Source organism: Shewanella sp. NKUCC01_JLK (assembly GCF_019345615.1).
In the GTDB taxonomy this organism is placed as follows: Bacteria; Pseudomonadota; Gammaproteobacteria; order Enterobacterales; family Shewanellaceae; genus Shewanella; species Shewanella oncorhynchi.
On the sequence record NZ_JAHKRD010000003.1, the window covers coordinates 57672 to 172581 of the forward strand.

Annotated in this window: 112 protein-coding genes and 5 tRNA genes (1 of these 117 running past the window's edge); 58 read left to right on the plus strand and 59 right to left on the minus strand. The window is 43.5% G+C overall.

All coding sequences use genetic code 11. From position 1 onward, the window contains the following. The first annotated feature begins 554 nt into the window (after positions 1-554). From KO537_RS04150 to KO537_RS04160, 3 genes are read left to right on the plus strand one after another with little or no spacing between them, the layout of a single operon-like run. Positions 555-1697, plus strand: coding sequence for a transglutaminase domain-containing protein (locus KO537_RS04150; RefSeq protein WP_219233917.1), 1143 nt, complete (start codon positions 555-557; stop codon positions 1695-1697). Positions 1698-1713: 16 nt separating this feature from the next. Beyond that, positions 1714-2031, plus strand: a complete 318-nt coding sequence (locus tag KO537_RS04155) for a hypothetical protein (RefSeq protein ID WP_309247085.1) — start codon at positions 1714-1716, stop codon at positions 2029-2031. Further along, positions 2028-2312: a heavy-metal-associated domain-containing protein gene (locus KO537_RS04160; RefSeq protein WP_219233918.1), complete on the plus strand. Its 285-nt coding sequence runs from the start codon at positions 2028-2030 to the stop codon at positions 2310-2312. Before KO537_RS04155 ends, KO537_RS04160 begins: the two co-directional genes overlap by 4 nt. A gap of 153 nt (positions 2313-2465) precedes the next feature. On the opposite strand, the gene KO537_RS04165 is transcribed toward KO537_RS04160, so the two are convergent. After that, positions 2466-2990, minus strand: coding sequence for a hypothetical protein (locus KO537_RS04165; protein WP_219233919.1), 525 nt, complete (start codon positions 2988-2990; stop codon positions 2466-2468). Between the two features lie 268 nt (positions 2991-3258). Between KO537_RS04165 and KO537_RS04170 the strand changes: the two genes are divergently transcribed. From KO537_RS04170 to KO537_RS04225, 12 genes are all read left to right on the plus strand, one after another. Beyond that, a complete protein-coding gene (locus tag KO537_RS04170; protein WP_219233920.1) occupies positions 3259-4212 on the plus strand; it encodes a DUF523 and DUF1722 domain-containing protein in 954 nt (317 codons plus the stop codon). Positions 4213-4272: 60 nt separating this feature from the next. Further along, positions 4273-5304, plus strand: coding sequence for a MerR family transcriptional regulator (locus KO537_RS04175; RefSeq protein WP_219233921.1), 1032 nt, complete (start codon positions 4273-4275; stop codon positions 5302-5304). Further along, entirely contained in the window at positions 5291-6793 is a 1503-nt protein-coding gene (gene phrB / locus KO537_RS04180; protein ID WP_219233922.1) for a deoxyribodipyrimidine photo-lyase, read from the plus strand. Before KO537_RS04175 ends, phrB begins: the two co-directional genes overlap by 14 nt. 23 nt (positions 6794-6816) lie before the next feature. Then, positions 6817-7263 carry a nuclear transport factor 2 family protein gene (locus KO537_RS04185; protein ID WP_219233923.1) on the plus strand — a complete coding sequence of 149 codons (447 nt, stop codon included), beginning with the start codon at positions 6817-6819 and terminating at the stop codon, positions 7261-7263. Continuing rightward, a complete protein-coding gene (locus KO537_RS04190) occupies positions 7263-8063 on the plus strand; it encodes an SDR family NAD(P)-dependent oxidoreductase (protein ID WP_219233924.1) in 801 nt (266 codons plus the stop codon). The genes KO537_RS04185 and KO537_RS04190 overlap by 1 nt, the downstream gene beginning before the upstream one ends. Continuing rightward, the gene (locus tag KO537_RS04195) at positions 8060-9310 is read left to right on the plus strand and encodes an FAD-dependent oxidoreductase (RefSeq protein WP_219233925.1); all 1251 of its coding nucleotides are present in this window, start codon (positions 8060-8062) and stop codon (positions 9308-9310) included. Before KO537_RS04190 ends, KO537_RS04195 begins: the two co-directional genes overlap by 4 nt. Continuing rightward, the gene (locus KO537_RS04200) at positions 9307-10101 is read left to right on the plus strand and encodes a DUF1365 domain-containing protein (RefSeq protein WP_219233926.1); all 795 of its coding nucleotides are present in this window, start codon (positions 9307-9309) and stop codon (positions 10099-10101) included. Before KO537_RS04195 ends, KO537_RS04200 begins: the two co-directional genes overlap by 4 nt. 1 nt (position 10102) lies before the next feature. After that, a complete protein-coding gene (locus KO537_RS04205; RefSeq protein ID WP_219233927.1) occupies positions 10103-11377 on the plus strand; it encodes a cyclopropane-fatty-acyl-phospholipid synthase family protein in 1275 nt (424 codons plus the stop codon). Positions 11378-11468: 91 nt separating this feature from the next. Beyond that, positions 11469-12050 carry a DUF2878 domain-containing protein gene (locus tag KO537_RS04210; protein ID WP_219233928.1) on the plus strand — a complete coding sequence of 194 codons (582 nt, stop codon included), beginning with the start codon at positions 11469-11471 and terminating at the stop codon, positions 12048-12050. A gap of 94 nt (positions 12051-12144) precedes the next feature. After that, positions 12145-12759 (plus strand): chalcone isomerase family protein, encoded by a 615-nt coding sequence (locus KO537_RS04215; protein WP_219233929.1) that lies wholly within the window; start codon positions 12145-12147, stop codon positions 12757-12759. Continuing rightward, a complete protein-coding gene (locus tag KO537_RS04220; RefSeq protein WP_219233930.1) occupies positions 12747-13292 on the plus strand; it encodes a DUF3833 domain-containing protein in 546 nt (181 codons plus the stop codon). Before KO537_RS04215 ends, KO537_RS04220 begins: the two co-directional genes overlap by 13 nt. Positions 13293-13550: 258 nt before the next feature. Continuing rightward, entirely contained in the window at positions 13551-13778 is a 228-nt protein-coding gene (locus tag KO537_RS04225) for a hypothetical protein (RefSeq protein ID WP_131523646.1), read from the plus strand. Between the two features lie 83 nt (positions 13779-13861). Here the strand turns inward: KO537_RS04225 and KO537_RS04230 are convergent, their stop codons facing one another. Then, positions 13862-14206, minus strand: coding sequence for a DUF3634 family protein (locus KO537_RS04230; RefSeq protein ID WP_105251862.1), 345 nt, complete (start codon positions 14204-14206; stop codon positions 13862-13864). Positions 14207-14359: 153 nt separating this feature from the next. Here KO537_RS04230 and KO537_RS04235 point away from each other — a divergent pair, with 153 nt between their 5' ends. Continuing rightward, the gene (locus KO537_RS04235; protein WP_105251863.1) at positions 14360-14545 is read left to right on the plus strand and encodes a hypothetical protein; all 186 of its coding nucleotides are present in this window, start codon (positions 14360-14362) and stop codon (positions 14543-14545) included. A gap of 564 nt (positions 14546-15109) precedes the next feature. On the opposite strand, the gene KO537_RS04240 is transcribed toward KO537_RS04235, so the two are convergent. The 4 genes from KO537_RS04240 to KO537_RS04255 form a co-directional block, all read right to left on the minus strand. Then, positions 15110-15185 (minus strand) — tRNA-Thr (locus tag KO537_RS04240). 44 nt (positions 15186-15229) lie between these two features. Next, positions 15230-15305: transfer RNA gene (locus tag KO537_RS04245), tRNA-Phe, on the minus strand. 534 nt (positions 15306-15839) lie between these two features. Next, positions 15840-15915 (minus strand) — tRNA-Thr (locus KO537_RS04250). A 34-nt stretch (positions 15916-15949) separates the two neighbouring features. Next, positions 15950-16025 (minus strand) — tRNA-Phe (locus KO537_RS04255). Between the two features lie 389 nt (positions 16026-16414). Here KO537_RS04255 and KO537_RS04260 point away from each other — a divergent pair. Together KO537_RS04260 and KO537_RS04265 are read left to right on the plus strand one after the other, a co-directional pair. Further along, complete coding sequence (locus KO537_RS04260) at positions 16415-16966, plus strand: cytochrome b (protein WP_219233931.1); 552 nt, start codon at positions 16415-16417, stop codon at positions 16964-16966. Positions 16967-16970: 4 nt separating this feature from the next. Then, the gene (locus tag KO537_RS04265) at positions 16971-17546 is read left to right on the plus strand and encodes a YceI family protein (RefSeq protein ID WP_219233932.1); all 576 of its coding nucleotides are present in this window, start codon (positions 16971-16973) and stop codon (positions 17544-17546) included. Positions 17547-17632: 86 nt separating this feature from the next. Here the strand turns inward: KO537_RS04265 and KO537_RS04270 are convergent, their stop codons facing one another. Together KO537_RS04270 and mutY are read right to left on the minus strand one after the other, a co-directional pair. Beyond that, a complete protein-coding gene (locus KO537_RS04270; protein WP_006082532.1) occupies positions 17633-17911 on the minus strand; it encodes an oxidative damage protection protein in 279 nt (92 codons plus the stop codon). A gap of 2 nt (positions 17912-17913) precedes the next feature. Continuing rightward, positions 17914-19020: an A/G-specific adenine glycosylase gene (mutY, locus tag KO537_RS04275; protein WP_219233933.1), complete on the minus strand. Its 1107-nt coding sequence runs from the start codon at positions 19018-19020 to the stop codon at positions 17914-17916. Between the two features lie 200 nt (positions 19021-19220). Here mutY and trmB point away from each other — a divergent pair, with 200 nt between their 5' ends. The 5 genes from trmB (at position 19221) to KO537_RS04300 (ending at position 23624) form a co-directional block, all read left to right on the plus strand. Continuing rightward, positions 19221-19937: a tRNA (guanosine(46)-N7)-methyltransferase TrmB gene (gene trmB / locus KO537_RS04280; protein ID WP_105251866.1), complete on the plus strand. Its 717-nt coding sequence runs from the start codon at positions 19221-19223 to the stop codon at positions 19935-19937. Positions 19938-19985: 48 nt separating this feature from the next. Further along, entirely contained in the window at positions 19986-20312 is a 327-nt protein-coding gene (locus KO537_RS04285; RefSeq protein ID WP_028761293.1) for a YggL family protein, read from the plus strand. After that, entirely contained in the window at positions 20312-21226 is a 915-nt protein-coding gene (gene glsB / locus KO537_RS04290; RefSeq protein ID WP_219233934.1) for a glutaminase B, read from the plus strand. The genes KO537_RS04285 and glsB overlap by 1 nt, the downstream gene beginning before the upstream one ends. Positions 21227-21408: 182 nt before the next feature. Continuing rightward, a complete protein-coding gene (locus tag KO537_RS04295; RefSeq protein ID WP_219233935.1) occupies positions 21409-22230 on the plus strand; it encodes a YggN family protein in 822 nt (273 codons plus the stop codon). Between the two features lie 452 nt (positions 22231-22682). Next, entirely contained in the window at positions 22683-23624 is a 942-nt protein-coding gene (locus tag KO537_RS04300; protein WP_006082526.1) for a LysR family transcriptional regulator, read from the plus strand. 664 nt (positions 23625-24288) lie between these two features. Here the strand turns inward: KO537_RS04300 and KO537_RS04305 are convergent. The 8 genes from KO537_RS04305 to KO537_RS04340 all read right to left on the minus strand — a co-directional run bounded on the left by KO537_RS04305 (position 24289) and on the right by KO537_RS04340 (position 31401). Next, entirely contained in the window at positions 24289-26139 is a 1851-nt protein-coding gene (locus tag KO537_RS04305; protein WP_219233936.1) for a DUF885 domain-containing protein, read from the minus strand. A 152-nt stretch (positions 26140-26291) separates the two neighbouring features. Continuing rightward, positions 26292-27458 carry a radical SAM family heme chaperone HemW gene (hemW, locus tag KO537_RS04310; protein WP_219233937.1) on the minus strand — a complete coding sequence of 389 codons (1167 nt, stop codon included), beginning with the start codon at positions 27456-27458 and terminating at the stop codon, positions 26292-26294. After that, complete coding sequence (gene rdgB / locus KO537_RS04315) at positions 27458-28075, minus strand: RdgB/HAM1 family non-canonical purine NTP pyrophosphatase (RefSeq protein ID WP_131523655.1); 618 nt, start codon at positions 28073-28075, stop codon at positions 27458-27460. The genes hemW and rdgB overlap by 1 nt, the downstream gene beginning before the upstream one ends. 122 nt (positions 28076-28197) lie before the next feature. Next, a complete protein-coding gene (locus tag KO537_RS04320; protein ID WP_219233938.1) occupies positions 28198-28632 on the minus strand; it encodes a DUF4426 domain-containing protein in 435 nt (144 codons plus the stop codon). A gap of 135 nt (positions 28633-28767) precedes the next feature. Then, positions 28768-29073, minus strand: a complete 306-nt coding sequence (yggU, locus tag KO537_RS04325) for a DUF167 family protein YggU (protein WP_219233939.1) — start codon at positions 29071-29073, stop codon at positions 28768-28770. Then, complete coding sequence (locus tag KO537_RS04330; protein WP_105251874.1) at positions 29073-29621, minus strand: YggT family protein; 549 nt, start codon at positions 29619-29621, stop codon at positions 29073-29075. The genes yggU and KO537_RS04330 overlap by 1 nt, the downstream gene beginning before the upstream one ends. Before the next feature lie 46 nt (positions 29622-29667). Next, positions 29668-30486, minus strand: coding sequence for a pyrroline-5-carboxylate reductase (proC, locus tag KO537_RS04335; protein WP_219233940.1), 819 nt, complete (start codon positions 30484-30486; stop codon positions 29668-29670). Between the two features lie 216 nt (positions 30487-30702). Beyond that, positions 30703-31401 carry a YggS family pyridoxal phosphate-dependent enzyme gene (locus KO537_RS04340; protein WP_219233941.1) on the minus strand — a complete coding sequence of 233 codons (699 nt, stop codon included), beginning with the start codon at positions 31399-31401 and terminating at the stop codon, positions 30703-30705. A 35-nt stretch (positions 31402-31436) separates the two neighbouring features. On the opposite strand from KO537_RS04340, the gene KO537_RS04345 reads away from it, so the two are divergent. The 4 genes from KO537_RS04345 (at position 31437) to hemH (ending at position 35368) form a co-directional block, all read left to right on the plus strand. Then, positions 31437-32474: a type IV pilus twitching motility protein PilT gene (locus KO537_RS04345; RefSeq protein ID WP_006082517.1), complete on the plus strand. Its 1038-nt coding sequence runs from the start codon at positions 31437-31439 to the stop codon at positions 32472-32474. A gap of 9 nt (positions 32475-32483) precedes the next feature. Then, positions 32484-33596 carry a PilT/PilU family type 4a pilus ATPase gene (locus KO537_RS04350; protein ID WP_028761282.1) on the plus strand — a complete coding sequence of 371 codons (1113 nt, stop codon included), beginning with the start codon at positions 32484-32486 and terminating at the stop codon, positions 33594-33596. A 186-nt stretch (positions 33597-33782) separates the two neighbouring features. Then, positions 33783-34322 (plus strand): glutathione peroxidase, encoded by a 540-nt coding sequence (locus KO537_RS04355; protein WP_173243652.1) that lies wholly within the window; start codon positions 33783-33785, stop codon positions 34320-34322. A gap of 32 nt (positions 34323-34354) precedes the next feature. Next, positions 34355-35368, plus strand: coding sequence for a ferrochelatase (gene hemH, locus KO537_RS04360; RefSeq protein ID WP_219233942.1), 1014 nt, complete (start codon positions 34355-34357; stop codon positions 35366-35368). An 87-nt stretch (positions 35369-35455) separates the two neighbouring features. Here the strand turns inward: hemH and ruvX are convergent, their stop codons facing one another. From ruvX to KO537_RS04380, 4 genes are all read right to left on the minus strand, one after another. After that, positions 35456-35881 carry a Holliday junction resolvase RuvX gene (ruvX, locus tag KO537_RS04365; RefSeq protein ID WP_028761279.1) on the minus strand — a complete coding sequence of 142 codons (426 nt, stop codon included), beginning with the start codon at positions 35879-35881 and terminating at the stop codon, positions 35456-35458. Positions 35882-35910: 29 nt separating this feature from the next. Beyond that, complete coding sequence (locus tag KO537_RS04370) at positions 35911-36474, minus strand: YqgE/AlgH family protein (protein WP_028761278.1); 564 nt, start codon at positions 36472-36474, stop codon at positions 35911-35913. Between the two features lie 66 nt (positions 36475-36540). Next, positions 36541-36870, minus strand: a complete 330-nt coding sequence (gene yciH, locus KO537_RS04375; RefSeq protein ID WP_028761277.1) for a stress response translation initiation inhibitor YciH — start codon at positions 36868-36870, stop codon at positions 36541-36543. 178 nt (positions 36871-37048) lie between these two features. Then, the gene (locus KO537_RS04380; RefSeq protein WP_012587171.1) at positions 37049-37366 is read right to left on the minus strand and encodes a hypothetical protein; all 318 of its coding nucleotides are present in this window, start codon (positions 37364-37366) and stop codon (positions 37049-37051) included. A gap of 180 nt (positions 37367-37546) precedes the next feature. Here KO537_RS04380 and KO537_RS04385 point away from each other — a divergent pair, with 180 nt between their 5' ends. Both KO537_RS04385 and KO537_RS04390 read left to right on the plus strand, forming a co-directional pair. Further along, positions 37547-38107, plus strand: a complete 561-nt coding sequence (locus KO537_RS04385) for a DUF4136 domain-containing protein (protein ID WP_028761276.1) — start codon at positions 37547-37549, stop codon at positions 38105-38107. Between the two features lie 362 nt (positions 38108-38469). Further along, positions 38470-39111 carry a trimeric intracellular cation channel family protein gene (locus tag KO537_RS04390; RefSeq protein WP_028761275.1) on the plus strand — a complete coding sequence of 214 codons (642 nt, stop codon included), beginning with the start codon at positions 38470-38472 and terminating at the stop codon, positions 39109-39111. A 75-nt stretch (positions 39112-39186) separates the two neighbouring features. On the opposite strand, the gene tpx is transcribed toward KO537_RS04390, so the two are convergent. From tpx to KO537_RS04405, 3 genes are all read right to left on the minus strand, one after another. Further along, the gene (gene tpx, locus KO537_RS04395) at positions 39187-39780 is read right to left on the minus strand and encodes a thiol peroxidase (protein ID WP_219233943.1); all 594 of its coding nucleotides are present in this window, start codon (positions 39778-39780) and stop codon (positions 39187-39189) included. A 123-nt stretch (positions 39781-39903) separates the two neighbouring features. Beyond that, positions 39904-40731, minus strand: coding sequence for a mechanosensitive ion channel domain-containing protein (locus tag KO537_RS04400; protein WP_028761273.1), 828 nt, complete (start codon positions 40729-40731; stop codon positions 39904-39906). A 32-nt stretch (positions 40732-40763) separates the two neighbouring features. Continuing rightward, positions 40764-41354, minus strand: a complete 591-nt coding sequence (locus KO537_RS04405) for an OmpA family protein (protein ID WP_219233944.1) — start codon at positions 41352-41354, stop codon at positions 40764-40766. 343 nt (positions 41355-41697) lie between these two features. Between KO537_RS04405 and ltaE the strand changes: the two genes are divergently transcribed. Continuing rightward, complete coding sequence (gene ltaE, locus KO537_RS04410; RefSeq protein ID WP_219233945.1) at positions 41698-42711, plus strand: low-specificity L-threonine aldolase; 1014 nt, start codon at positions 41698-41700, stop codon at positions 42709-42711. Positions 42712-42905: 194 nt separating this feature from the next. After that, complete coding sequence (locus KO537_RS04415) at positions 42906-44381, plus strand: HDOD domain-containing protein (protein WP_113939427.1); 1476 nt, start codon at positions 42906-42908, stop codon at positions 44379-44381. 95 nt (positions 44382-44476) lie between these two features. On the opposite strand, the gene KO537_RS04420 is transcribed toward KO537_RS04415, so the two are convergent. The 6 genes from KO537_RS04420 to KO537_RS04445 all read right to left on the minus strand — a co-directional run bounded on the left by KO537_RS04420 (position 44477) and on the right by KO537_RS04445 (position 50589). Next, positions 44477-45025 (minus strand): nuclear transport factor 2 family protein, encoded by a 549-nt coding sequence (locus tag KO537_RS04420; RefSeq protein ID WP_219233946.1) that lies wholly within the window; start codon positions 45023-45025, stop codon positions 44477-44479. Positions 45026-45048: 23 nt separating this feature from the next. Next, the gene (locus tag KO537_RS04425) at positions 45049-45873 is read right to left on the minus strand and encodes a M90 family metallopeptidase (RefSeq protein ID WP_219233947.1); all 825 of its coding nucleotides are present in this window, start codon (positions 45871-45873) and stop codon (positions 45049-45051) included. A gap of 109 nt (positions 45874-45982) precedes the next feature. Next, positions 45983-47722, minus strand: coding sequence for a GGDEF domain-containing protein (locus KO537_RS04430; RefSeq protein ID WP_219233948.1), 1740 nt, complete (start codon positions 47720-47722; stop codon positions 45983-45985). Further along, positions 47709-49112, minus strand: a complete 1404-nt coding sequence (locus KO537_RS04435) for an extracellular solute-binding protein (protein ID WP_219234025.1) — start codon at positions 49110-49112, stop codon at positions 47709-47711. Before KO537_RS04435 ends, KO537_RS04430 begins: the two co-directional genes overlap by 14 nt. Before the next feature lie 249 nt (positions 49113-49361). Further along, a complete protein-coding gene (locus KO537_RS04440; RefSeq protein ID WP_219233949.1) occupies positions 49362-49823 on the minus strand; it encodes a CopG family transcriptional regulator in 462 nt (153 codons plus the stop codon). After that, positions 49783-50589: an AAA family ATPase gene (locus KO537_RS04445; RefSeq protein WP_219233950.1), complete on the minus strand. Its 807-nt coding sequence runs from the start codon at positions 50587-50589 to the stop codon at positions 49783-49785. Before KO537_RS04445 ends, KO537_RS04440 begins: the two co-directional genes overlap by 41 nt. Positions 50590-51114: 525 nt before the next feature. Here KO537_RS04445 and KO537_RS04450 point away from each other — a divergent pair. The 5 genes from KO537_RS04450 to KO537_RS04470 all read left to right on the plus strand — a co-directional run bounded on the left by KO537_RS04450 (position 51115) and on the right by KO537_RS04470 (position 53773). Then, positions 51115-51585, plus strand: coding sequence for a GNAT family N-acetyltransferase (locus tag KO537_RS04450; RefSeq protein ID WP_105251887.1), 471 nt, complete (start codon positions 51115-51117; stop codon positions 51583-51585). A gap of 151 nt (positions 51586-51736) precedes the next feature. Further along, the gene (locus KO537_RS04455) at positions 51737-51946 is read left to right on the plus strand and encodes a DUF3820 family protein (RefSeq protein WP_006082494.1); all 210 of its coding nucleotides are present in this window, start codon (positions 51737-51739) and stop codon (positions 51944-51946) included. Between the two features lie 125 nt (positions 51947-52071). Beyond that, positions 52072-52374: a hypothetical protein gene (locus tag KO537_RS04460; RefSeq protein WP_006082493.1), complete on the plus strand. Its 303-nt coding sequence runs from the start codon at positions 52072-52074 to the stop codon at positions 52372-52374. A gap of 189 nt (positions 52375-52563) precedes the next feature. After that, positions 52564-53082, plus strand: a complete 519-nt coding sequence (locus KO537_RS04465; RefSeq protein WP_173497625.1) for a GNAT family N-acetyltransferase — start codon at positions 52564-52566, stop codon at positions 53080-53082. Between the two features lie 166 nt (positions 53083-53248). Continuing rightward, entirely contained in the window at positions 53249-53773 is a 525-nt protein-coding gene (locus KO537_RS04470; protein WP_173243682.1) for a GNAT family N-acetyltransferase, read from the plus strand. Between the two features lie 247 nt (positions 53774-54020). Here the strand turns inward: KO537_RS04470 and KO537_RS04475 are convergent, their stop codons facing one another. Both KO537_RS04475 and KO537_RS04480 read right to left on the minus strand, forming a co-directional pair. Then, positions 54021-54731: a pirin family protein gene (locus tag KO537_RS04475; RefSeq protein ID WP_028761261.1), complete on the minus strand. Its 711-nt coding sequence runs from the start codon at positions 54729-54731 to the stop codon at positions 54021-54023. Between the two features lie 13 nt (positions 54732-54744). Beyond that, entirely contained in the window at positions 54745-55188 is a 444-nt protein-coding gene (locus tag KO537_RS04480; protein ID WP_173243685.1) for a DoxX family protein, read from the minus strand. 231 nt (positions 55189-55419) lie between these two features. Here KO537_RS04480 and KO537_RS04485 point away from each other — a divergent pair, with 231 nt between their 5' ends. Continuing rightward, positions 55420-56313 carry a LysR substrate-binding domain-containing protein gene (locus tag KO537_RS04485; protein WP_113939435.1) on the plus strand — a complete coding sequence of 298 codons (894 nt, stop codon included), beginning with the start codon at positions 55420-55422 and terminating at the stop codon, positions 56311-56313. Positions 56314-56397: 84 nt separating this feature from the next. Here KO537_RS04485 and KO537_RS04490 read toward each other — a convergent pair whose 3' ends face one another. Both KO537_RS04490 and KO537_RS04495 read right to left on the minus strand, forming a co-directional pair. Continuing rightward, positions 56398-58143, minus strand: coding sequence for a bifunctional metallophosphatase/5'-nucleotidase (locus KO537_RS04490; RefSeq protein ID WP_219233951.1), 1746 nt, complete (start codon positions 58141-58143; stop codon positions 56398-56400). A 144-nt stretch (positions 58144-58287) separates the two neighbouring features. Beyond that, on the minus strand, positions 58288-59379 hold the full coding sequence (locus KO537_RS04495) for a hemolysin family protein (protein WP_028761257.1): 1092 nt from the start codon (positions 59377-59379) through the stop codon (positions 58288-58290). Positions 59380-59530: 151 nt separating this feature from the next. Between KO537_RS04495 and KO537_RS04500 the strand changes: the two genes are divergently transcribed. The 8 genes from KO537_RS04500 to der all read left to right on the plus strand — a co-directional run bounded on the left by KO537_RS04500 (position 59531) and on the right by der (position 68505). Continuing rightward, the gene (locus KO537_RS04500; RefSeq protein ID WP_028761256.1) at positions 59531-60652 is read left to right on the plus strand and encodes a bifunctional tRNA (adenosine(37)-C2)-methyltransferase TrmG/ribosomal RNA large subunit methyltransferase RlmN; all 1122 of its coding nucleotides are present in this window, start codon (positions 59531-59533) and stop codon (positions 60650-60652) included. Positions 60653-60684: 32 nt separating this feature from the next. Next, positions 60685-61473 carry a type IV pilus biogenesis/stability protein PilW gene (pilW, locus tag KO537_RS04505; protein WP_028761255.1) on the plus strand — a complete coding sequence of 263 codons (789 nt, stop codon included), beginning with the start codon at positions 60685-60687 and terminating at the stop codon, positions 61471-61473. Beyond that, complete coding sequence (locus KO537_RS04510; protein ID WP_173497628.1) at positions 61470-62540, plus strand: RodZ domain-containing protein; 1071 nt, start codon at positions 61470-61472, stop codon at positions 62538-62540. The genes pilW and KO537_RS04510 overlap by 4 nt, the downstream gene beginning before the upstream one ends. A gap of 48 nt (positions 62541-62588) precedes the next feature. After that, positions 62589-63704 (plus strand): flavodoxin-dependent (E)-4-hydroxy-3-methylbut-2-enyl-diphosphate synthase, encoded by a 1116-nt coding sequence (gene ispG, locus KO537_RS04515; protein ID WP_105251894.1) that lies wholly within the window; start codon positions 62589-62591, stop codon positions 63702-63704. Between the two features lie 144 nt (positions 63705-63848). Further along, positions 63849-65126, plus strand: coding sequence for a histidine--tRNA ligase (gene hisS / locus KO537_RS04520; protein WP_173243697.1), 1278 nt, complete (start codon positions 63849-63851; stop codon positions 65124-65126). Positions 65127-65139: 13 nt separating this feature from the next. Then, positions 65140-65760, plus strand: coding sequence for a tetratricopeptide repeat protein (locus KO537_RS04525; protein WP_168824527.1), 621 nt, complete (start codon positions 65140-65142; stop codon positions 65758-65760). Positions 65761-65771: 11 nt separating this feature from the next. Further along, a complete protein-coding gene (bamB, locus tag KO537_RS04530; RefSeq protein ID WP_028761250.1) occupies positions 65772-66959 on the plus strand; it encodes an outer membrane protein assembly factor BamB in 1188 nt (395 codons plus the stop codon). Positions 66960-67038: 79 nt separating this feature from the next. Then, positions 67039-68505: a ribosome biogenesis GTPase Der gene (gene der, locus KO537_RS04535; RefSeq protein WP_006082478.1), complete on the plus strand. Its 1467-nt coding sequence runs from the start codon at positions 67039-67041 to the stop codon at positions 68503-68505. Between the two features lie 82 nt (positions 68506-68587). On the opposite strand, the gene xseA is transcribed toward der, so the two are convergent. Further along, positions 68588-69934 (minus strand): exodeoxyribonuclease VII large subunit, encoded by a 1347-nt coding sequence (gene xseA / locus KO537_RS04540; protein ID WP_028761249.1) that lies wholly within the window; start codon positions 69932-69934, stop codon positions 68588-68590. A gap of 120 nt (positions 69935-70054) precedes the next feature. On the opposite strand from xseA, the gene guaB reads away from it, so the two are divergent. From guaB to tadA, 3 genes are all read left to right on the plus strand, one after another. Next, the gene (guaB, locus tag KO537_RS04545; protein ID WP_006085677.1) at positions 70055-71521 is read left to right on the plus strand and encodes an IMP dehydrogenase; all 1467 of its coding nucleotides are present in this window, start codon (positions 70055-70057) and stop codon (positions 71519-71521) included. Positions 71522-71639: 118 nt separating this feature from the next. Further along, positions 71640-73217, plus strand: coding sequence for a glutamine-hydrolyzing GMP synthase (gene guaA / locus KO537_RS04550; protein WP_028761248.1), 1578 nt, complete (start codon positions 71640-71642; stop codon positions 73215-73217). 151 nt (positions 73218-73368) lie between these two features. Next, the gene (gene tadA, locus KO537_RS04555; protein WP_081729095.1) at positions 73369-73896 is read left to right on the plus strand and encodes a tRNA adenosine(34) deaminase TadA; all 528 of its coding nucleotides are present in this window, start codon (positions 73369-73371) and stop codon (positions 73894-73896) included. A 469-nt stretch (positions 73897-74365) separates the two neighbouring features. Here tadA and mltF read toward each other — a convergent pair whose 3' ends face one another. Further along, a complete protein-coding gene (gene mltF / locus KO537_RS04560) occupies positions 74366-75796 on the minus strand; it encodes a membrane-bound lytic murein transglycosylase MltF (RefSeq protein ID WP_105251900.1) in 1431 nt (476 codons plus the stop codon). A gap of 279 nt (positions 75797-76075) precedes the next feature. Here mltF and purL point away from each other — a divergent pair, with 279 nt between their 5' ends. The 4 genes from purL (at position 76076) to cydX (ending at position 84076) form a co-directional block, all read left to right on the plus strand. After that, positions 76076-79957, plus strand: a complete 3882-nt coding sequence (purL, locus tag KO537_RS04565) for a phosphoribosylformylglycinamidine synthase (protein WP_219234026.1) — start codon at positions 76076-76078, stop codon at positions 79955-79957. Between the two features lie 1271 nt (positions 79958-81228). After that, complete coding sequence (locus tag KO537_RS04570; protein ID WP_028761244.1) at positions 81229-82785, plus strand: cytochrome ubiquinol oxidase subunit I; 1557 nt, start codon at positions 81229-81231, stop codon at positions 82783-82785. A 15-nt stretch (positions 82786-82800) separates the two neighbouring features. Then, on the plus strand, positions 82801-83940 hold the full coding sequence (gene cydB, locus KO537_RS04575; protein ID WP_028761243.1) for a cytochrome d ubiquinol oxidase subunit II: 1140 nt from the start codon (positions 82801-82803) through the stop codon (positions 83938-83940). A gap of 19 nt (positions 83941-83959) precedes the next feature. Next, entirely contained in the window at positions 83960-84076 is a 117-nt protein-coding gene (gene cydX / locus KO537_RS04580) for a cytochrome bd-I oxidase subunit CydX (protein WP_011788717.1), read from the plus strand. Between the two features lie 389 nt (positions 84077-84465). Here the strand turns inward: cydX and KO537_RS04585 are convergent, their stop codons facing one another. Continuing rightward, positions 84466-86469: a methyl-accepting chemotaxis protein gene (locus KO537_RS04585; protein WP_219233952.1), complete on the minus strand. Its 2004-nt coding sequence runs from the start codon at positions 86467-86469 to the stop codon at positions 84466-84468. 260 nt (positions 86470-86729) lie between these two features. On the opposite strand from KO537_RS04585, the gene KO537_RS04590 reads away from it, so the two are divergent. Continuing rightward, positions 86730-86975, plus strand: coding sequence for a DUF465 domain-containing protein (locus KO537_RS04590; RefSeq protein ID WP_105251903.1), 246 nt, complete (start codon positions 86730-86732; stop codon positions 86973-86975). On the opposite strand, the gene KO537_RS04595 is transcribed toward KO537_RS04590, so the two are convergent. Both KO537_RS04595 and KO537_RS04600 read right to left on the minus strand, forming a co-directional pair. Further along, on the minus strand, positions 86960-90040 hold the full coding sequence (locus tag KO537_RS04595; protein WP_219233953.1) for an efflux RND transporter permease subunit: 3081 nt from the start codon (positions 90038-90040) through the stop codon (positions 86960-86962). The genes KO537_RS04590 and KO537_RS04595 overlap by 16 nt on opposite strands. Positions 90041-90042: 2 nt before the next feature. Next, positions 90043-91149: an efflux RND transporter periplasmic adaptor subunit gene (locus KO537_RS04600; protein ID WP_219233954.1), complete on the minus strand. Its 1107-nt coding sequence runs from the start codon at positions 91147-91149 to the stop codon at positions 90043-90045. Positions 91150-91288: 139 nt separating this feature from the next. On the opposite strand from KO537_RS04600, the gene KO537_RS04605 reads away from it, so the two are divergent. Next, the gene (locus KO537_RS04605; protein ID WP_219233955.1) at positions 91289-91918 is read left to right on the plus strand and encodes a TetR/AcrR family transcriptional regulator; all 630 of its coding nucleotides are present in this window, start codon (positions 91289-91291) and stop codon (positions 91916-91918) included. A gap of 120 nt (positions 91919-92038) precedes the next feature. Beyond that, the gene (locus tag KO537_RS04610; protein ID WP_173497630.1) at positions 92039-92983 is read left to right on the plus strand and encodes a DUF6268 family outer membrane beta-barrel protein; all 945 of its coding nucleotides are present in this window, start codon (positions 92039-92041) and stop codon (positions 92981-92983) included. 12 nt (positions 92984-92995) lie between these two features. Here the strand turns inward: KO537_RS04610 and KO537_RS04615 are convergent, their stop codons facing one another. The 3 genes from KO537_RS04615 to KO537_RS04625 all read right to left on the minus strand — a co-directional run bounded on the left by KO537_RS04615 (position 92996) and on the right by KO537_RS04625 (position 96921). Further along, positions 92996-93556 (minus strand): chalcone isomerase family protein, encoded by a 561-nt coding sequence (locus tag KO537_RS04615; RefSeq protein ID WP_105251908.1) that lies wholly within the window; start codon positions 93554-93556, stop codon positions 92996-92998. Positions 93557-93857: 301 nt separating this feature from the next. After that, a complete protein-coding gene (locus KO537_RS04620; RefSeq protein WP_219233956.1) occupies positions 93858-94337 on the minus strand; it encodes a DUF2947 domain-containing protein in 480 nt (159 codons plus the stop codon). Between the two features lie 118 nt (positions 94338-94455). After that, on the minus strand, positions 94456-96921 hold the full coding sequence (locus KO537_RS04625) for a 6-hydroxymethylpterin diphosphokinase MptE-like protein (RefSeq protein WP_173243715.1): 2466 nt from the start codon (positions 96919-96921) through the stop codon (positions 94456-94458). Positions 96922-97296: 375 nt separating this feature from the next. Between KO537_RS04625 and pseB the strand changes: the two genes are divergently transcribed. Together pseB and pseC are read left to right on the plus strand one after the other, a co-directional pair. After that, entirely contained in the window at positions 97297-98292 is a 996-nt protein-coding gene (pseB, locus tag KO537_RS04630) for a UDP-N-acetylglucosamine 4,6-dehydratase (inverting) (protein ID WP_173243718.1), read from the plus strand. After that, on the plus strand, positions 98289-99440 hold the full coding sequence (pseC, locus tag KO537_RS04635; protein ID WP_173243721.1) for a UDP-4-amino-4,6-dideoxy-N-acetyl-beta-L-altrosamine transaminase: 1152 nt from the start codon (positions 98289-98291) through the stop codon (positions 99438-99440). The genes pseB and pseC overlap by 4 nt, the downstream gene beginning before the upstream one ends. A gap of 12 nt (positions 99441-99452) precedes the next feature. On the opposite strand, the gene KO537_RS04640 is transcribed toward pseC, so the two are convergent. The 14 genes from KO537_RS04640 to KO537_RS04705 form a co-directional block, all read right to left on the minus strand. Beyond that, positions 99453-100670: a class I SAM-dependent methyltransferase gene (locus KO537_RS04640; RefSeq protein ID WP_173243724.1), complete on the minus strand. Its 1218-nt coding sequence runs from the start codon at positions 100668-100670 to the stop codon at positions 99453-99455. 1 nt (position 100671) lies between these two features. Further along, positions 100672-101643: a class I SAM-dependent methyltransferase gene (locus KO537_RS04645; RefSeq protein ID WP_251071019.1), complete on the minus strand. Its 972-nt coding sequence runs from the start codon at positions 101641-101643 to the stop codon at positions 100672-100674. A 229-nt stretch (positions 101644-101872) separates the two neighbouring features. Continuing rightward, complete coding sequence (locus KO537_RS04650) at positions 101873-102601, minus strand: SDR family oxidoreductase (RefSeq protein WP_173243730.1); 729 nt, start codon at positions 102599-102601, stop codon at positions 101873-101875. Continuing rightward, positions 102598-103737: a class I adenylate-forming enzyme family protein gene (locus tag KO537_RS04655; RefSeq protein WP_173243733.1), complete on the minus strand. Its 1140-nt coding sequence runs from the start codon at positions 103735-103737 to the stop codon at positions 102598-102600. Before KO537_RS04655 ends, KO537_RS04650 begins: the two co-directional genes overlap by 4 nt. Next, positions 103737-103982, minus strand: a complete 246-nt coding sequence (locus KO537_RS04660; RefSeq protein WP_173243735.1) for a phosphopantetheine-binding protein — start codon at positions 103980-103982, stop codon at positions 103737-103739. The genes KO537_RS04655 and KO537_RS04660 overlap by 1 nt, the downstream gene beginning before the upstream one ends. Then, on the minus strand, positions 103979-104545 hold the full coding sequence (gene pseH, locus KO537_RS04665; RefSeq protein ID WP_173243738.1) for a UDP-4-amino-4,6-dideoxy-N-acetyl-beta-L-altrosamine N-acetyltransferase: 567 nt from the start codon (positions 104543-104545) through the stop codon (positions 103979-103981). The genes KO537_RS04660 and pseH overlap by 4 nt, the downstream gene beginning before the upstream one ends. Positions 104546-104555: 10 nt before the next feature. Then, on the minus strand, positions 104556-105320 hold the full coding sequence (locus KO537_RS04670) for an SDR family oxidoreductase (protein ID WP_173243741.1): 765 nt from the start codon (positions 105318-105320) through the stop codon (positions 104556-104558). A gap of 13 nt (positions 105321-105333) precedes the next feature. Then, positions 105334-105567 (minus strand): acyl carrier protein, encoded by a 234-nt coding sequence (locus KO537_RS04675; RefSeq protein ID WP_173243744.1) that lies wholly within the window; start codon positions 105565-105567, stop codon positions 105334-105336. Positions 105568-105638: 71 nt separating this feature from the next. Further along, positions 105639-106379, minus strand: coding sequence for a glycosyltransferase family protein (locus KO537_RS04680; RefSeq protein WP_173243746.1), 741 nt, complete (start codon positions 106377-106379; stop codon positions 105639-105641). Beyond that, positions 106367-107455 carry a pseudaminic acid synthase gene (gene pseI / locus KO537_RS04685; protein ID WP_173243749.1) on the minus strand — a complete coding sequence of 363 codons (1089 nt, stop codon included), beginning with the start codon at positions 107453-107455 and terminating at the stop codon, positions 106367-106369. Before pseI ends, KO537_RS04680 begins: the two co-directional genes overlap by 13 nt. Then, positions 107448-108563, minus strand: coding sequence for an aromatic ring-hydroxylating dioxygenase subunit alpha (locus KO537_RS04690; protein ID WP_173243752.1), 1116 nt, complete (start codon positions 108561-108563; stop codon positions 107448-107450). Before KO537_RS04690 ends, pseI begins: the two co-directional genes overlap by 8 nt. Further along, positions 108560-109618: a UDP-2,4-diacetamido-2,4,6-trideoxy-beta-L-altropyranose hydrolase gene (gene pseG, locus KO537_RS04695; protein ID WP_173243755.1), complete on the minus strand. Its 1059-nt coding sequence runs from the start codon at positions 109616-109618 to the stop codon at positions 108560-108562. The genes KO537_RS04690 and pseG overlap by 4 nt, the downstream gene beginning before the upstream one ends. Continuing rightward, complete coding sequence (locus KO537_RS04700) at positions 109608-110360, minus strand: SDR family oxidoreductase (RefSeq protein ID WP_251071020.1); 753 nt, start codon at positions 110358-110360, stop codon at positions 109608-109610. The genes pseG and KO537_RS04700 overlap by 11 nt, the downstream gene beginning before the upstream one ends. 2 nt (positions 110361-110362) lie before the next feature. Further along, positions 110363-111454 carry a ketoacyl-ACP synthase III gene (locus tag KO537_RS04705; protein WP_173243758.1) on the minus strand — a complete coding sequence of 364 codons (1092 nt, stop codon included), beginning with the start codon at positions 111452-111454 and terminating at the stop codon, positions 110363-110365. Positions 111455-111589: 135 nt separating this feature from the next. Between KO537_RS04705 and KO537_RS04710 the strand changes: the two genes are divergently transcribed. Beyond that, positions 111590-112612 carry a ketoacyl-ACP synthase III gene (locus tag KO537_RS04710; protein ID WP_173243762.1) on the plus strand — a complete coding sequence of 341 codons (1023 nt, stop codon included), beginning with the start codon at positions 111590-111592 and terminating at the stop codon, positions 112610-112612. Between the two features lie 30 nt (positions 112613-112642). Here the strand turns inward: KO537_RS04710 and KO537_RS04715 are convergent, their stop codons facing one another. From KO537_RS04715 to KO537_RS04730, 4 genes are all read right to left on the minus strand, one after another. Then, a complete protein-coding gene (locus KO537_RS04715) occupies positions 112643-112903 on the minus strand; it encodes a hypothetical protein (protein ID WP_173243765.1) in 261 nt (86 codons plus the stop codon). Beyond that, a complete protein-coding gene (locus KO537_RS04720; RefSeq protein WP_173243768.1) occupies positions 112900-114189 on the minus strand; it encodes a 6-hydroxymethylpterin diphosphokinase MptE-like protein in 1290 nt (429 codons plus the stop codon). Before KO537_RS04720 ends, KO537_RS04715 begins: the two co-directional genes overlap by 4 nt. Positions 114190-114240: 51 nt before the next feature. Further along, positions 114241-114316: transfer RNA gene (locus KO537_RS04725), tRNA-Arg, on the minus strand. A 55-nt stretch (positions 114317-114371) separates the two neighbouring features. Next, positions 114372-114910: the final stretch of a flagellar assembly protein FlgT gene (locus KO537_RS04730; RefSeq protein ID WP_219233957.1), read on the minus strand. The gene runs 628 nt beyond the window's last position; only the last 539 of its 1167 coding nucleotides appear in the window; its start codon lies off the right edge, out of view; its stop codon occupies positions 114372-114374.

Sequence of the window (114910 nt, forward strand, 5' to 3'; positions counted from 1 at the left end):
AAAGCGTTAGGTAATTCGAGCTAACTTAAGTCAAAACTGTAAGTTCAATATTCTAAATTTGGAATGATTACTCAGCCATACCCATTAAACTGTTCAAGTGAGACTGTGATCTCCCTGAAAACTGTTTCGAAAATTTGCCAAAGAATATTATTGATTTTGCTAAATGAGAGACTCAAAGCTTGAGTGAAAAGTGGTGAGATAATTATCTTTATTAATAATATTAGCTAAGGCTAAATATGGTTATTATTTAGCCTTTAGATTATAAAAATAACGCAATGGATACTTTTTTATTAAACTAAAATTGGGCTTTTTGCATAAAAATGCTCTAAATCTATCATTGATTATGCTTGTTAAGTCAACGTCGATATTTATTCTATTTCGTGAGTATGCCAGCGCTGTAGTATATTTTCCTGAGTCTTTTTCTCCGATGTCGTGGTTTTATACTGTATGGTTAGCGGCTTGATTGCTGCACAGTGCTATAGCACTTATAATCTTGCTCTCTTATGTTGAGTTTCTCTTCTTTCTAAACATGATCCAATAAAAGGAATGTCCTAATGCAAAGACGCAATTTTTTAAAAAGTGCGGCTATTTTGTCGACTGCGGGTTTTATCACGCCAGTACTGGCATCTTCCTCTAAATCGAGTGTCGTTGAACATAGCTCAAGCGATGGACGCCGCCGTTTTACCTTAATCAATACTTACCATCTTATTGCCCCAGAAGGGTCTGAGGGTGTGGTTAAGTTGTGGATCCCTTTGCCCGAAGACACGCAATTCCAATTGGTGAGTCAGCTGAATTTTACGGGTAGTTTTAAAGACGCCTATATCAGCTCAAACAACAGTTATGGCGCCAAAACCCTGTTTGCGACTTGGCCCGATGCCAAAGCGAACATGACAATAACGGTTGAGCTTGATATTGAAACGATAGATTGGGAACCCGTTAAAAGCGGCGCCTTAACCCATTACCGCACCCCAGAGCAGATACATTATCCTGCAGATGTTGAACGTTATTTGCTGCCGACTAAACACATGCCGATTAATGGTATTGTGAAGCAAACAGCAGATAAGATCGTTGGCAGCGAGACTGAACCACTGAAGCAAGCACGACTGATTTATCTTTGGGTTAGCGCTAATATGTTTCGCGATAATAGCGTGATTGGCTGTGGTACGGGTGATGTAGCAAGTATCCTCGAAAGTGGCAAGTTAGGCGGTAAGTGTACCGATATTAACTCAGTATTTGTGGCGCTAATGCGCGCAGTGGGGATCCCTGCCCGTGAGATGTTTGGGATTCGCTTAGGTCAGGCGATCAAGATGGGCGAATACTCTAAAAAGGCCTTTGGTAGTGCCGATGACAAAGGGGTTGCCGATGTCAGTGGTGGTCAACATTGTCGCGCTATGTTCTATTTAGCGGGTTATGGTTGGTTGCCAGCCGATCCTGCTGATGTGACAAAAATGCGTTTGACGGAGAAAAAGGAACACAGCGATCCCGCAGTTCAGGCCGTGAATGATTACCTCTTTGGCAATTGGGAAATGAACTGGGTTGGCTTTAACTATGGCCGTGACTTTGATTTATTCCCTACAGCAGAACAGACACCACTGAATAATTTTGGCTACCCGTATGCCGAAGTTGATGGCGATCCCGTGAACTATTATGAGCCTAAAGTGTTTGCCTATGACTACCAGTCAACCGAACAACGCTAAGGGCCTCTTAGCGACTATGGCCGCCGCAGTGGTTGCTGCGGTTGCTTCAAGCCTTTGCTGTATTGCTCCGCTTATTTATTTGGTGTTCGGGGTGTCGGCCGCAAGTCTATCGGGGATTGAGCAACTTAGCTGGCTGCAAGTACCCATGTTGATACTGTCGTCTGGGCTGATTCTGATGGGATTTTGGCGGCTCTATTTTGCTAAAAAGCCACTGTGTACCGCGACGTTGAGTCGTACTCAGATGCTGTGGCTGTACTGGTTAACTGTACCTGTTGTGCTGGCATTTCAGTCATATCCTTTTGTATTACCTTGGTTATTAGAGGTGCTTGAATGAAGTTAGTGTTATTTCTCGCCTTAAGTATGTGTTCAGTGTCGAGCTGGGCGGCAAACGTGCTGGTCACCTTAGATGTTAAGGGCATGACTTGTCCGCTGTGTGTCACTGTCGTGAATGAAGCGCTGCGTAAAACCGATGGGGTGATTAAGGCCAAGGCTTCGTTAAAAACGGAGCAAGCTTTAGTGACAGTGCCAGAGGATTTTCATCTAGATAGTTTGCTTAAGGCCGTCGACGAAACTGGGTATAAGGGCAGTATTAATAAGGTAGAAAAACAATTTTAAGCGTCGGTGTCTTTAGTAACTAACTGAGCGACATTATAAAATATCAGTCTAGTTTTAAATGATTAGACTGATATTTCACCGAAAAAATACACTCTGTATCCCACCTGTTACTTCCTTCACTGCCTATTTTTTCCTTTGCGGGTCATTTCTTCGTTAACTGTAATACACCTCGGGCTCGATACGACGTTGCCGCTCTTCATTTTTCTCCGATGATTCTTTAATCAGATCCAATTTTTGCGCTTGAAGTAATTCTAGTTGCTTGGCTTTTTGTTCTTCAGATAAATTTTTATCGGCGGCAACCTTCGCCATTTCTTCATCTATCTTATCAATTTTATCCCTATCGACTCCTGTACGGTTATCTAAAATAGCCTGCATGGCTTTGTCCAACCTGTTGATGCTTTTGTCTGGTTCAGGCGTGCCTGCAATGGCTTGCACATTACCCGTGTAGCCTTGTTTGGCGTTAGGGGCCAGATGGCTATAGGTATCTGCAGTCGTTACCGATGCTGCAGAGGAGAGCGTTACAGTATCTTGGCTTATTGATGAAGTTAGATTCGCTGACGTCATTGAATTTGCACGAGTTCCTAGACCATTTGTGCTCGGCTCGACTTGCTTGAGTGGCACATTGGCATAACTTTTCGCAAAGGTATTGGTATAACTATTAGGGTTAATTGTGCTCATATCCGACTCCTTTATATATGAAACTGTCCCTTGGCCACCTGCGGTTTAAAATACTGAGTGGTTAACTAATGTTTCGGGCTTGACGTTTAAATATTATCTGATGACAACTTTGCAATTTCCCTAGCAAGCTATAGGCCAAGTTAGGTTTATTTGTGATTGGCGAGGAATCACAATAAAACGATACTTTCAAAAAATATTTATACAAAAACTTGATCTTTGTACAACTATGGTCCGTAATTAAAGACATAGTGATACAAGGAGTCGACTTATGTACAAGTTTAACCCGCAGCAAATTCAAATTGGGATCAGTGCTTGCTTATTAGGGGAGAAAGTTCGTTTTGATGGCGGACATAAAAATTCTACCTATTGTAATCAAGAGATTAAGCAGTTTTTCGATTATGTGCCTATCTGTCCTGAAATGGCGATTGGCTTAGGTGCACCCCGGAAAAGTATCCGACTAGTCCGTGATGGGGAAACCATCTTAGTTCAGAGTGGTGACGGTAGCTTAGATGTGACCGATAAGCTCAATGAATACAGCGAAAACAAGGTTGAAGAGCTCGATTTCCTCGGAGGATACTTACTTTGCGCTAAGTCGCCAACCTGCGGCATGGAGCGGGTAACAGAGTATAAAATTGGCACTAACAATGGTTCTAAGTCTGGCATTGGTGTATTTGCTCGCAAGTTGATGGAACGATATCCACTATTGCCCGTGGAAGAAGAAGGCCGCTTGCATGACATGGTGCTGCGGGAGAACTTTTTCACCCGCGTTTATGCCTATCACGATTGGCACCTGATGAAACATGAAGGGCTGACTAAGCATAAGTTAGTGAAGTTTCATTCCCGCTATAAATACCTATTAATGGCACACAGCCCGACATGGTATCGCGAGCTTGGTCCGATAGTGGCCAATATTGAGGATCTTGAGCAAAGCGCGACCCGCTACTTTGAAGGTTTTATGACGGCGCTGAAAATTAATGCGACCCGTAAAAATCATACTAGTACGCTGCAGCATATTCAGGGTTACTTTAAAAAGCATTTGAGCAAAGAGCAAAAGACAGAACTGTCTGAAGCGATTATGAAATATCGCCAAGGTCTATTGCCGTTATTAGTACCTATCACGCTCATTAACCATTATTTACGCGAATTTCCAACACCTTATATTGAAGAGCAAGTGTACTTAAACCCTCATCCTGAGGCGTTAAAGCTGCGCTATGCCTATTAACCTTTACCTAATCGCATTCAGTTGATTTTAGCTTTTGATTTAGTGAGTTATTACTGAAATATGAAACAAACTATAGAGAACACGGCCCACACAGAACCCAATGGTGAGATATTACTCCCCATCGGTGAAGTGTCGGCCTTAACGGGCGTGAATGCCGTGACCTTAAGGGCATGGCAGCGCCGTTTTGGCTTAGTGATCCCTGCACGTACACCCAAGGGACACAGATTATATACGAGTGAAAATATCCAAGAAATCCATGAGATTAATGCATGGCTAGCTAAAGGTGTTGCGATCAGTAAGGTTAAACCTTTGCTGATGAGTGCTGCTAAATCTTCGTTTACAGAAATAGTTCAAACTCAAGCCATTGATTTATGGTGCGAGCAAGTCACTGCGCTTAATACGGCATTATTCGACTTCAATCAGCACAAATTACAGCAGATTTTAGATGATGCATTTGGCTTATATCCTTTCCAATTGGTGAAAGAAAAGTTGCTACAACCTTGGCTTAATCAACTCGAGGACTTAGTGAATGAGCGGCTCGATGCTGAGTTGATTATTGCTTGGTTAAAGAGCGAGTTACTTAACCGAGTGGGTGGACGTCATGCCTTTAATGGACAGGCCGTGACGGCGAGAATCGCTCTGGTGAGTCTATCCCGTGGGGTACATACCTCGCTTAATTCCACCCGCACTAACATTTTGTTTTCTCTACTTCTATCGCTCGAGTTAGCGTCGTTGCGGGTATCAGTTATTGATCTTGGCGAGCAAGCCATGGGCAGTTTACCTTTGCTACGAGGCAGGCTTAACGTCGATGCACTTTTGCTTATTCCCGACTCAAATCATTCGGGTTCTGAACAGACTGAAATGCTGACTGTATTGGAACAAATGACTTTCCCATGCTGGTTTATGGGGCCTTTTGCGCCAACGTTAAGCTTTTTATCTGCTTTTTTGGCGTCTTCGACGACGGACTTGATTGGGAAAATACCATCTCGTTTAGCGGGGAAGGTGAATAGAAGTCGTAAGCACAGTGGAAAGATGAATACCGTGAATCAAAGCGAGCAGATAAATAGCGAGAAAAACAATGACATTAGCTAACGATTCAATGCCAATAGATTCAATTCCAATAAAAGTGCAGGGCAATAATGCACTGATGTGGTTTCGCCAAGATTTACGCCTTGCCGATAATCAGGCATTAACCGCCGCTTGCGATTGGGCGCGGGAGAATGGCGTGGCACTTAAGGCCATTTACATTGCTACGCCAGCTCAGTGGCAGCGCCATGACGTTGCGCCCATTCAGTTGGATTTTATCGAACGTCATATCAATTTACTTGCCCAAGGACTGGCGAGTCTTGGTATTGGATTCGAGTTAATTCAGTTAGATACCTTTGCTGATGTACCTGAGTTTATCGGTCACTATTGCCAGCAACAGGGGATTGGTCGAGTGTTTGCTGGTCGCGAGCCTGAGATTAACGAGCAACAGCGCGACCAAGCCTGTATTCAATCGGGGATTCCTCTGGTGTTAACCGATGAGCATTGTTTGCTTAAGCCGGGCACTGTGCTGAATTTGTCCGGCGACATGTACAAGGTTTTCACTCCTTTTAGCCGTAAGTGGCGAGAAATTGCCGCCCGCCATGCCATTTTGCCGCTTCCTGTTCCGGCGCCACTTGGACCTGTGTTGGCCGAGCCAAAGCCGCTTTTGTTTAACAATGTCACTAAAGTTTCGAGTGAACTTTGGGCTGCGGGAGAAGGGCAGGCAAAGCGTTTGCTCTGCGCATTTATTCAGCTGAAAGTGCAGGATTATAAGCAAGATAGGGATTTCCCCGCCATTGATGGCACTAGTTCAATTTCACCCTATCTGGCCATTGGTGTGGTGAGCCCAAGACAATGCGTTGCCGCGCTGCTGCATCAATTCCCTGAGGTGATTGTCGACGACACTAGCCCTGCTCGTACTTGGTTAAATGAGCTTACTTGGCGTGAGTTTTACCGTCATTTGCTGGTGGCATTTCCTGATTTATCTAAGAATCACAATTTCAATCGTCAAGCCGACCATGTGCAGTGGCGTAATAACCCGCAGGAGTTTGCTGCTTGGTGTGAAGGTCGTACTGGCTATCCGATTGTGGATGCGGCTATGCGCCAACTCAATCAAACGGGTTGGATGCACAATCGGCTGCGTATGGTGGTGGCGAGTTTCCTGACTAAACATCTGCTGATTGACTGGCGCTGGGGCGAGCGCTATTTCCGCCAAAAACTGATTGATGGTGACTTAGCCGCGAATAATGGCGGCTGGCAGTGGTCTGCGGGTTGTGGCTGCGATGCTCAGCCTTATTTCCGTATTTTTAATCCAATAAGCCAGAGTGAAAAATTTGATCCAGATGGCAGCTTTATCCGTAAGTATTTACCAGAGCTCGCATCTTGGGGAATTAAGCAATTACATCAACCGAGTACAGCGCAGACACCGTCCTTGTTTGAACAGCCGTTATTCAACACTAAAACGGCTTATCCAAGTGCGATTGTCGAGCACAGTGCAGCAAGAGCAAGGGCATTAACCGTATTAGGCGTATTGAAAAAGGCCGCGGCCCAATAAATAGGATCAGGAGCAATAACAAGATGATAAACCAAGCGACGACTGAGACTAATACGCTTGTTGATGATTTTATTCAGCTTTATCAAGCTTTAAATAAAGATAACTTGCATCTGTTAGGTCGGGTTTACGACGACAGTATTAGTTTTACCGATCCTATGCATCAAATCACAGGGCTAGCGGCGTTAACTCAGTACTTCGCGAAGTTATATAAGAATGTTAAGCATATTCATTTTGAGATCAAAGAAGTGCAGCAGGATGCGAATCAAGCCGCGCTGTTTTGGCAGATGCAATATTGCCACCCTAAGTTGAATAAAGGCGGACTTATCCGTGTTGATGGCATGAGCCAACTTAAATTTAACGACAAGATTTATTTTCACAGGGATTACTTCGACTTAGGGCAAATGTTGTATGAGCATTTACCTTGCATGGGCGGGCTTATCCGCTTGCTTAAAGACAGGGCGGCTAAGTAATGGACGCTGTTAAGCCGATGAAAATAAATACAGTGCTGATTACAGGTGCAAGCTCAGGCATTGGGCTGCAACTGGCGCAGGATTATTTGTCCCTAGGTTGGCATGTCATTGCCTGTGGCCGCTCGCAGCAAAGGTTAGAGGCTTTAGCCTTGAATGAACTAGTCGGTGCTACGTTGTTTATCTTCGATATATCCCAGCGCGACCAAGTTCAACAAGCTGGCCAAAATGTAGCTGAGCTATTGGCGAAAACAGATTCTCAGCTCGATTTGGTCATTTTGAATGCGGGCAGTTGTGAATATATTGATGATGCTAAGGCTTTCGATGATGTGTTGTTTGAGCGCGTTATCCATACCAATCTAATTGCAATGGGATATTGCCTCGGGGCATTTTTACCTTTAATGCCTAGGGGTTCACGTATTGGCTTAATGAGCTCCAGCGCTATTTACTTACCTTTCCCTCGCGCTGAAGCCTACGGCGCCTCTAAAGCTGGCGTGCAGTATCTAGCTTCGAGTCTCTCGCTTGATCTTGCCAAGAATGACATAGGTGTGAGCTTGATTTGCCCTGGTTTTGTGGCGACGCCACTGACCGCAAAAAATGATTTTTCTATGCCAATGCAAGTGAGTGTGCAAACCGCTTCTAAGGCAATCCGCAATGGGCTTAAAGGTGGCAAGCGCGAGATCCATTTTCCGCGACGCTTTACTTATCTATTGAAATTGATGTCGTTTTTACCTGCCTTTGTGTGGCAAAAAATGATTGCAAACGATACTCAAGCCAAGCCGCTAAAGGACAAGAGTTTATGAAAAATATCGCCATTGTCGGCACCGGCATTTCTGGATTAACCTGCGGCCATCTATTAAGCGAGTCGCACAAGGTCACAGTGTTTGAGGCCAATGACTATATCGGCGGCCACACGGCGACAGTCGATGTGGAGCATCAAGGGCAAACCTACGCTATAGACACAGGTTTCATCGTGTTTAATGACAGAACCTATCCACGATTTGAACGTTTATTAGCTCGCCTTAATGTCACCATATTACCGACTGAGATGAGTTTTAGCGTGCACAATGCTCTGACTGGGCTTGAATACAACGGCCACAATTTAGGCAGTTTGTTTGCCCAAAAGCGTAACCTCCTGAATCCACGCTTTTGGGCCTTTTTAAAAGAAATTTTGCGCTTCAATAAAGGCTGTAAGGCACTCTATCAACAGGATATTTATCCCGAAGGTAACTTAGGTGATTATTTAGACAATGAACACTTCTCACCATTTTTCGCTGAGCATTACATTTTGCCCATGGGCGCGGCGATTTGGTCTTCGAGCATAGAAGATATGCGCGCGTTTTCGTTGAAGTTTTTTATTCGTTTCTTCCAGCACCATGGTTTATTGAATGTCAGTGATAGACCTCAGTGGTATGTGCTAAAGGGGGGCTCGCGTAGCTATATTCCTGATCTTATTGCGCCCTTTAAAGACAATATCCGCCTTAACTCACCCGTGACAGGTATTGAACGCCATGGCAATGGGGTGAAGTTACAAGTTCACGGTGAATGGTTGGAATTTGATGAGGTGATTTTAGCCTGTCATAGCGACCAAGCTCTGCGGATGTTAAACGATCCTACGCCAACAGAACGCGCCATTTTAGGCGACCTCAGCTACCAGAATAACGATGTGGTGCTGCATATGGATACGCGTATTTTACCGAAGCGAAAAGCCGCTTGGGCGAGTTGGAACTATCGATTAGATGGTAACCTAAAACGTCCAGCGTCAGTGACTTACAACATGAACATACTGCAACAGTTGCCAGCCAATGCGCCGACCTTTTGTGTCACCTTGAATCAGTCAGAGTTGATTGATGAGGCGAAAGTGATACGCCGCTTCAATTATGCCCACCCAGTGTTTAACGAAGCCAGTCTTAAGGCTCAGGGTCGCCGTGAGGAAATATCCGGGCAAAATCATACCCATTTTGCTGGCGCCTATTGGCACAATGGTTTCCATGAAGATGGCGTTCGCAGTGCACTTGATGTGTGTGCCCATTTTGGTGTCAGCCTATGACAGAGCTCAATAGCGGTATTTATTACGGCACTGTATCCCATAGCCGTTTTACACCGATTAAACATAGCTTTAGTTATGCCATGGCGCTGTTGGCGATTGATTTAGATGAAGTCGATAAGATCAGTGCCATGGGGCGAGTTTTTGCCAGCCAGCATCGCGCTTTATTAAGATTCAATCCTAAAGACTATTTAACTTCTTTTACGACTAAATCCAATGACAGCGGTGAAGTGGCTGTTGTCGATCCGAGCGCAGCTGCACTCAAGAGTCGCGTATTGACTCAAGTGGCTGCGTTAGGCGCAGATAAACTGTGCGATCGAGTTTTGTTTGTGGGTCAGATCCGCCATTTTGGCGTGTATTTTAGCCCAGTAAATTTCTACTTTTGTTATCAGGATCAAACGCCTTTATACATGTTGGCCGAGGTGAGTAACACGCCTTGGGATCAGCGCCATTGCTATTTAGTCGATTTAGCCGCGCCCAAACCTTCTGACAAAGTGTTTCACGTGTCTCCCTTTATGACTCTCGATATGCGTTATCTCTGGCATGTGTCTGCGCCGAGTGAAGACTTAAACATCGGTATTGAAAACAAGTCGATGCAAGAGAATGGCAAAAAACTGTTTAATGCCAATTTAGTGATGAAACGCCAACCGATCACGGCGGCCAATTTACGGACGCTTTTGTTTCGCTTCCCTTTTATGACTCTCAAGATCTTCTTCGGGATTTATTGGCAAGCGCTAAAACTCTTTTTTAAACGTGTGCCCTTTGTGCCGCATCCAGCTCAGATGGAGAAATAACATGGAAAATACGGCTTCGCAAACCTCAGTCACCACAGGGAAACTGCCCGACAGTATTGCGCGTAAAGTCTTGCTTAAGGCGCTGGAAAGTCTCCCACATGGCTGCTTGACCTTGGTTGAGGGCGACAAGAGTTATCGTTTTGGTGAGAGTCATACCGATTTATACGCCACGCTTGTGGTTAAACACCCGAGTTTTTATCGTCAAATCATGCTTTCAGGCTCCATTGGCGCGGGTGAAGGTTATATTCAAGGCCATTGGACGAGCCCAGATCTCACCAAAGTCGTACAACTGTTTGCCCGTAATTTAGCCTTACTCGATAAGATTGAAGCCAAATTCTCTTGGTTAACTGGCACGATAAACCGTGTGAAGCATGTGCTGAATCGCAATTCTCAAGAGGGCTCAAAGCGCAATATTCTCGCCCACTATGATTTGGGTAATGCTATGTATGAGCAATTCCTCGACCGTGAAATGTTGTATTCGAGTGCGCTTTATCCCCATGAGGAAGCCAGTTTGCAGGAAGCGCAGTTGTTTAAGCTGATGACTATTTGTGAACGACTCGATTTACAGCCAGGTCAAACCTTGCTTGAGATTGGTACTGGCTGGGGCGCGCTGGCTATTTATGCGGCTAAGCATTATGGCGTGCACGTGACAACAACAACGATTTCAGATGCGCAATATGCCTATACCAAAGCCCGTGTCGAACGCGAAGGGCTAAGCGATAAAGTGACGCTGCTGACAGAGGACTATCGCAATCTCACTGGGGAATACGACAGGGTTGTTTCTATCGAGATGATTGAAGCGGTAGGGCATGAGTATTTGCCAGGCTTCTTTAAAAAGCTGGAATCATTATTAAAACCCAATGGGCGCATGCTGCTACAGGCGATAACGATTGCCGATCAACGTTACGACAGTTATCGCAAAAGTGTGGATTTTATTCAGCGTTATATTTTCCCCGGTGGCTGCTTACCCTCAGTGAGCCAAATGGTCAGTCACATTGCCAAACAGACGGACATGGTGGTTTGGTCGCTCAATGATATGGGGCTCGATTACGCTAAAACCTTAAAACATTGGCATGAGAATTTTGATAATGCGATAGGCGAAATCCAAGCTTTAGGTTATGGCGATGATTTTATTCGGATGTGGAAATTTTACCTAAGTTATTGTGAAGGTGGATTTTTAGAACGTACCACAAGCACTGTGCATTTAGTGGCTGTGCGTCCGGACTATCGCATTGCTAGCCATAATCTCCCAAGCCATAGCCCTAATGCGATGTAATCTGTTTTGATTAAGCAGTCACTTTAGTGGAAATAACCATTTTCGTTGGAATGAGCCGCTTTGTTTGCAGCAAGATAAAAGTGAGGCAAAGATGAAGTCCATGTTAGCTAACTCTCGGGTTCCTTTTAAACATCAGGGCTTTATTCTCTATAACGCCTTGAGTTTTCAGGCTGTGTGGTGGTCTAGCGTACTTTGGCTTAACACCTCACTGTTGTTAACTATCCCTTTGTTATTATTTCACTTTATCCTGCTATCTTCCTTAAGTAAGCCCGAGTATCGCAAAGTGGATTTGTTATTGATGCTAAAGGTTGCAGCCTTAGGAATAGGCGTAGATACCGTACTCTCTGTTTTAGGGGTGTTTGAGTTTGCTCTTTTCCCTTGGTGGCTTTGTTGCCTGTGGCTGCATTTTGCTTTGACTCTGAATCATAGTTTGGCCTTTATGCGACCTTTACCGCTGATATTTCAGGCGTTACTCGGGGGCATATTTGGTGGGTTAAGCTATTTGACTGGCGCACAATTTAATGCTGTGAGTTTGCCCTATGGCAATGTTATTTCTGCTGTGGTGTTATTTTTGGTTTGGCTAGTCTTACTGCCATTTTTAATCCAACTTGCTAATCCCTATGGATTTAATCGAAGCACTAAAGCGCGTTCTTTTACTGTGTTTGGGCGTTAATTATTGAGTTGTAAAAATTGATCGCGGTTAAGTCATTATGCCGTTTTTAGTTAAGTACCTGTTGTAAGACATCATGCAGTAAAAGGGGGATCCCATGTCGTCAGTTCGTAATCGTAGCCCAAATCTTGGTTTTTCATTTTTGAATTCAAGCTGCTTAAGTCTATTGGCCCTCAGTTTATTGGCCGCACCTTTAAAAGCGTTAGAGGCGAAAACGCCTGATTTTGAAAACATTACTATCGAGCTGAATGATGCCGCCGATGTGACGCAGACTTTTCAGGAAGTAGGGCGCGGAGAAATGGATTGGCTGTGGTTTAGTTTGTATAAGGCGAGACTGCTGACGGTAAATGGCCGTTATCAACAGGGGCAATATCCTCTGCTGTTAGATATTGAATATTATCGAGATATTGAGTCAGAGGATTTGCTCGAAGCGACAAAAGATCAATGGCAGCATCTAGCGTTTGCCGAAAATGATATCCAGCGTTGGCTGAGTTTATTAACTGCCACTTGGCCAGATGTGAAGCAGGGCGACCATTTAAGTTTTAAGGTTATGGATGGGCAAACGAGTCAGTTTTTCTTTAATCATCAACCACTCGATATTATCCACGATGCTAATTTTGCTGAGGCATTTTTAGCGATTTGGTTATCGAAAGACACTAGCCGTCCGAGTTTACGGGCGCAATTACTCGGAGAAATACCATGCGATTGTTAACACGACTTATCGGTCAAAAGTTATTGTTAGGCCTAATAATGATAGGGCTGTTGTCGAGTTGTTCATCGGTGGAAGTGACGGATTATAAAGATACTCATCCGACATTGGTTTTGGAGTCATTTTTTAATGGGCCATTAAAAGCCTCTGGGGTCGTACAAGATTTTAGTGGCAAAGTAATCCGCAAATTCAATGTCATTATGGAAGCCAGTTGGCAGGGAAGTAAGGGAGTCATTAATGAATGGTTTGTGTATGATGATGGTGAAACTCAAACTCGTGTGTGGCGCATCAAGGCACTAGGGGAAGGGCGATACTCAGGAACTGCAGGTGACATTATCGGGACTGCCGATGGCCAATCTAACGGCAGTGCGCTACGTTGGAAATACGATATGTTATTGCCTGTGGATGGTGAAGAATATCAAGTTCATTTCGACGATTGGATGTTCTTAGTGAATGATAATACCATTATAAATCAGAGTGATATTATTAAGTTTGGCATCACAGTTGCTAAAGTCACTTTAGTTATTCAAAAATAGTCTCAGCAATTTTTAGTTAAGTTGGCTTACCCCAGCTTGTCTTGGATTAACTCTGTTGATTAAGACTTAAATTGGCTTAAACAGTATAGCTTGGCTAATAACCCCCTTTGTTCTGCATTAAAGTGTTGAAGTCAAACCAAAGTTGCTGCTAGGCATTTTTGCTAGTGGCATAAGTGATATATGGGGGTAAGGTTATTGCAACCCATTGTTAAAATTTAATTAATCTGAGCTTCAGTCTAAATGGATAGGGGGTAGTCGATGAATAAACACGTTGTTTTATGGGGAGTGTTTTTTAGTCTGTCGTTAACTGCTTGTTCATCTTTTGACTTTAAGTTTGAGGATCATTCTGAGAAACAAGTCGATCCTCATCAACCTGCAAGCGATCCTATGGTGCAAGATAATGAACGTCGTATTCGAGATGCGAGAAAAGACGGTCAGTTAGAATCCGATTTTCTAAAACCTAGGTATCCAGTTAAGTTTAAATAAGAAAATGTGTTAGGAACTCACTGCAACCTCAATACTTAACTATCAATAGCAAGTATTAAGGTTGCTAGGGGAGAGGCGAAGAACTAACCCGCTTGACGACTGTTATCTATCGATTTTTTGTCATAATATTCAAACGGAAACAGATTACGAATCCTTTGCTTCACATTGTCACTCACGTTGGCAGAAATGTGTAAGCGTACATCTCCTGATTTTTCAGCCCTAACAGTACAAGTCAGTTTTTCGGTTTTAGCGATTTGGCGGCATTCCCGTTCGAATCGTTCGGGGATCTTGCCCTTATGCTGAGTCATACGGCCATCTTTAAAATGCATTTCAAAAATAGTCAGACCTTTCTTGCCACCAAATATCAGTTTGTAAACGAGAAATATACCAATAGCGACAAAAATGAGTTTGAAAATATCGGCTGTCATAACGCCTCCTATCTTATGTTTATAGAACCAAGATACTCCCGAGTTAGTTGTTTTAACAGTGCGCTAACGCGCAATTTTGAATTGGCAATAAAATGATTCCAGCCTAGACTTAACTGGCTAAGGAAAAGTAACCCCTCAGTTAAGGAAAACGCCATGTACTTATCAAATGCAGATCGTTGGTCATTATTGTGTAAGAAGCAAATCGATGTTATCGAAAAACTTGCTACACATTTCCCCGAGAGAAAAGCACATCTAAGTGAGCTCACTCAAGGGTGGCGCCATGTTCAACATCAAGTTCAAGCAGGTGATAGGCCTATGCCACTCGAGCTCATCAAATAAGCACGATTGAGTTATTTGGAACTAGATAGTTTGTATAAGAACGCAAAGCCACTCAATAATGAGTGGCTTTTTTATGTGGCGAATATAAAACTATCATTTATAGGGGTAAAGGATTAAGTGATTGTCTGTTGCATGAAGTCAATAAATTATCTTAACGCTCGATTTGAACGTTTATTGTGCCAGTATTGAGGGCGCTATCGTTATTTCTGAGGCAAGTTCGTTGTGTTTTGCTTTGAAACACTTCAAATTTCAGATACAAAAAAGCCACTCATTGAGTGGCTTCATTGTTTATATGGTGCCGGCACCAAGAGTCGAACTCGGGTCCTGCTGGAATTATCGAGAGTAAGTCAGTTGCGCTTTGTACTGAACACTTCAAATTTCAGATACAAAAAAGCCACTCATTGAGTGGCTTCATTGTTTATATGGTGCCGGCACCAAGAGTCGAACTCGGGACCTACTGGCGTTATCGAGAGTAAGTCAGTTGCGATTCACTATTGATGACGGGTGTTTTTATTCAAACGACAGATACAAAAAAGCCACTCAGTGAGTGGCTTCGTCGTTATATGGTGCCGGCACCAAGAGTCGAACTCGGGACCTACTGATTACAAGTCAGTTGCTCTACCAACTGAGCTATGCCGGCGTAAAGCACAGTAATAAACCCAATCGAATTCATTACCTTAAAAGTGGTGCCCGAACCCGGAATCGAACCAGGGACACGAGGATTTTCAATCCTCTGCTCTACCGACTGAGCTATTCGGGCAACTAAACTAAGCGTTAGTTAACTACTTTGAACTAAGTCGTGAAGACCTTGTTCGTTCGAAGTGCGCGTATAATATAGTGCTCGCTTTAGCTGTGCAAGCCCTTTTTAAGTGACTGATTAACTATTAAACAAAATGCGCTTATTTATTTGATTCTTTCGTTTTACCCTTATTTTACCGCTGAAATTTTCAGCACTTTAACGCCTATGGGTGTTCATTTGGGCTGTTTATCCTAACTTCCTCATTCATTTATCTTCTATTTTGGAGGAAAAATTAAGGTTTAAGCTCATCTGTTGCAAGCAAGGGGCTGTGGGCGCAGTGGGTATTGTCGAGCTTTGATTGATGGAAGCGGAGCAACTAAGAGTAAGCGAGTGGCTTCATTGTTTTATATAGTGCCGGCGGCACCAAGAGTCGAACTCGGGACTTATTGGTATTGTCAAGAGTAAGTCAGTTGCGATTGACCACAGACTTTGTTGGTTATTATTCAAATTTCAGATACAAAAAAACCACTCATTGAGTGGCTTCATTGTTTTATATGGTGCCGGCACCAAGAGTCGAACTCGGGACCTACTGATTACAAGTCAGTTGCTCTACCAACTGAGCTATGCCGGCTTAAATTTTTACTGCAATTTTTACTACAGAATAATGGTGCCCGAACCCGGAATCGAACCAGGGACACGAGGATTTTCAATCCTCTGCTCTACCGACTGAGCTATTCGGGCAACTAAACTAAGCGTTAGTTAACTACTTTGAACTCGTTGGCTAAGCCGTATCGTTCGAAGTGCGGCTATATTAGCTAGGGTGTTTGACCTCTGCAAGTGCTTTTTCCGGATAAATCACTCGTTCGGCTGTTTAATGCACATCTTGGGTGTTTTTTATCTCTTATTTTGCGAATTCAGCTCAATTTCATTCGTTGGCTGTATTTTTCAAGTCAGAGGGATACTGATGTTTACTATAGCTTTGTGCTCACAGATCATGATTTTTGGCTTACTTTCTAAAATTTAGAAAGATATAAGCGATTTTTACTGATTTTAGTTTTTAAATTTAGATTTATGATAATGAATATTATTTCATGGATGGCATGAAGAAAACGCGAGTACGGAGTCGCAGTATGTTTCGAAATAGTCAGTTTGCTTATGGAATTACCGCCATTGTGACCCATTGGTTGAGTGCGTTCGTCGTGATTGGGTTATTTGCAGTCGGTGTGTGGATGGTGGAGTTAACCTACTACAGTACTTGGTACAAGACTGCGCCGCATCTACATAAAAGTATTGGGATTCTGTTATTGGCTGCGACAATATTTCGTTTGGTATGGCGCTTAGTTAATCCCAAGCCAGTACCTGAGGCGAGTCATAAACCGTGGGAAAAGACGGCCGCACATTTGGCGCATTTTATTATTTATATCTTGCTCTTTGTCATCATGACTGCTGGCATTTTGATCTCAACCGCAGATGGCCGTGGTATCTGGGTGTTTGATTGGTTTGAACTACCAGGATTGGGACTTTTGTTTGAAAACCAAGCTGATATCGCGGGTGATATTCACCAATATGCGGCTTACAGCTTGATCGCGCTGGTCGTTATTCACGCCGTGGGCGCATTAAAACATCACTTTATCGATAAAGACGCCACCCTACTTAGAATGATTAAATTTAAACGAGGATAATACAATGAAAAAGCAACTGTTAAGCGCACTGATCGGTGTATCTCTATTGGCTCCTGTGGCGGCTTCAGCTGCTGACTATGTGATTGATCATGAAGGCGCTCACGCTTCTATTACATTTAAAGTGAATCACTTAGGTTATAGCTATGTGGTGGGGCGTTTTAATGATTTTAGCGGCGATTTTAGCTACGATGCGGCTAAACCTACTGCGATGAAAGTGAATGTCACTGTGAATACATTAAGTGTCGATTCAAACCATGCTGAGCGTGACAAACATATTCGCGGTGAAGATTTCCTTAATACTGGCAAATTCGCTAAAGCGATCTTTGCATCTACTTCGGTGGAAGATAAAGGAAATGGCGATTTAGTGATTAACGGTAACTTAACTTTAAATGGTGTGACTAAACCATTAGCGATCAAGGCCCATGCTGTGGGTGAAGGTCAGGATCCTTGGGGTGGCTACCGTGCCGGTTTTACGGGCACAACCACCTTTGCGATGAAAGATTTCGGTATCAAGATGGATTTAGGTCCAGCATCTAGCCATGTTGAATTAGATCTAGTGGTTGAAGGCGTGCGTAAGTAACTCTTTATTCTGCCATTTAGATAAACAAAAAGCGCCGAAAGGCGCTTTTTGTAAGCTTTATACTTAGAGCCGACTAACGACCAGAATTAATCTTGGTCTTTTTCTGGTACAAAACCTTCAATTTCTACTTCTTTACCTTCAAATAGGAAAGAGGTCATTTGTTCTTCAAGAAATTTACGATCATCAACATTCATCATGTTGAGTTTTTTCTCGTTGATCAGCATGGTTTGCTTTTTTTGCCATAGGCCCCAAGCTTCTTTGCTGATGTTATCAAAAATGCGCTTACCTAAATCACCTGGATACAGTTGAAAGTCTAGGCCGTCGGCTTCTTTATTTAAATATACGCAATTGACTGTACGCGCCATGATTATTCCTTACTGACTGCGGATTGAACGAGTGATCCCAAATTGGCTAGCACGCGCTCGGTGGCGGCGGCGAGTCCCACTTTGGAAGGATGACTTATGTTATACCAGAGTGACTGGTTTTGTTCCATGACAGCACCCACGCTCTGTTTATTGCCGAGGGTTTTATCGCCGTGAGTTTTATCTAAGTTAAGCATCATGGGCTGAATATCTAAATGAAAGTGGCTAAATGTGTGCCTAAAGCCAGTTAACCATTCGAGTTGCTGCGCATCAAACCCTTGCTCTTCAAGATGAGTTTCAAGGGCGGCTTGGGTAGCGAATTCAGGGAAACACCAGAGCCCGCCCCAAATTCCCGCTGGCGGACGTTTAGCTAGAAAGACTTGGTTGTCTTGCATCATCACTAACATCCACGCCGCTTTGGTTGGTATGGTTTTTTTAGGCTTTTTGCCAGGGAAATCGGTTTGTCTGCCAATCAGTTGAGCTTTGCAATCAATCGCTACAGGGCAAGCGGCACAGTTAGGTTTGCTACGAGTGCAAATACTGGCGCCGATATCCATCATGGCTTGATTATATTTCTGAATATCTTGCTGCGGTGTGAAGGCATCCGTCAGTTGCCAAAGTTGCTCTTCAACCGTCTTTTGCCCTGGCCAACCTGCGATTGCCCCATGTCTTGCTAATACACGTTTTACGTTGCCATCGAGAATGGGGTGATGTTGCCCAAGTGACAATGACAATACTGCGCCTGCCGTCGAGCGGCCGATGCCGGGTAGGGCGAGCACTTGTTCAAAATGTGTTGGAAATAATCCCTGATAATCATCGCGGATTATTTTGGCTGCTTTATGCAGATTACGCGCCCTAGCGTAATAGCCAAGACCGGTCCAATGATGTAATACCTCATCGTCTGGCGCGTTAGCAAGTGCTAACACATCGGGAAAACGCGCCATAAATTTAAGATAATAGGGAATAACAGTCGCAACCTGAGTTTGTTGCAGCATAATTTCAGAAACCCATACGCGATATGGGGTTTTATCTTGCTGCCAAGGGAGGGTTTTACGACCGTGATTGTCGTACCAAGAGACGATACGTGTAGCGAAGGAGGCTGTAGATTTCATCGGCGCAGTGTAGCGGCAGTTATCTTCTTAGACAAGCGTCAAAGATAAGTTGGCAAGGGATCTAAAGCTAAAAATCGCTGCTAAATTCGCACTCTTAAATAATCTTGGTATACTTTCGGCCCATTAGTGCTTGCACTGTATGTTGAACTTTGGATAATGCCCTTCTTTTATGATGGTGTTGTCCACTAGACGAGGCAAAAATGAGCGAAGTCACTACCGCTGAATTTAATGAAGAAGGCAAGTATCTGCGCAAGATCAGAAGCTTTGTCCTGAGAGAAGGTCGCCTAACCAAAGGCCAAGCACACGCTATTGAAAGCCAGTGGCCAACAATGGGTTTAGATTACAGCCCAGTGCCATTGGTACTAAGCGACGTTTTTGGTCGTGAAGCTGATACTGTGCTGGAAATTGGCTTTGGCATGGGCGCCTCTTTAGTACAAATGGCTAAAGATGCACCAGAGCAAAATTTCATTGGTATTGAAGTACATAAACCGGGTGTAGGCTCTTGCCTTAGTGATGCCGCCATTGCTGGTGTGACTAATTTACGTGTGTATCATCACGATGCCATGGAAGTATTAGAACATGCGATTGCTGACGGTTCATTAGCCCGAGTGCAATTGTTCTTCCCAGATCCTTGGCATAAAAAACGTCACCATAAACGCCGCATCGTACAAGCTGAATTTGCCGAACTTATTCGTCGCAAGCTAAAAATTGGCGGTGTTTTCCATATGGCAACTGACTGGGAAGAGTACAGCGAGCATATGTTAGAGGTGATGCAAGCCGCACCGGGTTATCAAAACCAGTCGGCCGACGGCAGTGTGGTGCCGCGTCCTGATCATCGTCCATTGACAAAGTTTGAAGCCCGCGGCCATAGACTGGGTCACGGTGTATGGGATCTGATGTTTGAGCGTATCGCTTAATCACGAACTCAATTTTAGCTAATTTTAAACACAAAAGGGAAAATCACTATGGCAACTAATCGTAGCCGTCGTTTACGTAAGAAAATGCGCGTTGATGAATTCCAAGAGTTAGGTTTCGATATGGCTTGGACTTTTGATGCATCAGTATCTGAAGCCGATATCGATGCAACTGTAGATAAATTCATCGATGAAGTGATCGAAACCCGTAAATTAGGTTTCCATGGCGGCGGCCACATCGAATGGGAAGGCATTATCGCCACCCAAACGATTGGTAAATGTACCGAAGAAGATATTGCTGCAGTTAAGGCATTCTGGGCGACCCAAAAAGTATCTCAGGTTGAAGTTAGCGAACTGTACGACATTTGGTGGGGTTAATGCCCGAGTTGGCATTACTTGAGGAAGTGGTCGAGAAAGTTCGACCCTTGCTCGGCCAAGGAAAGGTTGCAAATTATATCCCCGCACTGGCCAGCGTTGATGCTGGCAAATTAGGCATTGCCGTCACGACTGTTGACGGTGAAACTTTAGGTGCGGGCGATTACCTTGAGCCGTTTTCGATTCAAAGTATCTCCAAAGTTTTCAGCTTAACCTTAGCGTTAACTTTATATGAAGAAGCCGAAATCTGGAGCCGTGTTGGCAAAGAACCTTCGGGCCATTCATTCAACTCTTTAGTACAAGTCGAGTTAGAACGTGGCAAGCCGCGTAATCCCTTTATCAATGCTGGCGCGTTAGTGATTGCTGACTTATTGCAGAGTCGTTTAGGTGCTCCTAAACACAGAATGCTTGAGTTAGTCAGGCAACTAAGCCAAAACGATAAAGTGTGTTTCGATAAACAAGTAGCAGATTCAGAATATCAGCATAGTGCGCGCAATGCGGCTATCGCTTATTTGATGAAGTCCTTTGGTAATTTTCAAGGCGATGTTGATACTGTGCTGCGCACCTATTTTCATTATTGCGCCTTGAAGATGAATTGTGCTGACTTGTCTAAGGCCATGTTGTATTTGGCTAATCGCGGCAAAAGTATCACAGGGTCTGAGCTTATCTCTCGAGTGCAAACTCGACAACTTAACGCTCTGTTGGCAACCTCGGGCTTATACGATGGTGCGGGTGAGTTTGCTTATCGTGTTGGTATGCCAGGTAAAAGTGGCGTCGGCGGCGGTATTATTGCCGTGATCCCTGGAGAACTGTCGATTTGTGTATGGTCGCCAGAACTCGATAATAATGGCAACTCACTTGCGGGCACTGCGATGCTTGAGCATCTAAGTCAGCGTCTCGGCCGTTCTATTTTCTAGCTTTACCTCACGTTTTTATTAGCACTATCAGACTAAATGTTAGCGAATTTCGCTAATGACCTTTTAGTGCTAACTTTCAAAATTCAACATAATCATATTGTTATAAAATTGGCACGTCTCATGCTATAAGCTATTCAGTAGTTTAGGTTTATCGAATTATTCAGATTAAAGGACGAACAAAAATGAAATTAAATAAGTTATTAACTGGATTTGCATTATCTGGCGTGATTTTAGGAACATCTAGCGTACAGCTGGCGCAAGCACAAACAGAGCCAAAAATAGATGAACGCTGTGAAGTCGCCTTAAATTATGACGTTATGGTTGAGCCTAAAAAATTAGTCATGAGCGAGAAGGGCACAGAAAAGTATCGTATCGAAGTTGACAAGTTATTTGTGGAAGGTAAGCAAGTTAACTTAACCGACAAGCAGAAAAAATTGGTTACTCAATATGCCGATGAAGTTTCGACTCAAGTGCCAGAAGTGATTGAACTGGTGAATGAGGCAGTATCTCTTGCTTCCAAAGCGGTTGGTATGGCCTTAACACCTTTAATGGGTGATGCCGCTGGTGCAAAATTTGATGAAATGATGGCTGGCGTTCAAAAACGGGTTGATTCAGTGGCTTACAAGAATGGTGATAGCTTCTATTTAGGGGCTACTGAAGACTCGATGCAAAGTACATTTAACGATGAATTCGAGCAGGAAATGGAACAAATTGTCCAGAATTCAATTGGCGCAATTATGATGAACTTAGGTGGCCAAATCATGTCTGGTGGCGGTGAAAATTTTGAAGCCAAGATGGATACCTTCTCCAAAAAAATGGACAATTTAGGCCAAGATATTGAGCAACAAGTGGAGAGCCAATCTAAGGGATTAGAAGCTAAGGCTGACCGTTTGTGCGACCGATTTGAAAATTTGTTAGTGCTTGAAAATCAATTGCGCCAAGAAGTGCCAGAACTAGCGCCTTATGTGTTGACACAAAACTCAACCAAGGAACTGCGTGAATAGTTCTTGCAAATAGTTCTTGTAAATATCTCTTACGAATCGCCCTTATTTTTAACTGCAATAACTTCTATCTCCTTGTGCATGAGTCAAACTTGAATGCTACGCCCCTAGTCAATTAATCGACTAGGGGCTTTTTTATTGGCTACTGTTTAATCGTGGCGACAACCTTTATGGCTAAGTTGATGTGGCTTATAGGCTAGGCTTGCAGCGATTTAGTTCGGAATGTTACAGTCTAGAGACGAATATTTGGTATACTCTTAAAATATAATTAAAAGCTGGCATATCAGTCAGATATAACCCCCTACTTTAGTGGACTTTTTCGGTCTAAATCTCTGCGTTATATCATTTTGATGCGAGATATCAATGCTATGGTTATTTTTAAGCGATGATTACGCTAACCATAGCTGCTCACCGAAAGTTAATATCATTGTCGTAAACAGCTTAAGGCGACTTCCATGTTAGAACTGTTAGAACCTATTGCGATTTTTACTCATGTGGCCAGAGCAGGTAGTTTTAGTGCCGCCGCAAGAAGGCTTGGGATCTCTAAGTCTAAGGTCAGTACACAAGTCGCCGATCTTGAACATAGACTTGGTGTTCAATTAATCCAACGTACCACCCGTAGCTTAAGTCTGACTGAAGCAGGGCATTTGCTGTATCTGCAAGGTGAAGAACTGCTGCGTGACGCTGAACAAGCGATAGCCAGCGTACATAACTTAAATGATGCGACCCGCGGTGTGCTCAAGGTGGGGATTTCCCAATCCTTTGGGGTGATGCATATCATTCCTGCGCTGCCATCCTTTATGGCAAAACATCCTGAGCTTGAGCTACAAGTGAGTTTACTGGACCATAAAGTAGATGTAGTGAGTGAAGGCTTAGATTTACTGTTAACTATGTCGGAGCAATTACCGCTTGGCATGGTTGCTAGACCTCTGATGAAGTGCCAATTCCTGTTAGTTGCTTCTCCTGGCTATATTGCTCAACATGGCGAGCCAACTCGACCTGAGCAGTTAGTTGACCACAACTGTTTGGTCTATCAAGGCGAGTGGCACGAGCACAGCATGTGGCAATTTAAGAAGGGTGATGACTACTGTGAAATTGGCGTATCGGGTAATTTCAGGGTGGATAACGCACCAGCATTAAAATCTGCTGCAATCAGTGGTCTTGGGGTTGTGTATCTTGCGAGTTATCTGATGGAAGATGAGATTGCCAAGGGGACATTAGTGCCTTTACTGAAGGATTGGCAATTGACCCACCATCTGCCATTGCAGGCGGTTTATCCCCGTCGTAAGCACTTAGCACCTAAGGTCAGTTCTTTTATCGAATTCATCAAAGATCACATAGGAACGCCACCGTATTGGGATGCTCCCTATGTCGAATTATTCAGTAAACGTCAGTAAAATAGGAAACATTGTTCTCAAAAGCAGTCTTATGTGGTTTTAAATTGAGCGCGCACTTTTATGGTTATTTAAAATCAATACTTTAGATTGAGTTGATGAGTACATTTGTTGATGGTTTTTTAGGGTGTTCTAAAGCACTTTTTTATAACATCCTTGAACTCTGTTCTTAATTGAATACAATGGTAGCAGTTGATTCGGAATGATCTGAGTCCTATACGTTTATTGGAAATGACCCCTTTCAATTTTTGTATACAGGTCGGCATTAATGCAGTTTTGGATCACAGCCAACAGAAGTTTGAGAACTAAAACAATGTTGGCTCTTTAAACCATCATCCTAGTTTTTGGTTTACCTCAGCCTTATCGCTGAGGTAATTTTTTTATTGATGGTTTGTAGCCTTGAGCACAAGTTTTGTCTCCCTGTACCCTAAAGTCGCAACTGTGTGTTAAATGATGTGAAGGCGAGTGCTAAAGCATATATTAATGCAACAAATATAGTGACCCACAGTGAGAAGGGTTCTGTTATCTAACGGGATAATGGTACCAATAAAAAAGCCACTTTCGAGTGGCTTTTTTATTGGCTGCAGCTTAAGACTTTCACCTATGTCGCTTTAGTCGTGAAGCAAGTTAACAGTGCTTCACGGCTCAGCATTAGGGCATTAAAACATTAGGCCTGCTTCTTACTGGCTATCCAGAGATCGACTTGTTGTTCTAACACATCCAGTGGTAATGCGCCGTTAGCAAGTACTAGCGTATGGAAGTCGCGGATATCAAATTGACTGCCAAGCTGTTGCTCTGCTTTATGTCTTAGCTCTAGTAGTTTAATCATACCTACTTTATAAGCTGTCGCTTGCGATGGCATAACGATATGGCGTTCAACCATTTTCACCGCATCTGATTTAGCATTTGGCGTATTGTCCACGTAATAGGCAATGCTTTGCTCGCGGGTCCACTTTTTAGCGTGGATACCAGTATCAACGACTAAGCGACAGGCACGCCACAACTCCATTGCTAGGCGACCAAAGTCAGAGTAAGGATCGGCGTAGAGTCCCATTTCTTTTGGGAAAGATTCGCTATATAAACCCCAGCCCTCAATATACGCGGTATAGCCCCCAAACTTACGGAACTTAGGAATATTTTGCAGTTCTTGGGAAATGGCTATCTGCATATGGTGACCCGGAATACCTTCGTGGTAGGCCAGCGCCTCCATTTGGTATTTTGGCATGGCTTTCATGTCATATAGGTTTGCATAGTAGCTACCTGGACGCGAACCATCCGGTGCCGGTTGTTCATAGAAGGCTTTACCCGCGGATTTTTCCCTAAAGGCTTCAACCTGCTTCACTACCATGGCGGCCTTAGGTTTTACTTTGAACACTTCATCCAAGCGCGACTTCATATTGTCGATGAACTTAGTCGCCTCAGCTAAATAGGCGGCTTTGCCTTCGGCGGTATTGGGGTAGTAGAACTGGGGATCATCACGCATAAAGCTAAAGAATTGCTGCAAATCGCCTTTAAAATTGACCTTCTTCATGATGGCACGCATGTCATTGTGAATACGTTCCACCTCAGAAAGACCTAAGTCATGGATTTGATCGGCGCTCATGTTTGTCGTGGTCGTTCGTGCCAAGGCATTATTGTAATAGGCGGGGCCGTTAGGGAGTTTCCACGCACCATCGCGGTCATCAGCTTTGGCTGCTAAGGTTTTGACGTAACTGATGAGCTTGTTATAGGCGGGTTCAACTTGAGTAACGAGTGCTTGCTCAGCCTGTTTAAGCAGTGCTTGCTTCTCTGTCTCTTGAATCGTTAATGCGTTCACTTTACGGCGAAAATCTGCGAGTAACGCGCTGTCGTCACCCTTATCAAAAGGCGCACCTTTGATGATGTTTTGGCTGTCTGAAATCACATAGGCGAATACAAACTTAGGCGCAATAATACTTTTGTCTGCGCGAACTTCTAATACTGTCTGTAATTGACTTAAGCGTTTGGGAACGCCATTCAAGCGACTGATATAGGCCTTAGCATCGCTGACATCTGTGATTTGATGTTGGTTAATCAAGAAGGAGGCGATCATAGAGTGGCCGCCATACATCTGATTCACAGGGTAATTATGATAGCGCCATTGGTCATCTTCGATATCATTTTGCAGATTTTGTTTGAGTAAGGTAAGGCTAAGGTTTGTTTGTGGATCGAGCTTGGCCGCATCAATCTGATTAACCCGCGCCAGTTGTTTTTTTGTGCGATCTAGGGTTTTATCATCGGCGGTATCACCCAGTTCATCCCATTTATCATAGTCTTGCTTGATCCCCATATAGGTCTGCGAAATGGGACTTGCCATAATATTTTCCATGAAGATGGTTTCGAACAGAGCATTGGCTTTTTCTGACTCGGTTTGTGCTACTGCATTCACAGGTTCGCTTGCACTGTTTAAGGCTGGCGCAGTTGATGCTGCATACGCGGGAATGGTCAGCAGAGCTGAAAGGGTCAGTGCGACTAAGCTGATTTTAGTTTTTATTGGCATGATCAGGCTTCCTAGATTGATTTGCATCAATACTAAAGAAGCGGAACAAGAATGTATGGATATTAGTGTTAGAAAATGTGTTAGCAGTAATAATATTTAACGACACTATTTGTTACTAACACATTATTTATATAGATATTTTAATTGCTAACTCAGCAGAATTGTGTCAGTAAATCATTAACAAACATGTGACCTTTACTGGTTAATTGCCAATGTTCAGCGGATTCTGTCAGTAAACCGCGCTGTTTGGCTTTTTCCATTCCTTCGGTCAATGTGTCTCTGTGTTGTCCTGTGCGCAGTTCAAATTCTTGCTTAGGAATAGGTATCATCAGACGCAGGCGATTCATTAAATATTCGAGCGCGCGGTCTTCCTCTGCAACTTCAATCGATTCGAAGGTGTAGTTGTGGGCACTCAGATATCCCTTGGGATGTTTAATTTTTACCGTGCGTATGATGCGGTTTTCTTCTGGCAGCGTCACTTTGCCGTGGGCGCCACAGCCTATGCCTAGATAATCACCAAACTGCCAGTAGTTGAGATTGTGCCTACATTGGTAACCGGGTTTTGCATAGGCAGATATTTCGTATTGCTCATACCCTAATGCGGCCAACTTTTGTTGACCTTGCTCATAGATATGCCAGAGCGCTTCGTCATCGGGCAGCTGCGGCGGTTTTGAGTGGAATAGGGTGTTGGGCTCAATCGTTAACTGATACCAAGACAGATGGGGCGGATTCAGCGCCGCTGCCGTGTCGATATCAGCCATGGCTTCAGCAAAACTTTGGTTCGGTAATCCATGCATTAAATCGAGGTTGAAACTTAAGTATCCCGCTTGACTGGCTTTTTGGGCGGCGACTTGTGCTTCGTTTTGATCGTGAATACGTCCGAGTAAGTTGAGTTTATCCTTAGAAAAGCTCTGCACACCAATAGATAAACGAGTGACGCCCGCTGCACGATAGGCACTAAAGTCATCGTGCTCTAAAGTACCAGGATTGGCTTCCATAGTGATTTCGATATTGTCACTAAAGGGGATTAGCGCATTGGCACCATCGAGTATGCGTTTGATTTGCAAAGCATCGAATAAGGATGGCGTGCCGCCACCGATAAAGATGGTATGGATCTGCCGCCCTTGGACGAGATGTAAATCTTGGCGTAAGTCTTCCAATAGCGCATCAACATAAGCCTCTTGTGGCAGTTCGCCATTTTGGCCATGGGAATTAAAGTCACAATAGGGACACTTTTGTACGCACCAGGGAATATGGATATACAGACTGAGTGGTGGCAGTTCGAGCTTCATTGCAGTAGTCACGGCAGTTGACGACATTATTGTGCATTCCCGCCAGTTAACACGCCTTGGGCTTGCATGGCGGCGATAAGTTGCACTAGGGCTTTACCACGATGACTTAAGGCATTTTTCTCGTTGCTGCTCAGCTCTGCCGCGCTACATTGATAATTTTCAGGGATAAAAATCGGATCGTAACCATGGCCATTGGCGCCGCGTTGGCTAAAGTCGATTTGGCCTTCCCATGAGGCTTGGCAAATAATCGGGGTCGGGTCTTTCGCATGGCGCATATATACCAGTACGCATTGGAATCTTGCCCCGCGAGGGGCTGGCTGGTCTTTTAACGTCTCAAGTAGTTTCAATACGTTGTCTTGATCTTTGGCATTTTCGCCTGCGTAACGTGCTGAATAAATGCCTGGAGCGCCTTGGAGTAAATCCACTTCTAAACCCGAATCATCGGCAATGGCCGCAAGTCCGGTGATTTCGGCGGCATGCCTTGCTTTGATAATGGCATTCTCTACAAAAGTGGTACCCGTTTCTGCTACTTCGCTGACATTAAACTGGCTCTGCGGCAGTACAGTGACACCGTAGCTTGCGAGCATTTGATCGAATTCAGCGAGTTTGCCTTTATTACCGCTGGCGAGGACGATTTGTTGCATGGAATACCTATCATAAATGGGGCGACGTGCGTTGGCACTATGATACCCAAGCTCAATAGTAAAGGACAGGGAAAGGGGTTGGTGCTACAGGAAAGCAACGCCAACAAAGGTATAAAATAGGTTTATTCAACGTAGAATTTTTGCTTGAACTGTAAGTTCGTGTTCAGTTGATTGCCATATTTAATTGCGATATTGAAGTTGATTTCCTGATCATCGCGGTAGGGTATTTCGGCAATGTAATAAATCGCATCACCTTCGCGGATCTCTTTAAACGTTAGATTGATTCGCGCATCTAACAAATTATTAGCAACTCCAGTAATTTCAACGGGTACTGCGGGCTTATTTGCTTCGCTAATATCTAATACGGCAATATTGATGATGCCAGTGTAGCTACTGCGCTTAATGCCATAGGATTTGGCTATGCTAGGCGTTAAAAATGTACTGCCAAGTGCCATGTAATGAATATCAAAATTGCCGACAGTTTCTTTTTGCTCGGCATTTGCAACACCGCAAAGGCTGGCAGTGAGGGCTAATACAGCGAGAAGATTACGGAACATGATGGGATACCTCATATTAGGGAATGTTGGATTATAGGGCCGCTGTGACTATTTTTTTCAATAAATTAATAGCTTTCAAAGGATTAATTCGTTTTAAGTTGTATGATTCTTTAACTGATTGATCTTTCAGCTGAACTACCTTTCACTATCTTGCCCCATCAGTTCTGTAATGACACTTGGGATGATCTTAGGGTCAATAATGCGGATTTGTTTATGTCGACCAAGTTCACCTTTTATTATGTGAATGTCGCTCTTTGGCACTTTAAAAGCTTTTGCTAAGTACTTGCTTAAATGGGCATTGGCCTTGCCATCAATAGGCGGCGCGGTGATGGCTACTTTTAGCTCATCACCGTGCAATCCTACAATTTGATCTCGGCTAGCCTTAGGCTGAATGTAGAGATTAAGCAGCAAGTCACCTTGCTGCAAAGTCACTGCACTCATTAGATCACAGCCCAATAAGGGATATATTGAGCAAGTAACATATTGAGGAAATTCATACCAATAATGACCAGCATTACGGATAAATCTAAACCACCAATTGGCGGTATGATACGACGTATTGGTGCTAATACGGGTTCAGTTAACTGACCCATGATCATTACAATTGGATTATAGCCTTGGTTAAACCAGCTTAAGATTGCGCGTATTAATAGCATCCAAAATAGCAGTACCCCTGCTTTTTTGACCACAGATACAACGGCAAACAGCAAAAATAACAGTATGTCTATGCCACCGCCCGCAATGAGGCTAATTAATAGCAGCTTGGCTATCACAACCAATAATGCGAGGACGAAAGATGCGGTATCAAATCGCCCTAAGGAAGGCAGAATACGGCGCATTGGTGCGATGAGCGGGTGAGTTGCTTTAACAATAAATTGGCTAAAAGGATTGTAAAAATCTGCCCTTGCCAGTTGTAACCAAATCCGCAAAATCACCACCATCAAATAGAGATCGAATAGAGTGGTGATTAAAAAGGTAAATGCATTCATCGAGATTTCTACCTATTAAAGTTCGATATAAAAACGTGTTAGTGGATCAAAATGTTTTAGCCATTTCTTCTGCACGATTAATACAGTTTTCCATGGCTTTTTTTACTAAGCCGCGCATATCCGCAGCTTCAAATGTCGCCAGCGCTTGTGCGGTGGTGCCGCCCTTTGAAGTAACATTCTCCCTTAAATTACCTAAGGTCAGTTGTGGGTTTTGCTTTGCCATCATAGCAGCGCCAAGCGCAGCTTGCTGCACTAAACTTCTGGCTTTTGTTTCATCCATTCCCATTTCTTTGCCTGCATCTATCATAGACTCCATTAGCAAAAAGAAATAAGCCGGTGAACTGCCCGATAGTGCAATCACTTGATCTAAATCTGACTCTTCATTTACCCACACTATTTCGCCGCCGCTTGACATCAAACGATCGCAAATGGCTTTCTGCTCGGGAGTAATGCTTTGAGGCGCATAGAGGCCAGTCATACCAACACTAATTTGCATCGGCGTATTTGGCATGGCGCGGATAAGCTTGATGTCTTGTGCCAGATAGTCGGTATATCGCTTTGCTTTAATGCCCGCAGCGATAGTGATGACTAACTTATTCGACAGCTCGACTGTCTGTAATGCTTCACAAACTTGTTGCATCAATTGTGGTTTTACTGAAAGTACTATGACATCGGCAGCTTGCGCCGCGGCTAAATTATCCTGAGAAACCAAAATCCCAAAATCGTCTTTTAGTGCATCGAGTTTACCTTGGCTGGGATTAGTCGCTTGGATGAGTTGAGCTGGATAGCCGCTATTGACTAAGCCACTGATGATGCTGCGCGTCATATTGCCGGCACCGATAAAGCAGATTTTCTGTTGATCCATTTGATTCTCTTCAGTGTGTTAACCGTTAACTTGTAACATCTTCACCTTAAATTAAGATGATAAAACGGTTAGTCATTTGAATGACTGAGCCTGATTATCGACTCTCGTTAATTGCTCTTAAATCGTTAATGTTCGGTGTACTTAAATACAGTATTTGGGCATAAAGTGCTAAAAACAAGGTTAAACTGACCTCTAACTAAATGCCGAACGTGGATTTTACGCAGCGTAATTGCGATCACCAAAAATGGCACTGCCAATACGCACCATATTTGAACCGCAGCTAATCGCTGTATCTAGGTCATTACTCATCCCCATTGAAAGCGTATCTACAGCGGGATAATGCGTTTTAAGTTCTTGAAATAGATTGTTTAACATGGAAAACTCTTTAAGCTGTAACTCTGTATCCGCGGTAGCCGTTGGAATTGCCATTAGGCCTCTCAGTGCTAAGTTAGGTAGCTGAGCTATCAGTTCGGCCAGTGGCAGCATTTGAGCCGCATCTATGCCAGATTTTGTGTCTTCAGCACTGATATTAATTTGAATACAGACGTTTAATGGCGCCAATTCGGCCGGACGTTGCTCATTGAGACGTAGGGCAATTTTGTCGCGTGAAACGGTATGCATCCAATCGAAATGCTGGGCGACTATGCTGGTTTTATTGGATTGGAGTGGGCCGATAAAATGCCACTCTATGTCCGGGAAATCCCCCTTGAGCGCAGTAATTTTTTCAGCGCCTTCTTGGACATAGTTTTCGCCAAAGCAACGCTGACCTGCTTGGTAGGCTGCTATAATGTCTTCAATAGGTTTAGTCTTGCTGACGGCAAGTAAGCGAATACTGCTGGGGTGGCGGGCACATTTTTGCGCTGCTTGTGTGATCCTGCGCTGGGCGATTGCGAGTCTGTCTGCTATTGTTGTCATGATGTAATTATCTAGTTGCAAGGATATCCCAAACGATGGAAATCACTGAGTTATTGGCATTTAGTGTAAAACACAAAGCCTCGGATCTACACCTTTCTGCAGGGATATCTCCCATGATCCGTGTTGACGGTGAAGTGAGAAAAATTAACCTGCCCGCGCTCGATCATCAAGGTGTACACAGTTTAGTGTACGACATAATGAATGATAAGCAGCGCAAGGACTACGAAGAACATTTAGAAATCGATTTCTCGTTCGAAGTCCCTAATCTTGCACGCTTTCGTGTTAACGCATTCAATCAATCCCGTGGTGCAGCGGCTGTGTTTCGTACCATTCCAAGTGACATTTTGTCACTTGAGCAATTAGGTGCACCGGAAATTTTTAAAAAAATTGCCAGTTTCCCTCGCGGATTGGTGCTAGTGACTGGACCTACGGGGTCGGGTAAGAGTACCACACTTGCCGCTATGGTGGATTACGTGAATGAAAATCGACATGATCATATCTTAACCATTGAAGATCCTATCGAATTCGTTCACCAAAATAAGCAATGTTTGATTAACCAACGTGAAGTTCACCGCCATACCCACAGCTTTAATGCGGCGCTTAGAAGCGCACTGCGTGAAGACCCAGACGTGATTTTAGTCGGTGAGATGCGTGACCTTGAGACCATCCGTTTGGCGATGACCGCCGCAGAAACGGGCCACTTAGTGTTTGGTACCTTGCATACCACTTCTGCCGCGAAAACGATTGACCGTGTGGTCGACGTATTCCCTGCTGGTGAAAAAGACATGGTGCGCACTATGTTGTCTGAATCGCTGCAAGCGGTTATTTCGCAAACCCTGATTAAAAAGGTGGGAGGAGGCCGTGTCGCCGCCCATGAAATCATGATGGGCACGCCCGCTATCCGCAATTTAATTCGTGAAGACAAAGTGGCGCAGATGTATTCGGCAATTCAAACAGGTATGGCCCATGGAATGCAGACCTTAGAGCAATGTTTACAGAACTTAGTCAATCGCGGTCTTATCACTCGTGAAGATGCAATGGCGAAAAGTTCGAATAAACAAGCGACATTTTAAGGATTTATGATGGATGTTCGTCCGTTTTTAAAAGTGATAGTGGAACGCAAAGCCTCCGACTTGTTCATCACAGCGGGTTTTCCGCCGAGTGCCAAGATTGACGGTGAATTGCGTCCCTTGGCAGAAAGTGCGTTTACACCAGCACAATCACTGGATTTTGTTGAGTCGTTAATGACAGAGGCGCAGAAGCAAGAGTTTCATTCCACTCGTGAGTGTAACTTCGCTTTTGCGGCAAAGGATTTAGGTCGTTTTCGGGTGAGCGCTTTTTGGCAGCGTGAATCGCCTGGCTGCGTGATGCGCCGTATTGAGACTAAAATCCCTGATGTCGATGATTTAAAATTGCCGCCTATTCTAAAAGATCTGGTGATGAGTAAACGTGGTCTCATCATTATGGTAGGCGGAACGGGAACGGGTAAGTCAACGTCCTTGGCGGCCTTGGTGGGTTATCGCAATGGTCATGCTCGCGGTCATATTCTCACGATTGAAGATCCGGTTGAATTCGTTCATGACCACAGAAAAAGCATTATCACCCAGCGTGAAGTGGGCATAGATACTGAATCTTTCGATGCGGCGCTAAAAAGCTCCCTTCGCCAAGCTCCCGATGTGATCTTGATTGGTGAAATCCGTACCCAAGAGACGATGGAGTTTGCGCTGTCATTTGCAGAAACGGGTCACCTTTGTATGGCAACCTTGCATGCCAACAACGCCAACCAAGCGTTAGACCGGATTATGCATCTCGTGCCTGAGAGTAAACACCAACAGTTATTGTTCGATTTATCATTGAATTTACGCGGTATTGTGGCACAGCAATTGATACCTAAAGTTGATGGCACAGGGCGTCGCGCCGCGATTGAAGTATTGATTAACACCCCAAGGGTGGCGAGTTTAATTGCGAAGAACGAGCTGCATTTACTCAAAGAAACCATGGCAAAATCCAACGAGCAGGGTATGCAGACGTTCGATCAGGCCTTGCTGAAACTTTATGTCGATGGCGAGATTAGTTACGCCGATGCGCTGCACCATGCTGATTCACCAAACGATTTACGTTTGATGATTAAATTGCAGAATAAAGAATCCACGGGCTCAGGTTTTATGGAAGGTGTCACCTTAGACATGGACTAGCGCGATAGTCCGGTTCTGGGTTAGGCAGCTCTTTATGGGCTGCTTTTTGTTTGTGTATTAGATTTTCGTTCAGCTCAATCGGTTCTACTTCATCGCTATGTTGCCATTATCCATAGCTTTTATTTTTTAATTCAATATGATCTTTACCCAGTGCGTTTGCGTAATGTACTGGTAAAGGAGAAAGCAATGAAAAAATTACCCATGATATTCGCTATGACAGCGAGCTTGATGAGTGTTGGCGCTATGGCGGCCACTTGTCCTGAGTATTTGAACCTTGAAGTACGAAAATTACATTCTGAAGAGACAGTTAATCTGTGTGAATTGACTCAGGGAAAACCAGTGTTGATTGTTAACACGGCCAGTAACTGTGGTTACACCCCGCAGTTTAAAGCGCTCGAAAAATTGCATGAAAACTACAAAGATAAAGGCTTAGTGGTCATTGGTTTCCCATCGGATGATTTTTTCCAAGAAGAAAATGATGAGAAAGATACGGCTAAGGTGTGTTACATCAATTACGGTGTCACCTTTACTATGCTGTCGACATCGCCAGTACGTGGTAGTGACGCTAATAGTGTCTTCAAATACTTAGCCGAAAAAACCGGTGCGCCTAAGTGGAATTTTTATAAGTATGTCGTCAGCGGTGATGGTGCGGTTGTGCAACAGTTCAATTCTAAAGTGAAGCCAGATAGTGAAGAGCTTAAGCAAGCGATAGAATCTGTACTTTAATCTTACGAATATTTATTAATTAAGAGGCTGTTTTGGCTAAATTTTCAGGCTTATCCAAAGAAGTTGGACACGGGCAGCGCGGCAAAGTAGGCGTGTTGTTGTTGAATTTAGGTACTCCAGATGAACCCACAGCATCTGCTGTTAGACGTTATCTTGCAGAGTTTTTAGCAGATCCCCGAGTCGTCGAGATCCCTAAGCTAGTATGGATGTTGATTTTACACGGGATCATCTTGCGGGTACGTCCAGCAAAATCGGCGGCGTTATACCAGAAGGTATGGACTGCAGCCGGCTCACCGTTAATGGACATTAGTTTGCGTCAAACGGCGAAGTTAGCGGATAAACTTAAAGCCGATAACTATGATGTTTCTGTGCATTTAGCAATGCGTTATGGCAGTCCATCGGTCGCCAGTACATTGCAAACTATGCATCAAAATGGCATTGATAAAATCGTGGTGTTACCTCTGTATCCCCAATATGCGGCGCCAACTACGGGTTCTGCTTTTGATGCGATCGCGGCTGAGTTGTCCAAGTGGCGCTATATTCCAGCACTGCATTTTATTAATACTTATCATGATAATGCTGATTTTATTAATGCTTTAGCCAATTCGATCACGGCTGATTTTGAAGCCCATGGTAAACCGCAAAAATTGGTGTTGTCATACCATGGTATGCCTGAACGTAATTTGCATTTAGGCGATCCTTATTACTGCTTCTGCATGAAAACGACTCGACTGGTTACCGAAAAGCTTGGGTTAGGTAAAGATGAGTTTGTCATGACTTTTCAATCGCGTTTCGGTAAAGCCAAATGGCTACAACCTTATACCGATGCGACTTTGAAAGCGTTGCCGCAACAAGGCGTGCGTGATATTGCTATCGTCTGCCCAGCTTTTAGCGCCGATTGTTTAGAAACGCTGGAAGAAATTGTTGGTGAGAATGGTCATCTCTTTGCCGAGGCGGGTGGTGAGAAGTTCCGCTACATTGCTGCATTAAATGATGATGATGCGCACATTACTATGATGGCAAACTTAGTGAAGCCACATTTTTGATCCGGTAATTTATCGGGTTAAACATCAAACTAAAAGGATAAGGCAACTTATCCTTTTCTTTTTGTTGTGGTTTTATTTATTGTGGCATTACTTGCTGAAGTTATTTTCGAAGTAGCTTTCGATGATAAGGACGGCAGACACCGCATCGACTTGACCTTTGGTCAGTGCCTTAAACCCGCCCAATTCGAATAATCTGGCCTTAGCATCAGTGGTAGTTAATCGCTCATCTTGAGTGGCTATTTTGACTTTGAACTTAGCATTGATGCGATTAGCAAATTTACGCGCCCTGTGGGTCATATCTTGCTCTGTGCCATCCATGTTTAAAGGCAGACCAACGACGACTAAGTCGGGTTGCCACTCTTTGATTAAGTCGCCTATCTGATCCCAATTTGGGATACCATCGACGGCCTTGAGTGATAATAACGGTGTGGCGCTGGCAGTGATCTCTTGGCCTATAGCCACACCAATACTTTTAGTACCAAAATCAAAGCCTAATACGGTTTTCGAATTCATAGTGTGCTGACTTATATTAAGAAATAGGCTTAAGCGTGACCCGCTTGAGCAGAAACTTGCCAAGCATCAAATCCGAGAGCACGACTGGCCTGTGGCCAACGGTCTTCGTGTTTAATGTCAAACAAGAGCGCATTCGTTGCTGGAATTGTGAGCCAAGAATTATCGGCAAGCTCTTGTTCGAGCTGATCTTTACTCCATCCAGCATAACCTAATGCGACGAGAAACTTCTCGGGCGATCTGTTGCTTCCAATAGCGGTTAACACATCACGGGAAGTGGTTAGCATTAAACCAGAACCCAGATCTGTGCTATTGGCCCAATAGGGCTGAGAGGTATGCAGCACAAAGCCGCGATCTTGGGAGACGGGGCCGCCCATCATGACACTGGTATTGAGCACTAAATCCGCGGAGACTTGCTCTGCCGGCAAATCCATTTGTTCTAATAGCGAATTAACTTCGATACTGAGCGGTTTATTGATCACCAGCCCCATGGCGCCTTTGGCATCATGTTCACAGATATAAATGACTGAGCGTTCAAAAAACGTACCGTGTAGTGAGGGCATGGCAATTAAGAAATGGTTCTGCAAACTCTCCATTAAACTACTCCGTTTGATGTGGCTAAGTTGATCTAGCTTGCTGCTATATTACTAAGTCGGGCGAGATTAACCGCCAGCTAATTTAACTTTGTAGTTTTGTTTCTCAAGTAATAGCTTTAATTGCTCGCGGTTGTCCGTTTGGACCTCAATAGTGAAATCTTTAACCGTACCACCACAACCACATTGTTTCTTAAGGGTTTGTGCCATTGCTTTTAACGCTGCTTCATCGAGACCTAACCCTGAGATAATCGAAACGCCTTTACCTTTGCGGCCTTTACTGTCTCTGTGGATCCTGACTATGCCATCGGATTCAGGAATCGCTTTAGTGGCGGGCTCTGCATTTATACGGCCTTTGTCGGTACTGTACACTAAGGATACATTAGGATCTGCTTTCATCGGTTTCATTCATTGATATTAGAAGGTGACTTATACCGACTCAGTTTATCAAATTTGCAGAGGTTCTGGGAGGTAAAAAAAGACCACTTGAGGATTCTCCTTAAGTGGCCAATACAAAATGCTAACTCTTTGCAGGGAAGTAAGCATATTTTTGAAAAAGGGAGCGTTATCAGCCGTTTTAATTTATGCGCATAAAGACCATGACGATCAGCGCTACTGCAGTCAGTAAGGCGCTGGGCATAATAAATTTATGCAGCTTAGGTAACGCAATTAAGCAGGCGGTAGTCACAAAGCCGAATGCGGCGACTGTCGCATAGTTAGTACCATTCGCGACGGCATCTATGACCAACCAGCCAAGTACAATGAGAGGTAAAATCAGTAAGCTGACGGGCAAATGACGCTTTATCTTAGCGTTATTGGCCTCGAGTGAGATTTTTTCTGGAGCAAGGAAAAAAATGGCTGATGCAACCAAAAACGCGCTAATAAACCAGTACATTTCAACACCCCCTTTAAATCTCAATTGATAATCATTATCATCTTTGGTTTTGCTGAAGTCAAGCTGAATGAGATGCCGCTTTTTAATCAATTGAGTTGTAGATTAGGCTATTGCTCTGTAAGCTAAATTCATATCTCTGATACTTGTCTTTGTTCGGGTCGAACATCTGAGGAAATTAAGATGAAAAATATTTTTGTAGCATTAGCTGTGTTGGCACTCAGTGCCTGTAGTTCGATGAAGTCAGGTTGGGATTTTGATCCTAGCGCCAATTTTACCCAATATAAAACCTATGCTTGGGTTGCTCAGAAAACGGATTCTGCTGGATATCATTTGGATGGCTTGATGGACCAACGGGTCAGAGAAGCGGTGAATAGCCAGTTAGCGAGTAAGGGGATGACATTAGTTGATGCAAAAGATGCTGATGTACTTGTTAATTATCTGACTAAAGTTGATAAGAAGATTAATGTTGATACCTTCAATAGTAATTTTGGCTACAACCCATACTATGGTCCAGGATGGGGTTGGGGCGGCAATATGCAGACCCAAACCACAGTAAGAGAATATGAAGTCGGTACCCTGATTATTGATTTGGTTGATAATAAAACCACTAAACTGATCTGGCGTGGTTCTGTTGCCGATACCATTCGCGACAAAAATACCCCAGAAGAAAGAGTACAGATCATCAATCAAGCAGTGGGCAGTGTAATGGCAAATTATCCACCTAAGCCTGACACTAAGTAGTTCTGATTCAGTTTGAATGAACATTAAGCGGCCTAAGGGCCGCTTTTTTTGTGGTTGATTTTTATGTTTTTTGTCTACGGTATTAGATGATCTGCAGTTATTTATCATCTGATTGGATTTACGTTATTAATACTTATTAAAAATTCTATTTTCATAGATGACAATGTGAAGTTAACATTTTTATAACTGACTATTTTGTATGATATTTATCCTATAACATTAATAATGTAATAGGAGTCTGCATCAGATTATTAGTAAGATGATGAATTAATTTTTCTAATGATGAATTCAAAATAAAATCATTATAGAACTGAGAGGTTATCAGGCAGAATCAATTCTTTGAGTTGTTGGTAGTAGCAAAGATGCATGAGACGCAGATTATTGGATTACTTTGGCTGATTGGGATTATTGCCGAGGCGATGACGGGCGCTCTGGCGGCTGGCCGCAAGCAGATGGATTTGTTTGGTGTGGTGATCATTGGCTGCGCAACGGCAATTGGTGGCGGTACACTAAGGGATATGATGCTCGGAAATTACCCCTTAATTTGGGTTGAGCATGTGCATTACCTTATTGCGATTGCATTCGCTTCTTTGCTCACTGTCGCTATCGCCCCTGTGATGCGTTATCTGTCTAAGTTATTTTTGGCTATTGATGCCTTAGGCTTAGCGGTATTCTCCATCGTGGGCGCACAAAAGACGTTAATGCTGGGATTTAGCCCAACAATTGCCGTAGTCATGGGATTGGTCACAGGTGTCTTTGGTGGCGTTATCCGCGATATTCTGTGTAACCAAGTGCCTTTGATTTTTAAGAAAGAACTCTATGCGGTGATTTCACTACTGACGGCAGGCTTGTATATCGTCTTAAAAGCCTATCAGTTAACGGAATGGATTAATCTGGTTATTTGTTTAAGCGTTGGTTTTAGCTTACGGATGTTGGCGCTGCGATATCATTGGTCTATGCCAACCTTTGACTACCAATCCAGTGGCGATCAGCATACACATTAAATCGTAAAACCAAATCGTAGAAATAGAACCGTTAAACAAAAGGGCAGCTAAGGCTGCCCTGTTTTTAGCTGTGAATTACTGCTGGGCTTGAAGGGTTTTCAAGGCTTCAAGGGCAGCATCATAGTTAGCATGCTCTGTGATGTTTGGTACTAACTCTTGGTATTGGAGCTTACCTTCTGCATCTATTATGAAAATGGCTCTAGCCAGCAAGCCGTAATCTTGAATTAACAAACCATACTTTTCACCAAAATCACGCCACACGCTATCTGATAGCACTTTGATTTTATCTACGTTTTCCACTTTACAGAAACGCTTCTGTGCGAAGGGTAAATCGGTACTGATCGTTAGCATGATGACGTCATCGGAAAAATGGCCAACTTCGCTGTTGAAGCGCTTCGTCTGCAGTGCGCAAACACCTGTATCTAGGCTTGGCACGGCACTTATCAGTACCGTTTTACCCTTAAAATCACTTAGCATCACTGGCGTGAAATGCTCATCAACGACTTTAAACCCCGGCGCCATTTGCGACAATTTTGGTCTTTTCCCTTCTAAGGTGACTGTTTTTTCACCCATTAAAACCTGTGTTTTCTCACTGGCGAGTGTATTGGGGCTCATCAGAACTAGGCTATAAATACAGCTTGCGGCTAAAAATGAAACATATTTTTGCATTGGATTTCCTCACACATGAATATCTGTGCCTTCGCTAATATCTGTCCATTAAGGTACGCTAAAATGATGCGTAGAACCATAAAAAAAGGTCGGTAATTACCGACCTTTTTTATCCACTAATTGTTATTTGCTTAGTGGCAATTCTTTGACATGGATATCCATTTGTGGAAATGGAATACCGATATCTGCAGCGTCTAATGCATTTTTTATTTGCTCAAGCAGTTGGAAACGTGCAGTCCAATAATCAGATGTTTTTACCCAAGGACGAACCACGAAATTGATTGAAGAGCTAGCCAATTCAGAAAGTCCAACTGTATATGCTGGATCTTTTAACACATACTGGTTGTTATCTAAAATATCGGTCAATACTTTTTTAGTGAGTGCGATATCAGCGGAATAAGATACACCAATCACTAAATCGATACGGCGACTATCCATCGCTGAGTAGTTAGTGATAGTGCCATTCATGATAGATGAGTTTGGCGCTACGATAACTTTATTATCAGGAGTGCGAAGCTTGGTTGAGAATATGGTTATTTCATCAACAGTGCCGGCGATACCTGCAGCTTCAATATAGTCACCTACGCGGCAAGGGCGGAATAACACCATTAATACACCCGATGCAAAATTAGACAGAGAACCTTGTAGCGCTAAGCCTATTGCTAAACCTGCAGCACCGATAACGGCTACCAGTGATGCGGTTTGAACGCCAATTTGGCCTAACGTAGCAATAACCGCGAAAACAAATACCACTGCCCAAGCGAGGTTTGCGACAAATGAAACGACTGTCGGATCAACTTTACGGCTGTTCAGTAATTTACGAACAAGCTTCTGTGCTACGCCCGCAAAGTATTTACCAACAAAGAAGATGATAATGGCGAATAATGTTTTTAAGCCATAAGTCACAATCAGATCTGGTGCTTGCTTTAATAAACCTTCGAGGTTTTCCATTGAATAACTCCCTAAATATACGCTAACAAAAACTATTTATTATTGACGATAAATTCTACTCGTCGATTTAAACTGCGCCCTTCGCTAGAACGGTTGTCCGCTACAGGTTCAGATATACCTTTACCCATTACGGTAAAGCGATTTGGATTAAAGCCATAATCCTCAACCAAAATACGTTTTACATTTTGAGCCCGTTGAAGTGATAGTTGATAATTAAACTCTGGTGTACCAACGATATCTGTGTGGCCTACTAAGGTTAATTCAGCATCATTTGTTTCTAAGAATGCTTTTACTAAGGCTAAAGTTTTCCATTGAGAAAAGTCAACCTCGGCAATGGCAAATTCAAAATACACCATAGCTGCAGAAATATTATGACAATCTGTGTTTAACTCAGCATTTGAATGACTCATATCGCAAACTGGTGATGCAGTCATTTCCACAGCGGCTTCTTCCACACAACCATTAGCCATAACAGGTGTATTTGGCTCTGTGTTAGGACAGGCATCTTTGATATCTGGCACTCCATCTCGGTCAGTGTCAGACCAAGCAAATACCTGTGATGTTAGGCTTAAACTTAATAGCAAAAGCGCTAGCTGAATCCATCGAGATTGGGAGTTTTTCACTACAAATCACCTATTGAACGATAAGTATTAGTCAAAATTACTAAAGCGATCGCATTGTTGTAGCATGACCATCTTAGTGTGGCATTCTAACGAGTAAGACTCTTTTCGCCAAGCTAAACGCGTACAAGCGTCCATACATCGACAGATAGATATCGGCAAGATCTTGAGTATATTTATGTTTTTATTAGTAGATGTCAGTATGTCGATACTTGCTTCAAGTATATGCGAGGTTCTACATCGGTAAATTTGTCGACAAGTATGACGATAAACTATACAAAATAAGCCTTTAGCGCTAGAGTCTTGAGCCCATTATGCGCCAACCAAACTTTAATTTGAGGACAAGATGATAGATTTACGCAGTGATACTGTTACCCAGCCAACAGCAGCCATGCGGTTAGCCATGTCCAGAGCCGAAGTGGGTGATGATGTTTACGGTGATGACCCTACGGTAAATAGTTTGCAGGATATGGCTGCGGAGATGTTTGGCTTTGAAAGTGCATTATTTACCTGTTCGGGTACTCAAGCAAATTTATTGGCTTTGATGGCCCATTGTGATCGTGGAGATGAGTACCTGTGCGGTCAGCAGGCTCACAATTATAAGTTCGAGGGCGGCGGCGCCGCTGTCCTAGGTAGCATTCAACCTCAACCTTTAATGAATCAATTAGATGGCACTATTGCATTAGCTGACATTGAAGCCGCAATTAAGCCTGATGATATCCATTTTGCTCGTACTCGTTTGCTTAGTTTAGAGAATACGATTGGCGGTAAGGTTCTCCCGCAAAGCTATTTGGCGGATGCGCAGGCATTAGCCTTTAATCGCGGATTAAAAATTCATTTAGATGGCGCGCGAGTTGCCAATGCTGCGGTGGCGCAGAATATCGCGATAAGTGATATCACGGCGCACTTTGATTCAGTGTCGATTTGTTTATCCAAAGGATTATGTGCGCCAGTCGGCTCATTACTCTTAGGTGATGAACGCTTGATTAAGAAAGCCATTCGTTGGCGTAAAATGCTTGGTGGTGGCATGCGTCAAGCTGGGATACTTGCCGCTGCGGGTAAGCTTGCTTTAACTGAGCAAGTACAACGGTTGAGTGATGATCATGACAATGCGGCGTACTTAGCTCGGCAGTTGGCAGAATTCAGTGAGTTCGACGTCAATTTAGCCGCAGTACAAACTAATATGTTATTTGTTACATTAGCATCCCATATTGATGCGAACTTATTGGCTAAACACTGTCGAGCGGAAGGCATCCTGATAAGCCCAGGGCGTACGCTTCGGCTTGTGACTCATAAAGATGTGAGCCGTCAGGACATAGATAAAGTGTTGCGTGTTGTTAAGCAGTACCTCAAAGCCTAAGTGTGGATTGATTTCCGGTTTTACTGAAATGCCCGAGCTTTGTCTTGGGCATTTTTATAGGCAGATATTGCTTAATGTTGAATTATTAAGCAATTAATGAATGATTTTCTAAAACAAGCTTTAGACAACAGGCGAAATGTTTGCGTTTATCTATACTAAAAACAACAAGATTATATCGCTAAGGTAACTTTAGGTTGAAACCTAATAACAATACTAATAAAGGGGTCGATTATTGGACAAATCGGATCAGTGAATTGGAAATGCCAGCACTGTGTTCGACTGTTAAATCGCTAGAAAAGCTCGCCAAGGATGACGTTTCCTCTCTCGCATTACTCGGGCGTAGCGTGATGCACGATAACGCCTTAACTTCTCGTATTCTTCGAGTTGCTAATAGCGCTATTTACCATAAAGGTAGTAGCCAAATCTCTACTGTCAGCCGAGCGGCTATAGTGCTTGGTTTCGATGCGGTGCGAAATATCTGTATCACAGCCAAGTTACTCTCAAGCTTGTTAGAGAGTAAAAATTTGGCACCTAACGTATATCAAAGATTAATAAAGTTGATGGCTAAAGCATTTCAAGCCGCCATGATTGCACGGATGATGTTGAGCCATTATGACGAAGAAATGCAGGAGGAAGCTTTTATAGCCTCTTTGCTGTATCACATAGGTGAGAGTGCTTTTTGGAGTATTGGTGGTGAGTTCACCGAAGAGTTAGATCTAAAACTACGTGAATGTGCAACGCCAGCAGAGGAACGAAGTATAACCCGCGAAGCCCTCGGCACTTCTTTTTCACTATTAACTCAAAGTATTGCCCGCAATTGGGGATTGGGAGAACTGTTGGTCCATGCAGTTAATAATCCTGAAGACCAAAGACCTGAAATTCGGTCTATTTTTATTGCGGATAAGCTCTGCGATATTTTATCTCAACCTAATCTTGATAAGCAGGAATTAGGGAAACGTATCACGCAAGCGGCGAGTTTTACTGGACTAGAAGAAAATGAGTTTATGGTGCGGATGCAACGCTGCGCGAATGCGACCCATAAGTTAGCTGAAGTATATGGTGCTAAGGTGTTGCTAGACTATCTACCAGATCCTAAGCGTATGGTCACAGTTAAACCTGTTCCACTTCCCATTCCGTTAGATATGCCTGTCTATCAAGTTAACTTGAATATTCAGTTAGCTAAGCTACGAGAATTAACAGGCTTCGCCATTAATAAAGCCGATTTTAACCAAATCATGCAAACGGTTCTCGAAGGTATACTTGAGGGCGTTGGCGTTGACCGGTGCGGCGTGCTGTTATTGTCGCCAAGCCGTAAACAACTTCAACCTAGGGTGATATTAGGTCGTGATGCCGATGCCATTAAGCAAGAGTTTATTATCGATTTGAGCGATAGGCGGGGATTATTTTACCAAGCGATGGAGCATAAGTTACCGCTTTGGGTAGATGATCCTAGCTCTAAGAAATGGCAAGAGCAGTGTAAAGAATTACAAGCGCAACATGTGTCACGTCAAGGCTTTTTATTAGCACCATTATTAGTCGATAGTAAAGTGATCGGGTTTTATTATGCGGATAGGGGCCCTTCGGAAAGGGCATTTGAAGACGTGGATTTTCAAAGTTTCATCCACTTCTCCCAATTGGCGAATGTGTGTTTTACTGTGTCTTTGAGATAGTGGTATAACTTAAGTGATTACTTTTAGTGATTTAATTTCAAACTGTATTCTTTCGAAATTGCACTCTTTCAAACCGTATTTTGGGGAGTGCTGCTCTATTGTTTGTTTGCGGCTTTAATCTCGGCAGTTATTTGCTTGGCTACCTCATTAGGAATGGGAAAGCTTAAATGGTATTGCGCTATTTCCCAGTTGCCATTGGTTTTGATTAAAGTGCCAGTTCCTCGACTGACGCCATAGGCTGGACTATTTAATAACTCGTCAAACAATATGACATTGCCGTGTTGGATTAAATGACGCTCAGTTAAATCATAGCGCCAACCTTTTGTGGGGCGGGAGTAACGTTCAAATTCCGCCATTCTCCAGCGCTCACTCGCATCCGTGCCAATAAAAATGCCGTCTTTTCGGTACAGGGCAAAGTATTTATCCCAATTGGCATCGCTTGAATATTGGTTGAGTAAATCTAATACGTGAGCCGCCGCTTGTTGATCAGGATTCGAAGTCGTTTGAGCGCTTTGTGTTGGCGAGTCCTGTGCCTGTACGCTTACATTAAGGCCGCTAAGCATTAACGCGCTGAGCAGTAACCCCAAGGTAGCGCGATGAATATTGGAACCTTTAACTGAGAATGCATGAGTGTCTTTGAGCATTTGCGTGCCTCTACTTTTATGGGTTAATGCCAGTTTATCGGATCGAGTTGATAAAAGCGGCTCAGTTCTCGATATAAGTCTGGGTGTTGTTGGTAAAAATCCTCTGGTTTCTCAAAAAAGACTTCGGTGATAACGGCAAAAAACTCAGCGGGATTAGTCGCTCCATAATAATTAAATAATGAGGGGGTGCCAAAATTTGCACAGTGTTGTAATTGGGTAAATTCCCTACTTAGCACTTCAGACCAAGTGCTGTAGTCGGCAAAATGCTGCAGAATGGGTGCGCCATTGGCTTGGCCATCTTCTTGATCGAGCTGATGGGCAAACTCATGGATTACGACATTATTACCATCATGGGGATCGGCGGCGCCGTCTAAAGTATTTCTCCATGAGAGCACAACTTTACCGTATTCCCATGATTCCCCTGCCAGCACATTGCGTTGTTCCCACACGATACCGCTAGTGTCTTTATGTTGATTATTGACGATAAAGGCATCGGGATAGACCAAAATCTGTTTCAGTTTGGGGTAAAAGTCGGTTTTACGATTGAGTAGCAGTAGACAGGCTTGGGCCGCGATTGTGACTCTTACTTCATCCGTGATCTCAAAATTATCGCAGCCGATAAAGACTTTCTCATCGATGAAAATTTGGATATGTCGTTTGAGTTGCAGTTGTAGATCTGCGGGTAGAGCATGGAAGTAAGGCAGTCTTTTTTTGAGAATGCTGCGCCATTCTTTTGGAAAAGGTTTCATCGTGACTCGTCGACGATGTAAGGTCCTGCGCCAACGACTCGACAGTAGCCAGGTAATTGCGCCAACTCCTAGGATAAGCGTGATAACAATAGCGAGCATTCTTCCCTGACTTAATCCTGATTAACTTAGTATTAGCTAATGGGGGTGAAGTTAGCTTAACTCAATCCTCTGGTGAAAAAAGAAACTGAACAGTCGCCGCATTTTATGGTTAGGAATAGCGAACTGGTTGGTTTAGTCGTGTCTCTGTACGATTACGACCTGTTAGTTTGGCGTGATAGAGAGCCTCATCAGCTTGATTAATTAAGCTATTCGTATCCATAGGTTGTGATCGCTCCCAGCAAGTAATACCAGCGCTGATGGTCAGTATGCCGTCATGGGGGGAGTCTTCATATGGTATTTTTAAACTGATGATTTTATTGCGTAATACTTCAGCAAAATGATATGCCTCCTCGAGATTGCTCGATGGTAGTACTATCATGAACTCCTCTCCGCCATAGCGGGCAAGCATGTAAGTGGGTTGTTTCAAGATCGATTTGGTGGCATTCACGATTTTCTTAAGACATTGATCGCCTGCGACATGACCATACCTATCGTTAAATTGTTTAAAATTATCAATATCAAACAGAATTATACCTAGGGGCATGTTGTGGTCCCTTGCATACTCTAATTCTTTTTGGAGTTGTAAATCTAAATAGCGGCGATTATAGCAGCCAGTTAATCCGTCGGTTTCGGCCATGCCTTTAACCTGAGCTGCGTAGCTTTTTAATGTCTCTAAGGAGCTCACCATTTGCTGGAGCTCTAAGTTATCAGTGACAGGCATTCTGGCGTCGAGTTTTTCATTGGCAATGGCATTCATTGCATCTCGAGTCGCCATGACAGGCTTGATGATTCCCTTAGTGATAAAGTGCCAACTGGTGAGCCAGATGAAGAAGCAATATAAGATGCCACTGCAGAAAATTAATACGATAAATGCGGTGCTATCGTTTTTAAGTTCGCGGCCTGTTTGCTGAATTTCACTTTCAACTTGGTTAACGAGATCCTGCGTATAGGTCGCAACGATTTGTGCGGCATCAGCTTGGTATTCTAAATGCGCATTGGCGATATGAGTGCTTCTAATTGCTTTGCGAGAAAGTTCAAAGAGGTTGTCTTCACCGACCATGGTCTGTTTTATTTGTGATAACAAATTAAAATATAAGTTTTTATCGCCACCGATACTATCAAGCATAGCCTCCATGCTTAACAGCAGTCGCATAGCATCTCTTTGGGTTTGGTTTAGTTCAACTAGATTGTCGATGATATTCACTTGAGTTAACTGGGTAAATAAGTGTTCTCCTAGATGACTAAATAAAGATATCTGCTGATTGGTATTGATATTTAAAGCAATCTGGTCAACGTTTCTCAGCTTAAGCTGACGTTCAGAGTCCGTATTAATATGCTGAAATTGGGTTTGCATTTCATCGCTAAATCCCGACGCCATTGACGTTAAGTTGGCTTGAATATTGGCTGCCTGTGAATTGGCTTGTAAGGCAGTATCGGTTAACGTGTTGAGTAATGGCAGTTGTTGTAAGTAATACAGTTGAGTATCTAAGGCGTGATTTAATTCTTGCTTATTGACTGTAGAAGTTTCTATTGAGGCCAGTAACCGTGAGTCATTGATGAGTAATTCCCATTGTGCAGAAAGTTCACCTAACAGGCTAGTTCTTTGTTTTTCATCATAATAGTTATTCAAGCGTGCAGTAATTATTTGTAGTTTTTCACTGTTTTTTGCCAGTTGCAGCGCGGTGGTGACTTTTACCACATCTACCCCGACTAAGTGTTCAATTTCTGATTTGAGTTGCTGTGACAGTAATATGGCGACAACACCATTTAATAGCGCCATGCCCACTATGATATAGAAGGCTGAGGTTATTTTTTGTTTCAAACTTTTCAGTGGTTTAGTGCTTGGCATTATTTTCTTTGTCAATAGCAGGTACCTCTCCATAGGTATTTTGGAGGTGTTTTATCTCTGCACTTAATTTAATGAAAATATCTTCACTGTTAGCGGGTCTGCGGCTTGCGCTAAAACAGGCGTGGCTGAGTTCAGGGTAAATTTGTCCCATGGCAGTACTGGTGAAATGCCCAAAGGATAAGACCTTAGTAGACCAAAACATATTGGCCATGTGGCTTGCCTCAAATGCGCCAGCTATGCCTCTTAAGGATTCATCTTTAAATTCTGGGGCTGTTACTACATCCATACGACAGGGATTACCCCCCCCCATAGCATAAGCATGTTGTGCCTCATAGGTGCCCATATATTTGAGCAGCCAATAGGCAGCTTGAGGGTTTTTGCTGTCGTAGCTAACGGCAAAGGCATAAGCGCCATTGTAGGGATGACCGCCAGGCACTTGGCTTACGGCTAGACGCGCGCCGAGAATGTTCTGTTCAACTTTAAAGGATTTATACCACAGATTATTGTAGGCAAAAGGCCACATTGCCGCTTGACCTGTTGCAATAGCATTAGCTGCTTCATTGAAAGCAAACTGCTCGTTAGCGGGAACGGCATAGGGCATTAATTCGCGATATTGCTTGGCCGCTTCAATGGCTTCATGGTTGATGGTGGGCACTTCAAAATGGGAGATCTGTTTCTGGCTGTTATAGACGGGCTGCATCCAAGTGCCACCTAAGCTCCAAATCATGCTAGAGAATTCATCGTTAATATGGGGTTTATCACCCGACATTAGCGCTAGACCGTAAAAGTCATGAGTCAGTATTTTATCCGCCAATATAGTGCCTGCTTTACGAGTGAAGAACTGAGCTTGATCTCGTAACTCTGTTAAGGTTTTTGCTGGTGCGAGTGGATAGCCAAACTGACGCAGAAAATGAGCTTTTTCAGTTTTATTATCAAAGAGATCTGCTCGATAATGATTTCCCATAACATAATTGTTATAGGGAATAGCATGGATTTCACCTTGATAGGACAAGATGTTAAGTAGCGATGGGTAATAGGGTTCTAGGTATTTCTCCATGGCCTTTTCGCCATCGGGATCGTAAAGTTTAGCGAGTTCAATTAAGGGCACTGTATAACCATTGGCAGCCCATTCTTTAGCCCAGCCCGCTTCCATTGTGAGTAAATCGTATTTGCTTGAACCTTGAAGTAAATTCTGGGTCTGTAAGTTAAACATATCCTCTAATTCAGTACTGACCACCTGCACTTTTACGCCGGTTTTAGCGGTGAATTTAGGCAACATTTCTTGGGTTAAATAGTCGGTCCAAAATCCTTTTTCAGCGACCAAAGTGATAGGTGTTTTGTTTGTTAGCGGCGGGATTTGTGCCAATGAAAATTCTGCGTAACAGGGCATCATTATCGCTGCGGTTAAACAAAGAAAAATAAATCTGATCCGGTTTAACAAAAATAACACCTTAATGTTACGTATTGACTCTGAGTTAATATCATTAATTCAGCATTATGTATATTTAAGGATAGGTGGGATCAGAACTTATGCCGCGATTTTATGATGGTTTTTATTGTGTTTTTTACTTTTTGAGTAAAAAGCCGGTAACTCGATCTTAGCTAAGTTACCGGAAAAGGGTGGGAGTAGTGCGAATCGTTAACGGTTTTGGCGTTGTTCTCGTAATTGCCTCAAGGCAATAGGTAGGTCGAAGTGTTGTTCAATCAAGAGTCGAAGCAGTTTTGATTTGGATATAGTGCTTTCTTCTGCCAGTGTAGCAAGATGGGTTATAGCCGCTTCACTGAGGGAAAATGTTGCTTTGCGATAGTGTGTTTTAGTTTCTACTTTTGCCGGAAATAATACGTCTGTTTCTAGGCTTTGGTTGTGCAAGCTCAACACATTGGAATGGCTCTGGGCCATGTGAGTTGTGATGTGATTTGCCTGTGTATCTGTGGTTTTTGTGACAGTTGTATCTGCTTTATGATCTAGATTGCTTTTTATCTTATTCAGACTTTGTCCCATTGCGTACAAGTTTGCCGCCTCAATAAACTCATCTAACGAAAGCGAGTGCTGTAAGCTGCTAGATGACATAGCGTTTTTCTTGAGATCGCTGAGTCCCATTTTGCCCCCTTCGTTGAGTGGTCGTGTGAGTGGATTGAGTTTGATGGGTCAAATGATGATGCATTTGACTCACCCCCTGAGCGTGTATCGCGGGATGTAGGAGATTGGCTAAGCTGGCAGCACAATCGACTTGGAATAGTTCGCAGGCGATAGTGCGAATTTCTTCGGCTGCTTTTCCTGTGGGCTCGATTTCAATTACCGATAATCCTGATTCTTCACTGTCATCATAAACATTGCGACAGTAAGTTATCGCGTCAAGGACATGGATATCATAGGTTTTACAGACTTCTTTGGCCTCCAAAATTCGGTTAGCTTGATTGGGTAGACTTGGACATTGGGTGATCACAAAAGAAGCCCGTAACTTGGGATTAATCATCTTACACGTCGCGACGATATCGTCCATATGACACACAGTTTTTAAATCGCGGCGCTTAGGTCTTAAGGGCATTAAAATGTAAGAGGCGACAGACATGGTTGCTCGTAGCGCTAGGTTATCTTGCCCACCGCAGTCGACTATGACTACATCATAGTGTTGCTCAAGACTGAGTAAGTCATTACGGATCTTACCGTAAAGCTGCACGCAATTGATGCTGGCAAGTTGCGGATTGTTGTTTCTTGCATGGATCCAATCAGAGGTAGTGCGCTGGGGATCGCAGTCCACCATAATGACCGAGGCGCTACATTCTGTGGTTAGAAATACAGCTATATTTTGGGCCAAGCAACTTTTACCGCTGCCGCCTTTTTCTCCACCGATTAAGACTATCATGACGCATTCCTTAATTCTTTTGATGACCCTTGTGCAGCGAGTTGATGAGTTTGGAGCTATCCGCATTGATGTCCGAAATCGAATGTAAACCTAATGTTAATCTCGGTCAATTGGCTGATTTTTGACGCTTTTAAATTAAATTGTCGTAGGCGTTTTTCTGTCAGTATCTGGTCATATGCCGTTAATTTGACAAAAAAGATGAGAAGAGGGATTTATAAAAATGTTTTTTATCTTATTGGTTTTACATTGTTTTATCTGTTATCCGTCAGTTAAAAGGGTTGTTTGTGGTGATCGGTAACTGTGCATAGGACTTAGGGTATAGTTTTTTATTTCTTTCTTGGTACAAATGTTAATTTTATATTTCTAAATGTTATTGGCTGATCTGAGTAAATTATCAGCTTCTCAGTCGAAAGTGGTCTTGTTTGGTGAGGCACTTGTCATCAAACTGCCAAATGCTGGCTTTATCATCTCTATAGACTGACGTCTAAATCGCTTGAAATTTCAACCATGGAGAAGGGATGCCAAATGGATATCAAAACTATTATGCCTATTAAGTTTGAACTCGTTGAAACTGCACCGTTATTTCATGAACTACTTAATCTGCGGGCCACAGTTGGCCTCCCTTCTATTGGCGTTGAACTTGCGGATGTACAGGCATTGTTCTGGGTCTCTATTCGATTAAGTGACAAGACTGAATTGGAACATGCAGGCGCTGGGGCCGCTAAGTCTAATCTATTGGCAACGGCGTGTGTTTATGGCAACAAGCCCGGGCATTTGATGATTGAAGATTTTATTGTCTTACCCGAATACCAATCCTACGGGCTAGCAAAGATAATACTTGAGCGGGTGATGGCCTTTGTTGATGACCATGCGAGTGCGGGAACTTGTGTCAGTATGACCGCCCATGGTGAGCATGAGCGCTTATGTAGTGAATATGGTTTTCAGTATGCTCCCTGCGCTAACTTAGGGCCTAATCTGTTAAAAATTATCGCTTAATATTCGTGTGAGAATGCCTTTTAGGTGTTAGCTAGCGCGTATTTTTGCCCTTGGGTATATAGTTACTTTTGCGTCGTTAACGGCGACATTCGTTCGCTTATGTTGTAGCATCCGTAGGATTATCGTGACGTTCTGCATGAGATAACAACCTATGGATCAGCAACTCCTTATTGATGCTGTTAATCAAAAAATGCCCTTTGGTAAGTACGCTGGACGTAAGTTGCTCGAATTACCCGAACCTTATCTGGTATGGTTCCATAAGCAAGGTTTTCCTCAAGGGAAACTTGGTGAGCAATTAGCGCTAATGTACGAAATCAAACTTAATGGCTTAGAAGGCATGCTAAAACCGCTGTTGAAATGAGTTCCCTTCTTTTAAGAAAAATACTGCTTTTGCGATAAGTGTTGTATTTCGTGATAGAGATTAGCGATTTATTGTTTTTAGCGTGCTTTAATGCAGCATATTAGCAAAACAAAAGGAACGCAGGCATGATGGCAAAATGGGTAAAATTAGCGGCAGTAGCGACTTTAGCGTTAGGCATGTCAAGTGCTTGGGCTCAGGGTGTCACCCACGAAGGTACTGTTGTTGATACGATGAACGGTGGTGGTTACACCTACGTACAGATTAAAGAAGCTGATACCACTTTTTGGGCCGCGGGTCCTCAAACTGAAGTGAGCAAAGGCGATAAAGTGGCTGTGGTTGAGCAAATGTGGATGAACGAATTCACCAGCAAAACCTTGAACCGCACCTTTGATAAACTGTTATTTGTTGGCCAAATCGATAAGAAATAGTCAGCAGTATCGAGTGCGCTAACCTGAGCGCCTCTGTAATTCAACGGCTTCGATACTTTCGAGGCCGTTTTTGTTTTTAGCGTTCAATGCCGCTAAATCTGAGTTTGTGACTATCTCGATGGGGACAAAGGCGGCAAAATAGCGGCTATTTTTCTAGCCGTTATTACTCAGCAGGGGATCACTCAAGTTATGGCGTTTGAACAGTTCGAGATCCAGCCTTATCAGTCATGTTATGCACGTGAAGTGAGTGAGTTATTTCACCTTTGCGTGCACAGCATTACCCATGTTCGTTATGCGCAGGCGCAGCTTATGGCTTGGTCTGCGGCGCCAAGATCGGCTAAACATTGGCATTTACGGTTAAGCCGCTCGAAGGCGTGGGTGGTTTTAGCCATAGATGAAGCGACAGCTTCTTCAGTTTGTTGCGGTTTTATCAATGTCGAAACCCATTTCCCCCGCCAAGGTTACTTAGATAGCTTATATATACATCCAGATTATCAAGGTCAGGGATTAGGTGAGCGCGCTTATCTTGTTTTAGAAGCTTGGGCTAAGGCACAAGGCTATGTGCGCTTGAGCTTGGACGCATCTTATCTCTCTAAAGGGTTGTTTACTCGGATGGGATTTATTCAAATACAGCGCAGTTATCAGCAAAAACTTGGGCAAGTGATCCCCGGTTTCTATATGGAAAAGAATATAGGAAAGAATATTTAACGCGCGTTTACTATGGTTTCAGCTAGAAAGTGATGTAAGGTATTCCACAGTAAAACATTAGCTTAACGCCGTTTAGTGACACTATTTAACTTAATCAGCACTGTTTAGCTTAAATTAGAATTCGGTTAATCTAAGTCAATTAATGATTCAAGATGGAGGGCAGAGAATGAAGATTCGACTATTTACGCCATCGGATGTCTCGCAGCTGGCGGCAATATTTGAGGCGAGTGTAATGCAAGGCTCTGGCGAGTTTTACTCGTTTGCCGAGCGCTCTGCTTGGGCTTATATCGAAGGTGAGATCCGCAGTGAGAACTATTGGCTTGAACGCTTACAGGGAACCACTATTTGGGTTGCCGAAACCGATAATATGCTGGTGGGTTTTATCAATCTTAAGATAGGCGCCGACAGCGATGTTGAAGCCGCTGCTGAAGTGGAATGTTTGTTTGTTCATCCAGAATATGCCCGTTCTGGGGTTGCTACCTCTTTGTATTTTGCGTTGTTTGAAGAAGTTAAAATCTTAGCGCTGAAACGATTAACGGTTGAAGCATCCTATCTCGCGCGGCCTTTTTTTGAGAAACAGGGATTTCGCAGTATTCGTCGTAATGAACATAAACGTTTTTTGAATGCGGCGGATAAAGCACAGGGCCAAGCTCAAGTGTTGGTTAACTTCAGCATGACGCTCGCCCTCTAACTCAGCTTATCAAGGGCTGTTCTGGTAGCTAAACGAAGCCGTTAGCACTGCTTTATAACATCGCCTTATAACATCGCCATAGAAGCGCCAATAAAAAACACTGCCAAAGATGACTTGTGGCAGTGCTTCTCGGTGAGTGCTTATCAAGCTGGCATCTAATCACTTACTTAATTGTTTGCTTGGTAATAACCAATAACTAATAAATAGTGAAGCTGAATTACTGAATCGCTTTGTTAAATCACTTGTATTACGCATTAGGCGATAAATCGAACACTAATGCGGTAACTGGGCCGCTTGTTGCAGTAAAGTCGACACTCGCGAGTTGTGTCAGATGTGCGCCGTCCCCAGCCGTGAGTGTTGTGCCATTGATATCCAACGTACCTTCAATCAATTGAACATACAGATGACGATTTGCTTGAGCGGCGCTTCTGTCCATCGTTACTTTTTCGCCCTCACTCAACACTAAACGATATAGGGTCGCATCTTGTTGCACTTTGAGCGTGCCATTTTCACCGTTTGGTGTCACTACAGCCGTCAGTGGTGAGCTTTGCTCGAATGCCTTTTGCTGATAACCCGCATCTATGCCTAAAGTATCTGGGCGGATCCAAATCTGTAAAAAGTGCAGCGGCTCAGTTTTAGAGGCATTAAACTCGCTGTGGTAAATGCCTTTACCTGCGGACATCAATTGAAACTCTCCTGCGGGTAAGGTTTTGATATTGCCGAAGCTATCCTTGTGAGCGATAGTGCCGGATATCACGTAACTGATTATCTCCATGTCTTTATGACCATGGGTATCAAAACCTGCGCCGGGTGCCACTCTGTCATCGTTGATGACTCTTAGGGATGATATCCCCATGTGCTCTGGGTCATAGTAGCTAGAGAAAGAGAAGGTATGTTGACTCTTTAGCCAGCCTAAGTCTGCTTGACCGCGATCTTGTGCTTTTCTTAATGTGATCATCTTGCTTTCCCCTTTATTTGATGCGGTTAGCGAATAGGTTATCTACAGCGAATTTGCCAGCACCAGATACCGTCAATGAGACTGTGGCTGCTAATAGGGCGAGACCAAATTCGTAACCGTTATTGGCAAGGAACAGACCGTTGCCTATATGTACCGAGAAAATCGCCACAACCATAGTGAATGACAAGACGAGGGCCGTTGGGCGAGTCAGCAGGCCGAGCAACAGGAACAGGCCGCCGAAGAATTCACTTGAACCTGCCATCAATGCCATTAAGTAACCTGGCGTCAAACCAATCGATGCCATCCATTGTCCAGTGCCTTCTAAGCCGTAACCACCGAACCAGCCAAACAGTTTTTGTGAACCATGGGCGATTAAGATAATCCCGATAGGAATACGCAGTGCCAGTGGGGCAAGACTAGGGGCTGATTTGAGTGTTTTTGCTATGAGTGCTTTCATGGGGTATTCCTTATTTCAAATTATTTAATAAGTGTTTAAGTGTGTTGTTCAATCAGTCTTAACTCAGTTTTTTAATCTGTTCTAACTTAACTTTACTCAGTATCTACATCCGATTTCGGCAGTGAGTTCCGCAGAACCTCTCCATTGCTAAGCAGTGTAGACTTGACCTTTGGCAAAGAAAATCGGAACATTTTCAATGTCTACTTCAAATAATTTGAATATGAGGTTTTTATGTTGCCATCTATTAGTCTCGATGGATTAATCGTGCTCGATGCTATTGATAAGAAAGGCAGTTTTTCCGCTGCTGCCGAGTCTTTGTTTCGGGTGCCGTCGGCACTGACCTACACAGTGCAGAAACTGGAAAGCGATTTAGGCACAAAATTATTTGAACGTAAGGGCCAGCGAGCCGAGCTGACCTTAGTCGGTCAACTTGTGCTGCGCCAAGGCCGAGAAATCCTTGCGGCAACATCAAGGCTCGAAGAGGCGGTGCGTCAACTCGAGACAGGCTGGGAGTCTTCATTGACCTTAGCCATAGATACAGTGGTGCCGGATTTACCCCTGCTGCAGTTGATTGGTGAGTTTACTGAGCTGGGTAAGCAAGTGACTGTGAATATCAGCGAAGAGTCCTTAGGTGGCGGCTGGGATGCGCTCTATTCTGGCCGTGCCGATATCGCTATCGGCGTAACAGGGGAGTTGCCCAAAGGCCAATATCATGTGGTTGAAATTGGGGAGTTGGAGTTTGTATTTGCTTTAAATCCTTCGCATCCATTGGCGCAACATGCAGGCCCAATTCCGACCGAGGCATTGTTGCAATTTCCTTCCATTGTGGTGGCAGACAGTTCGACCGCCCTAGCACAGCGATCAAGTGGTTTATTTGATAGTCGCCAAGTGATCCGTGTGCCGAACATGCAGACCAAAATTAAGGCGCAGCAATTGGGATTAGGTGTGGGTTACATTCCAAAGCACTTGATCTTAGATGCGTTGGCGGCGGGAAGCCTAGTGGCTTGTCATGTGGAAATGCCGCGCCCAACGCAAGCTGTGTTTATGGCATGGCGTAAATATGCTGAAGGCAAGGCGCAGGATTGGTTTACTGCGCGTTTACCGCAATGTGATTGGCAATTTTAAGCTCAGGTTTGTTTAGCGCTTTGTAAGCAGCCACTCACTTTGTTCCTCACAGCATTGATACTTACGCCATGAGGAGCATAGCGCCTAACCTATACGTTGGCTGTGGCTGGTGTAATGCACATGCTGTGACAATAAATCAGACAGATTCGGTGAGCGATTTAAGAATCGAATAAAGGCCTGTGGCAAAGTCAGTGACTCCATCGACTCCTGCCAGCGGGCTTGCAGCAATGGATGATAGCCTTCCTTACCCGCAGCAGTGTAAGAGGTCGATACCCCGACATACAGTGACTCAGGCTCAACGGGATACCATAGTGATTGGCTGTCTTGCTGCATCATCTCTAGTTTGAATAAACGCTCACCCAGTGGGCGTCGCCCATCGTAGTAATACCGTAGGCCGTAAGTGTAGGGGAAGCTGCCTGCACCTGTGCCACGGACACTGTTGTTGGTTGCCGCGTTAATCGCCGATTCGAGCGCTTGATAGAGAAACTGACCTTGAATTTCATACTTAACTAATGGTAATTCGAAGGGGAGTAATTGCCCCATCACATCGGCTAGTGTCAATTGGCCTTGGGCCACCGATTGGCGCACACCGCCAGCATTATGCAGAGCAAAGTTCACCCTAGGGTCGACAAGCTTAGCTTCTTGGAACATGCTGCGACTCACCCAAGGTGCTATTTCACTGCCGTGGGGCAGGGCTTTAGAGGGTAAGCGGGTATGGACTAAGTTCTTCGGCACCAGTGCTAACACTTTGTTTTCCATCTCTGCGATAGCGGGTTTATAGATATCTCGGATCACGCCATCGATATCGGCATCGGCATCATCCCAAAAGATATTCGGATGCTGATTAAGCTGCTGGCGCACAGCTTGGTAATCTTGATTATCCACAGCTGTGTTAGCACTTAAGATAAAGTGTTGATCTAGCATGAAGTAGTTGCCGCCTGTTAAGCTCAGCATTTTACCTTCAGCGTCAAATACTACCTCGGCCAAGCCGACGACTTCGGCATATTTACCCGCATGCACTATGGGCGTGTTATTAATAACTTCACCGTAGGGCAGGTTGCTCAAACCTAAGGCGCGAAAATCCCCCTGTAGTGTATGCGTGTGACCGCCGACGATAAGGCTAATACCATCGACTTCGGCCGCGAGGCGTTTATCCTGATCTAAGCCTAAGTGGCTGAGCACGATAATATGCTTAATACCTTGATTTTTAAGGTGCTCAACCGTGCGCGCGGTAGTGGCGATAGCATCGACAAAATGTGTGTCGGGATCGGGACGAGCGATCTCTTTCATCTGATCTAAGGTAATACCGACAATGGCTAATGTCTTATCGTGGAAGGGCTTAAGCAGGTATTTCGCGTGTTTTTGCTCATGATCATAATCCAAGATATTAGGCAAACCCCGCAGACAACCGGGTTTGTTTAGATCCTCTTGGCTTAAATCCATATTGCCCGCAAGCAATGGGAAATCAATTTGCTTGGCAAACTCGGCAAGTCTGGCGTTACCTTCATCGATATCGTGGTTGCCAATGACCATAGCATCAGGTGCCAACAGATTGAGTAAGTGGGCGTTGGCCTTACCTTTAAAATGGCTGAAATACAGCGTGCCCTGGAAGCTGTCACCACCATGCAGGAAAATAAAAGGAGTATTGGTTTGTGCAGCGGTGTGACGCGCTTTTGTGATGTGATGGCCGATGCGGGCATAACCACCGCTATGGCTGGTCACATCTAGCTTATGTTGGCCTATGTTAAGGCTAAATTGGACGCGGCAGGGTTCAAAATTCGAATGGGTGTCATTAATGTGCGCGAGTGAGAGTGTGTAGCTCTGTGTCATAACTTACCTCTATTACGGCGGGTGAGTATATACCCAAGCAACCTGAAAATGCGAGTTTCAGAGGGTTCTGAGTCATCCGCATTCTAAAAGAATAAAGGGAGCTAGGCTCCCTTTATATTAACAAGCACTAAACTTGGTTAGCCTTCAGCCGGATTTGGCTTCATCATCATCGGATGCGGCTTCAAAATCACCGTCATCGGATAGGCGAATACCTTTTTGCTTCATGCGCTTAGTCCAAAGTTTACGTGCCAATTGCTGCATATCGGTCGCGGGGTCGTTTAGATCGACAATCTCTAATCCTAACATAGATTCGATGATATCTTCTTGAGTTACGATACCTTGGCTACTGCCGTACTCGTCGACCACCATCGCAATTTGGGTGTTACGTTTAATCATACGCTCAAAAAGTGGCAGAATTTTTGCGGTTTCAGGCACCACAAATAAACTCCGTTTAAGTTCACCAATCGGTGCTTCTGGCGTGTAACGCTCTGCTAGCAATACATCGGTGCGGGTAATGTAACCAATCACATCATCATGATCTTGGTCGTAAACTGGAATTCGGGTAAAAGGTTTGTCGCGGTATTGGCGCACAAACTCATTTTGGGTGAGATCTATGGGTAAAGAAAACATCACAGTGCGCGGCGTCATGATTGCCGTAACTGGCATATCTCGCACCTTCAGCATTTGCGTCAAAATTTTTGACTCTTGCTCATCAAGCTCACCGGATTCATGGCCAATTTTGGCCATAGCACTCATCTCTTGGCGTATGTAGTGGCCTTCATCACCTTTGCCCATTAGGCGAGTGACTTGCTGTGACATCCAGATCAGCGGTTTAGTGGTACGTTTCATCCACAGCACGGCAACAGAAACACTTGGTGCGAGGCGACGCCAATGGTTTGCACCCAATGATTTAGGAATGATTTCTGAGAAAAACAGGATAATAAAGGTTAATACGCCCGAGAAAACACCTAACATATCGTCACCAAATACTTTAGCCGCTTGCGCACCTGCAACGGCGGCACCGACGGTATGAGCGATAGTATTTAGGGTAAGGATTGACACCAAAGGGGCTTCGACATTCTCTTTCAATCTACGTAAGCGCGCGGCTGCGGCACTGTCAGTTTGTTCGAGTGATGCGATATAACTTGGGGTAACCGATAACAGAACAGCTTCGAACACACTGCACAGAAAAGAAACAGCGACAGCGACAAGCACTATAATGATGAGGGTTAACATATAGGTGGAATTACAACTCCGTATTTTAGGCCAATATTAGCCCGTGGAGATTCTATCATAGGTGAATTGAGTTACTGGCTAAAATTTATTTGCGTCTGTATAATTCGCCGCCCTGTTGCAGGATCCGGTTTTTGGTGTTGAGGTTAGCTATATGAGTGAAAAGAAGATCAATTTATTAGACCTTGATCGTAAGGCGATGCGCGCATTATTTGCGGAAATGGGTGAAAAACCCTTTCGTGCCGATCAGCTCATGAAATGGCTATATCATTTCGGTGTCAGTGACTTCGAAGAGATGACCAACATCAACAAAGTGTTACGTCAAAAGTTGGCGGCCCGCTGCGAGATCGTTGCACCAGAAATTTCGAGTTTCCAAAAATCGACCGATGGTACGATAAAATTTGCAATCAATGTTGGCCAAGGCCAAGAAGTGGAAACGGTTTATATTCCTGAGGATGATCGTGCGACCTTGTGTGTATCTTCACAGGTTGGCTGTGCGCTGGAATGTACTTTCTGTTCGACGGGTCAGCAAGGTTTTAACCGTAACTTAACGGTTTCTGAAATCGTCGGCCAAATCTGGCGCGTGTCGCACTTTTTAGGATTTGCAAAAGACACGGGCGAGCGTCCGATCACTAACGTCGTGATGATGGGCATGGGTGAGCCATTACTCAATTTAGCCAATGTGATCCCTGCGATGGACATCATGCTCGATGATTTTGGTTTTAGTTTATCAAAGCGCCGCGTGACTTTATCAACATCAGGCGTAGTGCCAGCGTTAGATAAACTGGGCGATGCCATCGATGTGGCACTTGCTGTCAGTATTCATGCACCGAATGATGAGTTGCGTGACATTCTGGTCCCGATCAATAAAAAGTATCCGCTGGATGAGTTTTTAGCGGGTATTCGTCGCTATATTGCTAAATCAAATGCTAACCGCGGCCGCGTGACGGTTGAATATGTGATGCTAGATCATATCAACGACAGCACAGACCAAGCCCATGAGTTAGCTAAGTTAATGAAAGATACGCCATGTAAGGTGAATCTGATCCCATTTAATCCGTATCCTGGCTCGCCTTATGGCCGCTCATCTAATTCACGTATCGACCGTTTTTCTAAGGTTCTTATGGAATACGGTTTTACTGTCATCGTACGTAAAACCCGTGGTGATGACATTGATGCCGCTTGCGGTCAGTTAGCTGGCGATATTCGCGACAGAACGAAACGTTTAGCGAAAAAACGCATGCAAGAAAACCAGATTTCAGTCACAATGAATTAACTCTTTGTTTGCACAGATTTATAGGCTTGCCCATGAAGCATGGATTGCCAAGGTTTTCGTTGATTTTAAGCCTGTCATTATTGATGACAGGATGCGTCACTGAGCGTACTTATACTGGGACAGATATTCCTGTTTCGGAACGAAAGTTAGACAAAGTCGCCGCCGCAAGAGAGCGGATGCAGCTCGGTTTAACCTATTTAAATCGAGGTAGCACGGAACAAGCCAAATACAATCTTGATAAAGCATTAGAATATGCTCCAGAGCTCGAAGATGTGCATACCGCTCTGGCTTATTACTATCAAACCGTGGGCGATTTAGTGCGTACCGAAGAGTCGTACATGAATGCCATTAGTACTAAGGACGCCTCTGGCGATTCCATGAATAATTTCGGGGTGTTTTTGTGCCAACAAAAGCAATACAACAAAGCTGAAAAAATGTTTTTGGCCGCAATTGAAATGCCCAAATATACGCGCACTGCCTCAAGCTATGAGAACTTAGGTCTTTGTAGTCGCGAAGCAGGACAAGCAGAAAAGGCACGACAGTATTTTCAGATGGCGTTAAAGTATGACCCGAGACGCTCGGTGTCATTACTGGAGTTGGCAGAGTTAGAAGTCGATCAAGGTGATTTTATTCAGGCGCGAAACCAATTAGCGCGCTATCACCAAGTGGCTGAGCAAACTCCAGAAAGTTTAGCGCTCGGGATCAAAATAGAGCAGGCAGTGAATGATGATGCCGCTGTGAAGAGATTTGGTATTTTATTGCTTGCCAAATTCCCAGCATCACCTCAGGCCAAGCAATACAGAGTTAATTTGCATCAATGAAAGATCATGAAACCAATGCGCCAGTTGAGTCGGTAGCACCGCAATCAGTCGCGCTAGATGTCACGCTTGGTACTTTATTAAAAGCCGCCCGCGAAAAAATGGGCCTTAGTATTCAAGATGCCGCTGTAAAGCTGCATCTACGTCCTCGTATTATTGAAGATATTGAAGCTGACAATTTTACCAATATTGCCTCATCGACTTATGTACGTGGCTATGTGAAAAACTACGCGCGTATGGTCAGTGCCGATGCGGCTTTGATTGAAGCTTGTCTTGTGCAGCAAGTGCCAGTTGTGACTGAGCCTGCAATGCAAAGTTTTTCACGCAAAACCACATATCAAGCTCGCGATACACGTTTAACTTGGCTGAGTATTTTTATCGTCATAGTGTTACTCGGTTCGTTAGTCGTCTGGTGGATGCAAAAAACCACCTTGCTAAGCACTATTGATGTGTCGCAACCCACGGCTGAAGAGGTCGCAGCAGCGAATCAGACGCTGCCAGGTGATGTGTTATTGACCGAAACGGATGCCAGTCCTCGTTTGACTGAGATTGCCGCAAACGGCTCAATGTCTATCGATGGTCCAATTAAAGATACTGATGCAAGCACTATTGATGTCAGCACAGGACCAACGGACAATAATTATCCTCAGACCGTTGATACGAGTAATGAAGATGGCGGTTCAGCAATCGCAGCCACTACGACAATGCCATCGGTTCCGCAAACGACAGCTCCTGTAGTCCAACAGCCTGTTAGTGCAACGCCTTCACCGACCACAACATCACCGACCACTGCCACTACAGCAAGTACTTTGGTTGCTGTTGCAGGACAATCGATTATAGATGTCCAGTTGACGGGTGATTGCTGGATAAACATTGTTGATGCTAAAGGTAAAGCGTTAGTCGATGGTGTTAAAGGCGCTGGCGCAACAGTGCAAGTGAGCGGTGTGCCACCGTTTAAAGTCATTTTAGGTGCACCCCATGTAGCGACCTTAAGCTTAGATGGTCAAATTGTTAGCCTAGCGGATTTCCCCAAGGGACGAGTCGCGCGTTTAACCTTGCCTAAAGTCTAACGACCGCGTAATGATCTGCAGCACGTACCGAAATAGAGCGTATTAAGCATGTATAATGAAACTCCCATAAAAAGACGTCCTTCCACCCGCATTTATGTGGGTAATGTACCGATTGGTGATGGGGCGCCGATTGCTGTTCAGTCAATGACCAATACTAAGACTACAGATGTTGAAGCGACAATCGCTCAAATTCGTGCCTTAGAGAAAGTCGGTGCCGATATAGTGCGTATCTCTGTACCCACTATGGATGCGGCTGAAGCCTTTAAACTCATTAAGCAAGCGGTCAATGTTCCTTTAGTGGCCGACATTCATTTTGATTATCGCATTGCTTTAAAAGTTGCCGAGTACGGTGTCGATTGCCTTCGAATCAATCCGGGTAATATAGGCAATGAAGAGCGTATTCGTAGCGTGGTGGAATGTGCCCGTGACCATAATATTCCTATCCGTATTGGTGTGAATGGTGGTTCATTAGAAAAAGATCTAATGGACAAGTATAAAGAACCCACACCTGAAGCCTTGCTTGAATCAGCTATGCGTCATGTGGATATTCTGGATAGATTGAATTTTGACCAGTTTAAGGTCAGCGTTAAAGCCTCCGATGTATTTTTAGCGGTCGAATCTTACCGTTTATTAGCAAAACAAATTCGTCAACCCCTGCATTTAGGCATTACCGAAGCCGGTGGCGCGCGCGCGGGTTCAGTGAAATCGGCCGTAGGCTTAGGTATGTTATTGGCCGAAGGCATAGGTGATACCCTACGTATTTCCTTGGCCGCTGATCCGGTCGAAGAAATCAAAGTCGGTTTTGACATTTTAAAGTCACTGCGTATTCGTAGCCGTGGCATTAATTTCATTGCCTGTCCATCTTGTTCTCGTCAAGAGTTCGATGTGATCAGTACAGTCAATGAGTTAGAGCGTCGCCTCGAAGACGTGACTACCGCCATGGATGTGTCTATTATCGGCTGCGTAGTTAACGGCCCTGGTGAAGCCTTAGTGTCGCATATCGGCTTAACCGGTGGGCATAATAAGAGCGGATATTACGACGAGGGTGAACGTCAAAAAGAACGTTTTGACAACGATAACATTGTCGATTCCCTCGAAGCGAAAATTCGTGCAAAAGCCAGTCAAATGGCGAACCGTATTCAAATCAAAGACACAACTGAGTAATATGTACCCGCATTTGTGCATAGATTACGCCTAATGATGTTGAGCTAGGCCCCGAAACCGACGGGGTCGTTTTACGTTTTACGCTCAAAAGCCTATAATGCGTGACATTTTTATTAATTTAGCGAAATCGGACGAGTCGATACAGTGGCAAAACAGATCCAAGCGATTCGCGGAATGAATGACATTCTGCCAACTCAAAGTCCTCTATGGCAAAAAGTGGAAGCGGTACTACGTTCGAGCGTCAGTGCTTACGGTTACAGCGAAATCCGCACTCCAATAGTGGAAAATACAGATCTTTTTAAACGCTCTATCGGTGAAGTGACTGATATTGTTGAAAAAGAAATGTATACCTTCGCAGATAATAACGGTGACAGCTTAACGCTACGCCCTGAAGGTACCGCGTCGACAGTGCGTGCAGGTAACGAAAACGGTCTGCTATATAACCAAGAGCAACGTCTTTGGTATATGGGGCCTATGTTCCGCCACGAACGTCCACAAAAAGGCCGCTATCGCCAATTTAACCAATTTGGCGTTGAAGTGTATGGCATTGGCTCGGCTGATATTGATGCTGAAGTCTTGATGCTATCGGCACGCCTGTGGGAAAAACTCGGGATTAGCGAGCACGTCTCGCTGCAGCTAAATACCTTAGGTGATCCTGCTGAGCGCGCTGTTTATCGTGATGCCTTGATAGCGTTTTTAGAGCAGCATAAAGATGAGCTCGATGAAGACAGTAAGCGTCGCATGTACAGCAATCCACTGCGAGTATTGGATTCAAAAGATCAAAATGTCCAAGCCATATTGGTTGATGCACCTGAGTTAATGGATTTTCTCGGTGAAGAATCGAAGACACATTTTTCACAATTGCGTGAACTACTTGATGCTGTGGGTATCAAATACACCATTAATCCGCGTCTAGTACGTGGTTTAGATTACTATAATCGCACTGTATTTGAATGGGTTACATCTAGTTTAGGCTCACAAGGTACTGTACTTGCGGGTGGTCGCTACGATGGTTTAGTCGCCCAGTTAGGTGGTAAAGATACTCCAGCGGTCGGTTTTGCTATGGGCTTAGAGCGCATTGTCTTGCTGCTTGAAACCTTAGAGCTGACCAAAGATATTCCGCCAGAAGTGGATGTGTATGTCACGACCATGGGTGATAGCTGTCTGGTTGAAGCCATCAAGGTCGCGCAGGAATTACGTAACGCACTGCCAAACCTTAAAGTGATGAGTCACTGTGGCGGCGGTAACGTGAAGAAACAAATGAAGCGTGCCGACAAAAGCGGTGCGAGTGTGGCACTACTGATAGGTGAAGATGAACTTGCCGAAGGTATGGTTACGGTTAAACATTTACGCAATGACATCGAACAACAACGGGTAGCTCGAAGTGCCTTAGGCGCATTTTTGGCTGAACTGATCAAATAAAGGGGACGTGCGCGTGGAAATTTATAGCACAGAAGAACAACAAGTTGATGCTATCAAGCAGTTCTGGAAAGATTACGGAAATTCAATTTTAATCGGTGCCGTAGTGGGTTTAGGCGGCCTATATGCGTGGAATTATTATTCTGACGTTAAAGTGGCGCAAGCGGAAGAAGCTTCAAAAGCGTTCCAAAATTTGACCACTAAATCTGCCGATGAAGCCGCAATGCTTGCGGGTGTCGCCGAGTTTTCTAAAAATCACGATCAAAAGGGCTATCAAGCCTTGTTAGAACTGATCGTGGCCAAAACTGCGGTAGAAGCGAAGGATTATCCAAAAGCGATTGATGCCTTGAACAAGGTGATTGCGGCTAAACCTGGTGCTGGTTTAGATGTGATTGCGACTTTGCGTTTAGCACGAGTACAAGCAGAGCAAGGTCAAATTGATGCAGCTCTAGCGACCTTAGATCAAGTAACAGATAAAGCTTTCTTCGCTCAGCGCGATGAGTTGAAAGGTGATTTCTTAGTTCGTCAAGGTGAAGTTGAGAAGGCAAAAACAGCTTATCAAGCTGCCATGGACAATGGTGGTGTGGTGACAAGCCCTGCGCTTAAAATCAAACTTGATAGCCTAAATCAGGCATAAGGGATCCCTTGATGAAGTCTTGGTGCAAAAACCTGCTAGCCGCTGGATTAAGTCTGGCCATGTTATCCGCCTGTTCGTCGAGCGATGTCGAAGAAGAACCGGTAAGTGAGTTAACTGCCATTCAGGCGACAGTGTTTCCTGAAGTGAGTTGGAGCACCTCTGTCGGCAATGGTGTTGGAGATTATTATTCTCGCCTCGCCCCCGCCGTTAGTTATGGAAAAATTTTTGCCGCCGACCGTTATGGTGAAGTGGTTGCCTTCGATGAGGCCACTGGCGAGCGCGTTTGGACTAAAGATTTCAGCGAAGAGTTTCGTGATAACGCTTTAGCGAAAAATAAAGGTGCGCGTATTGCTGCTGGTGTGACTGCTGCGCGTAATAAAGTCTTTTTAGGTGGCGAAAGTGGGCTGCTTGCTGCATTGAACGCTGAAGATGGTCAAGTGTTATGGCATGTCGTTGCTGGCGGTGAATTACTGTCTGCTCCCACTGTGGCCGATGACGTCGTGGTGGTCAGTACCAGCTCTGGTTCACTCGAAGCGTTTAACGTTGATACTGGCGCCAAGCTGTGGGTGTATGAAATGCAATTGCCGAATCTGACCCTGCGCGGTACAGGTTCTGCAGCTTACGAAGCGGGTGGTTTCTTCATAGGTACCGCCGATGGCAAAGTGGCTGTTGTGATTAAAAACAATGGTCAAGCTGCGTGGGAACAGGCGATTTACAATCCAACTGGCGGTAACGAGTTTACGCGTATGGCCGACGTGGATATGACCCCCTTGATCCTTGGCGACAATTTATATGCGGTGAGCTACAACGGTAACTTAGTGTCGATGGAACTGCGCACGGGTCGAGTTGTGTGGACACGTAAGTATTCTAGCTTTAACGAGTTAGCATCAGCGGGCCTAAGCTTGTACTTAGTTGACGATCACAGCCGTATCTACTCAGTTGATAAACGTAACGGTTTGGAACTGTGGAGTAATTCTGAGTTAGCTAACCGCACTCTGACATCTCCGGCTGTGTATAAAGACTATTTAGTTGTGGGTGATTTCGAAGGTTATTTGCACTTCATCGATCGCAGTACAGGGACGATTGTGGGTCGTGTCCAAGTGGACAGCTCAGGATTATACAGCCAGCCGTTAGTGGTGGATGATAAAATCTATGTTCAAGGTCGCAGCGGAAAGTTGGCTGTTGTAACACTTCCATAGTTAAAAGTGTTATCCTTGCTGAGCCCCTGGAAGTGTGTTCCGGGGGCTTTTTATTGAAAAGTTTTTTAGAGGCAAAATCATGATCCCTGTAGTGGCCCTTGTTGGTCGGCCGAACGTCGGTAAATCCACCCTATTTAATCGTCTTACGCGCACGCGTGATGCGCTGGTTGCTGACTTTCCTGGCCTAACACGTGACCGTAAATATGGTCGAGCATTCTTATCCGGCTATGAGTTCATTGTGGTCGATACCGGCGGTATCGATGGCACTGAAGAAGGGATCGAGACGAAAATGGCTGAGCAATCCCTTGCTGCCATTGAAGAAGCCGATGTCGTTCTATTTATGACCGATGCGCGCGCGGGTTTAACCGCTGCGGATCTGTCGATTGCCCAGCACTTACGTAGCCGTGAAAAAACCACCTTTGTGGTTGCTAACAAAGTTGACGGTATTGATGCCGATTCAGCTTGTGCCGAGTTTTGGTCTTTAGGTCTTGGTGAAGTTTACCAAATGGCGGCGTCCCAAGGACGCGGCGTGACCAATATGATCGAATACGCGCTGACTCCTTATGCCGAAGCGATGGGCATTGTGCGTCAAGGTGAAGACGAAGTTACTGAAGAGCGTGAATATACCGAAGAAGAAGCCGAAGCTGAGCAAAAGCGTCTGCAAGATTTGCCTATCAAGCTGGCGATCATAGGTAAACCTAACGTCGGTAAGTCAACCCTGACTAACCGTATTCTAGGTGAAGAGCGTGTCGTGGTATTTGATGAACCAGGTACGACCCGTGACAGTATTTACATTCCAATGGAACGCGAAGGTCGCGAGTACGTGATTATCGATACTGCGGGTGTTCGTCGCCGCAGTAAAGTACATCAAGTCATTGAGAAATTTTCAGTGATCAAGACCTTGAAAGCGGTTGAAGATGCTAACGTGGTTTTGCTTATCATCGATGCCCGTGAAGGTATTGCCGAGCAAGATTTAGGTCTGTTAGGTTTCGCACTCAATGCGGGTCGCGCTTTGGTTATTGCCGTCAACAAGTGGGATGGTATCGACCAAGGCATTAAAGATCGCGTGAAGAGCGAGCTTGACCGTCGTCTTGGTTTTATCGACTTTGCCCGCATTCACTTTATTTCGGCGCTGCACGGTACTGGTGTTGGCCATTTATTTGAATCGATTGAAGAAGCTTACGACAGTGCTACACGCCGCGTCAGCACTTCTATGTTGACTCGTATTATGCAAATGTCGCAGGACGATCACCAGCCGCCATTAGTGAATGGTCGCCGTGTGAAGCTTAAATACGCTCACGCCGGTGGTTACAATCCGCCAATCGTGGTTATTCACGGTAACCAAGTGAGTAGACTGCCTGACTCGTACAAACGCTACATGATGAACTACTTCCGTCGTTCGTTGAAAGTGGTGGGTACGCCAATCCAGCTGCGTTTCCAAGAGGGTGATAACCCATTTGAAAACAAGACTGAGAAGTTAACTATGAGCCAAGAGCGCCGTCGCAAGCGCGCACAAAGCCATATCAAAGACAGAAAAACCAAATAGTGTTTTTTACCAGACACATTTGAAACAAAAGGAACCTTAGGGTTCCTTTTGTGTTTTAAGACTATTTCAGCGTCATGTAGATTTATTCGAGCGGTTTTATTTGAGTGACGGTTGATATCACTTGTCCATGGCGCAAGCGGGTCTGCAAACTATCACCTATGGCCAGTTTATCGGCAAAGTCGACCACTTGATTGTGGATGTCAGTGGTAATGCTGTAACCACGGCTTAAAGTGGCAAGCGGGCTGACGGTTTCGAGTTGATGGGCCGCGTACTTTATCCGTTGCTCACTTTGGCTGAGTTTGTCCTGCAATGCATCCTGTAAGCGGCTCGCAAGATAACTTAAGCGGTTACCCTCAATGGCGAGTTTATGCTTGGGAGATTGCTGTTCAAGGCGGCTTGCGAGCAACTGCTGACGGCGGCTGAGCAGATGCAAGCGATTCGACAGCGCGGACTCTAGTCGTAATTGCATCTCATCGAATCTTTGTTCGAACTGCTGCAAAGTCCGTTTAGGGTCTTGGCGTTGCAGTCTGTGCTCTAGCAAACTAAGTCGTCTTTCTTGTTTAAGCTGATAATGTTTCGCGCTTTGTTGCAGGCGCGATAAGGCTGTGGCGAGTTTTTGCGCCTTATTATCACTGTCTTGTGATAATAGCTCCGCGCCTGCAGAGGGTGTTGGGGCGCGGATATCAGCAACATAATCACTGATAGTCGTATCAACTTCGTGGCCGACGGCGCTGACAATGGGCAGGGCGCTGTTATAAATCGTATGGGCGAGGGCTTCGCTGTTGAAACACCACAAATCCTCAAGCGAACCGCCGCCACGGGTGAGCAGTAATACATCGACTTCTAAACGTTGGTTGGCGATATTGATTGCCTGACAAATACTCTGCGCTGCGGTTTCGCCCTGAACTTGAGTCGGATAGATAATGACTTCAATCGAAGGATCGCGCCTTGCCAATACATGTAATACATCACGGATCGCCGCACCCGTAGGTGACGTAATAACGCCAATGCGTTGAATATTTTTGGGTAGCAATCTTTTGGTGTCGGCGGCAAATAAGCCTTCGGCGGCGAGCTTCATCTTGAGTGCATCGAACTGCTGGGCGAGTAATCCATCTCCTGCGGGTAACATGGACTCAATTAATAATTGATAGTCGCCTCTGGGTTCATACACGCTGATCGCGCCTTTGACCAGCACTTGCTGACCATTGATGGGCTTAAAGCTGACCGTTTGGTTACGGCCTTTAAACATGGCGCAACGGATCTGCGAAGAGTGATCTTTTAAGGTGAGATACCAATGACCTGAGCTGGGGGAGGAAAAGTTGGATATTTCGCCATTAAGCCAAATTTTACCCAGTTGTCCCTCGAGAATTTGTCTGACTTCACCATTGAGCCGCGAGACAGTATAAATGTTGTTTTTGGTGCCTTGCATCGAATAACTCAATAAAATGGGGATATTTACTATTTTCCATTTACCAGTGGCGATATGCAAGGTATAATCCCGCCGCAATATTTCACCTCTAAATCCTACTCAACTGGGGAGATGTTGCATATGCTACGTTTAATTAAAGAAGCGCTTACTTTTGACGATGTGTTGCTTGTTCCTGCGCATTCGACTGTACTCCCAAATACCGCCATTCTAAAAACTCGCCTGACCAATACCATTGAATTGAATATCCCACTTGTGTCTGCCGCTATGGACACAGTTACCGAAGCTCGTCTTGCGATCGCGATGGCGCAGGAAGGCGGCTTAGGCTTTATTCATAAAAACATGAGCATTGAAAAACAAGCCGAAGAAGTTCGTAAAGTAAAAATTTACGAAGCGGGCGTGGTTCAACAACCTGTGACAGTGACCCCATCAACGACCTTAGCCGATCTGAAAGTGTTAACACTGAAGAATGGTTTTGCGGGTTATCCCGTGGTCAACGAAGCCAACGAGCTGGTCGGTATCATCACTGGTCGTGACGTACGTTTCGTGACAGATTGGAGCAAAACGGTAGAAGAAGTGATGACGCCTAAAGCGCGTTTAGTCACTGTTGCCGAAGGCACTAAATTAGATGAAGTGCAAAAATTGATGCACTCACATCGTATCGAAAAAGTTCTTGTGGTTGATGATAACTATAAGCTGAAAGGCCTCATCACAGTTAAAGACTTCGAAAAAGCCGAACGTAAACCGAATGCCTGTAAAGATGAGTTAGGCCGTTTACGTGTTGGTGCCGCCGTAGGTGCGGGCGCTGGTAATGAAGAGCGTGTTGACGCTCTGGTTAAAGCCGGTGTTGACGTTTTACTTATCGATTCTTCCCACGGTCATTCCGAAGGCGTTTTACAACGCATTCGTGAAACGCGCGCTAAACATCCTGATTTGCAAATTATCGGCGGTAACGTTGCCACGGCAGAAGGTGCATTAGCCTTAGTCGAAGCGGGTGTTAACGCAGTTAAAGTGGGTATTGGCCCTGGTTCTATCTGTACGACTCGTATCGTGACAGGCGTGGGCGTACCACAAATTACCGCGGTATCCGATGCCGCTGCAGCCATGAAGAGCCTAGGTATTCCTGTGATTGCCGACGGCGGCATTCGTTTCTCTGGCGATTTAGCCAAAGCATTAGCCGCGGGTGCATCTTGCATCATGGCGGGCTCAATGTTTGCGGGAACTGAGGAAGCACCAGGTGAAACTGAGTTATATCAAGGCCGTGCGTATAAATCCTACCGTGGTATGGGTTCATTAGGCGCTATGTCTCAAGGTTCATCTGACCGCTATTTCCAATCGGACAATGCTGCAGACAAGTTAGTCCCCGAAGGTGTAGAAGCGCGTGTGCCTTATAAAGGTAAGTTGAAGGAAATCATCCATCAACATATGGGCGGCCTACGTTCTTGTATGGGATTAACGGGCTGCGCCACCATTCTAGAGCTGAATGAAAAAGCCCAATTTGTGAAAGTGACTTCAGCGGGCATGGGCGAGTCCCATGTACACGATGTGACTATCACTAAAGAAGCGCCGAACTACCGTTCAGGTTCTTAATCGTTTGATAAGAAGGGCGGCGTAAGCCGCCTCTTTATAAAGCGTATGATCCAATACTTAAAGCTGGCAGTCGCTGCTTTGAGCAATGTTAAAACAATAGATGAGATAAAGGTTACCCATGAGCGATATTCATGAGCACAAGATACTGATCCTCGATTTTGGATCCCAGTACACTCAACTGATTGCCCGTCGTATCCGTGAAATCGGCGTTTACTGTGAATTATGGGCTTGGGATGTTACCGAAGCCCAAATCCGCGAATTTGCCCCGAACGGCATTATTCTTGCGGGCGGACCAGAAAGTGTCACGGCTGAAAACTCGCCGCGTGCGCCTGAATACGTCTTTACCGCAGGTGTGCCGGTACTGGGCATTTGTTACGGCATGCAGACTATGTCTGAGCAGTTGGGCGGTAAAGTGATCCAAGGTGTGGGCGAAGGTGAATTCGGCTACGCTCAAATTGAAATGCTGACAGATTCATTGCTATTCAAAGGCATTGAAGATGCGGTTAGCAGTGACGGCAAACCCTTACTCGACGTATGGATGAGCCACGGCGATAAAGTGTCGGCTATTCCTGAAGGGTTTGTGGCGGTCGCTAAAACGGACACTTGTCCATTTGCCGCTATGGCAAACGAAGAGAAGCAATTCTTCGGCGTACAGTTCCACCCAGAAGTGACCCACACTCGCCAAGGTATGCGCATGTTATCGCACTTTGCCTTAGACATTTGTGGCTGTGCGGCTAACTGGAAACCCTCCTCTATCATCGAAGATGCGATTGAGCGCTTGAAGAAGCAAATCGGTGATGATGAAGTGATTTTAGGATTATCGGGCGGTGTTGATTCTTCTGTTGTGGCTATGTTGCTGCACCGCGCTATCGGCAAAAAACTGACCTGCGTATTCGTTGATAACGGTTTATTACGTTTGAACGAAGCCGAGCAAGTGATGGAAATGTTTGGCGATCATTTCGGCCTGAATATTATTCACGTTGATGCGGAAAACCGTTTCCTCGATGCGATGAAAGGCGAAGCCGATCCAGAGGCTAAGCGTAAGATCATCGGCCGCGTATTCGTGGAAATTTTCGATGAAGAATCGAAAAAATGCGCTAATGCCAAATGGTTAGCGCAAGGCACGATTTATCCAGACGTGATTGAATCTGCCGGTAGTGCCACAGGCAAAGCACATGTGATTAAATCTCACCATAACGTTGGCGGTTTGCCAGCCGATATGGCGCTCGGTTTAGTCGAGCCTCTGCGTGAACTGTTCAAAGATGAAGTGCGTAAAATTGGTCTTGAGTTAGGCCTGCCATACAACATGCTTTATCGTCACCCGTTCCCAGGCCCCGGTCTTGGTGTGCGCGTATTAGGTGAAGTGAAAAAAGAATACTGTGACTTGCTGCGCCGCGCCGATGCAATCTTTATCGAAGAACTGCATAAAGCCGATCTGTACAATAAAGTCAGCCAAGCCTTTACCGTGTTCTTACCTGTACGCTCAGTTGGCGTGATGGGCGATGGCCGTAAATATGACTGGGTTGTGTCACTGCGCGCAGTTGAAACAATCGATTTTATGACAGCCCATTGGGCACATCTGCCCTATGATTTCTTAGGTCGCGTATCAAACCGCATCATTAACGAAGTCGATGGCATTTCTCGCGTAGTTTACGATATCTCTGGCAAGCCGCCAGCGACTATCGAATGGGAATAAGTTAATTATTTGAATTAACGAATAAAAGGCGCCGAGTGCGCCTTTTTTGTTGTTTGATGGATTAACTTAGGTTGAATGGCTCAGCCGTGAAATATCTGTGCTTGACTGATATAATCCGGCTTTATTTTTTGCTAAAAGAGATAAGGTGTAAGTGGTGCAAACGCAACAAGACGAACAATCTCAGCAAGATGAACATTGGATGCAAGTCGCGATGCTGATGGCCGAGAAAGCTGAAGCCGAGGGCGAAGTGCCTGTGGGTGCGGTATTGGTCAAAGACGGTCAGCAGATTGCGACGGGTTACAATTTATCCATTAGCCAACACGATCCTAGCGCCCATGCGGAAATTTTATGTTTGCGGGAAGCAGGGCGTTTGGTCGAAAACTATCGTCTTTTAGATGCGACTTTATATGTTACCCTTGAGCCTTGCGCTATGTGTGCGGGCGCTATGGTGCATAGCAGAATTGCTCGTGTGGTATTTGGTGCTCGGGATGAGAAAACGGGTGCAGCGGGTACTGTGCTGAATTTGCTGCAACATCCGGCGTTTAATCACCAAGTTGAAGTGACATCGGGTGTGCTGGCCGATGCTTGTAGCGCGCAATTGAGTCGTTTTTTTAAACGTCGCAGGGAAGAGAAAAAAGCCCTGAAACAGGCTCAAAAGGCGCAGCAAGCTATTGGGTAAGTGACGATTAACGTGACAGGATTAATCCTGAGACTGAATAAAAGTAAAGAAGAGTTTTTGACGATTTAAAATACGGCGATGACGAATTTTTAGCAATGTACGACGACGCGCAACGGTATTGTTGATGGTTTTTCTTCTCATATTGACCCCATTAATTGTTATTATCGATGCCCTACAGAGATTTATCTTAGGTCATAACCCAAGACAGTAGCAGTTGCACAGGAGTGCAGCAATAGCACTGGTCAGATAAGCTGAACTAAGCGATGTTTTTCATCGCAAATTTGAGTTAGGTTGATAAACCTTAATTCAGCTTGCCTGTTGCTTAGTATCTGACCTTGTTGAAGACATCTACGTACATCTTGAGTTTTTATGTTGGTGTTCTTGTTACGTAAAACTCTGTACTTGATATATAAGAAGTGAGTTGTTGGATTGTCGTTTGGCCCATGCACCTGAGCGCTAACGAGTTAAGCTATTTAGGTTGATCAGGGCTTAACGTTCCCGCTGGAAGTACGGGTTCTTCCACAGTAAGGTCGCTCGAGTCATCATCGGGGTCAGGTTGTTTCGACTGATTATCCACCCAGACTAACGTGTCATAGTAGCGACGGATGCTGTCGACGTAATGAACGGCTTCACTGCCTCGGGCGTAACCATAACGTGTTTTTTGATAATATTTACGCTTTTGCAGTAGCGGTAGTACCTTTTTTAAATCTCGCCAAGCATTGGGATTTAACTCCATCGATTCCGCAAGCTTACGTGCATCTTCAATATGGGCATATCCTATGTTGTAAGAGGCCAGCGCAAACCACATGCGTTGACTCTCGGGGATCGATTCTGGCAGGCGATTGATCATATCGTTTAAATACGCCGCGCCGCCGCGAATACTTTCTTCGGCATCGAGTCGGTTGGTGATCCCAATCTCTTTGGCGGTTGGCTGAGTCAACATCATCATGCCACGCACTCCTGTGGCCGAGCGGGCATTAGGATTCCAATGTGACTCTTGATAGCTGGTTGCTGCCAGTTTACGCCAATCTAAATTGCCTGCATGGGTTTCAAATAATTGTCGATAACGCGGCAATACTGTCTCAATGGCACGGATAAATGCGCGAGTATCAATATAATCGAAGCGTTTTACATGACCAAAGTATTTCTCGTTGAGATGATCAAGCGTACCGGCAAGCTTCTCTTGGTGCCAAAAGGCCAGCAATTTACTCATAAGTTCATCACTGTGAGTGGGAGGTAACAGCCAGATCACATCGAGTTTTTCTTCTAGCACAGGACCTGAGCGCAAGTCGGGCAAGTAGCGACGGTTGATCTGTACGCTGCTGGAGTCGGCGATAGTGTAGTCAATTTCTTTGTTGGCAATCATAGCCAACAACTCTTCACTGTCTTTGTCGGTAATTTGATCCCACACCAGCGTTGGATAATGCTTTTGTAACTGGGTCAAGGTCTCGACGAAGGAAGAGTCGGCGATAACGGTGATCTTGCCTTTTAAGTCGCTGATGTCTTTTGGAGTTGGCATGCCTTCGCGATACACCAACACTTGATTCACTCGGTATAGCGGTGGACCTAAGCGGAACTGTTCTCGCCTTGTGGGCGTTTCTGTCATGCCTGCAGCAATAATATCGATTTCATTCTTTTTGAGGGCTTCGTACAGCTCGATACGGTTTGTGTAGGGCACCATTTTTAAGGGCACATTTAAGTATTCGGCAAACAATACCGCCATATCGTAATCGAAACCGCTATCACCTTGGCCCGAGGTCATATAAATCTGTGGGCCGTAAAGTGTACCGACTCTTAGCTCAGTTAATTTTTTCGGCACGAATTCTGTTTCGTCCACGGTTACCTGCTGACAGGCAGTCAGTAGGAAACCTAAGATAAGAGCGAACAGAAATCGAGTCATTAAATGTACTTATAGTAAATAAAATCAATATTATAGATAGCGAGTTAACAGTGGGGCATTAGTGGTGAACTGGCTGACATTGGTGGGATTATATCCGTTTGTCTGCGATTTCGAAAAAAAATCATTCTGGGGGAAAGTACAGCCGACACAATACTGGGCTTTTTATATCACAGGAAACACTGTTTTGCGTAAGGTCGCAGGTGATTTGTGACAGACATTTCCTTATAATAGCGCCACCTCTGACCCCTGCAATAATAAATAATAAGGTGAATAGACGTGATGGAGATCATCCGCGGAGCCCCTGCACTCTCGACGTTTAGGGTGCAAAAGCTGATGGAGGCCTGCGAAAACGCGGCGCTTCCGGTACGACAAATCTATGCTGAGTATGTCCATTTAGCGGATTTGAGCGAGTTGCTCGACACAAATGAACGCCAGCAACTTGAAAAAATTCTCACCTATGGACCTGCGATAGAAGCTCATATCCCCCAAGGTTCACTCCTGTTTGTCACTCCTCGCCCCGGTACTATTTCTCCTTGGTCTTCAAAAGCCACTGACATCGCGCACAATTGTGGCCTTGGTAAAGTGAAGCGTTTGGAGCGAGGCGTTGCGTATTATGTCGAGTCAGATGCACTGACAGCGCCTCAGCAACAAGCCTTAAATGCGTTGCTGCACGATCGCATGGTTGAAATTATCCTTGATGATTTTACCAAAGCCGATGTGCTGTTCAAACGCACTGAGCCTGCGCCGTTTAAGAGCGTCAATATTCTTGCCGAAGGTCGCCGCGCACTTGAAGTGGCTAACACTGAATTGGGGCTTGCCTTAGCCGAAGATGAAATCGACTATTTAGTCGAGAACTTCGTCCGTTTAGGCCGTAATCCCCATGACATCGAATTGATGATGTTTGCTCAGGCGAACTCTGAGCATTGTCGTCATAAGATTTTTAATGCAGATTGGACCATTGACGGTGAAGTTCAGCCTAAGTCATTGTTCAAAATGATTAAGAACACCTTTGAAACCACGCCTGATCACGTGTTATCTGCCTACAAAGATAACGCCGCTGTGATGGAAGGTTCGGTTGCGGGTCGTTTCTTCCCCGATCCTGATGGGGTATACAACTACCACACTGAACCTATGCACATCCTGATGAAAGTGGAAACCCACAACCATCCAACCGCCATCAGCCCCTATCCTGGCGCCGCAACCGGTTCAGGTGGTGAAATCCGTGATGAAGGCGCGACGGGTCGTGGTTCTAAACCTAAAGCGGGTTTAACAGGCTTTAGTGTATCCAATTTAAAAATCCCGGGTTTTGTTCAACCATGGGAAGGTAACTATGGCAAGCCAGAACGTATCGTGAGCGCGCTGGACATCATGACCGAAGGCCCACTGGGCGGCGCGGCATTTAACAACGAGTTTGGTCGTCCGGCATTGGTCGGTTATTTCCGTACTTATGAGCAGGAAGTCAGCAGCCACAACGGCGTTGAAGTTCGCGGTTACCACAAGCCTATTATGCTAGCCGGTGGTTTAGGTAACATTCGTGAAGAACACGTACAAAAGGGCGAAATTACTGTTGGCGCTAAGCTGATTGTGCTGGGTGGGCCTGCGATGAACATAGGTCTGGGCGGCGGCGCCGCTTCGTCTATGGCATCGGGTCAATCGAGTGAAGACTTAGATTTTGCTTCTGTGCAACGTGAAAACCCAGAAATGGAACGTCGTTGTCAGGAAGTGATTGACCGCTGTTGGCAGCTTGGCGATAAAAACCCGATCCAATTTATCCACGATGTGGGCGCTGGCGGTTTGTCGAATGCTTTCCCTGAACTCGTGAATGACGGCGAGCGCGGCGGTTTGTTTAATCTGCGTAATGTGCCTTCGGATGAGCCTGGCATGAGTCCGCTGGAAATCTGGTGTAACGAATCACAAGAACGTTATGTGCTGTCAATTGCCCCTGAAAACCTCGCGCTATTTACTGCCATATGTGAGCGTGAGCGCGCACCGTTTGCGGTGGTGGGTGAAGCGACGGCGGAAAAACATTTAACGCTTAGCGACAGCCATTTCGACAATAATCCTATCGATTTACCGCTCGAAGTCTTATTAGGCAAAGCGCCTAAGATGAGCCGCGATGTGGTATCGGCCAAAGCCGTATTGCCAGCGCTCGAACAAAACAAGATTGATGTTAAAGAAGCGGTTAAACGCGTACTGAGCTTGCCTACAGTTGCGGATAAAACCTTCCTTATCACTATTGGCGATCGCACCGTCACGGGTTTAGTGAACCGTGACCAAATGGTGGGTCCATGGCAAGTGCCTGTGGCCGATTGCGCGGTGACTGCGGCAAGCTTTGATACCTACGCCGGTGAAGCTATGTCACTGGGTGAACGTACACCGCTAGCACTGCTTGATTTTGGCGCCTCTGCCCGTATGGCTGTGGCTGAGTCAATCATGAATATCGCCGGTGCCGATATCGGTTCATTTAAGCGTATCAAGCTTTCTGCCAACTGGATGTCTGCCGCGGGTCACCCTGGTGAAGATGCGGGTCTTTATGAAGCGGTGAAAGCCGTAGGTGAAGAACTGTGTCCAGAGCTGAGCCTGACCATTCCGGTCGGTAAAGACTCTATGTCGATGAAGACCGCATGGCAACAAGATGGCGCGGATAAAACCGTGACGTCGCCTATGTCATTGGTCATCACTGCCTTTGGTGTGGTGCAAGATATTCGCAATACAGTGACGCCAGAGCTACGCACAGATAAAGGCGAAACGTCTTTACTGTTAGTGGATTTAGGTGCGGGCAAAAATCGTTTAGGCGGTTCTTGTTTAGCCCAAGTGTTTGGTGAGCTGGGTGATATTGCGCCGGATCTTGACGATGCTGCACTGCTGCGTGGTTTCTTCGAAACGATGCAAAATCTAGTCGCTAAAAAATCGGTTATCGCTTACCACGACCGTAGCGACGGTGGTTTATTCACTACCTTAGTGGAAATGGCTTTTGCCGGTAATACAGGTTTAGACATAGATGTAGAGGACTTGCAGGGCACTGATTTAGAACGACTCTTTAATGAGGAGCTCGGCGCTGTGCTGCAAGTGAGCCGTGACAATGCTGCGAAAATTGCCGCTCAGTTCGCTATCGCTGGCGTGCCTTGCCATGTGATCGGAACTCTAGCCGACGATCAACGCATCACCATTAAAGATGGCGCGCGTGAAATCTTCAGTGATACCCGTGTAGCGCTGCGTACTGTGTGGTCAGAAACCACGTATCGTATGCAAGCTCTGCGTGATAACCCAGCGTGCGCGCTTGAAGAGTTCAAACTTAAGCAAGACGAAACCGATTTAGGCTTAACCGTTAACTTAAGTTTTGATCCAAGCACTGATGTTGCCGCACCTTATATCCTTAAGGGCGCTGCGCCTAAGATGGCGATTTTGCGTGAGCAGGGCGTTAACTCCCAAGTGGAAATGGCAGCTGCTTTTGACCGCGCTGGATTTGAAAGCCGCGACGTACACATGTCGGACATTTTATCTGGCCGTATCAGCCTAGAGGATTTCCAAGGCCTAGTGGCCTGTGGTGGCTTCTCCTACGGTGACGTATTAGGCGCAGGTGAAGGTTGGGCTAAGTCGATTCTGTTTAATGAGCGAGCTCGCGATGAGTTTTCTCGTTTCTTTGAACGTGACTCAAGCTTTGCCCTTGGCGTGTGTAATGGCTGTCAAATGCTGTCAAACCTGAAAGAAATTATCCCAGGTAGCGAGCACTGGCCACGTTTTGTGCGTAACCGCTCGGAGCGTTTCGAAGCGCGTTTCAGCTTAGTTGAAGTGCAACAGAGCCCGTCGTTATTCTTCCAAGGTATGGCAGGTTCACGTATGCCCATTGCTGTATCCCACGGTGAAGGTTTGGCTGAGTTTGCTAGCCCTGAAGCGCTGGCGATTGCCGAAGCGTCAGGCACGATTGCGCTGCGTTTTGTCAATGGTAAAGGTGATATCGCGACTCAGTATCCACAAAACCCGAACGGCTCGCCAAATGGCTTGACTGGGATTTGTACCACAGATGGCCGCGTAACCTTGATGATGCCGCACCCCGAACGTGTGTTCAGAACAGTGGCTAACTCTTGGCATCCAGATGCTTGGGGTGAAGATAGCCCTTGGATGCGTATGTTCCGTAATGCACGAGTGACCTTAGGTTAAGCGTTTAAAGTCAACGGCTTTTGCCTTTGTTGAGGGGTAAAAGCAGGTTAATGAAAGCGTAAAAAAGGAGCGATAATTTCGCTCCTTTTTTTATATATAAAATGCATTTTATGGAAGTGATTGTATTTCAAATTATTAACGCTTATTGCAAATAATCTAATGGACTAAAGTGGCAAAATAGCCACTTTAATCGGTAAATACCTATTAATAGGTATGTTGCGCATTTGATACGGGGCGTGGTGTTTTATGGGGTTCTGGAGTTGTTGGGGGATGCTAGGGTCTTAATATAGAAAAAGCCCCCAATCTCAGGGAGATGGGGGCCCGTTTTGCGCTAACAAAACTTCACATAAATGCAATCAATTTCACGAGTAATTCTGGGGATTATTTCAGCTCATTAGCTGTATAAAGTTCAACAAAAACACGCTTGTAGCTGTTAACCAGACGTTCAAATAATTTAGTCATATCGATATCTCCACACCAAAAGTTAGTACCTATGTGCGCGAAGTTGGTCTTGGCTGGGCTACGACACCAGTTCTACCAAATTGTCTCCTTAACACAGGACATATATTAAACAACTTAGGTTAGCTTCTCAAACGAGAAAAAATACAAATATTCATTATTAAAACTAATGTATTTTAGAGTGTGTTATTGTGATTTTTTATATTTATATGTATTTATATTTGATTTTAAAGGTTTTAAATTATGGTTCACTTAAATTTGTGACAATATTTTTTAGTTAATTTGTTGCAACATTATTTATTTATTGGTTTTTTGATGATTAGAGCTGATTTTTACTGCCTAGTTGGTAAAAGTATGACTTTATATTAATTAATAGCTGCTCACTACTCTTGTTTTCCTCGATTGTCAATCCTCTCTGGTGGGGAAGTGTGTGCCTCACCGCAAAACCGACCTAAACCCCTGAGTTTGATTGATTTGCATCAAAGCGGGGTGGTATAAAATAGCCACAAATGAAAATGAATAAATATCTTAACTATCTGATATTTATATCGATGAAATCATTTGATTGAGTGAGTGGTAGGGCGTCGGTCTCAGTTACTTGCGATAGTGTGACTCGCGTCTCAATATGCAACAGATATTGGTACTTTTTAGCCCTTGCTGCTTCGAACTAATGCAAAAGATTAAATTTAACGGTTTATACTGTTGTCGCAGATATAAACACAAAATGAAAACTCACTATCCTACAAAGGCACTTGCTGTGATTGACGCGGGTTTTGTCATAGCAATTGGACGCACCAAGTAAGGAGTCACCGATGATTGTTGAAGAGGTTGTTGAGCTATCGCGGTTGCAGTTTGCGCTGACAGCCATGTATCACTTCCTATTTGTTCCCTTGACTTTGGGGTTGGCATTTTTGCTGGCTATCATGGAATCACTGTATGTGATGACAGATAAACAAATTTATAAAGATATGACTAAGTTCTGGGGTAAGTTATTTGGTATTAACTTTGCCTTGGGGGTTACCACAGGTTTGGCAATGGAATTCCAGTTTGGTACTAACTGGTCTTACTATTCGCATTACGTAGGGGACATCTTTGGTGCGCCTCTGGCTATTGAAGGTTTAATGGCCTTCTTCCTTGAATCTACCTTCGTGGGTATGTTCTTCTTCGGTTGGGATCGTTTCACTAAGCGTCAGCATTTAGTCGTGACTTGGTTAGTGGCCTTTGGTTCTAACATGTCGGCATTGTGGATCCTAGTGGCAAACGGTTGGATGCAAAACCCTGTGGGTTCAGTGTTCAACTACGAAACCATGCGTATGGAAATGACCAGCTTCGCTGAAGTTGTGTTTAACCCTGTCGCGCAGGTTAAGTTTGTTCACACCGTCGCTTCTGGTTATGTGGCGGGTGCCATGTTTGTACTGGCGATCAGTGCTTATTACATCCTCAAGAAACGTGACTTACCTTTTGCTCGTCGCTCATTCGCGATTGCGGCAAGCTTTGGTATGGCGGCGATTCTGTCGGTTATCGTGTTAGGTGACGAATCTGGCTATAAAGTGGGTGAAGCACAGCGCGTTAAGTTAGCAGCGATTGAAGCTGAGTGGCATACAGAGCCTGCTCCAGCGGCCTTTACTGCTGTCGGTTTTCCGAATCAAGAAACCATGAAAACAGATTTTGCAGTCAAAATTCCTTATGCGATGGGTATAGTGGCAACACGCTCGTTGGATGAAGAAGTGACTGGTATTCATGACTTGATTGCTGAGCATGAAGTGCGTATCCGTAACGGTATGAAAGCCTATGCCATGCTAGTGAAACTGCGTGCGGGTGAAGAAACGCCTGAACTACGTGCTGCTTTTGAAGAAGCGAAAGTCGACTTAGGCTACGGTTTCTTACTAAAACGCTACACAGACAAAGTGGTTGATGCGACTGAAGAGCAAATTAAAGCAGCAGCTAAAGATTCTATCCCGAACGTAGCACCGATTTTCTGGAGCTTCCGTGTGATGGTAGGTCTAGGCTTTATCATGTTGTTCGTATTTGCTGCGGCATTCTGGCAAAGCACACGTCATCAAATTGCCGAGAAAAAATGGGTACTTAAAGCTGCACTTTATAGCTTGCCATTGCCTTGGATCGCGATTGAGTGTGGTTGGTTTGTGGCTGAGTATGGTCGTCAACCTTGGACGATTTCTGAGGTACTACCGACCTTTATGTCTGCGTCAAGCTTAACGACTGGCGACTTATGGTTCAGTATCCTTTCTATCACCTTGTTCTACACTGTACTGCTGGTGATTGAGATGTTCTTGATGTTTAAGTTTGCCCGCATTGGTCCGAGCAGTTTGAAAACTGGTCGTTATCATTTCGAGAACCTAGAAGCCTAAGCAGAGGATTTCATTATGTTTGATTATGAAATATTAAGAGTTATCTGGTGGGCTCTGATCGGCGTACTGTTCATCGGATTTGCGGTTACTGATGGTTTTGACATGGGTGTCGGTGCGTTACTGCCAATTATAGGCAAAGACGATACTGAACGCCGTATCATGGTTAACACTATTGCTCCCCATTGGGACGGCAACCAAGTGTGGTTAATCACAGCAGGCGGTGCGTTATTTGCCGCTTGGCCTATGGTGTATGCAGTGTCTTTCTCTGGCTTCTATGTCGCCATGATGTTAGTGCTGTTTGCCCTCTACATGCGTCCAGTCGGATTCGATTATCGTTCTAAAATCGAAAATCCAAAATGGCGTAAGTCGTGGGACTGGGCCTTGTTTGCCGGTGGTTTTGTACCTCCGCTAATCATAGGCGTGGCCTTTGGTAACTTGTTGCAAGGTGTGCCTTTTGAATTCGACGAGTTCCTACGTGCGACTTATCACGGTGGTCTGTTCGGCCTGTTGAATCCTTTCGGTTTGCTGGCAGGTCTTGTGAGCGTGAGCATGTTTATGATGCAAGGCGCTTCTTGGCTACAAATGAAGACTGACAGTGAGCTGCGTGTTCGTGCTGCGAAAGCCACGCAATTCTTCGCACTGTTAGTGGCTGTGTTGTTTGCTGCTGCGGGTGTGTGGTTAGCCAATGGTATTGATGGTTATGTAGTGACTTCAGTACTGGACCATAATGCGGTTTCTAACCCAGCCATGAAAACCGTCGCAATTGAAGCGGGTGCTTGGCTTGCCAACTATGACAAATACCCCATCACTATGCTGTTCCCCATCTTAGGTGTGGCATTGCCGCTGCTAGTGATTTTGGTTAGCCGCTTTAACCGTTCAGGTTTTGCGTTCCTATTCAGCTCACTCACTGTGGCTATGGTGATTTTGACTTGCGGTGCAGCAATGTTCCCATTCGTCATGCCATCATCACTTAACCCTAACGTCAGTTTGACTATGTGGGATGCAACAGCCAGTAAAATGACCTTAGGTGTTATGACTGCTGCTGCAGCGATTTTCGTACCTATAGTGTTGAGCTACACTGTCTGGACTTACTACAAGATGTTTGGTCGTATCGGCCGTAAGCATATTGAAGATAACAAAGCCTCACTCTATTAGGCATTAAGGAGCATCTGCTATGTGGTATTTTACGTGGATATTAGGGGTTTTGTTGGCCTGTTCTTTCGGGATTATCAATGCCCTGTGGCTTGAGAATACTGAGAACATGGACAGATCGGCAGAAGATGCCGAGTAGCGTCTAAACTCGATTTAAAAACCTCGCATCAGCGGGGTTTTTTATTGGGATTTTTTGATGGGCTGAGGTTATTTTAATTTGAGGCAGAGCTAGGCTATCGTATTAGGCCAAGCAGTTAACTTCGCTGCAGAGTGGTGATGTAACTGCAACGAATAGGTCTGATATTATTGTTTTTTGATTGTGCTCTCTGCAGATGCTTGCTCTGCATGGCTTAAGATATTTTCTCCATTACTCCTTTACGTCAGTATCCTAAATCAAAGTCCCAAATCCATTTCTTAAATGTGGCTCCTATCGTTTTGATGTAGTGCTGTTATAAAAAATGCCGCCCTGTTAGGGCGGCATTTAACGTTTGATAAAGCACTAACTCTGTATCTAAGTCCGTATTTGAGTTAGGCCTTAAACTGGCTTATTTGGCGTTTTAAGGCGGCGGCTAAGGAAGACAGTTCATTGGCAGAATGCACTGTTTCAGTGGCACGGTGCTCGCCTTCGTTAGCGAGTTCGCTGATCTGATGCAAATTGTGGGTTATCTCTTGTGCAACACTGCTTTGCTGCTCAGTAGCCGAGGCAATATTGCGTGAGCTAATCGCGAGTTCGCCAATCCTACGGGTGATTTCCTTCAGTTGTTCACCCGTTGCTTCACCCTGTGCTGCAGATTCCATTCCTAATTGATGACTTTGGCTCATTTGTTCTGCGGTGCTTTTCACTTGAGTTTGCAGCTTTTCAATCGTTTGGCCAATTTCTACAATGGATGACTGGGTCCGCTGGGCGAGAGTTCTCACCTCATCGGCAACGACAGCAAAGCCTCGACCTTGATCGCCTGCGCGCGCCGCTTCAATCGCTGCATTTAATGCGAGTAAATTAGTTTGCTCTGCAATGCTGTTAATGACTTCGGTCACTTTGCTGATCGCTTCACTTTCATGGCTGACTTTTTCAACCGATTGATGACTATTACTGAGTTGCTGACTGAGTTTGAGTAAATCCTGCACCACTTTCGTCTGTTGGTTTTGACCTTCTTTGGCTGCGGCATCCACTTGCTGGCTTTGAACTGCGCCATCTTGGGCATGATTAGCTACATCACGGATCGAGGTCGACATTTCTTCGATGGCAGTTGCGATTTGATCCGTTTGTAGCATTAGAGCTTGAGCTTCTTCACCATTTTGCTTCGCGATACTCTGTGCCTTGGAGGCCTGTTGCTCTAGACTCATGACTGAATCCTGCAATGCAATAATCAATTGCCTGAGCTCTGAGGACATAGTTGATACGCTGGTCGTAATTCGATCCACTTCGTTTTGACTCTGTGGCTCTGATGGCGCTAAGTGATGGCTAAAATCGCCACTGCCTAAATTTTCCATATGCACTTGGAGGGCATGCAAAGGTTTGAGTGCGCGAATTAAGACAACTGATAATAGCGCTGTGATCAGCGCGATCCCTGTGATAGCAACGATGGCGTTGATGGTGAGCAATTGCATACTTTCTTCATTAAGCTCGCTTGCCTTGACTTGACCCACTAGCACCCAATTCCAGCCTGTTACGGTTTGGCTATAGGCAAACATGGGCTCATTTTTACTATTGTTGTAATGGGATTCCGCATCATCTTGGGTGACATACGCAACACTTAAGCCATCAAGCATACTTTCGGTGATGATGTCACCTGCGTTGAACTTAGGATGGGCGACTAACACATTGTCCGCTTTGCGTACTAATAGAAAATGGCCACTTTCTTCTAAGGTGATTCTGTTAACTGCTTCTTGTAATTGTTTTAAGGAACTGGTGATGTCGAAGCCAATATATAAGATACCAATGACTTTGCCCTGTGTGTCTTTCACTGGACGATAGACTGTCATGTAGTCTTTGCCGAAAAGTTTGGCATAACCTTCGTATTCATTACCGCTGATCAGCACTTGATAGCCTGGATGTGTTTTGCCAAGGGAAGTACCTAGTGCACGGCTGCCATCGGCTTTTTTGAGCGAAGTCGAAACTCGCATAAAGTCATCGCCATCACGCACAAATACTGTAGCGGTACCGCCAGTTAGATTAGCAAAACGATCGACTTTACTTTTTGATGAGTTCACTTGTTCTTGTTCGTGCATTAGGGCTGGAGAGCCAACTCCCATCACATTGACAGTTTTATTTTGCAGACTAAATTGTCCAGGATACATTTCCTTAAAAACATCGGCGTTGCGTCTCGCAAGCTGCAGAAGACTATCGTACTGCAGCTCTAACATGTCTGAAACTGCACGCATTTCAGATTTCATGGCACTGATACCTTTATCTTCTAATACATTTGAAGCGGCTTTATAGGAGACGGTACTCAATACGCCAAAGATGAGAAGAGTAAGAATAAACGCGAGGGCGCCAATTTGTTTTGCAATAGGCCAATTTTTATAATTCATCGTAAGATCCTATAGGTAACGGTTACATTAATGTAGCCTAAGTTTTACTCTGTAGTCTTGATGTGGGTCTAAAACTTCTGCAATTTTAAACTCATTTCGTTGATATTTTTGCAGTTTTAGACTTGGACTCATCGGCTTATTTTGCAGAAATGTTAGCAGATAACATGCCCAAGTACTGGCTGTATTATGAGGGTATAGACTAAGCTGCTTAAGGTGAATGGAGTTCATAGTGTTAGAACCACATTATAGGAGAAGTGTATATGCTAGGTGAGAATCATGCGTTGGTTTATGAGTTTCCTGATTTTGTCGATCAAATTAAGCATTTAAAAGTCAATAATACTGCCTTCGCGACCATGGCTAGTCGTTACCATGAGCTCGATAATAAAATTAGGGCGCTGGAGTTAACAAAAGTGCCCACCGCCGATGAGCACTTTTTAGCATTAAAATTAGAGCGATTAAACCTTAAAGATAAACTGTACCAATATCTAGTTCATGATGCGATTTGAGCTTGAATCGCGGATGGGTTGTTCGCCGTACGGGTTTTCATCAGCAGCAAATACATGGTTGGAACCCATACCAGAGAAAGTAAAGTCGTCAGCAGGGTGCCGCCCGCGATAGCAATGGCAAAGGGAGGCCAAAACCCGCCGCCAGCAATGATGAGCGGAATAAAACCGCCCACGGTGGTAATAGTCGTTGAGCTGATATGACGACCACAGCTGCTGACGGTAGACACTATGGTTTCCATATCGCCGAGCCGAGCGCTTGGCATATCTTCTAGTTCGGCCAAGATCACAATCGCAGCGTTAATGGCAAGTCCCATTAATCCAAGTAGTCCTATGATGACAGGGAATCCAAAGGGATAACCAAATACAAACACGGCTAATAGGCCAAGTCCTGCCGATTGTATCGCGCTCAATAGAATAATCGCCGTAAGCCTAAAGGAGTTGAACGATAACACCACAGTGGCTAATAACAAGGTGACGACCAACATCATATTGGACAGTAAATTACCGACTGCTTCGTTACGCTTAGCACTTTCACCGCCGATTTCAATGCGATAACCCGATGGCAACGGTAATTGAGCCACTTTATCTTTGACATCATTAAGCACTTGGGCTGGTAATACCCCACTGACGATGTAGGCTTCTATGGTATTAACCCTTTGGCCGTTGCGCCTTGGAATGGCGCCGCGGCTCACTTGCACTTCGTTGTGGGCGAGGGCGGATAATGCAACAGACTCACCCGAAGGTGTCATTAATTGAATTTCAGAAAGGCGGCTCACCTGCTCGCGACTGTCATCATCAAGGCGAACTCGTACGGGTAAGGATTCTGTTTGCTCAAGCACGCTGCCACCGATAACGCCTGTGGTTGACATTTGGATCTGCTTGGCAATGTCCGTCAGGCTTAACCCACTCATTAGACTGGCATCTTCATTTACCTGTAGCCACAGCTTAGGTGCACCAGCACTTAAGGTTGCACGTGTGTGAAGTACGTCCGGCGTTTGCGCGAGAATATTACGAACGTCGTCGCCCAATGATCGCAAAGTATCTAGATTCGGGCCGAAGATCATTAACTCCACTGGCGCATTAAAGGGCGGGCCTTGCTCGAGTTTTCGTACTAGTACTTGCGCTCCGGGAAAAGCGCTATCAAATTGCTGTTGTAATTCGGGGATTAACTCATTAGCACGCTCAAAGTCAGTCACCTTTACCATGGCCTGTGCATAGTTAGTCGCCCCTTGTTGGCGCTGCGTCAGGTTGTAATAAAATGAGGGCGTATTACCGCCGACCACCCAATCGACTTGAGTGATCCCTGTGACTGCGTGGAGTTTTTTATCCATCAACTGCACTTGGTTCAAGGTGTTTTCTAAACTCACATGGGGCGCAAGATAGATTTCAATTTGGAACATGTCCCTGTCCGATGGCGGAAAGAACTGCTCCGTCATCTTACCCGAGGCTAAAAAACCTAATACTGGCGTAATGCCGATAAGCAGCGCGCTGACGATGGGGCGTTTAAGGGCAATTCTCAGGCTCGCTTGAAAATATTGGCTCACTAGCGGGAGGTTGATCCCGTGTTGGTACCAGACATCCTGTTTACCTTCATGACTAAAACGTCCCGCGAGCCCTGCAATTAACGTATGGGAAATCACGTAAGAGCCCAGCAGCGCAAACATCACTGACATGGCAATACCACCGACAAATTCCCCCGCAGCACCGGGCATGAGTACTATGGGCGCAAAAGCCAAAATAGTGGTGATAGTCGATCCCGCTAAGGGCAGCCAAAGGTGGTGTAAGGTTTCGCTCACTGCGGCTAAACGGCTCATTCTTTGCTGACGCCTTTGTGATATGGCATCGACAATCACTATCGCATTGTCCACCATGATCCCAAGGGCGACGACGAGTCCTGTCACCGACATTTGATGTATCGGCAGGCCGATATATTTCATGCAGGCCAAGGTAAACAGCGCTGTGAGCGGCAATGAAATCGCCACTATAATGGCGTTTCTTAAGCCTAGGGTGAGGAGTAATACCAGTAAGATGATGACAAATCCTTGCAGCAGGTTAACCACTAGCCCGCCAAGTCGTTCGCTGGTGTAACTGTTTTGCTCGAATAGCCACTGGATCTGGATGTTGGCGGGGACGTCGCGATTGAGTTCGTCAACGACGTTATTGACTTGTGCTTGCCAAAGATCAACACGGGTATTATCGATCATTCGCACTGCAACCATTACGCCTTGTTCACCATCGACTAACGCTATGCTATCCGCTGGGGTTTGAGCTTGGCGAGTCACAGTGGCTATGTCGCCGAGGCGAATAATTTGCCCTTGGCTATCAATTTTAAGCGGCACTTGGCGAATACGGGTTAAAGAATCAAGCTCGCCGGATACTTCAACTAAGGCTCGAAATTCACGGTTGTTGATTTCACCGGCAGCAATTTTACTGTCGGCGCCGCTGAGAATATGGGCGATAGACGCAGGAGAGAGCTGTAACTGGCTCATCTTGTTACCATCAAGCTGCACTAGCATTTCTTCGGTTGGGGCGCCGTAAAGTTTGACAAAATCCGTGCCCGATAACAGCCTGAGCCGACTCTGTAATTCTTTTGCGTAGCGGTTTAGCATGTCGACTTGTACGGGTGTATTACTATTCCACACTAAACTTAAGATGGCGGTGTAGGCATAACCAATTTGATCATCGAGTGTGGGAGATTGTATGCCCTCAGGTAAATTAATTTTCGCATCGGCCAATAAATCCCGTGCTCGAGACCATACGGGAGCCGTTTCTTTAACTGTGTCTTTCAATTCTAACTGTATAACTGAAATCCCTGGTCGAGAGGTTGATTGGATCAACTTAATTTCTTCCAAACGTCTGAGCTGGTTTTCAATGACTTCAGTCACTAAGGCTTCGACCCGCTCGGCTGAGGCGCCAGGATAAGGGGTGATCACAGAGGCGAAACGGTTAGTTATGTGGGGATCTTCAGTACGCGGTAGGCTCGATATTGCACCAAAGCCTGCGACAAGTAATAGTGCAATAACGAGGCTGACTAAGCGGCCGTTTTCAACAAAGGCTTTAATCATAATTACCTCGTGGCTGCAGCAATGGGAGATACAGTTTGGCCTACGACCAGCTTATGCAGCCCTTGGCTGACATAGATTTCATTAGGCTGAATCGCGCCTTGAATGTAGGCCATGTCTTGGGTGGTGTAGAGGATTTCCACATCGCGGCGCTCTATGATGGATTGCTGTTCATCGTTTGCGATGACATAGAGATTCCATAATCCGCGAATACCATCCGTCAGTGCGGAAATAGGTACCCAATAGCCCGGTTGCGGGATTTGCTGTTGTTGATGCAGATACGCAATTTCACCGTTAATCACACGGGCATCTTGGGGTAGGCTTATTCTCAGTTGCAGGGTACGACTGATGGGATTGACTTCTGCGCTAATACCGGCAATTTCAGCAGTAAAGGTTTGATCTTGCACGCTGACTTGCACTTGCTGTTTGGTGTGAAATTGTTCTGCTAGCGCAACAGGAACACCAATATAAGCTTCAGGATTGATGTTACCCACTAAGGTGAAGATAGGACTGCCCGCGGCAATCACTTCGCCAAGATTATGTAGCCTTTGGCTTATGGTGCCGTCAAAGGGCGCCACTAAGATGGATTTATCGAGCTTAAGTTGATTGGCATGCTGTGAGGCAAATAGGCGGTTTTTCGCTGCGGCTAAGCTATTTAATTGTGAGCGGTTTTCATCTAATAGCTGCTCAGAGACATAGCCCGATTTTTTCAATTCTTGATTACGTTTTAGAGTGCTGGTGGCCAGATCAACATCGGCTTGGGTTTGTGCCAGACTTGCTTGGATCTCTTGACGCTCGGCTTCGAGTAGCCGGGTATCGAGAACGGCAAGTATTTGTCCTTGCTTAACTTTACTCCCAGAATCGACCTGTAAATTGTTTAACTTCCCCGCTAGTTCAAAGCCTACACCTGTGGTATTACCTGCACGGATGGTGCCAGTGAAGGTCTGAAAGTGTTCATAACTTGGGGTCTGGATCAACGCTTGGCTTGTGACTGTGGGTTGCGTGGCTGTCGTAGCGTGTTCGGTGACTTCCTTTTGACAGGCGGATAATGTGGCTAAAGCAAACACGCAGACGCTAAGAGTACGCCAAGAAAGTCGGGCAGTTCGATCCATTTTAAAGGCTTCCGCTGTAAGTTAAACGTTAATACTATGTAACTAGACTTGCTAGTCTAGTTGCACAAAACTAGACTGTCTAGTCTATTTTGTGCTTAACTAATGCCAATTAATTATGTCTATCTATTTGAGAGTTGATATGACGCATTCCTCTGAGACGCAATTACCTTTGAGCCGTAGTGAACAAAAACGTCAGCAAGTCCTTGTGGCTGCTATTGATTTGTTTTGTCGTCAAGGTTTCCCTCATACCAGTATGGATGAGGTTGCAAAGCTTGCGGGCGTGTCGAAACAAACCGTATATTCCCATTACGGTAGCAAAGATGAATTATTTGTTGCGGCAATTGAATCTAAGTGTGTTGGCCATAATCTTAATGATGATTTGTTAAGTGATCCCACTAAACCGGAATCGGCATTAACCCAATTTGCCTTGCAATTTGGGGAGATGATTGTCAGTCCTGAAGCTATTACTGTATTCAAAGCCTGTGTGGCGCAATCCGAAAGTCATCCTGAAGTGTCGCGATTGTTCTTTGATGCAGGCCCTAAACACATAGTGGGCTTATTGGCGGATTATTTAGTCGCTGTAGAGGCGTTAGGGCAATATCGATTTGGTAATGCTCATCATAGTGCAGTGCGTTTATGTTTAATGTTGTTTGGTGAGTTAAAACTTAAATTAGAATTGGGATTAGTGGCCGATGAACTTTTTGACGACAGGAATCATTATATATTGGGTTGTGCTGACATGTTCTTGAGGGCGTATCGGGTAGAGTGAAGGCTTGTTTGTTTTAGAGGTATTAGTTTGTATTTTCATTTTGAAAGTGTGAACCTTTTTATTCAATAGCGCGTATTATGCACAAAAATTTATTCATTATTTTAAATGCAAGGAGCTAGCGTGGCTAATCGAGAACTCGCACCATTAAGCGTAAAACAGCGGTTGCTGAAAGGCAGTTTGTTATTGTTACCGTTAATGAGCTGTGCCGCTATTGCAGCGGATAAACCTTCGCAGGAATACAAACCTTTTAGATTAAGTGTCACGCAGATCAGCACCCAAAGCGCCGAGGTAGCTAATGGCAATACTGAGCTACAAAGGGACAGCTTATTACTGAATGCTGGGATGAATGTATCGCTGGATAAGCAATGGTCGCTAGGCTTTCGTGTGGGCTATGACAGACTTGATTATGACTGGCGTAACATCACGCTTACTGGCGCAAACAATGTCGCACCGCTGTTTGGCACCGACGGACAGAATTGGGATCATATTAATCGTTACCGTGCCGGAGTGTCGTTAAATTATCGCATGGATAAACATTGGGCCTTCTTTTTAGCGCCGCAGATCCAATATGCCTACGCCGATACTGCATCGGCTAGCCAAGCTCAGAGTTACGGTATTGTGGCATCGGCCATGTATGCATTTGATTCGGGAAACATGATTGGCTTTGGCGTCGCGTATCTTAATGATATCGATGAAGTTCGCACAGTGCCTTATCTTGCCATGCGTTGGCAGATAGATGAACATTGGACACTAGCTAATCCATTCCAAGCTGGTTTTAGTGGTCCAGCAGGACTAGAGCTTAGTTATCAATTCAATCCTGATTGGAATATTGGTTTGGGTAGTTCACGTCGTACTGAGCGATTCCTTATTGAGGATGATGATATTGCTGTAGAAACGAACGAATGGGTGAGTTATCTGCGTGGCGGTTGGCGAGCAACGCCTGCTTTAACCGTAAATCTCTATGCTGGTTATTACTTTGATGGTGAGTTAGAAGTGACAAATCAAGCCGCGCTTGAAATGGATAACCAAGGCGCAGCGGCCTTGGATATCGAATTCAAATTCTAACGTTAATGTCAGTTATTTGCCCAGCATGGCCTCTTTGAGGCTTTTCTGGGCTGGCTTATCACCTAGCCAAATTTTTAACAGTGCTTGACGGAACATTTCACCTTCGATGGTGGCTTGTTCCTGACCATTTTTATAGGCCGTCACGCCGCGGGCTTTATTGGCGACTAAGGTAAATTGGTCACCTTCTTTAATTTCTTCCTTAAACAGCGCCATAAAGGTATCTATCTGCGGTTGAATATCGGCGGTGTTTTCTGCTGTCGCTTGTTCAAAACCTTCAGTGATCGCATCGCGCATTTTTTCTGAGGTGATCATGCCAGAGGTAATGTTAAGGCGTATCGCTGCAACTGGTGCATCAATAACCGCTGCTGTGCTACTCAATGCTGCTGGCAAATACAAACTACCTACATATAAATCCATAAAGAACTTACTGCGAACGCCCGCGCCATTGAGCTGTAATGTTTGGCTATCTAATGTCACTGTCTCGGCGACTTGCACTCCTGAGACTTCTTTGGCCATTAATGTGTGGGGTAATAACAGCGCGCTTGCTAGGGTAAGAGTGGAGAGTAACTTCATAATACACCTCATTTTTCTATTTTAATTATTGGGTTTTAAGCAGATTTTTATGAGTATTTACAGCAAAAAGTTGACCCCAACTTCTCAAATACTCGGCACCGAAAACGGATGTTAATCTAAAGAAGAGAGGAGTGATAGGCTAAGTGTGCTTACGCATCATTCAAACATGGTTAAATATGGCATACTCATCATTAAATATGAGCATGCCAACAAGATGACTCATCGCGCTAAATTATCGGCGTAAAAGTGTTGGCGTAAAGCTATCGATGGGAAATCATCAGCGTTAAGCACCCTGTATAAATTATCCGCGAGTGCCTAGCTTGTACTGACCACTCTGTTCGAACATCACCGCTTGTTTCTGTTTTGGCGAGATCAAAATGGGACCGTCGTCAAAGAAAAGAAAACACTTCCAATTGCGGACGAACACATCCCAACGAGTTTCAATAATCTGATATTTTTCATAGCAAAAATACACCAGCGTCTCATCGGGCCATTGTATAAACTCAGCTAACATGGTGGGTAAACTGCTATCTTCACTATCCCAAGCGCTCTGCCAATGATCTGTTTCCACCCAAGCATCAGCCTTCGCCGCCCAATCTCCCTTAGTAAATTGCTCCGCACGACTACTCTTGTTGCTGATCCATTGGTTCCAGATTTCCATCGCACTTTTATCTGTTAACGGCAGGATATGCGCCTTGTCCTCGTCGGTGACAGGCAAGTCTTTGTGGTTGAAAATCCACTTACGGCGGTAAGTTTCTAAAGGTATATAGGTATGAGCCAAACAAAATCTCCTAGGATATGCAGATGAGCAATGCTGAAACGAGGCTAATTATACGGTCTAGCGAGGTAATAGTGAAATCACCGAACACGAATATGCGAGTTCGGTGATTTTGAGCCTGTTATTGTGAGACGTTCATTAGTCTTGTGAGTTCAGATAAGTAATCACGTGCCACTTGATTATCGGGATCGGCATTAATTGCATTAGAAAATGCAGTGTGCGAAGCTTCTACTTGATTGATTTCAAACATGAATAATCCAAGTTTTATCCATGTTTGTGTATCCGATGGATACTTCTCTAAGTAATCTAGGTAGACATTAACTGAGTCTTGAATCTTGCCTTGGAGTTTTAAAATATGCGCATACTGAGGCATGTACTCATCACTATAAGCCAAAATTTTGACTAGAGTTGCTGTTGCAAGCTCAAGGTTACTTAGTTTGAGCGCCAGTAAAATAATATGCTTTAACTCCATCTCAGTACAAAGTTCTTCAGGCAGAGCAAGTAAAGTATCTAATGCCTGTTGCGGCTGCTGTTCAAGGCTGAGTTGGAATGATAAGGCGAGGTGATATAATCTTTTTGTTTCGTTATCTTTTTCAATGAATGGAAGCAAGTTACTCACAGTTATGGCTAAACCATAACTGTTTTTGGACTGATTTAGTCGTATTATTTTTGTGTAAACATGCTCTATAGCGTCACCTGAGTTCAATTTATCGACGTAGGCTTGTCTGACTTGGGTAAGATTATTGCTATATAACAGATTAAGTTTTGATAATATATTTTCTTCATCAGCATTAAAAATATGAGACTCGTGCATTTTTTTCCATATAAAAGCTCTACCCGGTTGATTCTCCTCTTCCCATTTTATAGCTAATTCTATCAGAGGGGTATTACTGATCTCGTTTAATCTAAATTGGAGTTTTTGACATGCATTTTCAACCAATCTTAGAATAATCGAGCAAATTGATGAGAAAGCATTATAGTATCTAATTGACATAGTGTTTATATGATGCTGAGTCCAGCTTTCAGTATCTCTAGTTGTCAAGAACTTTGAAAACTCAAAATAGCCGTATACTTTTATTATTTTTGATAAGTCACCGTATTTATTATTTAGTTCCTCTTCTATCATGTTTATTTTATTAAGAGTCAATGCGGAAGATTTAGAGTTTAAATTTAAGGTTTGAGAAAGTCTTTGTGCTTTTTTAATTATTTTCAATGCTTTTGATAGTTCAGTTTTTTTTGTTAAACAATCGGCTAGTACATTAAGTAAATCATTTTTTTTATTTTCAATAAATATGTCTGTACAGTTTATTTCTTTAGATTCATATTTAGCAAGGTTAATTTCATTTGTATTTTTGTAAGATATGCCTTGTATTTTTGCCGCACTGTTGGATAAATTAATTATTTCAACATCAAGATAGACTCTTGCTTCATGTTCAAGAGACTCCATGGCATGTTTGAGTTGTAATAATGTTTCCGCTTGATAGCCATCATAGGTTTCTACCCATATTGTATTATGTCCTAAACTAGGGCCAAGACTCGCCTCTATTGTACCATTTGCATGACTGTAACCAGATTTTGAGTAACAAAAATCAACACCACTTAGTAATATTCTAGAAAATCCCATTTCAATGGCTAAACGCACAGAACTATTCGTTACTGTTGGTCCAACTGTAGGAATATTATCATTATCAATTTTATTGCTCCAAGGGAGCCTTTGGCCCATGTAAAGAGACTTTCCTTGCCATTGAGATAAAATTTTTGGACTAATATGATATGAGTTAACAAGAAGTGTTTTATCATGTAAATCAAACATACCACGACTTACATCAAAGCTTACTTCTTGTGGGTCTACGCTTACGATAATGTCTGGAACTATCCCTGAATTAGCTAGTTTTCCTGCAATACGTGAAACTGAAATTATGTATAATTTATTTTGGTTATCTTTAATCCAGTCAATGTTTTCATCTAATGAAGGCCCACCTGCAATAATTATGCAGGTTTGTTCTTTAAATGTATTTCGCAGCAACTTAGATTGAGTGTGATTGTCTGCAATATTATCTAGTTGTGCATGGAAAAATATTTTTTGAGTAAAGTTCACTCGGTTATCAAAGTACTCACTTTGTAATCTTAACTCTAAAATGTTAAATAGAACATTGTAATCTTCGATGTGCCGAGCGGCAACGGCAAGAGAGGCATAAAGATAACATTCATCTTTAGCTATGAATAGCTTAATATCATCTTTGCTAAATAGCTCATCTAAGCCAGATTCATCGATAATAATTATTTTATTCTTAAGTTCTGTAGGAATGTCAATAACCAAAAGTGGAGTGATTGATGAGAGTTCTATAAAGACAAATTTACTACCGTCAGGGATGTTGTTTTCAAGTATGAAATTTGTTAATAACCCAGAGTCCATACCAATGATAATGTTCAGTCTATCTTTCTTACTGAATGAATTTTTAAATTTTTTACTATAGATTGTTTTTGAGTCAGCTTTCTCAAAAGTATGGCGATTTACACTGGGCAAGTAGTACTCGTTGAAGCGACTTATTGCAAAGTTATTCAATATGTAGGTATGTAGTTGCATGTTTTCCTCTTTCTTACGAACAACTTAAAAGTGTGCTTTCAGAGTAATAACTATAGTGTCACTTCCCTGAGGTTCATTGCAAGAACGACACAGCGGTGCAAATTTCGCTCCAACAATATTTTGACACAATGAAGCTGGCTTTTTTGTTGCATAAATGTAATATTTAAAGTCGTCTACAGTAATGGATAGATAAAATCTTCATATTTTATCTATACTTGTCTATAATCACATATCTTAAGTCGTATGATGTTCTTGTGTCATCACCATAAGTTTTTTTTGGCGCAAATTATGCTTAGAGATGCAGTATTGACAAATTTACTTATTGTTGTCTCATGTTGCTAATCGAAAATTTGGATAGTTTAGTGGGGAAAGTCTATGTTTGATGACAAAACGATTTTGATTACTGGTGGCACAGGGTCATTTGGGCAAAAATATACCAAAGCAATTCTTGAAAGGTACAGGCCTAAACGACTTATTATTTTCTCCCGCGATGAGCTTAAGCAATACGAGATGCAACAGATATATAATGCGCCATGCATGCGATATTTTATAGGTGATGTGCGCGATAGTGACAGATTAAAACAAGCATTTAAAGATGTTGATTATATTATTCATGCTGCTGCGTTAAAGCAAGTTCCTGCTGCTGAATACAATCCAATGGAATGTATTAAGACAAATATCCATGGCGCTGAAAATGTCATTCGAGCCGCTATCAGTAACAATGTAAAGAAAGTGATTGCTTTGTCGACGGATAAAGCGGCAAGCCCAATTAATCTCTATGGTGCGACTAAACTAGTTTCTGACAAATTATTTGTAGCGGCAAACAATGTTGTTGGTGACGGTCAAACGCGATTTTCAGCGGTTCGCTATGGTAATGTTGTCGGATCGCGTGGATCTGTCGTTCCTTACTTTAAACAGTTAATTGCCAATGGTGCTACATCTTTGCCTATTACCCACCCTGAGATGACCCGCTTTTGGATTACGTTGCAAGATGGAGTGGATTTTGTGCTTAAAAATTTTTCTCGTATGCAAGGTGGCGAAATTTTTGTGCCAAAAATCCCATCCATACGATTAATTGACCTTGCAACGGCCTATGGCGCTGAACTTAAACAGGAAATTGTGGGTATACGACCTGGTGAAAAAATGCATGAAGTGATGTGTCCTGGCGATGATTCACATCATACTATTGAGTTTGAGGATCATTTTGTCATAACCCCTAGTATTAAATTCTTCAATCGTGAAAATGATTACACATCTAATTTACTGGGTGAAAAGGGTAGATTAGTCGAACAAGGTTTTGAATATCATTCAGGTAATAATCCACACTTTTTAACTGTTGATGAAATCCTTGCTATGGATGCGACTGTATGATCCCTTATGGTAAACAAGATATTAATCAAGATGATATCGATGCCGTTGTTGCAGTGCTTAACTCTGACTATTTAACGCAGGGGCCAAATGTGCCTGAGTTTGAACAAGCTATCAGTAACTATGTCGCTGCAAATTATGCAGTTGCAGTTAATAGTGCGACATCTGCTTTACATATTGCATGTCTTGCACTTAATGTTGGTATCGGTGATATTGTTTGGACATCCCCCATCACTTTTGTTGCTTCGGCAAACTGTGCGCTTTATTGCGGTGCCAAGATCGATTTTGTTGATGTTAACTCTTCAACTGGCAATATGTGTGCTCAAGCATTAGAAGCCAAACTTATCGTAGCCAAATCAGCTAGCAAACTCCCGAAGGTTATTATACCTGTGCACATGGCTGGTCATAGCTGTGATATGCAAGCAATAGGACAACTTGCTAAACGATATGGTGTAAAGATAATTGAAGATGCATCCCATGGTATTGGTGGCTCATATCAATCGCAGAAAATAGGTTCATGTCAGTATAGTGATATAACTGTGTTTAGTTTCCATCCAGTTAAAATTATTACCACTGCAGAAGGCGGCGTCGCTACGACTAATGATACACAATTAGCTCAAGCAATGCAGAGTTATAGGAGTCATGGGATTACTAAATCTGCAGGAGTATTGGTACGACCCGATGAAGGGGATTGGTACTATGAACAACATCATTTAGGTTTTAATTACCGCATGACTGAACTCCAGGCGGCATTAGGTAATAGCCAAATTAAGCGACTGGATGAGTTTGTAGAAAAAAGAAATAAGCTCGCTAAACATTACGAGTCGGTACTTACTCATTTAAATATTGAATTTATCCAGCCTCTTACTGATAGTCTGAGTGCTTATCATCTTTTTATTATACAGTTACCAACGTATATTGATCGTAAGTTAACATTTAACCTAATGCGTTTGGCTGGCATTTGTGTTCATGTGCATTATTTTCCTGTATATCTTCAACCATATTATATGAAGATGGGCTTTGTAGAAGGATATTGTCCAGGGGCTGAAGCCTACTATGCTAACTGTCTTACCTTGCCACTGTTTCCAGAGTTGAATGAAATTGAACATGATTTTATCATTGATGAGCTTGTAAAAATTATAAGTAAATAATAAATATTTCTTTCATTTTATTTTTTCAAAGATATCTATTACATTACTGCCCCATTTTTGAGATATTTCTTTCATTCTACCGCGTGTTGGGGCATAAGTAGGAATTATATAGATTGGAATGTTGCTATTAGCAAGTTCTATACTTGATGAAATGTTTTTTTCTTTATAAGTATGACCAGATAGTTCGTAATCATAAAGTAAAATTAAATCTGATTTTATTGCATCAATCAATTCTGGATAAAATTCAGTTAATAGATAAAAATCCCCACCAATCCCCCAAATTCCAACTTTTTTATTGTGTTTTAAACTCTGCTGGACGGCATCAAAAAGAGCACTCTGATACTGCTGGTATTTACTGAATCGTCTTACTATCGCGGACATTGCTGTGTTTACGATCGTTTGACTGACTATAGACTCTGTAGTGGTAGATCTTTCTAATAAAAGCATCAATCTTGGAATGTTCCCTGTTGTTAGTTGTTGCTGTTTAACAATTTTCAACCCCGCTTTTTGGGTCAGTAATGTCATAGAGTCTTTTGTATAGTAATGAATATGCTGACCATGCACGAGATTAGTTACAGCTAAGTTGTCGAGAAATGCATCTTGGCTGCAATCAGGGACTTCTATAAATATGTAACCATTATTAGTTAAACAACTACTTATATTTTTCAGAAAATTAACTGGTTCAATAATATGCTCTAATACATGAGTACTTATTGCTAGTGAGATAGGTTTATGACTGAAGTGTTTTTTTATGGTATCTAGCTGATTTAAATCTGCACCGACATGATCAATTGTACTTGAATGGATATGATTATGGAAATCTACGCTTGATAATTTCAATGAGTGATTTGAGTACTCAAGTTCAATATGTTTTAAGGTTTTCCCCGCTCCAGCACCAAAGTCTACTATATGAATACCTTTTGTAATATAATCAGCGATAAAGTCTGCCATTTCTTCATAAGGAGATTTATTGCCTACAGGTGTATCGCACCACATGTCAGGTTCTAGATTATTTGAAAAATAAAGTGCATTAAATACTTTAGGAGTATAAGGAATGGTGACTTGAACGTGATGGCAATGCTGGCACTGGCCGATTGGAAAAGAAAGCGTTTTTCTCACTAGTTCGGTATTGCTTTTATCCCAAATACCTGAAATAAGTGTATCTATGATTTTCCAATTTTTATGAGAACATATTTTGCACGATGTTTGCGAAGTGAAAGTAGTACTCATTTTATTCATTCTCCTTAAAATAGTAGTCTATAACGTTGTGCCAATCGCGGGATATTGCTCGCATCTTAATGCGTGTTTCTGCAAGCATAGGACTCATAAATACGTTATAGTTGAAAGTTGGAATATTGCTACTACACAATATTCTTTGAGATTGAATCTCTTTGTCTTTGAGAATATAATCAAAAAGTACTATATCCCCTTGTGAAATATGTTTATTAAGATCGGTATTTTCATTAATAAGATTATAAAAATCAGCACCAATTCCCCAGAGGCCAACCTTGCCTTGTTGATTTATTTTTTCGCGTAGTACGTTAGCTAATTGCGAACGGAGTGCACGACATTGCGCCTGATAATGACATATAACATCAGCGGTATTGAATTTTAAAGTTGAAATGCAGATCTGTTCGAGTTGGCTTGGTGATAGTAACACTAGTAGTCTAGGGATATACCCTGTCGTCACTCTTGTTAGTTTTGTTACTTCCAAACCAGCGAGTTGTGCTGCATAAGTAAGTGAATCTGCTGTAAAGTAATGAATATGCTGTAAGTTAATCAAGTTACTCATACCAATTGAATCGATATTATGTCGTTCTGAAAAGTCTGGCACCTCGATGAAAATAACCCCGTTTGGACTTAATTGTTTTTTTATTTGCCGCAAAAATTCAACGGGATTGATTACATGCTCTAATACATGAGACGCCATCGCAAGATCGATCCCATTAGGCCAATAATTATTTGGTAGATTGTTAAGATGGTTTAGATCGAATGATAAATAGCGAATATTATTTTGCGAAAAACGGTTATTAAAATCAATACCTATTAGCGTACTCTTTGGTGTTGCGCGATTCGCTGCTTCTAAAAGCTTCCCTTCGCCACAACCCAAATCGACAACTATTTCAGGCGCAGAATCACCTAATGCAAAGTTAATCATCTCTTCATAGGGACGATTATCATTTACAAGAGATTCATGCCACATGACTGCCTCCTGCTTGGAGTGAAAATACAATTTCTTAAACAGTTTAGATGTATATTTACTGCTGATTTGGACATGCCCACAATGCTGACATGTTGACAGCGGATAATCTGACGATTTACGAGTCAGTACTTGGCCGTTTTCGTCCCATATCCCAAATGAGATATGAGAAAATATCCGCCATTGTTGAGTGTAACAAAGTTGACATTGAGCCGTGGGCATAGAGGTCGTCCTAGTTAGTGATACCACCATCAATAGTGAAGGTTTGTCCGGTAATAAATGCTGCGCCATCAGATAAAAGGAAGCTGATGGCTGGAGTGATGTCATCCACAGTACCTAGCCTATGCATTGGGGTTCTGCGGATGATTTGGTCTCGCTTTTTGTCTGTCAGGGTCGATGACATTTCAGTGTCTAAATAGCCTGGAGCTATGGAGTTTACGGTAATATTTCTGCGGCCATTCTCTCTGGCGAGAGCCCGTGTTAATCCATCAAGACCAGCTTTAGATGCTGAGTATGCGGCAAGACCTGTATAGCCACGGTTGCCGATAATTGAACTGATGTTGATAATTCTTCCTGCACTGTTTTGCCGTAAGAAAACCCGTAATGCTTCACGAGCTAAGTAGAGTGCACCATGTAGATTGACTTGCAGAAGAGTATCGGATTCAATATTTGGAAACGTCGCTAAAATTCCCTCTTTAGCAATGCCAGCATTGTTAATTATGCCCCACAGAGGAGTATCTTGGGCCCAATCACAAGCTTGTTTTACAAAGTGCGAAGTCTGTTCCGCATTACCTATCTCAGCATAAAACCATTGAAAAAATGGATATTGTGCTATGAGTTGATCAACTTCAGCTGTTTTTGTTCGGCTGCAAGTTGACACCTTATAGCCTTCTTCTAACAGAGTTTTGACTATTGCAAGCCCAAGTCCTCTGCTTCCTCCGCTGACAATGACATGTTTCATTTAATCGTTCTCTGTTTTTTCCCTGCATCAGTTAATGTTATCTGTTCAGAGAATATAATAATTCTAGGTTTGGCAGCCGGTTCTAGCTGATAACTAAAAGTATCTAGTTCAGCTCTAGCCAATTGTGGATCTTTCGCGCAGAGCTCAACACAGACTAATGCACCAGTAATGGGATTCGCTTTAGCAAATACTCGAGCATCAATAATATGTTCTAGTGCTATTATCTTTTGCTCTAAGATTTCAAGGTTAACTTTAACTCCACCAACATTAATTAGATTATCCAGACGCCCATTAAATAAGATTCGATCCCCCCTCTCTATAATACTGTCACCAGTATCTAGCTGCAGACCTTCTTTATTCAATATAAGTGTGTGTGTTGCTTTTAATTGCCAACCATTAAGGTACTGATTTAGCCAGGATTTAGGGAAACCTGCTAAACCATCTTTTACTGTAAAGACAACGCCAGCTTCAGTTGTTGCATAAATATGCCTCAGTGCTACTTTAGGGAAAAATTTTTTAATGTCATCTAAAATAGACTGTGTGGCTATTTCACCTCCCAGACTAATCAGTTTAAAATTGGGGAGGGAATCTCCCCAAGCAAGTAGCATTGCACGGAACATTGATGGTGTTGCACTTATGGCATTGATCATATAGTCGGAGGCCAATTTTGCTTTTTGCTTTATATTTGCATCGACGTTGGATACTAAAGTATCACCAGACACTACTGTTTGTAATATAACTTGTAAACCGGCAAAACTCATCGGGTGATAACATAAAAGCCAACGAGTCTGTTCTGAATGAGATTTACTATTTTTGGGGAGTAGACTACCAATGGAGTGAAATATAAGCTTCGGAGCTCCTGTTGTTCCCGAAGTGAATAAACCGACTTCAAATTTTTTGGGCAAATTATCACTGTCAAAAACTTGAGCATTTCGGTTAAATATAACGGGAATATCCCGTTGTTGACCTATCACTAGGGCTTTAAGCATTCTAGATACTAATGGGCCATTATTTTCGGGTTTACTACTTACTTCAATATAATCAAGTTGTTCATCAAATATCATTGAGTCAAGGTTTGCTATTGTATAGCAAACTTTATGTTCAATTAGTCTGAATTCCCTACTTAACTCAAACATTAGGTTAACATACCTTCATAAAGATTAATCAGTTCTCCAACTGTATGAAAAGTTTTAAATCCTTCTCTGAATGGATCAATCCCCGTTGACATCTCTAAGCTAACTATTAAAGTTGCAAGGTCCAAGGAGTCCATCGGCAAATCATTTAAAAAATGATTATTGAGTGAGATATTAGGACAGATTTCACCTTTAGCCTCAATAATTCGACGTGTTTCATCAATGATGGTTGTATTTAGGTTTTTCATACGAAGTTCCAATCGTTAAATGCGGCTGAAATTTTTTCTAGACTATAATGCTGTTTCTGACTAAGCCAATCCTCCTTGAGTTGTTCAAAAATATAAACATCTAAAAACTGGCCATTTTTAAATATATGCTGCTTTAAAAAACCCACTAATCTTGTTTTATGCAAAGTTTGTAGTTTAACGACTTTCTCATTTGCATTGAGCACATGATTAACAATTTTATTCATTTTTAATTGATAGAAGACATAATTACATATATAAGTATGCATTGTTACACCATACTTCAATCTTGCAGCTCTTTCATAAATATATGAGCCAGTACTGCAGCGTTGGTGTACGTAGTCGATATCGCTGAAACAGAGAAAACCTATAGACATTCCATCGTCTTGAATCATATAGCCTCTATAGTCTTTACGGTCTTGTAAAGATTCAATCCAAGCTTGCTGCTTCTTAAGTGATGGTTCTTTAAGGTCAGTAAACATATGTTGGGTAATTTCTGGTGATGTACGCCATTTCAATAGCTGTTCAGCATCATTTATATCAATGCGCTTAAAATTGAGTGCCATGTTTTACTTCTTAATTGGCGAGATAACCGCCTTCAACGGGTAAGGTTACCGCATTAATCCATTTCGCTGCATCACTTAATAAAAAAGCGACGGCATTTGCGACGTCTTCTGGTTGACCAATGCCCATGGGATGTTGGTCTAGCATGTGCTGAAATTGAGCTTCCGTCATGCTGTTTTTTGTCCGCTGCGCCATTTCGGTGGCAACTAACGCAGGCGCCACACAATTAACCCGAATATTATCTCTTAGTAGCTCCATTGATAACCCTCTGGTTAATGACATTAATCCTGCTTTACTTGCACCATATAGAGTATTCCCAGTCTGGCCTATTAGACCAGCGATAGAGGAAACAAATACTATAGCGCCTTGCTTATTTCTATCTCGCTTGAGACGAAATCCCTTAGTAATAGCCATTGCACTAGCAAGGTTGACATGCATGGTTTCATCGAAAAACTCTTGGTCAAACAAGCGTATCGGTTTGGTTACTTGCATACCTGCACAGTGCACAAATCCGTCAAAATAACCCTCTGTTTTACTCAGAGACTTAAACCATTCACAGAGCTCGTCAGTTTTGGCCATGTCAAATATAGCAATGCCATGTCCATCCCCTGACATTAGGTTTAATGTTTCTTGTAAGCTTTCAAGTTGGCGTCCATTGATAATGACTTTCGCACCAAGTTGTGAAAGCAAAATGGCACACGCTCTACCAATACCAGCAGAAGCACCAGTAATCAGTACACGTTTACCACTAAATTCCATTGGGTTATTTAATACCATTCTGATTACAATCCTAGGCTGTGAGATGTTCTTGTACTAATGCAACAAGATCATTAACAGTCTTTATTTGTTCTAACTTATCGCCTTGGATCACAATATCAAAATGTTCATCTGCCATGGCTATAACGCTTAGAAAGGCTAAAGAGTCCCATTGTTCAATATCAATCAGTACTTCATCACCTTGTAAAGTGTTGTTATCAAGCTCTAGGATATCTTCAAGTTGATTTAAAAATTCTTGTTTATTCATTTTATTTACCTCTGAGTATGGTTTTTTATCGTTTCTAATTTGTTATCGGCTTAACAGCTGATTGCATTAGGTCAGTGTGGCGCGCGTTGTATGATCTTGGCATTAATCTGAGCTATTTCAGGATGTTGTTGTAATAGTTGACATATTTTTCGGGGGGAAGCATTGAGCCAATTTTCCCCTAATAGTCCTATCAATGCTGTCGCTAATTGTAAGTCTTCACTTTCATCAACGCACAGTCGGAATTCATGCCAATCTAATTGGCCTGTTTCAACAGGCACGATAATGCAGTCAGGCTGAGTATAAAGGTAAAGCGTCACATGTTCGCGCTCTGCTGCTTTAGTCGCATTTTGATAAGCTTTGGTTAGGCTTGCCATGCTAAAAACTTCAACATCGAAGCCTCTAGGAAAGTAATTCAAACTAATATGTGTGTATTGTGAATTATCCCCTTGCCGATGCTTTGTAATTGCTTCATCAATCAAGGTAGCTGAAATTAATGGACAGTCGCCCGTAAGTCTAACGATTATATCGTCAGGTGTTGCTTTTGTTTGCAGAGCAGCGTGATAAAAGCGTGAAAGAACGTCTGACTCACTTCCACAAAAGAATGGCTGCTTCTTTAGCTGGCAAAATTTAACTATAGGTTTATCAATCTCTGTATCACTTGTAGCTAAGATATGTGAATTGACTAATTTAGCTTGGTGAACTCGTGCGAGATGATATTCAAGCATAGGCTTACCTTGTATTGGAGCCAATACTTTACCCGGTAACCTGCTCGAACCCATTCGAGCTTGTGTAATGCAGATCACTCTTTGCATTTTGAATTCTGCTTTTTCAAAGGTATTGAAAGATGTAGCTCAGATAAGGGGGTACCAAATGCAATGTCAACAATTGCTCGCTGATCTAATATTTGCGGCAAATAGCGAGTGTGCAGTCCCTTTGCTGGACGAACTGAACGAATGTTTTCCTCTGTAAAAGGTTCACCTTTTTTTATTGTTTTACTCACGTATAAAGAACGGCGAAAATCTCTGCCTCCAGCCTCACTTGGTTTTACATCATAACCTGCAATACCTAAGGCTTTGAAAACTTTAATTGTTTCTTGCTTTAACACTGCAAATTCATTCGGTTCAAGTGAGAATGCAGAATCGACAGAGCCATCAGTTTTATCAAGAGTAAAATGTTTTTCTAGCACTGATGCACCAAGGGCTACTGCAGTAATCGCTGCAGTGTTATCAATAGTGTGATCACTCAAGCCTATTGGAAAGTCAAATCTACGGCATAGATCGGAAATAGTACGTAAATTACAATCTTCAATTGGTGTTGGGTAGCCGCTTATACAGTGCAATAGCGCGAGTTGTGTTCCACCTGCATTGGCAATAGTGCTGACTGCTTCGTTGATTTCATCAAGTGTTGCGAGCCCCGTGGACATTATTATAGGTTTGCCAGTTTTTGCTATGGCTGTTATTAGCCCAATGTCATTAATTTCAAAGGAAGCAATTTTATACGCAGGACAATTAAGTGACTCGAGTAACTCGATAGCAGTTTTATCGAATGGTGAAGAAAATAAGGTAATATTGTTCTTTTGGGCTCGTTCAAAAAGTGCCTGATGCCATGACCAAGGAGTATGCGCCTCTTGATATAAATCATACAGAGTCCGACCTGCCCATAATCCACCTTCGAGCCTAAATTCTGGGCCATCATGGTTTAGTGTAATAGTATCTGCGCTATAGGTTTGAATTTTTATTGCATCCACTCCAGTTGCCGCAGCTGCATCTATCATTGCTAATGCCTGTGACAAATCACCTTTGTGGTTGCCTGATAATTCTGCAATGACATAAGGGGGATGTAATGGTCCAATTTTACGGTCATTGATCGAAATTGTAGCATCAAACATTGCTTTGCCCCTCTAATAGCTCATCTAGCTCAAGACGCCACTCATTATGAAAGTGACGGATCCTATCTTCACATTTACCGAGTAAGCCTGGGGTATTACTGCGGGCCATATTTTCTTGACAAGATTCGGCAACTACACGATCTTCTTCTAAGATCGTATGATTAAATTGTGTAAAGTTAATGTTGACGGCCATTTTGACGGCTTCACTTGTTGCTTTGCCGTTTGATCGCTTTATCATTCTTAATTGATATTTTAATTTTGTGTGTGTTGGATCTATAGGATCATAGGTTTGCAGTGACATTAAAGAGCCATTAGTTAGACCAATTGCAAGATTTGGGTAAATGAAGAAATGATTATAATCTTTATAATCAGGATGTTGTTCAAGTTTCAAATGTTTTCTTGCACCAGCCCACCATTTGTGGGTGGCATCTTGTAATGGGGTGTTTCCTGTAGTGTGACCATTGAAATACTCTATTTCACATTCTGCTTTAGCAAAGTTTGCGAAGGTTTCTGGGTGAGTACCTGCGACGTGATAGACTTCAAGGACTGTTTCACATGCAATTTTCCAATTAGTATTCCAAAGGTAGCTACCTTCTTGGACACGATCTGTAAAATCTATAGATATTCGCTGTAATATATTGAAATAGGGTCCTAAAAACTCAGTTAGAGAAGTTCCTGTATCAGTAACTCGTACGAAAATGAGTTCGCCACACATATCTAGTGCAAATTGCTTTAGAGCTAAGTGTTTTTTTTCTGTTTCATCTAGGCCAAAATCAGTCCTATTTTGAGGTACACCACTTAGTACACCATCGCTTTTATAGCTCCAGCAGTGATAGGGGCATCTCAGTGGGCGATTACCTCGAACATCTTGTTGAAGAGTTGCTTTTCTATGGCTACAAATATTTAACAGTGCACTTAGTTGGCCATTAAAGTTTTGCACGACCACAGGAGTATTGCCTATAGTGATTGTTATAAAGTCATTATTTTTTGAGAGATCATCTTTAAAGCCGACAAAAATCCAATTTTGTTCAAATACACGACTAAGTTCTTGTTTGAACGTTTGTAAATGATAGTAATGCTTTGGATGTATGGATAGTGACGAAATCATTGCTGTTCCATTTTATTCTTTAGGCCAATAATCAAATGTTCGATGATCCGCTGACAACCTTTAGTGTCAACCAATTGGCGAGCCTGTTCACTCATGTGAATCCTTTTGCAGGTATCATGCCAAAGAATAAGTACCTGTTCTTTGATTTTGTTCAATATGTCTTGATTCTGTGATGTGTCACTATCTTCATTCTCGAAGTTTCTAAGATCTATAGCATAATACCAAGTATTATTTAGTGGCGAGGTTAAAGCTGGTAACTGATTATCTACAGTGATCAATGCTAAGGTCGGTACGCCCATTGATGCAAGTTCGCCAAGTGTTCCCCCTGCAGATGAGATAGCTAAACCTGAAAGTGACATTATTTCTGCAACTGATTTAGGATTATAGATTAAGTGAAAATTAGCATGTTCCTTTTGCAATTCTTCAAGTAACAACTGATGTTGGTGAACTGTGCCTAGTAATAGCTGGATTTCTATTTCTGGGAGGCTATCAAGTAACAGTTTGGATATGGGGAGTGCTAAAGATTTACTGTCTGTTCCACCTAAGGTTATGAGTAAATTTTTTCGCTTAGCTAAGGGGATGAAGTCACATAATGTAAATTCTTGGCGTAAATAGGTGTATTTTGTTCCTAAACAAAGGGTCGCTGTTGGTGCAAATTGTTTGTATCTATCTACAGGAGCATTAGGTGCTGGATTGATGATAAGATCTGCAGTAAAGGTATTATTATCTAGCGCATCATCTAACTTAATAAGATAGATATCTAAATTTTCTAGTATGCGCCATTCTGAAGCGGTTAAATAATAATCATCAACAATCAGTGCCGTTGGTTTCAGATCCATTAATTCACGTCTATTTAATGGATTATTTATTGCATGAGTTGAAAAACCTTGTTGGTGTAGTTTCTGTAATAGCAGGTCTGAGCATGTCTTATAGATAAATACTATTTCAAATTGAGTTTGTGCCGCTTGCGCTAATGCTAACAACCTCATAATGTGGCCAGCGCCAATTTGCTGACTACTATTACCATATAAAACGATACGTGCTTTATCCTGCAAGAAAGCCCCCATCTACAATTAATGTAGTGCCAGTTATTTTTATACTCAAATCACTTACCAAAAAATATACACTATTAGCAACATCTTCTGGAGAGCAGAGCCCTAAAGGGTGGGCAGCGATCAGTGCTTGGGATTGTTGGTCACCAATGGTTTGAAATTGTTTATCTGCTTTTGTCCCGCTAACTACTGCAGGTGCAACACAGTTTACTCTTATGGACTTAATAGCAAGTTCTAGTGCTGCAGATTGAACCATTGAAGAGAGTGCAGCCTTTGATGCTGCATATAAAGTTCGAGCTTTCAATCCACGCTGTCCTGCGACAGAACCTATATATATAAAGCTAGCATTATGGGAATAAAATTTCGTTTTTGAAAACGCTGCGGTTAACATTACGGCTGCAGAAAAATTAACATCAAAATAGTTGCTAATTTGCTTTGCTGAAATGCTACGCAAGGGACTGTAACCTTGGAAGCTTGCGCTATGAACTAATCCATCAATAGGTCCATATCTCTCGTTTATAGTTTTTGCCCAAGACTGAATATCGTCGAGTTGGCTTAAATTATAAGGAACAACATGGTGAATACCAATTAACTGTGATTTTGTTGCTTCGAGAGCATCTTTTCGTCGGCCTATCAATATAAGCTTTGCACCGTGGGCATCTAATTTTTTACAAATGGCAAGACCGATATCAGAATCGAATGAAGCCCCTGTAACGATATATAGTTTATTTTTTAAATCCATCATAATTACTGCTGAATTAGTGATAGGGGCTCGAAATCATCTTTAATCTCGATAATCTCTGGCGCAATAATTGGTCCAATTTCTGTGATAATGGCTCCCCAAGACCAACCCACTCCAAAGCCGCCGAGCATAACTTTTCTAGTTTTCTCAGAAAAAAATTCGCTTAATTGATGACAGATCGCTAAAGGCACCGAAGCACTAGAGGTATTACCAAAATCTTTCATATCAATTAAGTATTTGTCAACCGACATTTTTGCTTTTTTACGTAAGTGTTCCAAAATGAAATGGTTGGCTTGATGCATTACAACCATATCTAGATCATCTACTTCAAGTTGTGCTAGTGCGAGAGCATCTTTTACCAATTTAGGTACCACTTTTAAAGTGAAAGAAAATACTGCGGCACCATTTAAATACAGCCGTGACTCTTTGTAGAGCCTATCTTCCTCGTCGCTAGTGCGGGGCGATAACTCTGGCATTGTCGGATTTCGCCGACCTCCAGCTTTTACTGCAATGTGCTGCCCACCAGTACCATCTGTTCCAAAAACAGCATAAGAATCTGACCAGCTTTCATCATACTCGAGTGCTGTTGCGACTCCTGCATCACCAAATAAAGGAAGTGTTCCACGATCATCTGGTAGTAAATGACGGCTGGATGTATCACCGCATAACACCAAAGCACGCTTGCCATTTGAACTATTAAGTAACTGACTTGCTATCCATGTACCATAGACAAAACCAGAGCACCCTAAGCTAATATCTAAGCAAGCAGCTGATTGAGGTAATCCAAGCCTATGCTGCATGAGACATGCTGTTGCGGGAAGTGCATAATCAGAATCTTGAGACACATAGATCAGTACATCAACAGTTTCAGGTGGCCAATTGAGTCTTTGAAGTAAGGTTTCTGCTGCAGCAATACACATGTCTGATGCACATAAATGTGAAGGTAATATTCGTCGGCTATGTATGCCGGTGCTTAAATAAATTTTTTCAGCTTCTTCTTGGGTAAAAATACCAGGTGTTTCAACATAGGAGTGTCTGTGGGGAGGTACTGCAGCTTGCATTCCTGCAATTTTGACTGACTTTATCACTGCTTCCATAAATAGCCTTGTTGAAATTAATGATTAATATTGGTTTTAACTATAACATTGAATAATATAGCTTGAAAGTGTATTGCACTCCTCTGGAGTGCAATACACTTTCGCGAATTATAGTTGAAAATTTTAGGATAGAAGATGACTACAGTCCGAGTTAAAAATATCACTATATCTGGCATTGTGTCTGTTTTACCTGCATTGGAAAAAGTGAATGCAGATCTGTTATCAAGTGTTGGAGCACAAGAAATGGCTCGTATTGTTTCTTCAACAGGAATACATGCCAGGCGTATCGTGAATCCAGGACAAACAGCATTAGAGTTAGGAGCAAAGGCATGTAAGTCGCTTATAAGTACAATGCTGTGGGAGAGTGATGAGGTTGGATTGATCATTTTTGTTACTCAGACTCCAGATTACCCCTTACCAGGAAACGCAGTTCAACTGCAGTATTTACTCGGTTTAGACAAGAGTACTCTAGCTTTTGATGTCAATTTAGGATGTTCTGGTTTTATTTACGGCTTATGGCAAGTTTCCCAATTATTAGCTAGTTTGAACAGAAGTAAGGCAATATTAGTTGTTGGTGATACGACAAGTCAGCAATATAGTGAGTCAAACCGTACCGTTGCCCCTTTATTTGGTGATGCTGTTAGCGCCATAGCAATAGAGAAGAGTGAAGGTTGTGATGATATGGTCTTTTCATTAGGTAGTGATGGGTCTGGGGCTCCTTATTTGATTCAGCCTTTTGGTGGAGCTAAGAATCCTAATTCTCAGCTAGAACTTTTTATGGATGGAATGCAGGTTTTTGTATTTACCTTAAGAGAAGTTCCAAAGTCCATGCATGATTGTCTAGTTGAAAAGGGTTGGCAGATCAGTGATGTTGATTTTTGTATTATGCACCAAGCAAATGAAATGATGTTGAAACGTTTAGGGGATAAAATGGGATTTACAGATAAGCAATTAGTTATATCAATGGGTGAAGTTGGCAATACTAGCTCTGCATCAATTCCTCTAGCGCTTTGCTTAAGTCTCTCTAAAGATTTAACAAGAGTAAATAACAAGTTACTACTTTCAGGATTTGGAGTGGGTTGGTCTTGGGGGAGTGTTGCTTTGACTCTTGATAATTTAACTGTTTGTCATTTGCTGGATTTATCTATCGACGATTAACCGAGAATAAAGATCTAAAATGATTTAGATCTAGTCGTTTTTTAAAATAGATGGAATATCAAATTCCAAATAATCAGCAAGCGAAAGCCAATCGAAGCGTTCCTGAGCTGCTAACATTGCTGGAAAAAAAAGAGTCATTTCATTCTCTTTGATTGAATTGTTAAGCATTGGCTCTAACAGGTTAATACACTCTCGAAATTGTACCGATCCTTCAGCCTCTTTTCCTAACCGAAATTTATGTGCTGCTGAAATTAATAAGCTTATAAGTGGTTGGTTTTTTTGGTCTTTCATTGTGAAAAATCCTTGTATTGTGCACCATGTATTCTCGCCCCATTTAAACTTGATTGGTAAAACTTGATATTTTTTTTAAGTTTTATATATTTTTCAAGACTACGTAAATAACCCCTAAAGTTTAAATCTGTTGGTACTCTTTCGCCATGCCCGTTAATTAACCAATGTTTGGCATTTTTGATTTTTGGCCCTAAATGGCCATCAGGCCAAAACGCATGAGTTTTATTATTCGTATAGCAGAAGTCACAGCCAAAGAGTGATACTTGGTATGCTCCTAAATAAACAGCAAGATCGATTGCAGGATGGACTACACTACCATTAGTAAATAGTCTCAACTTAGGATATTTATTTGCTAGCTCATCATAGAGGTGACTAGTAGAGTATGCACTGTATTTTGCACCTTTCCATTGTTCGATTATCTGAGGATTGATCTTGGGGAAATAAACTAATATGACATTTTCCGTATGTTCCATCGGGAAATGATCTGGTCTAATATTAGGATCAATACTTAGAATTATGTCAGGTATTATATTATGTTGGAATAAAGCCTTAAATGCCGTATCTACAGCAATAATAAGTGGTTTTGAGAATTTAGATTTTTGAGTGAGCTCAAATAAATAGGGATAATGATCTTCAAGTGTTGGGCCAGATGCAATAACTACGCAGTTAGCATTATGATGAGTGTTTAACAGAAGTGATGCATCGGGGTCATTGAGTAAGTTTGGAATATTTGCATTTAATCTTGCTAACGAAACTTCATCAATATTATGTTTTTGATTCGCAAAATTACGGTTAAGCTCATAAACCAGTAAATCTCGAGTGATTGCATTCTCATTACTGGTTAATACTAAATCTGGTGTTATTCCAACATAGGGTAACACAAGCCTACTCTCGGCGCGTTCTTTTAAGTTAACATTCGGATGACTTAACCATTCGCTTTGATCTGTGTAACTGATGAGGAGGGCAAAAACGCTGAGATTTAAAATGCAAACATCAATTGAAAGATACTGTGGATTATCGATAAGTAAACTTGGTACATCTCCCATCCCGACACCGTAGACGGTTACGTGAGTTGCATCTGCAGGTAATGTACTGATAAAGAGCCGTGCTTCGGCGATGCGGTCATGACGGCTGCTGAGTTGAATACCATTAACACTGATAGTTTGATTGCGACCGTTGACAAGGTGGGCATCTAATTCATTGATGGTTTGGCTTTTGACCGCAGCGGCTACGATAGGCCAACGCTTAACGATAATATTGAGATTAGACGCAAACAGCTCGGTCATTCCGTTTCTCCGGAAGATTTCTGGGAGTTTGATATCACCAAGGTCACTATCTGGTCTCTCCACAGGGACTCGAACCCCGATCGGCCGCTTAGGAGGCGGCTGCTCTATCCTGTTGAGCTATGAAGAGACGACAGTGATTATACTGGTTTTATCTTTGATTAAAAGGCTTATGATTTAGTTGCTTAAATCTTAAGCGCTATGTCGTTTATCTGTACATTGTAGGCGGCATTTTGGTCTACAAGGATTGCGGTGGCGCTTTCTTCGCTTACTTGCTCAATTTTTACCGTTGCACGACTTTTGGTCGCGACGGCGCGCATTTCATTGAGTCTATCGGGTAAGTTTTGTTGTAATACTACTTGGAATTTATCACCGACACGAATGCCATGTTTACGGCCTAGATTTAATATAATCCTGTCTGCTTGTCGGCTAACGACTTGGCCAAGTAATGGCCTGCAATTAAGTGTGCTGTCTAAATCTCGGGTAGCTTGCAATATTAATTGAGTAATACTTTTTCCATAGGAGGAACGCCAGAATCTATTACTGTTGGGAGCAATGATAGCCTGTTCTTCAAATTCCCATGGGGCCGATGTGCTGTAGCTTTTGCTCCAGACCTCTTCGCCACTGATCCCATGATAGAGGCTGAGTTTGAATTGAAATTGCCTTAGCGGAGCTTCATCCCAAAATCCTAAGAAGGTGGGTTGTACAGGCTCTATCGATATAT

Bases quoted from the DNA above. Each gene is read 5' to 3' on its own strand.
- yciH (WP_028761277.1), bottom strand. From the start codon at position 36,870: ATGAAAGCAGATCCTAATGTATCCTTAGTGTACAGTACCGACAAAGGC.
- KO537_RS04720 (WP_173243768.1), bottom strand. From the start codon at position 114,189: ATGACCGAGCTGTTTGCGTCTAATCTCAATATTATCGTTAAGCGTTGG.
- KO537_RS04300 (WP_006082526.1), top strand. From the start codon at position 22,683: ATGTTAGAACTGTTAGAACCTATTGCGATTTTTACTCATGTGGCCAGA.
- KO537_RS04230 (WP_105251862.1), bottom strand. From the start codon at position 14,206: ATGACAGCCGATATTTTCAAACTCATTTTTGTCGCTATTGGTATATTT.
- proC (WP_219233940.1), bottom strand. From the start codon at position 30,486: ATGGATCAACAGAAAATCTGCTTTATCGGTGCCGGCAATATGACGCGC.
- KO537_RS04265 (WP_219233932.1), top strand. From the start codon at position 16,971: ATGAAAAAGCAACTGTTAAGCGCACTGATCGGTGTATCTCTATTGGCT.
- cydB (WP_028761243.1), top strand. From the start codon at position 82,801: ATGTTTGATTATGAAATATTAAGAGTTATCTGGTGGGCTCTGATCGGC.
- KO537_RS04220 (WP_219233930.1), top strand. From the start codon at position 12,747: ATGCGATTGTTAACACGACTTATCGGTCAAAAGTTATTGTTAGGCCTA.
- tpx (WP_219233943.1), bottom strand. From the start codon at position 39,780: ATGCAAAAATATGTTTCATTTTTAGCCGCAAGCTGTATTTATAGCCTA.
- KO537_RS04705 (WP_173243758.1), bottom strand. From the start codon at position 111,454: ATGGAAGCAGTGATAAAGTCAGTCAAAATTGCAGGAATGCAAGCTGCA.
- KO537_RS04690 (WP_173243752.1), bottom strand. From the start codon at position 108,563: ATGATTTCGTCACTATCCATACATCCAAAGCATTACTATCATTTACAA.
- KO537_RS04710 (WP_173243762.1), top strand. From the start codon at position 111,590: ATGACTACAGTCCGAGTTAAAAATATCACTATATCTGGCATTGTGTCT.
- KO537_RS04490 (WP_219233951.1), bottom strand. From the start codon at position 58,143: ATGACACAGAGCTACACACTCTCACTCGCGCACATTAATGACACCCAT.
- KO537_RS04400 (WP_028761273.1), bottom strand. From the start codon at position 40,731: ATGGAAAACCTCGAAGGTTTATTAAAGCAAGCACCAGATCTGATTGTG.
- KO537_RS04380 (WP_012587171.1), bottom strand. From the start codon at position 37,366: ATGTACTGGTTTATTAGCGCGTTTTTGGTTGCATCAGCCATTTTTTTC.
- phrB (WP_219233922.1), top strand. From the start codon at position 5,291: ATGACATTAGCTAACGATTCAATGCCAATAGATTCAATTCCAATAAAA.
- KO537_RS04500 (WP_028761256.1), top strand. From the start codon at position 59,531: ATGAGTGAAAAGAAGATCAATTTATTAGACCTTGATCGTAAGGCGATG.
- KO537_RS04225 (WP_131523646.1), top strand. From the start codon at position 13,551: ATGAATAAACACGTTGTTTTATGGGGAGTGTTTTTTAGTCTGTCGTTA.
- KO537_RS04270 (WP_006082532.1), bottom strand. From the start codon at position 17,911: ATGGCGCGTACAGTCAATTGCGTATATTTAAATAAAGAAGCCGACGGC.
- KO537_RS04345 (WP_006082517.1), top strand. From the start codon at position 31,437: ATGGAAATCACTGAGTTATTGGCATTTAGTGTAAAACACAAAGCCTCG.
- KO537_RS04210 (WP_219233928.1), top strand. From the start codon at position 11,469: ATGAAGTCCATGTTAGCTAACTCTCGGGTTCCTTTTAAACATCAGGGC.
- KO537_RS04640 (WP_173243724.1), bottom strand. From the start codon at position 100,670: ATGAGTACTACTTTCACTTCGCAAACATCGTGCAAAATATGTTCTCAT.
- KO537_RS04600 (WP_219233954.1), bottom strand. From the start codon at position 91,149: ATGGATCGAACTGCCCGACTTTCTTGGCGTACTCTTAGCGTCTGCGTG.
- KO537_RS04390 (WP_028761275.1), top strand. From the start codon at position 38,470: ATGCATGAGACGCAGATTATTGGATTACTTTGGCTGATTGGGATTATT.
- KO537_RS04235 (WP_105251863.1), top strand. From the start codon at position 14,360: ATGTACTTATCAAATGCAGATCGTTGGTCATTATTGTGTAAGAAGCAA.
- KO537_RS04285 (WP_028761293.1), top strand. From the start codon at position 19,986: ATGGCAACTAATCGTAGCCGTCGTTTACGTAAGAAAATGCGCGTTGAT.
- KO537_RS04465 (WP_173497625.1), top strand. From the start codon at position 52,564: ATGGCGTTTGAACAGTTCGAGATCCAGCCTTATCAGTCATGTTATGCA.
- ruvX (WP_028761279.1), bottom strand. From the start codon at position 35,881: ATGAATTCGAAAACCGTATTAGGCTTTGATTTTGGTACTAAAAGTATT.
- KO537_RS04370 (WP_028761278.1), bottom strand. From the start codon at position 36,474: ATGGAGAGTTTGCAGAACCATTTCTTAATTGCCATGCCCTCACTACAC.
- cydX (WP_011788717.1), top strand. From the start codon at position 83,960: ATGTGGTATTTTACGTGGATATTAGGGGTTTTGTTGGCCTGTTCTTTC.
- KO537_RS04150 (WP_219233917.1), top strand. From the start codon at position 555: ATGCAAAGACGCAATTTTTTAAAAAGTGCGGCTATTTTGTCGACTGCG.
- KO537_RS04485 (WP_113939435.1), top strand. From the start codon at position 55,420: ATGTTGCCATCTATTAGTCTCGATGGATTAATCGTGCTCGATGCTATT.
- trmB (WP_105251866.1), top strand. From the start codon at position 19,221: ATGAGCGAAGTCACTACCGCTGAATTTAATGAAGAAGGCAAGTATCTG.
- KO537_RS04605 (WP_219233955.1), top strand. From the start codon at position 91,289: ATGACGCATTCCTCTGAGACGCAATTACCTTTGAGCCGTAGTGAACAA.
- KO537_RS04645 (WP_251071019.1), bottom strand. From the start codon at position 101,643: ATGTGGCATGAATCTCTTGTAAATGATAATCGTCCCTATGAAGAGATG.
- KO537_RS04680 (WP_173243746.1), bottom strand. From the start codon at position 106,379: ATGCAAAGAGTGATCTGCATTACACAAGCTCGAATGGGTTCGAGCAGG.
- KO537_RS04340 (WP_219233941.1), bottom strand. From the start codon at position 31,401: ATGACAACAATAGCAGACAGACTCGCAATCGCCCAGCGCAGGATCACA.
- KO537_RS04670 (WP_173243741.1), bottom strand. From the start codon at position 105,320: ATGGTATTAAATAACCCAATGGAATTTAGTGGTAAACGTGTACTGATT.
- ltaE (WP_219233945.1), top strand. From the start codon at position 41,698: ATGATAGATTTACGCAGTGATACTGTTACCCAGCCAACAGCAGCCATG.
- KO537_RS04215 (WP_219233929.1), top strand. From the start codon at position 12,145: ATGTCGTCAGTTCGTAATCGTAGCCCAAATCTTGGTTTTTCATTTTTG.
- KO537_RS04655 (WP_173243733.1), bottom strand. From the start codon at position 103,737: ATGTTTGAGTTAAGTAGGGAATTCAGACTAATTGAACATAAAGTTTGC.
- pilW (WP_028761255.1), top strand. From the start codon at position 60,685: ATGAAGCATGGATTGCCAAGGTTTTCGTTGATTTTAAGCCTGTCATTA.
- KO537_RS04455 (WP_006082494.1), top strand. From the start codon at position 51,737: ATGGATCAGCAACTCCTTATTGATGCTGTTAATCAAAAAATGCCCTTT.
- KO537_RS04470 (WP_173243682.1), top strand. From the start codon at position 53,249: ATGAAGATTCGACTATTTACGCCATCGGATGTCTCGCAGCTGGCGGCA.
- KO537_RS04350 (WP_028761282.1), top strand. From the start codon at position 32,484: ATGGATGTTCGTCCGTTTTTAAAAGTGATAGTGGAACGCAAAGCCTCC.
- der (WP_006082478.1), top strand. From the start codon at position 67,039: ATGATCCCTGTAGTGGCCCTTGTTGGTCGGCCGAACGTCGGTAAATCC.
- KO537_RS04305 (WP_219233936.1), bottom strand. From the start codon at position 26,139: ATGCCAATAAAAACTAAAATCAGCTTAGTCGCACTGACCCTTTCAGCT.
- pseC (WP_173243721.1), top strand. From the start codon at position 98,289: ATGATCCCTTATGGTAAACAAGATATTAATCAAGATGATATCGATGCC.
- KO537_RS04675 (WP_173243744.1), bottom strand. From the start codon at position 105,567: ATGAATAAACAAGAATTTTTAAATCAACTTGAAGATATCCTAGAGCTT.
- KO537_RS04435 (WP_219234025.1), bottom strand. From the start codon at position 49,112: ATGCCCTGTTACGCAGAATTTTCATTGGCACAAATCCCGCCGCTAACA.
- purL (WP_219234026.1), top strand. From the start codon at position 76,076: ATGGAGATCATCCGCGGAGCCCCTGCACTCTCGACGTTTAGGGTGCAA.
- KO537_RS04650 (WP_173243730.1), bottom strand. From the start codon at position 102,601: ATGAAACATGTCATTGTCAGCGGAGGAAGCAGAGGACTTGGGCTTGCA.
- KO537_RS04450 (WP_105251887.1), top strand. From the start codon at position 51,115: ATGGATATCAAAACTATTATGCCTATTAAGTTTGAACTCGTTGAAACT.
- KO537_RS04625 (WP_173243715.1), bottom strand. From the start codon at position 96,921: ATGCAACTACATACCTACATATTGAATAACTTTGCAATAAGTCGCTTC.
- KO537_RS04165 (WP_219233919.1), bottom strand. From the start codon at position 2,990: ATGAGCACAATTAACCCTAATAGTTATACCAATACCTTTGCGAAAAGT.
- KO537_RS04175 (WP_219233921.1), top strand. From the start codon at position 4,273: ATGAAACAAACTATAGAGAACACGGCCCACACAGAACCCAATGGTGAG.
- bamB (WP_028761250.1), top strand. From the start codon at position 65,772: ATGAAGTCTTGGTGCAAAAACCTGCTAGCCGCTGGATTAAGTCTGGCC.
- pseI (WP_173243749.1), bottom strand. From the start codon at position 107,455: ATGTTTGATGCTACAATTTCGATCAATGACCGTAAAATTGGACCATTA.
- KO537_RS04430 (WP_219233948.1), bottom strand. From the start codon at position 47,722: ATGCCAAGCACTAAACCACTGAAAAGTTTGAAACAAAAAATAACCTCA.
- KO537_RS04185 (WP_219233923.1), top strand. From the start codon at position 6,817: ATGATAAACCAAGCGACGACTGAGACTAATACGCTTGTTGATGATTTT.
- KO537_RS04445 (WP_219233950.1), bottom strand. From the start codon at position 50,589: ATGATAGTCTTAATCGGTGGAGAAAAAGGCGGCAGCGGTAAAAGTTGC.
- KO537_RS04570 (WP_028761244.1), top strand. From the start codon at position 81,229: ATGATTGTTGAAGAGGTTGTTGAGCTATCGCGGTTGCAGTTTGCGCTG.
- xseA (WP_028761249.1), bottom strand. From the start codon at position 69,934: ATGCAAGGCACCAAAAACAACATTTATACTGTCTCGCGGCTCAATGGT.
- pseH (WP_173243738.1), bottom strand. From the start codon at position 104,545: ATGGCACTCAATTTTAAGCGCATTGATATAAATGATGCTGAACAGCTA.
- KO537_RS04590 (WP_105251903.1), top strand. From the start codon at position 86,730: ATGCTAGGTGAGAATCATGCGTTGGTTTATGAGTTTCCTGATTTTGTC.
- KO537_RS04330 (WP_105251874.1), bottom strand. From the start codon at position 29,621: ATGAATGCATTTACCTTTTTAATCACCACTCTATTCGATCTCTATTTG.
- KO537_RS04595 (WP_219233953.1), bottom strand. From the start codon at position 90,040: ATGATTAAAGCCTTTGTTGAAAACGGCCGCTTAGTCAGCCTCGTTATT.
- yggU (WP_219233939.1), bottom strand. From the start codon at position 29,073: ATGAGTGCAGTGACTTTGCAGCAAGGTGACTTGCTGCTTAATCTCTAC.
- mltF (WP_105251900.1), bottom strand. From the start codon at position 75,796: ATGACTCGATTTCTGTTCGCTCTTATCTTAGGTTTCCTACTGACTGCC.
- KO537_RS04260 (WP_219233931.1), top strand. From the start codon at position 16,415: ATGTTTCGAAATAGTCAGTTTGCTTATGGAATTACCGCCATTGTGACC.
- glsB (WP_219233934.1), top strand. From the start codon at position 20,312: ATGCCCGAGTTGGCATTACTTGAGGAAGTGGTCGAGAAAGTTCGACCC.
- KO537_RS04190 (WP_219233924.1), top strand. From the start codon at position 7,263: ATGGACGCTGTTAAGCCGATGAAAATAAATACAGTGCTGATTACAGGT.
- KO537_RS04420 (WP_219233946.1), bottom strand. From the start codon at position 45,025: ATGCTCAAAGACACTCATGCATTCTCAGTTAAAGGTTCCAATATTCAT.
- KO537_RS04460 (WP_006082493.1), top strand. From the start codon at position 52,072: ATGATGGCAAAATGGGTAAAATTAGCGGCAGTAGCGACTTTAGCGTTA.
- KO537_RS04700 (WP_251071020.1), bottom strand. From the start codon at position 110,360: ATGATGGATTTAAAAAATAAACTATATATCGTTACAGGGGCTTCATTC.
- KO537_RS04660 (WP_173243735.1), bottom strand. From the start codon at position 103,982: ATGAAAAACCTAAATACAACCATCATTGATGAAACACGTCGAATTATT.
- KO537_RS04480 (WP_173243685.1), bottom strand. From the start codon at position 55,188: ATGAAAGCACTCATAGCAAAAACACTCAAATCAGCCCCTAGTCTTGCC.
- KO537_RS04200 (WP_219233926.1), top strand. From the start codon at position 9,307: ATGACAGAGCTCAATAGCGGTATTTATTACGGCACTGTATCCCATAGC.
- KO537_RS04440 (WP_219233949.1), bottom strand. From the start codon at position 49,823: ATGGGACTCAGCGATCTCAAGAAAAACGCTATGTCATCTAGCAGCTTA.
- KO537_RS04155 (WP_309247085.1), top strand. From the start codon at position 1,714: ATGGCCGCCGCAGTGGTTGCTGCGGTTGCTTCAAGCCTTTGCTGTATT.
- guaB (WP_006085677.1), top strand. From the start codon at position 70,055: ATGCTACGTTTAATTAAAGAAGCGCTTACTTTTGACGATGTGTTGCTT.
- KO537_RS04195 (WP_219233925.1), top strand. From the start codon at position 8,060: ATGAAAAATATCGCCATTGTCGGCACCGGCATTTCTGGATTAACCTGC.
- ispG (WP_105251894.1), top strand. From the start codon at position 62,589: ATGTATAATGAAACTCCCATAAAAAGACGTCCTTCCACCCGCATTTAT.
- KO537_RS04475 (WP_028761261.1), bottom strand. From the start codon at position 54,731: ATGATCACATTAAGAAAAGCACAAGATCGCGGTCAAGCAGACTTAGGC.
- KO537_RS04170 (WP_219233920.1), top strand. From the start codon at position 3,259: ATGTACAAGTTTAACCCGCAGCAAATTCAAATTGGGATCAGTGCTTGC.
- hemW (WP_219233937.1), bottom strand. From the start codon at position 27,458: ATGTCGTCAACTGCCGTGACTACTGCAATGAAGCTCGAACTGCCACCA.
- KO537_RS04320 (WP_219233938.1), bottom strand. From the start codon at position 28,632: ATGTTCCGTAATCTTCTCGCTGTATTAGCCCTCACTGCCAGCCTTTGC.
- KO537_RS04385 (WP_028761276.1), top strand. From the start codon at position 37,547: ATGAAAAATATTTTTGTAGCATTAGCTGTGTTGGCACTCAGTGCCTGT.
- KO537_RS04585 (WP_219233952.1), bottom strand. From the start codon at position 86,469: ATGAATTATAAAAATTGGCCTATTGCAAAACAAATTGGCGCCCTCGCG.
- KO537_RS04205 (WP_219233927.1), top strand. From the start codon at position 10,103: ATGGAAAATACGGCTTCGCAAACCTCAGTCACCACAGGGAAACTGCCC.
- KO537_RS04355 (WP_173243652.1), top strand. From the start codon at position 33,783: ATGAAAAAATTACCCATGATATTCGCTATGACAGCGAGCTTGATGAGT.
- pseB (WP_173243718.1), top strand. From the start codon at position 97,297: ATGTTTGATGACAAAACGATTTTGATTACTGGTGGCACAGGGTCATTT.
- guaA (WP_028761248.1), top strand. From the start codon at position 71,640: ATGAGCGATATTCATGAGCACAAGATACTGATCCTCGATTTTGGATCC.
- KO537_RS04295 (WP_219233935.1), top strand. From the start codon at position 21,409: ATGAAATTAAATAAGTTATTAACTGGATTTGCATTATCTGGCGTGATT.
- KO537_RS04715 (WP_173243765.1), bottom strand. From the start codon at position 112,903: ATGAAAGACCAAAAAAACCAACCACTTATAAGCTTATTAATTTCAGCA.
- KO537_RS04510 (WP_173497628.1), top strand. From the start codon at position 61,470: ATGAAAGATCATGAAACCAATGCGCCAGTTGAGTCGGTAGCACCGCAA.
- KO537_RS04495 (WP_028761257.1), bottom strand. From the start codon at position 59,379: ATGTTAACCCTCATCATTATAGTGCTTGTCGCTGTCGCTGTTTCTTTT.
- KO537_RS04425 (WP_219233947.1), bottom strand. From the start codon at position 45,873: ATGCTCGCTATTGTTATCACGCTTATCCTAGGAGTTGGCGCAATTACC.
- rdgB (WP_131523655.1), bottom strand. From the start codon at position 28,075: ATGCAACAAATCGTCCTCGCCAGCGGTAATAAAGGCAAACTCGCTGAA.
- mutY (WP_219233933.1), bottom strand. From the start codon at position 19,020: ATGAAATCTACAGCCTCCTTCGCTACACGTATCGTCTCTTGGTACGAC.
- KO537_RS04615 (WP_105251908.1), bottom strand. From the start codon at position 93,556: ATGAAGTTACTCTCCACTCTTACCCTAGCAAGCGCGCTGTTATTACCC.
- KO537_RS04160 (WP_219233918.1), top strand. From the start codon at position 2,028: ATGAAGTTAGTGTTATTTCTCGCCTTAAGTATGTGTTCAGTGTCGAGC.